The 112488-nt window shown below is 70.3% G+C and carries 110 protein-coding genes, 1 tRNA gene and 1 rRNA gene (1 of these 112 only partly in view); 29 read left to right on the top strand and 83 right to left on the bottom strand.

The window, feature by feature from the left end; all coding sequences use genetic code 11:
- The 10 genes from uvrB to rpsA form a co-directional block, all read right to left on the bottom strand.
- Positions 1-931, bottom strand: the beginning of a protein-coding gene (gene uvrB, locus KZC56_RS15095) for an excinuclease ABC subunit UvrB (protein WP_136028809.1). It extends 1142 nt beyond the left edge of the window; the window shows 931 of its 2073 coding nt (coding positions 1-931); it begins with the start codon at positions 929-931; the stop codon falls past the left edge of the window.
- 39 nt (positions 932-970) lie between these two features.
- Positions 971-1510, bottom strand: coding sequence for a hypothetical protein (locus KZC56_RS15090; protein WP_136045359.1), 540 nt, complete (start codon positions 1508-1510; stop codon positions 971-973).
- Between the two features lie 127 nt (positions 1511-1637).
- The gene (gene coaE, locus KZC56_RS15085; protein ID WP_136028805.1) at positions 1638-2237 is read right to left on the bottom strand and encodes a dephospho-CoA kinase; all 600 of its coding nucleotides are present in this window, start codon (positions 2235-2237) and stop codon (positions 1638-1640) included.
- Positions 2238-2267: 30 nt separating this feature from the next.
- Positions 2268-2849 carry a CoA-binding protein gene (locus KZC56_RS15080; RefSeq protein ID WP_247638927.1) on the bottom strand — a complete coding sequence of 194 codons (582 nt, stop codon included), beginning with the start codon at positions 2847-2849 and terminating at the stop codon, positions 2268-2270.
- On the bottom strand, positions 2846-4150 hold the full coding sequence (locus KZC56_RS15075; protein ID WP_247638926.1) for an O-acetylhomoserine aminocarboxypropyltransferase/cysteine synthase family protein: 1305 nt from the start codon (positions 4148-4150) through the stop codon (positions 2846-2848). Before KZC56_RS15075 ends, KZC56_RS15080 begins: the two co-directional genes overlap by 4 nt.
- Entirely contained in the window at positions 4147-6156 is a 2010-nt protein-coding gene (gene acs / locus KZC56_RS15070) for an acetate--CoA ligase (RefSeq protein WP_136028799.1), read from the bottom strand. Before acs ends, KZC56_RS15075 begins: the two co-directional genes overlap by 4 nt.
- A complete protein-coding gene (locus tag KZC56_RS15065; RefSeq protein WP_136028798.1) occupies positions 6147-7004 on the bottom strand; it encodes an ABC transporter permease in 858 nt (285 codons plus the stop codon). Before KZC56_RS15065 ends, acs begins: the two co-directional genes overlap by 10 nt.
- Positions 7001-8047, bottom strand: coding sequence for an aliphatic sulfonate ABC transporter substrate-binding protein (locus KZC56_RS15060; protein ID WP_247638925.1), 1047 nt, complete (start codon positions 8045-8047; stop codon positions 7001-7003). Before KZC56_RS15060 ends, KZC56_RS15065 begins: the two co-directional genes overlap by 4 nt.
- Positions 8044-8886 carry an ABC transporter ATP-binding protein gene (locus KZC56_RS15055; protein ID WP_206253325.1) on the bottom strand — a complete coding sequence of 281 codons (843 nt, stop codon included), beginning with the start codon at positions 8884-8886 and terminating at the stop codon, positions 8044-8046. The genes KZC56_RS15060 and KZC56_RS15055 overlap by 4 nt, the downstream gene beginning before the upstream one ends.
- A 144-nt stretch (positions 8887-9030) precedes the next feature.
- Positions 9031-10485 (bottom strand): 30S ribosomal protein S1, encoded by a 1455-nt coding sequence (gene rpsA, locus KZC56_RS15050; RefSeq protein WP_136028795.1) that lies wholly within the window; start codon positions 10483-10485, stop codon positions 9031-9033.
- Positions 10486-10719: 234 nt separating this feature from the next.
- On the opposite strand from rpsA, the gene KZC56_RS15045 reads away from it, so the two are divergent.
- The 3 genes from KZC56_RS15045 (at position 10720) to KZC56_RS15035 (ending at position 13038) form a co-directional block, all read left to right on the top strand.
- Positions 10720-11268, top strand: a complete 549-nt coding sequence (locus KZC56_RS15045) for a hypothetical protein (protein WP_247638924.1) — start codon at positions 10720-10722, stop codon at positions 11266-11268.
- Positions 11269-11378: 110 nt separating this feature from the next.
- Positions 11379-12056 carry a hypothetical protein gene (locus KZC56_RS15040; RefSeq protein ID WP_247638923.1) on the top strand — a complete coding sequence of 226 codons (678 nt, stop codon included), beginning with the start codon at positions 11379-11381 and terminating at the stop codon, positions 12054-12056.
- Between the two features lie 31 nt (positions 12057-12087).
- Positions 12088-13038 carry a 5'-3' exonuclease gene (locus KZC56_RS15035; RefSeq protein ID WP_247638922.1) on the top strand — a complete coding sequence of 317 codons (951 nt, stop codon included), beginning with the start codon at positions 12088-12090 and terminating at the stop codon, positions 13036-13038.
- Between the two features lie 3 nt (positions 13039-13041).
- Here the strand turns inward: KZC56_RS15035 and KZC56_RS15030 are convergent, their stop codons facing one another.
- Together KZC56_RS15030 and trpD are read right to left on the bottom strand one after the other, a co-directional pair.
- Complete coding sequence (locus KZC56_RS15030; RefSeq protein ID WP_205814370.1) at positions 13042-14028, bottom strand: PHP domain-containing protein; 987 nt, start codon at positions 14026-14028, stop codon at positions 13042-13044.
- Positions 14029-14030: 2 nt separating this feature from the next.
- A complete protein-coding gene (gene trpD, locus KZC56_RS15025; protein WP_136036543.1) occupies positions 14031-15101 on the bottom strand; it encodes an anthranilate phosphoribosyltransferase in 1071 nt (356 codons plus the stop codon).
- Positions 15102-15293: 192 nt separating this feature from the next.
- Here trpD and ctaE point away from each other — a divergent pair, with 192 nt between their 5' ends.
- The 6 genes from ctaE (at position 15294) to KZC56_RS14995 (ending at position 21333) form a co-directional block, all read left to right on the top strand.
- Positions 15294-15947 (top strand): aa3-type cytochrome oxidase subunit III, encoded by a 654-nt coding sequence (ctaE, locus tag KZC56_RS15020; RefSeq protein ID WP_136028789.1) that lies wholly within the window; start codon positions 15294-15296, stop codon positions 15945-15947.
- A 20-nt stretch (positions 15948-15967) separates the two neighbouring features.
- A complete protein-coding gene (gene qcrC, locus KZC56_RS15015) occupies positions 15968-16768 on the top strand; it encodes a cytochrome bc1 complex diheme cytochrome c subunit (protein WP_136028788.1) in 801 nt (266 codons plus the stop codon).
- A 36-nt stretch (positions 16769-16804) separates the two neighbouring features.
- Positions 16805-17881: a cytochrome bc1 complex Rieske iron-sulfur subunit gene (qcrA, locus tag KZC56_RS15010; protein WP_136028787.1), complete on the top strand. Its 1077-nt coding sequence runs from the start codon at positions 16805-16807 to the stop codon at positions 17879-17881.
- Entirely contained in the window at positions 17878-19692 is a 1815-nt protein-coding gene (qcrB, locus tag KZC56_RS15005) for a cytochrome bc1 complex cytochrome b subunit (protein ID WP_136045370.1), read from the top strand. The genes qcrA and qcrB overlap by 4 nt, the downstream gene beginning before the upstream one ends.
- Positions 19693-20293: 601 nt before the next feature.
- The gene (locus KZC56_RS15000) at positions 20294-20830 is read left to right on the top strand and encodes a GNAT family N-acetyltransferase (RefSeq protein WP_247638921.1); all 537 of its coding nucleotides are present in this window, start codon (positions 20294-20296) and stop codon (positions 20828-20830) included.
- Between the two features lie 83 nt (positions 20831-20913).
- Positions 20914-21333 (top strand): rhodanese-like domain-containing protein, encoded by a 420-nt coding sequence (locus KZC56_RS14995; RefSeq protein ID WP_247638920.1) that lies wholly within the window; start codon positions 20914-20916, stop codon positions 21331-21333.
- A 68-nt stretch (positions 21334-21401) separates the two neighbouring features.
- On the opposite strand, the gene KZC56_RS14990 is transcribed toward KZC56_RS14995, so the two are convergent.
- The 5 genes from KZC56_RS14990 to KZC56_RS14970 form a co-directional block, all read right to left on the bottom strand.
- Entirely contained in the window at positions 21402-21836 is a 435-nt protein-coding gene (locus KZC56_RS14990) for a cytochrome c oxidase subunit 4 (RefSeq protein WP_025105064.1), read from the bottom strand.
- Between the two features lie 3 nt (positions 21837-21839).
- Positions 21840-23573, bottom strand: coding sequence for an aa3-type cytochrome oxidase subunit I (ctaD, locus tag KZC56_RS14985; protein WP_205812734.1), 1734 nt, complete (start codon positions 23571-23573; stop codon positions 21840-21842).
- A gap of 3 nt (positions 23574-23576) precedes the next feature.
- Positions 23577-24473, bottom strand: a complete 897-nt coding sequence (ctaC, locus tag KZC56_RS14980; protein ID WP_136031360.1) for an aa3-type cytochrome oxidase subunit II — start codon at positions 24471-24473, stop codon at positions 23577-23579.
- 142 nt (positions 24474-24615) lie between these two features.
- Positions 24616-24978 (bottom strand): iron-sulfur cluster insertion protein ErpA, encoded by a 363-nt coding sequence (gene erpA / locus KZC56_RS14975; protein WP_136031358.1) that lies wholly within the window; start codon positions 24976-24978, stop codon positions 24616-24618.
- Between the two features lie 69 nt (positions 24979-25047).
- Complete coding sequence (locus KZC56_RS14970; protein WP_206253306.1) at positions 25048-26451, bottom strand: dipeptidase; 1404 nt, start codon at positions 26449-26451, stop codon at positions 25048-25050.
- Positions 26452-26496: 45 nt separating this feature from the next.
- Here KZC56_RS14970 and KZC56_RS14965 point away from each other — a divergent pair, with 45 nt between their 5' ends.
- A complete protein-coding gene (locus tag KZC56_RS14965) occupies positions 26497-27069 on the top strand; it encodes a DUF3043 domain-containing protein (protein ID WP_136031354.1) in 573 nt (190 codons plus the stop codon).
- On the opposite strand, the gene KZC56_RS14960 is transcribed toward KZC56_RS14965, so the two are convergent.
- From KZC56_RS14960 to KZC56_RS14830, 27 genes are all read right to left on the bottom strand, one after another.
- Positions 27044-28081 (bottom strand): quinone-dependent dihydroorotate dehydrogenase, encoded by a 1038-nt coding sequence (locus tag KZC56_RS14960; protein ID WP_247638919.1) that lies wholly within the window; start codon positions 28079-28081, stop codon positions 27044-27046. The genes KZC56_RS14965 and KZC56_RS14960 overlap by 26 nt on opposite strands.
- A gap of 10 nt (positions 28082-28091) precedes the next feature.
- Positions 28092-28562 (bottom strand): transcriptional regulator NrdR, encoded by a 471-nt coding sequence (nrdR, locus tag KZC56_RS14955; RefSeq protein WP_136037296.1) that lies wholly within the window; start codon positions 28560-28562, stop codon positions 28092-28094.
- A 10-nt stretch (positions 28563-28572) separates the two neighbouring features.
- Complete coding sequence (gene hisD / locus KZC56_RS14950) at positions 28573-29877, bottom strand: histidinol dehydrogenase (RefSeq protein WP_136037295.1); 1305 nt, start codon at positions 29875-29877, stop codon at positions 28573-28575.
- A gap of 1 nt (position 29878) precedes the next feature.
- Positions 29879-31120, bottom strand: a complete 1242-nt coding sequence (locus KZC56_RS14945) for a hypothetical protein (RefSeq protein WP_247638918.1) — start codon at positions 31118-31120, stop codon at positions 29879-29881.
- A gap of 68 nt (positions 31121-31188) precedes the next feature.
- Entirely contained in the window at positions 31189-34707 is a 3519-nt protein-coding gene (gene dnaE / locus KZC56_RS14940) for a DNA polymerase III subunit alpha (RefSeq protein ID WP_136031345.1), read from the bottom strand.
- A gap of 70 nt (positions 34708-34777) precedes the next feature.
- Complete coding sequence (locus KZC56_RS14935; protein ID WP_247638917.1) at positions 34778-35863, bottom strand: hypothetical protein; 1086 nt, start codon at positions 35861-35863, stop codon at positions 34778-34780.
- Positions 35838-36443 (bottom strand): RNA polymerase sigma factor, encoded by a 606-nt coding sequence (locus KZC56_RS14930; protein ID WP_247638916.1) that lies wholly within the window; start codon positions 36441-36443, stop codon positions 35838-35840. The genes KZC56_RS14935 and KZC56_RS14930 overlap by 26 nt, the downstream gene beginning before the upstream one ends.
- A 121-nt stretch (positions 36444-36564) precedes the next feature.
- Positions 36565-37137 (bottom strand): GNAT family N-acetyltransferase, encoded by a 573-nt coding sequence (locus KZC56_RS14925; RefSeq protein ID WP_241115776.1) that lies wholly within the window; start codon positions 37135-37137, stop codon positions 36565-36567.
- Between the two features lie 56 nt (positions 37138-37193).
- Positions 37194-38114, bottom strand: a complete 921-nt coding sequence (locus tag KZC56_RS14920) for an RluA family pseudouridine synthase (protein ID WP_247638915.1) — start codon at positions 38112-38114, stop codon at positions 37194-37196.
- Between the two features lie 2 nt (positions 38115-38116).
- The gene (lspA, locus tag KZC56_RS14915) at positions 38117-38677 is read right to left on the bottom strand and encodes a signal peptidase II (RefSeq protein WP_247638914.1); all 561 of its coding nucleotides are present in this window, start codon (positions 38675-38677) and stop codon (positions 38117-38119) included.
- A gap of 96 nt (positions 38678-38773) precedes the next feature.
- A complete protein-coding gene (locus KZC56_RS14910) occupies positions 38774-39367 on the bottom strand; it encodes a DivIVA domain-containing protein (protein WP_136031335.1) in 594 nt (197 codons plus the stop codon).
- A 181-nt stretch (positions 39368-39548) separates the two neighbouring features.
- Complete coding sequence (locus KZC56_RS14905) at positions 39549-39848, bottom strand: YggT family protein (protein ID WP_136031333.1); 300 nt, start codon at positions 39846-39848, stop codon at positions 39549-39551.
- 3 nt (positions 39849-39851) lie between these two features.
- Positions 39852-40325, bottom strand: coding sequence for a cell division protein SepF (locus KZC56_RS14900; RefSeq protein ID WP_136031331.1), 474 nt, complete (start codon positions 40323-40325; stop codon positions 39852-39854).
- 43 nt (positions 40326-40368) lie between these two features.
- On the bottom strand, positions 40369-41064 hold the full coding sequence (locus tag KZC56_RS14895) for a YggS family pyridoxal phosphate-dependent enzyme (protein ID WP_247639003.1): 696 nt from the start codon (positions 41062-41064) through the stop codon (positions 40369-40371).
- A gap of 8 nt (positions 41065-41072) precedes the next feature.
- Positions 41073-42221 carry a cell division protein FtsZ gene (gene ftsZ, locus KZC56_RS14890; protein ID WP_136031329.1) on the bottom strand — a complete coding sequence of 383 codons (1149 nt, stop codon included), beginning with the start codon at positions 42219-42221 and terminating at the stop codon, positions 41073-41075.
- 161 nt (positions 42222-42382) lie between these two features.
- Positions 42383-43300 (bottom strand): cell division protein FtsQ/DivIB, encoded by a 918-nt coding sequence (locus KZC56_RS14885; RefSeq protein ID WP_247638913.1) that lies wholly within the window; start codon positions 43298-43300, stop codon positions 42383-42385.
- A gap of 3 nt (positions 43301-43303) precedes the next feature.
- The gene (murC, locus tag KZC56_RS14880; RefSeq protein ID WP_136037291.1) at positions 43304-44704 is read right to left on the bottom strand and encodes a UDP-N-acetylmuramate--L-alanine ligase; all 1401 of its coding nucleotides are present in this window, start codon (positions 44702-44704) and stop codon (positions 43304-43306) included.
- 42 nt (positions 44705-44746) lie between these two features.
- Positions 44747-45823, bottom strand: a complete 1077-nt coding sequence (locus KZC56_RS14875; RefSeq protein ID WP_136037290.1) for a UDP-N-acetylglucosamine--N-acetylmuramyl-(pentapeptide) pyrophosphoryl-undecaprenol N-acetylglucosamine transferase — start codon at positions 45821-45823, stop codon at positions 44747-44749.
- Positions 45820-47025 carry a putative lipid II flippase FtsW gene (gene ftsW, locus KZC56_RS14870; protein WP_136031320.1) on the bottom strand — a complete coding sequence of 402 codons (1206 nt, stop codon included), beginning with the start codon at positions 47023-47025 and terminating at the stop codon, positions 45820-45822. Before ftsW ends, KZC56_RS14875 begins: the two co-directional genes overlap by 4 nt.
- Entirely contained in the window at positions 46994-48529 is a 1536-nt protein-coding gene (murD, locus tag KZC56_RS14865) for a UDP-N-acetylmuramoyl-L-alanine--D-glutamate ligase (RefSeq protein ID WP_247638912.1), read from the bottom strand. The genes ftsW and murD overlap by 32 nt, the downstream gene beginning before the upstream one ends.
- A complete protein-coding gene (gene mraY / locus KZC56_RS14860; protein WP_136031316.1) occupies positions 48519-49625 on the bottom strand; it encodes a phospho-N-acetylmuramoyl-pentapeptide-transferase in 1107 nt (368 codons plus the stop codon). Before mraY ends, murD begins: the two co-directional genes overlap by 11 nt.
- On the bottom strand, positions 49622-51034 hold the full coding sequence (locus tag KZC56_RS14855) for a UDP-N-acetylmuramoyl-tripeptide--D-alanyl-D-alanine ligase (protein WP_136037288.1): 1413 nt from the start codon (positions 51032-51034) through the stop codon (positions 49622-49624). Before KZC56_RS14855 ends, mraY begins: the two co-directional genes overlap by 4 nt.
- A gap of 27 nt (positions 51035-51061) precedes the next feature.
- A complete protein-coding gene (locus KZC56_RS14850) occupies positions 51062-52831 on the bottom strand; it encodes a peptidoglycan D,D-transpeptidase FtsI family protein (RefSeq protein WP_136031312.1) in 1770 nt (589 codons plus the stop codon).
- A 24-nt stretch (positions 52832-52855) separates the two neighbouring features.
- A complete protein-coding gene (gene ftsL / locus KZC56_RS14845; RefSeq protein ID WP_136031310.1) occupies positions 52856-53428 on the bottom strand; it encodes a cell division protein FtsL in 573 nt (190 codons plus the stop codon).
- The gene (gene rsmH, locus KZC56_RS14840; protein ID WP_247638911.1) at positions 53425-54363 is read right to left on the bottom strand and encodes a 16S rRNA (cytosine(1402)-N(4))-methyltransferase RsmH; all 939 of its coding nucleotides are present in this window, start codon (positions 54361-54363) and stop codon (positions 53425-53427) included. The genes ftsL and rsmH overlap by 4 nt, the downstream gene beginning before the upstream one ends.
- A 103-nt stretch (positions 54364-54466) precedes the next feature.
- Positions 54467-54898 carry a division/cell wall cluster transcriptional repressor MraZ gene (mraZ, locus tag KZC56_RS14835; protein ID WP_136031306.1) on the bottom strand — a complete coding sequence of 144 codons (432 nt, stop codon included), beginning with the start codon at positions 54896-54898 and terminating at the stop codon, positions 54467-54469.
- 254 nt (positions 54899-55152) lie between these two features.
- Positions 55153-55527 (bottom strand): SCO2097 family morphological protein, encoded by a 375-nt coding sequence (locus KZC56_RS14830; RefSeq protein WP_136031304.1) that lies wholly within the window; start codon positions 55525-55527, stop codon positions 55153-55155.
- Between the two features lie 96 nt (positions 55528-55623).
- On the opposite strand from KZC56_RS14830, the gene KZC56_RS14825 reads away from it, so the two are divergent.
- The gene (locus KZC56_RS14825; protein WP_240745443.1) at positions 55624-56712 is read left to right on the top strand and encodes a polyprenyl synthetase family protein; all 1089 of its coding nucleotides are present in this window, start codon (positions 55624-55626) and stop codon (positions 56710-56712) included.
- A gap of 7 nt (positions 56713-56719) precedes the next feature.
- Here KZC56_RS14825 and KZC56_RS14820 read toward each other — a convergent pair whose 3' ends face one another.
- On the bottom strand, positions 56720-57088 hold the full coding sequence (locus KZC56_RS14820; RefSeq protein ID WP_205812765.1) for an Rv2175c family DNA-binding protein: 369 nt from the start codon (positions 57086-57088) through the stop codon (positions 56720-56722).
- Between the two features lie 121 nt (positions 57089-57209).
- On the opposite strand from KZC56_RS14820, the gene KZC56_RS14815 reads away from it, so the two are divergent.
- Both KZC56_RS14815 and pknB read left to right on the top strand, forming a co-directional pair.
- Positions 57210-58418, top strand: a complete 1209-nt coding sequence (locus KZC56_RS14815) for a LysM peptidoglycan-binding domain-containing protein (RefSeq protein ID WP_247638910.1) — start codon at positions 57210-57212, stop codon at positions 58416-58418.
- A 74-nt stretch (positions 58419-58492) separates the two neighbouring features.
- Complete coding sequence (gene pknB, locus KZC56_RS14810) at positions 58493-60448, top strand: Stk1 family PASTA domain-containing Ser/Thr kinase (protein ID WP_136031296.1); 1956 nt, start codon at positions 58493-58495, stop codon at positions 60446-60448.
- Between the two features lie 64 nt (positions 60449-60512).
- Here pknB and KZC56_RS14805 read toward each other — a convergent pair whose 3' ends face one another.
- Both KZC56_RS14805 and KZC56_RS14800 read right to left on the bottom strand, forming a co-directional pair.
- Positions 60513-61853: a class II 3-deoxy-7-phosphoheptulonate synthase gene (locus KZC56_RS14805; protein ID WP_136031294.1), complete on the bottom strand. Its 1341-nt coding sequence runs from the start codon at positions 61851-61853 to the stop codon at positions 60513-60515.
- A 47-nt stretch (positions 61854-61900) separates the two neighbouring features.
- Positions 61901-62590: a lysophospholipid acyltransferase family protein gene (locus KZC56_RS14800; RefSeq protein WP_136037280.1), complete on the bottom strand. Its 690-nt coding sequence runs from the start codon at positions 62588-62590 to the stop codon at positions 61901-61903.
- 147 nt (positions 62591-62737) lie between these two features.
- Between KZC56_RS14800 and KZC56_RS14795 the strand changes: the two genes are divergently transcribed.
- Complete coding sequence (locus KZC56_RS14795; RefSeq protein ID WP_136031289.1) at positions 62738-64570, top strand: AMP-dependent synthetase/ligase; 1833 nt, start codon at positions 62738-62740, stop codon at positions 64568-64570.
- Positions 64571-64624: 54 nt separating this feature from the next.
- On the opposite strand, the gene KZC56_RS14790 is transcribed toward KZC56_RS14795, so the two are convergent.
- From KZC56_RS14790 to KZC56_RS14780, 3 genes are all read right to left on the bottom strand, one after another.
- Positions 64625-65116 (bottom strand): peptide deformylase, encoded by a 492-nt coding sequence (locus KZC56_RS14790; RefSeq protein WP_136037278.1) that lies wholly within the window; start codon positions 65114-65116, stop codon positions 64625-64627.
- Positions 65116-66765, bottom strand: coding sequence for a MinD/ParA family ATP-binding protein (locus KZC56_RS14785; RefSeq protein ID WP_247638909.1), 1650 nt, complete (start codon positions 66763-66765; stop codon positions 65116-65118). The genes KZC56_RS14790 and KZC56_RS14785 overlap by 1 nt, the downstream gene beginning before the upstream one ends.
- A 66-nt stretch (positions 66766-66831) precedes the next feature.
- Positions 66832-70239: a pyruvate carboxylase gene (locus tag KZC56_RS14780; RefSeq protein WP_247638908.1), complete on the bottom strand. Its 3408-nt coding sequence runs from the start codon at positions 70237-70239 to the stop codon at positions 66832-66834.
- 93 nt (positions 70240-70332) lie between these two features.
- Here KZC56_RS14780 and KZC56_RS14775 point away from each other — a divergent pair, with 93 nt between their 5' ends.
- Positions 70333-71145 carry a ParA family protein gene (locus tag KZC56_RS14775; protein WP_136031283.1) on the top strand — a complete coding sequence of 271 codons (813 nt, stop codon included), beginning with the start codon at positions 70333-70335 and terminating at the stop codon, positions 71143-71145.
- Positions 71146-71217: 72 nt separating this feature from the next.
- Here the strand turns inward: KZC56_RS14775 and KZC56_RS14770 are convergent, their stop codons facing one another.
- The 3 genes from KZC56_RS14770 to KZC56_RS14760 all read right to left on the bottom strand — a co-directional run bounded on the left by KZC56_RS14770 (position 71218) and on the right by KZC56_RS14760 (position 73034).
- Positions 71218-71763, bottom strand: a complete 546-nt coding sequence (locus KZC56_RS14770) for a MerR family transcriptional regulator (protein ID WP_136031281.1) — start codon at positions 71761-71763, stop codon at positions 71218-71220.
- 99 nt (positions 71764-71862) lie between these two features.
- The gene (gene ftsR, locus KZC56_RS14765) at positions 71863-72549 is read right to left on the bottom strand and encodes a transcriptional regulator FtsR (protein ID WP_247638907.1); all 687 of its coding nucleotides are present in this window, start codon (positions 72547-72549) and stop codon (positions 71863-71865) included.
- Positions 72549-73034, bottom strand: a complete 486-nt coding sequence (locus KZC56_RS14760) for an FHA domain-containing protein (RefSeq protein ID WP_136031276.1) — start codon at positions 73032-73034, stop codon at positions 72549-72551. Before KZC56_RS14760 ends, ftsR begins: the two co-directional genes overlap by 1 nt.
- A gap of 100 nt (positions 73035-73134) precedes the next feature.
- Here KZC56_RS14760 and KZC56_RS14755 point away from each other — a divergent pair, with 100 nt between their 5' ends.
- The gene (locus KZC56_RS14755; protein WP_247638906.1) at positions 73135-73785 is read left to right on the top strand and encodes a copper resistance CopC family protein; all 651 of its coding nucleotides are present in this window, start codon (positions 73135-73137) and stop codon (positions 73783-73785) included.
- Between the two features lie 9 nt (positions 73786-73794).
- On the top strand, positions 73795-75192 hold the full coding sequence (lpdA, locus tag KZC56_RS14750) for a dihydrolipoyl dehydrogenase (protein WP_136031272.1): 1398 nt from the start codon (positions 73795-73797) through the stop codon (positions 75190-75192).
- 51 nt (positions 75193-75243) lie between these two features.
- Here the strand turns inward: lpdA and KZC56_RS14745 are convergent, their stop codons facing one another.
- The 6 genes from KZC56_RS14745 to KZC56_RS14720 form a co-directional block, all read right to left on the bottom strand.
- Positions 75244-76365, bottom strand: a complete 1122-nt coding sequence (locus KZC56_RS14745) for an FAD-dependent oxidoreductase (protein WP_247638905.1) — start codon at positions 76363-76365, stop codon at positions 75244-75246.
- Positions 76352-77074, bottom strand: coding sequence for a methyltransferase domain-containing protein (locus KZC56_RS14740; RefSeq protein ID WP_247638904.1), 723 nt, complete (start codon positions 77072-77074; stop codon positions 76352-76354). The genes KZC56_RS14745 and KZC56_RS14740 overlap by 14 nt, the downstream gene beginning before the upstream one ends.
- Complete coding sequence (locus KZC56_RS14735) at positions 77071-78231, bottom strand: type III polyketide synthase (protein WP_136045486.1); 1161 nt, start codon at positions 78229-78231, stop codon at positions 77071-77073. Before KZC56_RS14735 ends, KZC56_RS14740 begins: the two co-directional genes overlap by 4 nt.
- A 62-nt stretch (positions 78232-78293) precedes the next feature.
- Positions 78294-78911, bottom strand: a complete 618-nt coding sequence (locus KZC56_RS14730; protein WP_136031264.1) for a CYTH domain-containing protein — start codon at positions 78909-78911, stop codon at positions 78294-78296.
- Positions 78904-79116: a hypothetical protein gene (locus tag KZC56_RS14725; protein ID WP_046749348.1), complete on the bottom strand. Its 213-nt coding sequence runs from the start codon at positions 79114-79116 to the stop codon at positions 78904-78906. The genes KZC56_RS14730 and KZC56_RS14725 overlap by 8 nt, the downstream gene beginning before the upstream one ends.
- A 48-nt stretch (positions 79117-79164) precedes the next feature.
- A complete protein-coding gene (locus tag KZC56_RS14720) occupies positions 79165-79635 on the bottom strand; it encodes a prepilin peptidase (protein WP_247638903.1) in 471 nt (156 codons plus the stop codon).
- A gap of 130 nt (positions 79636-79765) precedes the next feature.
- On the opposite strand from KZC56_RS14720, the gene imuA' reads away from it, so the two are divergent.
- Genes imuA' through KZC56_RS14705 form a run of 3 tightly spaced genes read left to right on the top strand, consistent with a single transcriptional unit; the run spans position 79766 to position 85538 of the window.
- A complete protein-coding gene (gene imuA' / locus KZC56_RS14715; RefSeq protein WP_136035397.1) occupies positions 79766-80551 on the top strand; it encodes a DnaE2-dependent mutagenesis accessory factor ImuA' in 786 nt (261 codons plus the stop codon).
- On the top strand, positions 80548-82086 hold the full coding sequence (locus KZC56_RS14710; RefSeq protein WP_136031258.1) for a DNA polymerase Y family protein: 1539 nt from the start codon (positions 80548-80550) through the stop codon (positions 82084-82086). Before imuA' ends, KZC56_RS14710 begins: the two co-directional genes overlap by 4 nt.
- Positions 82086-85538: an error-prone DNA polymerase gene (locus KZC56_RS14705; protein WP_136031256.1), complete on the top strand. Its 3453-nt coding sequence runs from the start codon at positions 82086-82088 to the stop codon at positions 85536-85538. The genes KZC56_RS14710 and KZC56_RS14705 overlap by 1 nt, the downstream gene beginning before the upstream one ends.
- Positions 85539-85628: 90 nt before the next feature.
- Here KZC56_RS14705 and KZC56_RS14700 read toward each other — a convergent pair whose 3' ends face one another.
- Together KZC56_RS14700 and KZC56_RS14695 are read right to left on the bottom strand one after the other, a co-directional pair.
- On the bottom strand, positions 85629-86012 hold the full coding sequence (locus KZC56_RS14700; RefSeq protein WP_247638902.1) for a hypothetical protein: 384 nt from the start codon (positions 86010-86012) through the stop codon (positions 85629-85631).
- Positions 86013-86544: 532 nt separating this feature from the next.
- A complete protein-coding gene (locus KZC56_RS14695) occupies positions 86545-86772 on the bottom strand; it encodes a hypothetical protein (protein WP_136031254.1) in 228 nt (75 codons plus the stop codon).
- Between the two features lie 99 nt (positions 86773-86871).
- On the opposite strand from KZC56_RS14695, the gene KZC56_RS14690 reads away from it, so the two are divergent.
- A complete protein-coding gene (locus tag KZC56_RS14690) occupies positions 86872-87735 on the top strand; it encodes a DUF72 domain-containing protein (RefSeq protein WP_247638901.1) in 864 nt (287 codons plus the stop codon).
- 10 nt (positions 87736-87745) lie between these two features.
- Here the strand turns inward: KZC56_RS14690 and KZC56_RS14685 are convergent, their stop codons facing one another.
- Positions 87746-88327 (bottom strand): NADPH-dependent FMN reductase, encoded by a 582-nt coding sequence (locus tag KZC56_RS14685; protein ID WP_136031252.1) that lies wholly within the window; start codon positions 88325-88327, stop codon positions 87746-87748.
- Positions 88328-88455: 128 nt separating this feature from the next.
- Between KZC56_RS14685 and helR the strand changes: the two genes are divergently transcribed.
- Positions 88456-90588: an RNA polymerase recycling motor ATPase HelR gene (helR, locus tag KZC56_RS14680; RefSeq protein ID WP_247638900.1), complete on the top strand. Its 2133-nt coding sequence runs from the start codon at positions 88456-88458 to the stop codon at positions 90586-90588.
- A gap of 53 nt (positions 90589-90641) precedes the next feature.
- Complete coding sequence (locus KZC56_RS14675) at positions 90642-90800, top strand: hypothetical protein (RefSeq protein WP_168442822.1); 159 nt, start codon at positions 90642-90644, stop codon at positions 90798-90800.
- A 4-nt stretch (positions 90801-90804) separates the two neighbouring features.
- On the opposite strand, the gene KZC56_RS14670 is transcribed toward KZC56_RS14675, so the two are convergent.
- Complete coding sequence (locus KZC56_RS14670) at positions 90805-91011, bottom strand: DUF2188 domain-containing protein (RefSeq protein WP_136045527.1); 207 nt, start codon at positions 91009-91011, stop codon at positions 90805-90807.
- Positions 91011-91328 (bottom strand): sugar ABC transporter ATPase, encoded by a 318-nt coding sequence (locus KZC56_RS14665; protein WP_136031249.1) that lies wholly within the window; start codon positions 91326-91328, stop codon positions 91011-91013. The genes KZC56_RS14670 and KZC56_RS14665 overlap by 1 nt, the downstream gene beginning before the upstream one ends.
- 163 nt (positions 91329-91491) lie before the next feature.
- Here KZC56_RS14665 and KZC56_RS14660 point away from each other — a divergent pair, with 163 nt between their 5' ends.
- Entirely contained in the window at positions 91492-91998 is a 507-nt protein-coding gene (locus tag KZC56_RS14660; RefSeq protein ID WP_136031247.1) for an NADPH-dependent FMN reductase, read from the top strand.
- 189 nt (positions 91999-92187) lie between these two features.
- A complete protein-coding gene (locus KZC56_RS14655) occupies positions 92188-92754 on the top strand; it encodes a flavin reductase family protein (protein ID WP_247638899.1) in 567 nt (188 codons plus the stop codon).
- A gap of 108 nt (positions 92755-92862) precedes the next feature.
- Here KZC56_RS14655 and KZC56_RS14650 read toward each other — a convergent pair.
- Positions 92863-92939 (bottom strand) — tRNA-Pro (locus KZC56_RS14650).
- A 108-nt stretch (positions 92940-93047) separates the two neighbouring features.
- Between KZC56_RS14650 and KZC56_RS14645 the strand changes: the two genes are divergently transcribed.
- The 3 genes from KZC56_RS14645 to KZC56_RS14635 all read left to right on the top strand — a co-directional run bounded on the left by KZC56_RS14645 (position 93048) and on the right by KZC56_RS14635 (position 94746).
- Positions 93048-93644, top strand: a complete 597-nt coding sequence (locus KZC56_RS14645; RefSeq protein WP_247638898.1) for a GNAT family N-acetyltransferase — start codon at positions 93048-93050, stop codon at positions 93642-93644.
- 62 nt (positions 93645-93706) lie between these two features.
- The gene (locus tag KZC56_RS14640; RefSeq protein WP_247638897.1) at positions 93707-94375 is read left to right on the top strand and encodes a lysoplasmalogenase family protein; all 669 of its coding nucleotides are present in this window, start codon (positions 93707-93709) and stop codon (positions 94373-94375) included.
- Complete coding sequence (locus tag KZC56_RS14635; RefSeq protein WP_136045540.1) at positions 94375-94746, top strand: RNA-binding S4 domain-containing protein; 372 nt, start codon at positions 94375-94377, stop codon at positions 94744-94746. Before KZC56_RS14640 ends, KZC56_RS14635 begins: the two co-directional genes overlap by 1 nt.
- A gap of 28 nt (positions 94747-94774) precedes the next feature.
- Here KZC56_RS14635 and KZC56_RS14630 read toward each other — a convergent pair whose 3' ends face one another.
- From KZC56_RS14630 to KZC56_RS14550, 17 genes are all read right to left on the bottom strand, one after another.
- A complete protein-coding gene (locus KZC56_RS14630) occupies positions 94775-95707 on the bottom strand; it encodes an NUDIX domain-containing protein (protein ID WP_247638896.1) in 933 nt (310 codons plus the stop codon).
- A 61-nt stretch (positions 95708-95768) separates the two neighbouring features.
- Positions 95769-97241 carry a ribosome biogenesis GTPase Der gene (gene der / locus KZC56_RS14625; protein WP_206253550.1) on the bottom strand — a complete coding sequence of 491 codons (1473 nt, stop codon included), beginning with the start codon at positions 97239-97241 and terminating at the stop codon, positions 95769-95771.
- Positions 97242-97281: 40 nt separating this feature from the next.
- A complete protein-coding gene (gene cmk / locus KZC56_RS14620) occupies positions 97282-97980 on the bottom strand; it encodes a (d)CMP kinase (protein WP_136031217.1) in 699 nt (232 codons plus the stop codon).
- The gene (locus tag KZC56_RS14615) at positions 97973-99109 is read right to left on the bottom strand and encodes a prephenate dehydrogenase (RefSeq protein ID WP_206253235.1); all 1137 of its coding nucleotides are present in this window, start codon (positions 99107-99109) and stop codon (positions 97973-97975) included. The genes cmk and KZC56_RS14615 overlap by 8 nt, the downstream gene beginning before the upstream one ends.
- Positions 99106-99903: a pseudouridine synthase gene (locus KZC56_RS14610; RefSeq protein WP_136031213.1), complete on the bottom strand. Its 798-nt coding sequence runs from the start codon at positions 99901-99903 to the stop codon at positions 99106-99108. Before KZC56_RS14610 ends, KZC56_RS14615 begins: the two co-directional genes overlap by 4 nt.
- Complete coding sequence (scpB, locus tag KZC56_RS14605) at positions 99900-100556, bottom strand: SMC-Scp complex subunit ScpB (protein ID WP_247638895.1); 657 nt, start codon at positions 100554-100556, stop codon at positions 99900-99902. The genes KZC56_RS14610 and scpB overlap by 4 nt, the downstream gene beginning before the upstream one ends.
- Positions 100546-101394, bottom strand: a complete 849-nt coding sequence (locus KZC56_RS14600) for a segregation and condensation protein A (RefSeq protein WP_136031211.1) — start codon at positions 101392-101394, stop codon at positions 100546-100548. Before KZC56_RS14600 ends, scpB begins: the two co-directional genes overlap by 11 nt.
- Positions 101378-102211, bottom strand: a complete 834-nt coding sequence (locus KZC56_RS14595; protein ID WP_136031369.1) for a ParA family protein — start codon at positions 102209-102211, stop codon at positions 101378-101380. Before KZC56_RS14595 ends, KZC56_RS14600 begins: the two co-directional genes overlap by 17 nt.
- A gap of 153 nt (positions 102212-102364) precedes the next feature.
- Positions 102365-103267, bottom strand: coding sequence for a site-specific tyrosine recombinase XerD (gene xerD / locus KZC56_RS14590; RefSeq protein ID WP_136031209.1), 903 nt, complete (start codon positions 103265-103267; stop codon positions 102365-102367).
- A gap of 1 nt (position 103268) precedes the next feature.
- On the bottom strand, positions 103269-103865 hold the full coding sequence (locus KZC56_RS14585) for an NUDIX domain-containing protein (RefSeq protein WP_247638894.1): 597 nt from the start codon (positions 103863-103865) through the stop codon (positions 103269-103271).
- Entirely contained in the window at positions 103858-105552 is a 1695-nt protein-coding gene (gene pyrG / locus KZC56_RS14580) for a CTP synthase (RefSeq protein WP_136035358.1), read from the bottom strand. Before pyrG ends, KZC56_RS14585 begins: the two co-directional genes overlap by 8 nt.
- A gap of 26 nt (positions 105553-105578) precedes the next feature.
- Positions 105579-107261 (bottom strand): DNA repair protein RecN, encoded by a 1683-nt coding sequence (gene recN / locus KZC56_RS14575; RefSeq protein WP_247638893.1) that lies wholly within the window; start codon positions 107259-107261, stop codon positions 105579-105581.
- Positions 107258-108178: an NAD kinase gene (locus KZC56_RS14570; RefSeq protein ID WP_136031201.1), complete on the bottom strand. Its 921-nt coding sequence runs from the start codon at positions 108176-108178 to the stop codon at positions 107258-107260. Before KZC56_RS14570 ends, recN begins: the two co-directional genes overlap by 4 nt.
- The gene (locus tag KZC56_RS14565) at positions 108175-108972 is read right to left on the bottom strand and encodes a TlyA family RNA methyltransferase (protein ID WP_136035360.1); all 798 of its coding nucleotides are present in this window, start codon (positions 108970-108972) and stop codon (positions 108175-108177) included. Before KZC56_RS14565 ends, KZC56_RS14570 begins: the two co-directional genes overlap by 4 nt.
- Positions 108969-109145, bottom strand: coding sequence for a hypothetical protein (locus KZC56_RS14560; RefSeq protein ID WP_168387201.1), 177 nt, complete (start codon positions 109143-109145; stop codon positions 108969-108971). The genes KZC56_RS14565 and KZC56_RS14560 overlap by 4 nt, the downstream gene beginning before the upstream one ends.
- Positions 109146-109196: 51 nt before the next feature.
- The gene (locus KZC56_RS14555; protein WP_136044929.1) at positions 109197-110237 is read right to left on the bottom strand and encodes an HAD-IIA family hydrolase; all 1041 of its coding nucleotides are present in this window, start codon (positions 110235-110237) and stop codon (positions 109197-109199) included.
- Complete coding sequence (locus KZC56_RS14550; RefSeq protein ID WP_247638892.1) at positions 110237-111244, bottom strand: hypothetical protein; 1008 nt, start codon at positions 111242-111244, stop codon at positions 110237-110239. The genes KZC56_RS14555 and KZC56_RS14550 overlap by 1 nt, the downstream gene beginning before the upstream one ends.
- A 69-nt stretch (positions 111245-111313) precedes the next feature.
- Here KZC56_RS14550 and KZC56_RS14545 point away from each other — a divergent pair, with 69 nt between their 5' ends.
- Positions 111314-112369, top strand: a complete 1056-nt coding sequence (locus KZC56_RS14545; protein WP_247639005.1) for a hypothetical protein — start codon at positions 111314-111316, stop codon at positions 112367-112369.
- A 9-nt stretch (positions 112370-112378) separates the two neighbouring features.
- Here the strand turns inward: KZC56_RS14545 and rrf are convergent.
- Positions 112379-112488, bottom strand: a 5S ribosomal RNA gene (gene rrf, locus KZC56_RS14540); the annotation flags it as partial.

The following is a 112488-nucleotide window of genomic DNA, read 5'->3' as shown; positions in this document are numbered from 1 at the left end:
CGATCCCCGAGCAGAAGCCGAGCTGCTGCAGCATCTCCAGGTCGAACGTGGTGCGCATGCGGAGACGCTGCGCCTCGAGCAGCTTGCCCTGGCGCTCGAACTCCTTCAGCCGCTCCTCCAGCTCGTGCTCGATCGTGCCGATGGAGCGCTGGATCACGTCGGTTCCGGCGACGTAGTGCGACGCGGGGAAGATCGGCACGGCGTCGAGCTTCTCGATCACCTCGCCGGTGAGCGGGTGCAGCGAGTACAGCGCCTCGATCTCGTCGCCGAACAGCTCGATGCGGATCGCGTGCTCCTCGTAGACCGGGATGATCTCGATCGTGTCGCCGCGCACCCGGAAGTTGCCCCGCGAGAAGTCGACGTCGTTGCGGTTGTACTGCATCGCGATGAACTGCCGGATGAGCGCGTCGCGGTCGTACCGCTCCCCCACCTGCAGCGCCACCATGGCTCGCAGGTACTCCTCGGGCGCGCCGAGGCCGTAGATGCACGACACCGTCGACACCACGACCACGTCGCGCCGGCTCAGCAGCGAGTTGGTGGTGGAGTGTCGGAGCCGCTCGACCTCGGCGTTGATCGACGAGTCCTTCTCGATGAAGGTGTCCGTCTGCGGCACATACGCCTCTGGCTGGTAGTAGTCGTAGTACGAGACGAAGTACTCCACCGCGTTGTTCGGCATGAGCTCGCGGAACTCGTTGGCGAGCTGGGCGGCGAGGGTCTTGTTGTGCGCGAGCACCAGCGTGGGACGCTGCACCTGCTCGATCAGCCACGCCGTCGTCGCGGACTTGCCGGTACCCGTGGCGCCGAGGAGGACGATGTCGGTCTCGCCCGCGTTGATGCGCGAGGCGAGGTCGGCGATGGCCTGCGGCTGATCACCGGCCGGGGCGTACTCGCTGATGACCTCGAAGGGACGGACACTGCGCGTGGGCTGCATGCTTCCAGCGTAGGCCGCCCCTCCGACATCGGGGCCGGGTCAGGCGACCAGGACCGCCGTCTCCGCCGAGGGCTCGGTGGTCGCGGTCGCACTCCCGCCGTTGAGGAGCGTCATGGTCGCGGTCGAGCGCAGTTCGCCGGGCGCCGAGCCGATCACGTTGAAGCTCAGCGCGTCGCCGAAGCTCGACGGCGTCCTGATGAAGGTGAAGCTCGTGGCGGTGGAGCCGCCGACGGGCTGCGGCGCCCAGGCCCCGAACGACGACGCGGGGTCGAGCGTGACGGGAGAGGAGAACGTGACGACCACGACGAGCGAGCCACCGGCGGGCGGACTCATCCAGGGGTTCGCCCGATAGCTGATCTGGGTGCTGAAGGTGGCGCGCAGGCCACCGCTCGCCGCGACCAGGCTGGTGAACGCGCCCTGCGCCTCCGCGTCCCAGTAGTAGTTCGCCGTGCTGTTCGGGACGACGGTCGCGCTGGCTGCCGCCAGCGGCGCAGCGACGGCCACCGCGATGACGGGGGCCGACCAGGCCGCTCCCTTGATCAGAGTCCGACGCGAGATGCCATGGCTCGACTGAGTCACTTCTTCCACTCCCCAGCGCGCGGAAAAAAGCTCTCCCCCAGCAGACCATCCCCTGGTGCGTCCCCACGCCCTTCCAGAATATCGGCGACGTTCTGCGCACCTGGAGAAATGCTGAACGTCCGGTCGGTCAGCCGGTGCGGAGGCGCTCCCACAGCGCGTCGGCCTGCGCGACCGTCTCGGCGAGAGCGCCGCCGGTCTCGATCACCACGTCGGCGATCGCCAGACGCTTCTCGTCGGACACCTGCGCGCCGATGCGCTCGCGGGCGGCAGCCTCGTCCATGCCCCGCAGCTCGACCAGCCGACGCAGACGCTCCTCCGCCGGGGCATGCGCGACCACGATCAGGTCCCACGGGTCGTCGACCCTCGCCTCCACCAGCAACGGCACGTCGTACACCACCACCGCGTGCGGATCGGCGGCGAGCGCGTCCGTGAAGCGGCGCTGCGACTCGTCGCGCACGGCGGGGTGCACGATCGCGTTCAGCTGCGCCAGCTGCTCCGGGTCGCCGAACACCCGCGCGCCCAGCGCCGGCCGATCCAGGGAGCCGTCCTCCGCGATGACCTCCGGGCCGAACACCTCGGCGATCCGCTCCAGCACCGGCGACCCGGGCGCCTGCACGTCGCGCACGATCGCGTCCGCATCCACGATGATGGCTCCGTGCTCCGCGAGACGACGGGCGATGGTCGACTTCCCGGAGGCGATGCCACCGGTGAGGGCGATGAGGGGCATGACGTCAGTCTAGGTTCCCCGCCACGGGCCTCAGCGCGCGAGCAGCTGCCGTCGCGAGCTGATCACGCCGGTGTCGAATCCCGCGAGATGCAGTCCGCCGTGGAAGCGTGCGTGCTCGATCTTGATGCACCGGTCCATCACCACCGCGAGCCCCGCGGCCTCGGCGATCGTGGCGGCCTCCTCGTTCCACGACCCGAGCTGGAGCCACAGGGTCGAGGCCCCCGCGTCGATCGCCTCCTGCGCCACGCCCGGCAGGTCGTCGTGGCGACGGAACACGTCCACGATGTCCGGCCGCACGGGAAGGTCCGCGAGGGAGGCGTAGACGGGCTGTCCGAGGATCTCGGTCTCCCGCGGGTTCACCAGGTACACGTCGTAGGCCGTGCTGGACAGCAGGTAGGTCGCGACGAAGAACGACGCCCGTGCCGGGTTGTTCGACGCTCCGACGATCGCGATGGTCCTCGCCCGGCGGAGCAGCGCGAACCGCTCCTGCTGCGTGGGCCCCGTCCACGTGCGACCAGGGGCGGGCGCGGCCGTGGGAAGGGCGCAGCTCTGCCCGTCCGCGGGCGCCGCCGGAAGAGCGCAGGCGTCGCCCGTCGAGGTCGTGGCGCTCATCGGGTGACTCCCGTCGCGATGCTGAGGGCCTGATCCAGGTCCCAGAGGATGTCGTCCGCGTCTTCCAGCCCGACCGAGATGCGGATCAGATCGGGACGCACCCCGGCGTCCACGAGCTGCTCCTCGGTGAGCTGGCGGTGCGTGGTCGAGGCCGGGTGGATCACCAGGGTCCTGGCGTCGCCGATGTTCGCCAGGTGCGACGCGAGCTGCAGGTTCTCGATCAGCTTCTCCCCCGCGGCACGCCCGTCGTCCGCGGCCACCCCGAACGCGAACACGGAGCCGGGACCGAGCGGGAGGTACTTCGCCGCACGCTCGTGATGCGGATGATCCTCCAGACCCGCCCACGTGACGTAGGCGACCCGCGGGTCGGATGCCAGCCAGTCCGCGACGACCCGGGCGTTGGCCAGATGCGCATCGATGCGCTGCGGCAGCGTCTCGATGCCCTGCAGCAGGGTGAACGCCGACTGCGGGCTCAGCGCCGGCCCGATGTCGCGCAGCTGCTCGGAGCGGAGCTTGGTGAGGAAGCCGTACTCGCCGAAGTTGTCCCACCACCGGATGCCGCCGTACGACGCGACCGGCTCCGTCATCTGCGGGAACTTCCCGTTGCCCCAGTCGAAGGTGCCCTTCTCGATCACGACACCGCCGAGGGTGGTCCCGTGGCCGCCGAGGAACTTGGTGACCGAGTGGATCACGATGTCCGCACCGTGCTCGAGCGGACGCGCCAGGTAGGGCGTGGCGAGCGTCGCGTCCACGACGAGCGGGACGCCCGCCGCATGGGCGACCGCGGCGAGACCCTCGATATCGGCGATCTCGCCGGAGGGGTTGCCGATCATCTCGACGTACACGACCTTCGTCTCCGGACGGATCGCCGCGGCGAAGTCGACAGGGTCGGTCGAGGCGACGAACGTGGTCTCGACGCCGAAGCGGCGCAGGGTCACGTCGAGCTGCGTCACCGTGCCGCCGTAGAGCTGTGCCGCGGCGACGACGTGGTCCCCGGCCCCGACGAGGGCCGCGAAGGTGAGGAACTCCGCGCTCATGCCCGAGGCGGTCGCGACGGCCCCGATGCCGCCCTCCAGCGAGGCCAGGCGCTCCTCGAGCGCGGCGACCGTGGGGTTGCCGATGCGCGAGTAGATGTTGCCGTACTTCTGCAGAGCGAACAGGTTTCCGGCGTCCGCCGCGTCGTCGAACACGAACGACGTTGTCTGGTAGATCGGCACCGCCCGTGCGCCCGTCGATGCGTCCGGCGTGCCGCCGGCGTGCAGGGCCCTGGTGCGGAACCCGAAGCGATGTTCTTCCGTCATGATGTCCTCAGTTCGGCGGCGGAGAGCACGTCGGCGATGTCGTCGACGGCCCACGGGTTCTGCAGCGAGGTGGTGTCCCCGAGGGGGCGGGGCACTCGACCGGCTCGACGGTCGTGCTCGGCCTCCCACAACTCTGCCAGCAGTCGGCGCATGATCTTGCCGGAGCGGGTCTTCGGCAGATCAGGCACGACGACGATGTGTCGGGGCTTCGCGACCGGGCCGATCGCCCGTGCGACCTGCTCGCGCAGCGTGGCCGGTTCGACCTCCGCCCGGCCGGACGGGGTCACGTACGCCACGACGGCCTGTCCGGTGACGGCGTCCGGCACTCCGGCCGAGCCCGCCTCGCCGACGGTGTCGTGGGCCACGAGGGCCGATTCGATCTCGATCGTGGAGAGCCGGTGACCCGACACGTTCACGACGTCGTCGAGCCGGCCGAGGATCCAGATGTACCCGTCCGCATCCCTCGTGGCTCCGTCACCCGCGACGTAGTAGCCGCCGTGCTCGCCCCGGCCGGCGTACGCCGACCAGTACGCGTCGCGATAGCGCTGCGGGTTGCCCCACACCGTCCGCGCCATGCCGGGCCACGGGCGCCGGACCACCAGTGTGCCGGACTGACCGGCGGCGACCTCGTCGCCGTGCTCGTCCACCACGGCCACGTCGATGCCGGGCAGCGGGACCGAGGCGGAACCCGGCTTGAGAGCCGTCACCCCCGGCAGCGGCGCGATCATCGCGGCCCCCGTCTCCGACTGCCACCACGTGTCGATCACGGGCAGCTCATCGCGGCCGAAGGCGCGGCGGAACCACACCCAGGCCTCCGGGTTGATGGCCTCGCCGACCGTGCCCAGCAGACGCAGCGAGGACAGGTCGTGACCCGCGGGGAGGTCCGCGCCGAACCAGGTCATGAACGTGCGGATGAGCGTCGGGGCCGTGTAGTACACCGTGACGCCGTACCGTTCGATGATCTCGAGGTGCCGCTCGCGATGCGGGGCGTCCGGCGTGCCCTCGTAGATCACCTGCGTCAGACCGTTCGACAGTGGCCCGTAGATCTCGTACGTGTGCGCGGTGACCCAGGCCAGGTCGGCCGTGCACCAGTGCACGTCGTCCGGCTTCGCGTCGAAATGCGCCCAGTGCGCCCAGCTCGCGTGCGTCAGGTAGCCGCCGGACGTGTGCACCAGCCCCTTGGGCTTCCCGGTCGTGCCGGAGGTGTAGATCACGAAGAGCGGATGCTCCGCGTCGAACGCCTCCGCGTCGTGGACCGGCGAGGCCGTGTCGACCACGTCGTGCCACCACACGTCTCTGCCCTCGGTCCACGGCACGTCCTGGCCCGTGCGGCGCAGCACGAGGACGTGCTCCAGGGTGTCCAGGCCCGCTGCCGCGCGGTCGGCGGTGGATTTGACCTCGGTCGCGGCACCGCGCCGGAACTGCCCGTCGCTGGTGACGAGGAGCTTCGCACCGGTGTCCTCGAGCCGGAAGCGCACGGCCTCCGCCGAGAACCCGCCGAACACGAGCGAGTGGACGGCGCCGATGCGCGCACACGCCAGGGTGACCACCACCGTCTCCACGAGCACCGGCAGGTAGATCACGACCCGGTCGCCCGCGCCGATGCCGAGCGCCGTGAGGGCGTTCGCGGCGCGGGACACCCGGCGCAGCAGCTCGGCGTACGTCACCGACTCCCGGTCGCCCGGCTCGCCCTCGAAGTGCAGCGCGACCCGGTCTCCGCGGCCCGCGGCGACATGGCGGTCGAGGCAGTTCACGGCCACGTTGAGCCGTCCGCCGACGAACCACCGCGCGGCGGGAACGCGCCCGTCGATCGGGGGCTCCCACTCGTGCGCGGTGTGCCACGGTGCAGACCACTCCAGCCGCCGTGCGGCTTCCTCCCAGAACGCGGTGGGGTCGGCGGCCGCCCTGGCGTAGGCCTCGGCGGTCACGTTGGCGTCCGGGAACAGCGGTGACGGCGGGTAGACGCGCGTCTCGTGCAGCCGGGCCTCGGTCGCGGTCACGTCCATCGCCGCAGCAGGTACTTCTCGACCAGCGCGAGCACCCCGTTGGTGAGGGTGCCGAGCAGGGCCAGCAGCACGATCGACAGCAGGATCCGATCCACGCGTCCGCTGTTCTGGGAGTCGGTCAGCAGGAAGCCGAGCCCCATCGACGACGCGATGAGCTCCGCGGCGACGAGGAACAGCCACGCCTGAGCCAGGGCGAGCCGCAGTCCGGACACGACGGAGGGGATCACGGCGGGTAGCTGCACCACCCGGAACAGCGACCATCCGCGCAGGCTGAACGAGCGGCCGGCCTCGACCAGCTGGGGGTCGACGTGTCGCAGGGCCGAGGCGACGGTGGTGTACACGGGGAAGAAGGCACCGATCGCGATCAGGGTGACCTTCGACTCCTCGCCGATCTGCATCCACAGGATGAGCAGCGGCACCCAGGCGAGCGAGGGCACGGCCCGCAGCGCGGCGAGCGTGGGACTCAGCAGCACGTCGCCGAGGCGCGAGAGACCGACGATCCCGGCGACCGCGAGACCGATCACCGAACCGATCGCGAAGCCGAGCAGCACGCGCTGCACGGAGATCGCGATGTGCGTCCACAGTTCTCCGCGCTGTGCGAGTTCGACACCGGCCGTCACGACCGAGGCGGGTGCGGGCAGCCGGTAGGGCGGCACGATCCCGGTCGCGGTCACGTACTGCCAGGCGCCGAGGATCAGCAGCGGGAGCACGAGCCCGGCGATGACCCGCACGGCCGGGCGGTTCCACCCGTGCCCCGCGCCGGTCGGACGCCGGTGCTCGCCCTTCGCGACGTCGAGCGCGTCCCGCGAGTCCGCCGGGACGATCACCCGCTGGTCGAGATCGGTCACTCGTCCCCGACCGCCTTCTTCGCGAACGTGTCGTTCACGATCGACGAGAGCGCCTTGTCGACCGACGCCTGGCCTCCCTGCACGTCGCCGGACTCGGCGAGCACGGGCGCGATCTTCTCGAGCACCGCGAGCTGGTCGTCTCCGGGGATGCCGCTCACGTCGAGGTTCGAGCGCTCCTGGATCACGGTGGTGGCGACCTCGACGTCGATGCCTGCGACCTCCGCGAGCAGCGCCGCCGTCTCCTCGGGGTTCTGCAGAGCCCACTCGCGCGCCTGCTCGTAGGCGTCGACGACGGCCTGGGCGAGGTCGGGGTGCTCGGTGAGGAAGTCCTCCGTGGCGTTGAGGAAGCCGTAGGTGTTGAAGTCGACGTTGCGGTAGACGAGCGTGTCCCCCGACTCGACCTCGGCGGCTGCCATGATCGGGTCGAGCCCGGCCCACGCGTCCACCGAGCCGCCGTCGAGCGCGGCGCGACCGTCGGCGTGCTGCAGGTTCTGCACCTCGACGTCGGACAGGGAGAGGCCCGCCTCGTCCAGCGCCTGCAGCAGGAAGAAGTAGGGGTCGGTGCCCTTGGTGGCCGCGACCGAGGCGCCCTTCAGGTCTTCGACCGAGGTGATGTCGCTGTCGGGTCCGACGACGATCGCCGACCACTCCGGCTGCGAGAAGATGCCGATCACCTGGATGGGCGAGCCGTTGGCGCGGGCGAGCAGCGCCGCGGATCCCGCGGTCGAGCCGACATCGACCGAGCCGGAGCGGAGCAGCTCGTTCGCCTTGTTGGAGCCGGCGGACTGCACCCACTCGACCGTCACGTCGTCGCCCAGGATGTCCTCCAGGATCCCCTGGTCGCGCACGACGAGGCTGAGCGGGTTGTAGGTGGCGAAGTCGATGGTGAGGGTGTCGGACGACCACTCGGCGTCGGCCGCCGGTGCGGTGTCGGTGTCGGTGTCGGCGGTCGCATTCTCGCCCGCGACGCAGCCGGTCGCGACGAGCATCATCGTCCCGGCGATCGCGATCGCGGGGATGATTCGGCGGGTGATGGTGCTCATCGGGTCTCCTCGGTGCTGCGGTGGTGGGTGTCGACGCCGAGTCCCTCGAGGAGGTCGGCGCGCAGGTCGGCGAGGCCGCGGTCGGCGCGGTCGCGGGGTCGGGCTCCCGGCACCTCGATCGTGCGGGCGACGGAGGCGTGGTCGTGGTCGCCGAGGGTGCGCAGCAGCAGCACGCGGTCGGCGAGGTAGAGGGCCTCTTCCACGTCGTGCGTCACGAGGAGCACGGTGGTGGGCTCGGCTGCGTGGATCTTCAGCAGCAGGTCGTGCATGCGCAGGCGCGTGAGGGCGTCGAGCGCGCCGAAGGGCTCGTCGAGCAGCAGCACGGAGGGGTTGCGGGCGAGGGCTCGCGCGAGGGATGCCCGCTGCGCCATGCCCCCGGAAACCTCACGCGGGCGCTGATCGGCGGCATGGTCGAGTCCCACCAGGTGCAGCAGCTCCTGCACGCGCGCGCGTCCCGCTCGACGGCCGGTGCCTCGCGGCAGGCCGAGCTCGACGTTCTGTGCGATCGTCCGCCAGGGCAGCAGCCGCGGCTCCTGGAAGGCGACCGCGGTGCGCTCGTCCACGTCGGCGACCGCGGTGCCCCCGATGCGGATGCTGCCGCGGCTCGGCGCATCGAGTCCGCCCACGAGACGCAGGAGAGTCGACTTGCCGCACCCGGAGGGTCCGACGACGGCGACGATCTCCCCCGCGCGGATGTCCAGGTCGATGCCGCGCAGCACCCGGCGGGTGCCTCGTGCGATCGGGAAGGACCGTTCGACGGCGTCGAGTCGCACGTCCTGCGCCGTCGCTGCGGTCGTCGTGACGTCGGCGGTGCGCGACGCGGGCAGCAGGGCGGTCATAGGCCCATGCTGGCGGAGCGGCTCTTGTGTTACGAATGCGGTCGTAATGTTCCGTCACGCAGCGGATCGCCACCGAATCCGGTACGCGAAAAGGGCCGCCACACCCGCCCGGAGGCGGGGTGACGGCCCTTCTCGGAATGTTACTTAGGAGTTGCCGCCCGAGAGCTTCTCGCGCAGAGCGGCGAGAGCCTCGTCATCGGCGAGCGTGCCGGCACCGGCCGACTCGCTCGAGAAGGACTGGCCACCGAAGTCGTCGCCGGCCGCAGCCTCGGCCTCGGCCGCCTTGGCGACCTGAGCCTTGTGCGCCTCCCAGCGAGCCTGGGCCGCAGCGTACTCCTGCTCCCATGCCTCGCGCTGGGCGTCGAAGCCTTCCTTCCACGCACCGGTCTCGGCGTCGAAGCCCTCCGGGTACTTGTACTCGCCGTTCTCGTCGTACTCGGCGAGCATGCCGTACAGGGCCGGGTCGAACTCGGTGCCGTTGGGGTCGACCGACTCGTTGGCCTGCTTCAGCGACAGCGAGATGCGGCGACGCTCGAGGTCGATGTCGATGACCTTGACGAAGACCTCTTCGCCGACCGACACGACCTGCTCGGCCAGCTCGACGTGCTTGCTGGAGAGCTCGGAGATGTGGACGAGGCCCTCGATGCCGTCTGCGACGCGCACGAACGCACCGAACGGGACGAGCTTGGTGACCTTACCCGGCGTGACCTGACCGATCGCGTGGGTGCGGGCGAAGACCTGCCACGGGTCCTCCTGCGTCGCCTTCAGCGACAGGGAGACGCGCTCGCGGTCGAGGTCGACCTCGAGGATCTCGACGGTGACCTCCTGGCCCACCTCGACGACCTCGGAGGCGTGCTCGATGTGCTTCCAGGACAGCTCGGAGACGTGCACGAGACCGTCCACGCCGCCCAGGTCGACGAACGCACCGAAGTTGACGATCGACGAGACGACACCCTTGCGGACCTGACCCTTGTGCAGGTTGTTCAGGAACGTGGTGCGCGACTCCGACTGCGTCTGCTCGAGCAGCGCGCGGCGGCTGAGGACGACGTTGTTGCGGTTCTTGTCGAGCTCGAGGATCTTCGCCTCGATCTCCTGGCCGAGGTACGGCGTGAGGTCGCGCACGCGGCGCAGCTCGATGAGCGACGCCGGGAGGAAGCCACGGAGGCCGATGTCGACGATGAGTCCACCCTTGACGACCTCGATGACCGTACCGGTGACGACGCCGTCGTTCTCCTTGATCTTCTCGACGTCTCCCCAGGCGCGCTCGTACTGGGCGCGCTTCTTGGAGAGGATCAGGCGGCCTTCCTTGTCCTCCTTCTGGAGAACGAGGGCCTCGACCTGGTCGCCGACGGCGACGACCTCGTTGGGGTCGACGTCGTGCTTGATCGAGAGCTCGCGCGAGGGGATGACGCCCTCGGTCTTGTAGCCGACATCGAGGAGGACCTCATCGCGGTCGATCTTGACGATCGTGCCCTCGATGATGTCGCCGTCGTTGAAGAACTTCAGGGTCTTCTCGACCGCGGCCAGGAAGTCCTCAGCAGATCCGATGTCGTTGATGGCGACCTGCTTGGTGGCCGGGGCGGTCGTTGCGGTAGTCATGTAGTGGGTTGTCCTTGTTGAATGGATACTCGGGCTGGAAGCGCGGCCGCGCACGGCCGACAGCATGCTTCACAGCGGTTGGATTGTGATTGTTCGGCACCTGGGCATGCGCATGCACGCCACGAGTGACGATTCAGGCTATCAGAAGAAGCGATCCGCCCGCGAGCGGAGAGTTCGCCGCTCCCCTGTGGACAACCGCGACGCCCGACCCCGCATTCCCCGTACCGTGACCGGGTGATCCCGTCATCCACCATCCGGCTCCGTGCGGCGCTGACCGCCGCGCTCGTCGCCACGCTCCTCAGCCTCGCCGCCTGCGCACAAACCCCGCACACGACCCCGAGCCCCACCGCCACCCCGCTGTTCGCGAACAAGGAAGATGCCTTCGCCGCCGCCGAAGCAACGCTCAGCGAGTATGTCGAAGCCCTCAACGCGGTCGATACGACCAACCCGGATACGTTTGAACCGCTTTTCAAGCTCTCGAGTGGCACGGTCGAGAAGTCGGACCGCAAGAACTTCTCGACGATGCACGCCGATCGACAGGTGCTGAGCGGAAGCACGAAGGTGCTGACGTTTCAGGGCCTGGAATCTCGTCTGCCGTTCACCACAGTGGAGGCGGCGATATGCCTCGATGTCTCGGCGGTGCGGATCACCAATGCGGATGGGTCATCTGGAGTCTCCCCCGATCGACCCAGTGTTTATGCGCTTACGGTCGAGTTCGTAGCCGCCGGCGAGGGCCGCTACACGGTTGATCGCGCAACCCCTACGGAGGACGTGTCGTGTTGACCGGCTGGAAGGCGCTGACTGTCGGAGCACTGTTCCTCCTCGCTTCCGGCGACGCGGCCGCACCAGGGTTTTCTGACTTTCTTGCAGGAACTGACGAGTCAGAGGTCACCGTGTCGGCGTCACAGACTCGTCCCGGCTCATCCCCCGTCGACGCCACCCCCGACGCACGCCACACGGGCACGCCCCGCCGCTACCCCCGCCCGGACCAGAACCGTCAGTCCGACGTGTGCGCGGGAATAGCCGACGAACGATGCCGCGCCACGGCGCCTCAGACTCCTCCCGCACCCCGGCCTGCTGCCCCGGGTCCCGCGCTCACGATCACCGATGTCGCCCAGTTCGCGCCGGGCCCGGCCGCCACCAGCGCCGAGCCGTCCAACATCGGCGTCGCCGGACTCCCCACGAACTTCCTCACCCCCACCGCCCCTCCGGCCCGCACCGGCACTCTCCTGGGCACGCCCATCACCGTGCGCTTCACCCCGGTCCGCTACGACTTCGTTTACGGCGACGGCACGACCGCATCCACCACGACGCCGGGACTCCCGTGGGCCGCGCTCCGTCAATCCCAGCTCACCCCCACCCCCACCAGCCACGTGTACCGCGCCCGCGGCACCTACACCGCCACCACCGCCGTCCACTACACCGCCGAGCTCGACACCGGCAGCGGCTGGGTGCCCCTCCCCGGCGAGCTCACCATCCCCGGGCCCGGCCAGGCCATCCGCATCTATGAGGCCACCACAGCGCTCGTCCGTCACACGTGCACCGAGCAACCCACCGCCCCCGGCTGCTGACCCGTGCGCACGCACGCTCTACCCTGAAGCCATGCCCCGCGCCGAACGCCTCATGCTGCTCGACACCGCCAGTCTGTACTTCCGCGCCTTCTACGGCGTGCCCGACAAGGTGAGCGCCCCGGACGGCTCCCCCATCAACGCCGCGCGCGGACTGCTCGACATTGTCGCGAAGCTCATCACCCAGTATCAGCCGACGCACGTGGTCGCCTGCTGGGACGACGACTGGCGGCCGCAGTGGCGCGTCGACCTGATCCCGAGCTACAAGACGCACCGCGTGGTGGAGGTCGTGGCCGGTGCGCCGGACGTCGAGGAGGTGCCCGATCCCCTGGAGGCGCAGATCCCGCTCATCCGCGAGACCCTCGCCGCCATCGGGATCCCGATCGTCGGTGTGGCCGAGCACGAGGCCGACGACGTGATCGGCACCCTGGCGACGCACGCATCCATGCCGGTCGACATCGTGACGGGCGATCGCGACCTCTTCCAGCTCGTCGACGACGCCGCCGACGTCCGGGTCATCTATACGGCGCGCGGCATGAGCAACCTCGAGGTGGTCACCGACGCCACCGTCGTCGCCAAGTACGGGGTGCTCCCGTCGCAGTATGCCGACTTCGCCACGATGCGAGGGGATGCGTCCGACGGCCTCCCCGGCGTCGCCGGGGTGGGCGAGAAGACGGCGGCCACGCTGCTGGGGGTGCACGGCGACCTGGTGGGGATCCGGGAGGCGGCGGAGGCGGGTGAGGGCATGAGCGCAGGGGTGCGCGCCAAGATCCTCGCAGCGACGGCCTACCTCGATGTCGCACCGACCGTCGTGGCCGTGGCGACGGATCTCCCGATCGGCACACCGGACGTCCCCCTCCGTGCCCTGTCCGAGAGCGAGGTCACGACGGCGACGGCACTGGCGGAGAGGTGGAACCTCGGCGGCTCGATGACGCGGGCGGTCACCGCGGTGACGGAGGCCGGACGCGCAGCGACCGAGGAGTGAGCGTCACTCCGCCCAGGCGAGCAGGCGGGACAGACCCCAGGTGGTGACAATGCGCGACGCGGGCACTCCCGCACGCTCGGCGCGTTCGGCGCCGTAGTCCAGCAGTGAGAGCTGTCCCGGCGCGTGGGCGTCGGAGTCGATCGAGAAGAGACACCCGGCTTCCAAAGCGATCGCGATCAACTCGTCGGGTGGATCCTGTCGCTCAGGTCGCGAGTTGATCTCCACGGCCACGCCGTTCTCGGCACAGGCGGCGAAAACCGCCGCAGCGTCAAAGGCCGACGGCGGGCGCGTCCCCCGGTCGCCCTGCACGAGCCGGCCGGTGCAGTGACCGAGCACATTGACGCGTGGATGCGAGACGGCGGCGATCATGCGCGCGGTCATGGGCCTGGCGTCCATGCGCAGCTTCGAGTGTACGGAGGCGACCACGATGTCGAGTTCCCGGAGGAGATCGTCGTCCTGGTCGAGAGACCCGTCTTCGAGGATGTCCACCTCGATGCCCGCGAGCAGCGTGAAACCGTCGCCGGACTGCGCCCGCACGAGCGGCATCTGCTCACGCAGCCGTTCGGCGGAGAGGCCACGCGCCACCCGCAGACGCGGCGAGTGATCGGTGATCGCCTGGTACTCGTGCCCCTGGGCTCGAGCGGCGGCGGCCATCACCTCGATGGATGTGGTGCCGTCCGACCAGTCGGTGTGGGCATGCAGGTCGCCGCGCAGTCGGCCCCGCAGCTCCGAGACCCGCTCGGGTTCGACCTCGCCACGCAGCTCTACGAGGTACTCGGGGATGCGGCCCTCCTGGGCCTGGCGGATCACAGCGAACGTCGACTCCCCGATCCCCCGTGCGGCGCGAAGCCGGGTGGGGTCGTTCCGCACGTCCTCGGGGAGATCCTCGAACGTGGCGGCTGCCTGCCGGAACGCCTTCGCCCGATACCGCGATGCCCGCTCGCGCTCGAGCAGCGAGGCGATCTCGAGGAGGGCGTCGACGGGCTCCATGGTCACTCCTCGACGGCGGCCAGTTCGCGGCTCGCACCGATCCACGCGTCGAGCTTCGCGAGGGCCCGCCCGTCGTCGACCGCCGCGGACGCGCGAGCGTATCCCTCACGCAGACGCTCCAGGATCGGCCGCTGCACCTGCGTGGCGTCCTGCGAGAGCTCGAACGCGACGATGCCGGCCGCGGCGTTGAGCAGCACGATGTCACGCACGGGCCCGGTCTCACCCGCGAGCGTGCGTCGCAGCACGTCCGCGTTGTGCTCGGGCGAGCCGCCGATCAGGTCGGCGAGGTCGGCGAGCGGGATGCCGAGGTCGCGCGGATCCAGGTCGTGCTCGTGGATGTCGCCTCTGGTCACCTCCCAGATGCGACTGTGACCGGTCGTGGTGAGCTCGTCCAGCCCGTCGTCTCCGCGGAACACGAGGGCGGTGGCGCCGCGGGTGCGGAAGACGCCGGTGATGAGCGGGACCCGCTCCATCTGCGCCACCCCCACCGCGTTCGCTTCGGCTCGTGCGGGGTTGCAGAGCGGGCCGAGCATGTTGAACACGGTCGGAACGCCGAGCTGCGCGCGCACAGCTCCCGCGTGCTTGAAACCGGGATGGAACGCCCCGGCCCACGCGAAGGTGATCCCGGTCCGGTCGAGGATCGAGGCCACGGCAGCGGGGTCCAGCGAGAGCTCCAGGCCGAGCGCGCCGAGCACGTCGGAGGAGCCGGATGCCGAGCTCGCAGCGCGATTGCCGTGCTTGACGACAGGGACTCCGGTGGCGCCGATGATGATGGCCGCGGTCGTGGACACGTTGACGGTCCCGACGCGGTCGCCGCCCGTTCCGACGATGTCGAGAACGTCCGGCGAGACCGGGAGAGGAACGGCCGCCTCGAGGATCGCGTCCCGGAAGCCGACGATCTCGTCGATGGTCTCCCCCTTGGCCCTGAGTGCGATGAGGAACCCCGCGAGCTGCGCCTCGGTGACCGAGCCCGACATGATCTGGCGCATCGCCCAGGTGGATTCCCAGACGCTGAGGTCCCGACGCTCGAGGAGGGTGGTGAGCACATCGGACCAGGTCAGGGATTCAGCCATGTGTGCGATCCTATCGGCGCGGAGAAAACGTGCAGATCGATCCGCGCTTCCGCGCAGACGGGTGTCGACCGCCGTTTCCCGCGGATTCACCGATGATTCGCAGTGATCTCTTAGGGTCCCCTAAGTCGCTGACGAGGGATTCGACGGCCGTGGGTGCAAGAATCACGTCCGCGGATCGGCCATAATGGAGGGGTGACGACCTCAGCGACGTATGCCCCGGCGGCGAGAACGATCAAGCGGCCCAACCCGGTAGCTGTCGGCACCATTGTGTGGCTCGGCAGCGAGGTGATGTTCTTCGCGGGACTCTTCGCGATCTACTTCACGCTCCGCAGCACTTCACCCGAGCTCTGGGCCGACCGTACCGAGCTTCTGAACGTGCCGTTCGCGGCCGTCAACACGGCGATCCTCGTGCTCTCGTCGTTCACGTGCCAGATGGGCGTGTTCGCAGCCGAGGACCTCCAGCCCTACCGCATCGCGAAGGGCCAGAAGAACGGCGCCGGTCGCCGTCGTCTTTTCGGCTGGGGCATGGTCGAGTGGTTCTTCCTCACCTTCGCCCTCGGCGCGATCTTCGTCTCCGGCCAGGTCTGGGAGTACGCGCAGCTGGTCGCGGAGGGCATGCCCATCCAGGCCGACTCGTACGCCTCGGCCTTCTACCTGACGACCGGGTTCCACGCCCTGCACGTCACCGGCGGTCTCGTCGCGTTCCTCCTCGTCATCGGCCGCGCGTACGCCGTCAAGAACTTCCGGCACAAGGAGGCGACGTCCTCGATCGTGGTGTCTTACTACTGGCACTTCGTCGACGTCGTCTGGATCGTGCTGTTCTTCGTTATCTACTTCCTGAAATAAGAGCGGAGCTGATCCCCGAGATGGCACGAGAGAAGAAGCGCCGTTCGAGCGGTCGTCGCAGCCCACTGGCGGCGGCCGCGCTCATCGGAGCTGGACTGATGATCACGGGCGCCGTGTACGCAGGAGCGTCCGCCGCCTTCGCGGCCAACGACGCCCCCAGCGCGGCGACGCAATTGACGGTGGAGGACGGCGAGAAGCTGTTCCAGGCGAACTGCGCCACCTGTCACGGCCTCGACCTGCAGGGCACCCCCAACGGACCGAGCCTCTACGGCGTCGGCGAGCTGGCTGTGGAGTTCCAGGTGTCGACCGGCCGCATGCCGCTGCAGATGCAGGGCCCGCAGGCACCGCAGAAGGAGCCGCAGTTCACCGAGGAGCAGATCCTCGCGATGTCGGCCTACGTGCAGTCCGAGGCCCCCGGTCCGACGTTCCCGTCCGACCGCATCCTGGACGGCGAGGGAGACGTCGCGCACGGTGCCGAGCTCTTCCGCGTCAACTGCGCGATGTGCCACAACGTCGCGGCCGCCGGTGGTGCTCTGACCGAGGGCAAGTACGCCCCCGCGATCACCGAGACCAGCGCGCTGCACATCTATGCCGCCATGGTCACCGGCCCGCAGAACATGCCGGTCTTCGGCGACATGAACCTGTCCGACGAGGACAAGCGCGACATCATCTCGGCCCTGCTCTTCCAGCAGCAGTCGGTGCAGATCGGTGGCTTCTCGCTGGGGTCGCTCGGCCCGGTTTCCGAGGGCCTGTTCGTGTGGATCTTCGGTATCGGCGCTCTGGTCGCCATCACCGTGTGGATCACGGCGAAGTCCAACTGACGCATATTCATCGAAGAGGAACGTACGAGGAGCACCATGGCACACGACGACGACTCGCAGGCTCTTGACAGGGCCTACCAGCCCTCTCCGGGGCTGGGTGTCGCAGTCAGCGATCCCGTGCAGAACCCCGGGCTGCCGCCGCACCGCGAGCGGATGACCGATAAGGACCCGCGCGCTGAGAAGGCTGCGGTCCGTACCGTCTACACGCTGTTCTACCTGTCGCTCGCCGGCAGCATCTGGGCGGTCGCCGCCTACATGCTGTTCCCGATCGAGAGCGGCGCGCTCATCGACATCCGGCAGAACAACCTCTTCATCGGTCTGGGCATCGCTCTCGCGCTGCTCGCCCTCGGCATCGGCGCGATCCACTGGTCGAAGGCGCTCATGTCCGACAAGGAGCACGTCGAGCTGCGCCACCCCACGCGGGGCAAGGACTCGACGCGCGAGGCCGCCATCAAGGCGTTCGCCGACGCCAACGAGGAGTCCGGATTCGGCCGCCGCACCATGATCCGCAACTCGCTGTTCGCGGCGATCGTGGCGTCGATCATCCCCGGAGTCACGCTGTTCCGCGGTCTCGCACCGCATTCCACGCCGGACGACCCGACCAAGGGCGACCCGGTGGCGCTGCTGAAGCACACGATGTGGGACAAGGGGATGCGCCTGGTGCGCGACCCCGACGGTACGCCGATCCGCGCCGCCGACGTCACGCTCGGCTCTGCCTTCCACGTCATCCCCGAGGACCTCGCCGAACTCGGCCACGACGAGGGCTACCTCGAGGAGAAGGCCAAGGCCATCGTGTTGATGATGCGCCTGCGGCCCGAGCAGCTGATCGAGGCCGAGGATCGCAAGGACTGGTCGTACGACGGCATCGTGGCCTACTCCAAGGTCTGCACCCACGTCGGCTGCCCGGTGGCTCTGTACGAGCAGCAGACGCACCACCTGCTGTGCCCGTGCCACCAGTCGCAGTTCGACGTCACCGACCACGCGAAGGTCATCTTCGGACCGGCCGCCCGTCCGCTTCCGCAGCTGCCCATCACCGTGGATGACGAGGGCTACCTCATCGCACGCAGCGACTTCACCGAACCCGTCGGCCCGAGCTTCTGGGAGCGCCATTGAGCACCGCAACGCTGTCCAAGGACGAGAAGGACACCAAGGCGCCTCTCGGCGGCCGCTTCGTCGGCGCCGCATCGAACTACATCGATGAGCGCACCAGCCTCTCCGGCTTCGTCAAGGAGCTCGGTCGCAAGATCTTCCCCGACCACTGGTCGTTCATGCTCGGTGAGATCGCCCTGTGGAGCTTCGTCGTCGTGTTCCTCTCCGGAACCTTCCTGACGTTCTTCTTCCAGGCCTCGATGGTCGAGACGCACTACACGGGCGCATACGCTCCCATGCGCGGAATCGCGATGTCCTCGGCTCTCGAGTCGACGCTGCACATCTCGTTCGACCTGCGCGGTGGGCTCCTGGTCCGCCAGATCCACCACTGGGCTGCGCTGGTCTTCATCGCGGGTATCGGCGTGCACATGCTGCGGGTGTTCTTCACCGGCGCGTTCCGCAAGCCGCGCGAGCTGAACTGGGTGATCGGCTTCCTGCTGTTCATCCTGGCGATGGCCGAGGGCTTCACCGGCTACTCCCTCCCCGACGACCTGCTCTCGGGCAACGGCCTGCGCATCATCGACGGCATGATCAAGGGCCTGCCCCTGATCGGCACCTGGACCTCGTTCCTCCTCTTCGGCGGCGAGTTCCCCGGCACCGACATCGTCGGCCGTCTCTACACCCTGCACATCCTGCTGCTCCCGATGCTGGTGATCGCCTTCATCGTCCTGCACCTGATGCTCATGGTCATCAACAAGCACACGCAGTTCGCCGGCCCCGGCCGCTCGAACGACAACGTCGTGGGCTACCCGATGATGCCGGTGTACATGTCCAAGATGGGCGGCTACCTGTTCATCGTCTTCGGCACCATCGTGCTGATCGCGACGTTCTTCCAGATCAACCCGATCTGGAACTACGGCCCGTACGACCCGTCCCCCGTCTCGGCGGGTACGCAGCCCGACTGGTACATCGGGTTCGCGGACGGTGCGCTGCGCCTCGCCCCGTCGAACTGGGACATCGTGTTCCTGAACCACACGTGGTCGTTCGGCATCCTGGCTCCGGTCGCAGTGCTCGGCCTGTTCATCGTGATCGTGGCGATCTACCCGTTCATCGAGGCGTGGGTCACGGGCGACAAGCGCGAGCACCACATCGCCCAGCGTCCCCGCAACGCGGCCACGCGCACGGCGATCGGTGTCGCGGGCGTCATCTTCTACGCCGTGCTGTGGGCGGCGGCATCGTCCGACCTCATCGCCACGCACTTCATGCTCACGATGGAGGGCGTGATCCACACGCTCCAGGTGCTGCTGTTCCTCGGCCCGATCATCGGCTACTTCGTCACCAAGCGCATCTGCATCGCGCTGCAGAAGAAGGACCGCGAGATCGTGCTGCACGGCTTCGAGTCGGGCCGCATCGTCCGCCTCCCCGGTGGCGAGTACATCGAGGTGCACCAGCCGGTCGACAAGTACGACCGCTGGAAGCTCATCGACATCGACGGCTACGAGCCCCTCGTGGTGCGCCCGAACGCCAAGGGCCGCATCCCGTGGACAGAGAACCTTCGTTCGGCGATGTCGCGCTGGTTCTTCGAGGACCGTCTGGCTCCGCTCACGCAGGCCGAGGTGGACGCCGCCGATGCACACCAGCACCACGTCACGGCGGACAACGAGGCGGCCGAGGCCGCAGAGATCCAGGGCGCTCACGAGCGCGCCGGCTTCCCCGACGCCCCGCTCACCGTCGACGAGACTCACGTCGACGAGACGCCGAACACGCCCAGCACGGTGATCTCGACCGAGCCCGTGAAGCGTCCGCGCAAGAAGAAGTCGGAGGACGACGAGTAGTCGCCACTCCCCCGCTGAAGGCCCCGTCCCGTCGGACGGGGCCTTCGTCGTCTCACCGATGAGAGGATCACTTCATGTCATCCAGTGCTCGGTCAGCTCGCTCGCGCGCGCTTTCGCCCCGACGCGCGCTCCATCTCGCCGCTGAGTCTGCCGCCGGTCCCCACGCCGCTGCTGGCCCCCTCGCCGGTCCCCACGGCGCTGCTGGATCCCTATCCCTCGACGATCTCAACGACGCCGGCGGACCCGTCACCGCCGCCTCTACAGCCGCAGCTCCCACCGGCAGCACTCACGTCGTCGCTGCTGGACCCCTCGCCGGTCCCCCCGCCGCCGCCGGGCCCCTTGCCCCCGCCGCTCCCCCTGACGGCACTCACGCCGGCGCTGCTGAGCCCATCGCCGAAGCCCGTACCGACATCCACATCGTTGGACATGGAGCCCGTGACGTGCACCCCTGGTTCGCGTCTGTCACGCGGTCCATGCCGAACCCATCGACCCCTGCATCGGCCACGACCGACACGTTCCCGATCACGCTGGACATGGGGCACGCGGCCCAGGACGAAACGACACGGAGCACCCCCGCGGTCATCGGCTCGGCGGCGTCGCTATGACACGCGTGCGTATCCGGCCGGCGGAGCCGCAGGACATCGCTGCTCTGGAGGAGATCGAGCTCGCGGCCGATCGTCTCCTGGTCGAACGCTTCCGCGCGCAGGACTGGCCGCCCCCGGCGACGGCGGCCGAGCGCGCCGCCCATGATGGCTACGTCCTGGTCGCCGAGGTGGTCGATTCGCGCCGTGCCGCGCATCCCGCCCGCTCTGCGCTCACCGTCGTCGGCTTCGCCCACGTCCTGCAGATCGACGGAGATGGGCATCTCGAGCAACTGTCGGTCCACCCCGATCACGGTCGCCGGGGTATCGGTCGGCAGCTGGTGCATGCCGCGCTGGACGAGAGCGTTCGACGGGGGAATCAGCGCATCACCCTGCGCACCTACGTCGAGGTTCCCTGGAACGCCCCGTTCTACGCCACGTGCGGGTTCGCCGTGAGCACTCCCGATACGCCGTTCCTCGAGTCCCTCGTGAGCATCGAGCACGCCCTCGGGCTGGACGCATACGGAACGCGCGTGCAGATGACGCGGCGCCACTGACAGCGGGGGCCAACGGCAGAATCCGCACGACCGACGTCCGTCTCACTGCGCCACGCGGCCAGAGCGGGAACTAGCGTGGAGACATGATCTCGCGCTCCGACTACTTCGCCGCCAAGCTCGCCTATGAAACGGATCCCGCCGACGTGCACGCCGCGCGCACCACGGGCGAACAGCTCGTCGTGGTCGATGTCCGGTCCTCGGAGGCGTGGACCCAGGGGCGCGTGACGGGCGCGGTTCACATGCACCACAGTGAGATCGCCGCCCGGGCGCCGCAGGAGATCTCCCCCGACGCCGAGGTCGTCGTGTACTGCTGGAGCCCCGGCTGCAACGGCGGTACGCGGGGCGCGGCCGAGTTCGCCCGCCTCGGGTATCGGGTCCGCGAGATGATCGGCGGATTCGAGTACTGGGTGCGAGAGGGCTACCCGGTCGAAGATGCCGATGGCGTGCACCACCGCCCCGTCGATCCTCTCACCGGGATTCCACGGATCCGCACGCGCGCCTGAACGCCGCGCTCACACACACGGGAAAGGCCCCCCGGAACGATCCGGGGGGCCTTTCGCAGGTACAGCGCTCAGCGGGCGAAGTTCCCGCGGTAGTACTCGTAGACCCAGCCGACGATCGCGACCACGAAGATCGCGAGACCGATCGGCAGGAGGAAGTGCCCCACCGCGAGCCCGACAACGAACACGCCTGCCGAAGCGGCGAGCACGAGCGGCCACCACGACCACGGGCTGAACTCTCCGAGCTCGGGGTCACCGTCGTCGATGTCGGAGGTCAGGATGTCTTCCGGCAGCTCACCGTTCTGCGCCTTGTGGGTGCGGTCGAGGTAGAACGCGACCATCGCTCCCATGAAGGCGGAGAAGAACAGCGCCACGGTGCCGACCCACTCGATCTGATTCACGAGCGGCAGGCCGGGGTGGGCGAGGATGTTCCAGCCCGTGTAGACGACGCCCACAAGGGCGAAGAACGCGGTCAGGACCCACCAGATGATGACGTTATCGCGCATGACTCAGTGGCCCTCTCGCTCGCCGGGTGCGGTGGTCGCGAACTCGGCCGCCTCCGGGTGGTTCAGGTCGAACGCGGGACGCTCGCTGCGGATACGCGGGATCGACGTGAAGTTGTGCCGCGGCGGCGGGCACGAGGTCGCCCACTCGAGCGAGGCGCCGTAACCCCACGGGTCGTTCACCGTCACCTTGGGCGCCTTGCGCGCGGTGATCCAGACGTTCAGGAAGAACGGCAGCATCGAGGCGCCGAGGATGATCGCGCCGATCGTGGAGACCTGGTTCTGCCAGGTCCAGCCATCGGCCGCCGAGTAGTCCGCGTAGCGACGCACCATGCCGTCCACACCCAGCCAGTGCTGGATCAGGAAGGTCATGTGGAAGCCGACGAACAGCATCCAGAAGTGCACGTAGCCCAGACGCTCGTTGAGCATGCGTCCCGTCCACTTGGGCCACCAGAAGTAGAAGCCCGCGAACATCGCGAACACGACCGTGCCGAACACCACGTAGTGGAAGTGCGCCACCACGAAGTACGAGTCGCTGAGGTGGAAGTCCAGCGGCGGGGCCGCGAGGATGACACCGGTCAGACCACCGAAGACGAACGACACCAGGAAGCCGAGCGCGAAGACCATCGGCGTCTCGAACGTGACCGACCCTCGCCAGAGCGTGCCGATCCAGTTGAAGATCTTCACACCGGTCGGGACGGCGATGAGCATCGTCATCAGCGCGAAGAACGGCAGCAGCACCGAACCGGTGACGTACATGTGGTGCGCCCACACGGCGACCGACAGCGCGGCGATCGCGATCGTCGCGTACACCAGCGTCTTGTAGCCGAAGATCGGCTTCCGGCTGAAGACCGGGAAGATCTCCGAGACGATGCCGAAGAACGGCAGCGCGATGATGTACACCTCGGGGTGGCCGAAGAACCAGAACAGGTGCTGCCACAGGAGCACACCGCCGTTGGCCGGGTCGTAGACGTGAGCGCCGAGGACGCGGTCGGCGGCGGCGGCGAAGATCGCGGCCGCGAGCACCGGGAACGCCATCAGGATGAGCAGGCTGGTGATCAGCGTGTTCCACGAGAAGATCGGCATGCGCCACATGGTCATACCCGGGGCACGCATCGTGATGATCGTGGTGATGAAGTTCACCGCACCGAGAATCGTTCCGAAGCCGGAGATGCCCAGACCGAGCATCCAGAGGTTTCCACCGGCACCCGGCGAGAACGAGGCGTTGGCCAGCGGCTGATAGGCGAACCAGCCGAAGGACGCGGCACCCTGCGGGGTGAGGAAGCCGGCGACGGCGATCGTCGACCCGAAGAGGAACAGCCAGAACGCGAAGGCGTTGAGACGCGGGAAGGCGACGTCGGGCGCACCGATCTGCAGCGGCAGGATCGCGTTGGCGAAACCGGCGAACAGCGGCGTCGCGAACATCAGCAGCATGATCGTGCCGTGCATCGTGAACAGCTGGTTGTACTGCTCCTTCGTCGGGATGATCTGCATGCCCGGCGCGAAGAGCTCGGCGCGGATGACCAGGGCCATCACGCCGCCGAGGAGGAAGAACAGCACAGACGCGATCAGGTACATGTACCCGATGGTCTTGTGGTCGGTGGAGGTGATCCACTTGACGACGATGTTGCCCTTCTGCTCCACACGCGAGGAGCTCATGAGAGCCGCCTGACGTGCGGGCAGAGTGGTGGGACGGGAGCGGGGTGCCTCGTCGGTGCGAGGAGCTTCAGTGGTCGACATGACTTACTCCTCTCCTTCCTCGGTGTCGGTCTTCCCGGAGGTGCCGGGGAGGTTCGAGAGACGGTCGTACGCGTCGGTGATGTCGCCCGTGTTGCCCTTCTCCTCGAGCGACTCGAGGTAGGCGTCGTACTCCTCCTGGGAGACGACCTTCACGTTGAACAGCATCATCGAGTGGTACTCACCGCAGAGCTCGGCGCACTTGCCGGCGTACTCGCCCTCGCGCGTCGGGATGAAGGACCAGGAGTTGTCCTTGCCGATGAACATGTCCTTCTTGTACAGGAAGTCGATGATCCAGAAGGAGTGGATCACATCGCGAGACTGAAGGTTGATCGTGACCTTCTTGTCGACGGGGAGCACCAGCGTCGGGAGCTCGGCCTTGTCGATGTTGCCCTCGGCATCGGGCTGGGCCTGGATGCCCATCGTCCAGACCGTGTCGTCTTCGGTGTCGCCGTTGTACTGGAAGTCCCACGCCCACTGCTTGGCGATCGCGGTGATCTCGACGTCGGGGTTGTCCCACTTGGTCTCGATCTCGGTCTGGTCGCGCGCCGTGAAGAAGAACATGCCCAGCACGAGGATGAGCGGCACGATCGTGTAGAAGATCTCGATCGGCATGTTGTAGCGCATCTGCACCGGGAGACCGGTCTGCCCCTTGCGCCGGCGGTACGCGATCGCGGCCCACGCCATGAGGCTCCAGGTGATGACGCCGACGGCGAGAAGAACGATCCAGGAGTTCACCCAGAGCGACGACACGCGCTCCGTCTGGTTGGTCGCTGCCGGGCCACCCTCCACGAAGCCCGGAAGAAAGCCGTTCAGCTCGGTGGGAGTACATCCCGCCAGAGCCACAGCTGCCACGACTCCCACAGGGAGTGCGGCCCAACGAAGGCGGCGTTTCGAGGGCACGATGCACCTTTCAGATTGCGGACAGGGCACGTTCAAGTCTAGAGCAACCTCACACCCGATTCATGCCATCCACGCAGGTTCCGCACGCGAAACGGCCGCCGTCACGCGAGGTGACGACGGCCGTGGTCCGGAAATCCGCAGATCAGTGGAAGCTGTCTCCACAGGCGCAGCTTCCCGCGGCGTTCGGGTTGTCGATCGTGAAGCCCTGCTCGGAGATCGTGTCTTTGAAGTCGATCGACGCGCCGTCGAGGTACGGGACGCTCATGTTGTCGACGATGACCTCGACGCCGTCGAAGTCGACCGTCTCGTCGCCCTCGAGGAAGCGCTCGTCGAAGTAGAGCTGGTAGATCAGGCCGGAGCAGCCTCCGGGCTGGACGGCCACGCGCAGACGCAGATCGTCGCGGCCCTCCTGCTCGAGAAGGTTCTTGACCTTGGTGGCCGCGGCGTCCGTCAGGCTGACGCCGTGTGCGCGGGTGGTCTCTGCGGACAGGGTGGTGTCGGTCATGTCACTCCTTGGGACGGGCCGCGATACACGGCTTCTGTGACGATTCTACCGCCGCTTCCCGCGACGGGCTCAGAGCTCGACGGCGTTCATCCGTGCCAGCAGCAGCGCCTCGGTCGCGACCGCATGACGGAAGGTGTCCAGGTGCAGCGACTCGTTCGGGCTGTGCGCGCGGGAATGCGGGTCTTCCACTCCCGTCACGAGGATCTGCGCGTCGGGGAACTCGCGGACGAGGTCGGCGATGAACGGGATGGACCCGCCGACTCCCAGGTCGACCGGCGCCACGCCGTAGCCGTCGCGCATCGCGTCGCGGGTGAGCGAGACCGCCCAGCCGCTGGTGTCGACGAGGAACGGGTTGCCCAGGTCGACGTCGGAGAACGACAGTTCGGCGCCGAACGGGGCGTGGGCACGCAGATGCCGCTCCAGCGCGTCATATGCCTCCTGCCCCGTCTGCCCGGGTGCCACCCGCGCGCTGATCACGACGGTGACCTCCGGCAGCAGCGTGTTCGACGCGGCCGAAACGCTCGTCGCGTCGATGCCGATGACGGTCACCGACGGCTTGTTCCAGATGCGGCTCAGAATCGTCCCGTCGCCGATCGGCATCGTGCCGGGAAGGAGACCCGCTTCGTCGCGCAGGGTCGCCTCCGCGTACTCCGGCGTCTCCGCCTCGCGGCTCGTCATACCCTCGACGGCGACCGATCCGTCGGCGTTCCAGAGCGTCGAGAGCAGCCGGACGGTGGCCATCATCGCGTCGGGCACCGCGCCACCGAACATCCCGGAGTGGGACGCGTGGTCGAGCGTGCGGACCTTCATCGTGAACCGGGCGTTCCCCCGGAGCGACACGGTGAGCCCGGGCGTCACCGAATCCCAGTTGCCGGAGTCCGCCACGACGATGGCGTCGGCGCGGAGGGCGTCTTTGTTGTCGGCGAGGAACTGGGCGAACGAGCGGGAGCCGTACTCCTCCTCCCCCTCGATGAACATCGCGATCCCGAGGTCGAGGTCGGCACCGAGAACCGACGACACCGCGCGGATCGCACCGATGTGGGCCATGATCCCCGCCTTGTCATCGGCGGCCCCGCGTCCGTAGAGGCGGCCGTCGCGCACCGTCGGCTCGAACGGCGGGGTCTCCCAGAGGGCGTCGTCGCCGGGGGGCTGCACATCGTGGTGGGCGTAGAGGAGGATCGTCGGCTTGCCGTTGCGAGCAGCGCGGGTCGCGAGCACCGCGGGCTGTCCGTGCTCATCGGCGCCCGGGATCGCGGCACGCAGCACACGCACCTCGTCGAACACCCCCGTGTCCCTGGCCAGCGTCGCGACGGCGTCCGCACTGCGCTCCAGCTGCGTCTGATCGAACGCGGGCCAGGCCATGCCGGGGATGCGAACCAGGTGCCCCAGATCGGACAGCGCGGACGGGATGCCGGTGGCCACGGCCTCGAGGACGGCGGCGTCGGACTCGCTGGGAAGTGCAGGTGAGGTCATGCGAGTAATCTTAAGGTGACCATCTTCAGCGAACCGAGGAAACCCGTGGCCACTACCCCCGTCTCCCCTTCGACGAACGACGACGCCCCGCAGACGCCCGCCGTCGGCAAGGGGCGCGCCACGCCGACCCGCGCCGAGCAGGAGGCCGCGCGACGTCGGCCGCTGGTGGCCAACACCAAGGAGGCGAAGGCGGCCGCCCGGGCCGAGCTGAACGAGCGGCGCGCACGCGCCCAGGCGGGGATGGCCGCCGGTGAGGAGAAGTACCTCCCGGTGCGCGACAAGGGCCCGCAGCGGCGCTGGGTGCGCGACTACGTCGACGCGGGCTGGCACCCGGCGGAGTTCGTCATGGGCGTCATGGTGCTGGTGATCCTGGCGTCACTCCTACCGACGAACCTCATGATCTCGTTCTACGCGTACCTGTTCATGATGGCGTACCTCGTCATCGCGATCGGCGGCATGATCCTGCTCGGCCTTCGGGTCAAGCGCAAGGCGGCCGCGAAGTTCGGCGCCGACCGCGTCGAGAAGGGCCTCGGATGGTACGCCGGCATGCGCGCACTGCAGATGCGGTTCATGCGCCTGCCGAAGCCGCAGGTCAAGCGCGGGCAGTACCCCGACTGACCAACCCGCGGTTGATCTCGCGACCCCAGAACGGGCCGCGGTAGAGGAACGCCGTATACCCCTGCACCAGGGTCGCTCCAGCGTCCAGACGCTCCTGCACGTCGGCGGCCGTCTCCACTCCGCCGACCGCGATCACGCAGAAGTCCTCGGGCACCGCGGAACGGACGACCCTCAACACCTCGAGAGAGCGCCGCTTGAGCGGAGCACCGGAGAGCCCGCCGGCACCCGCAGCCTCGACCGTCGCGGCATCGATGACGAGCCCGTCCCTGCTGATCGTGGTGTTGTGGGCGATGATCCCCGCGAGTCCCTCCGACACGGCGAGCTGCGCGATCGCGGTGATCTCATCATCGGCGAGGTCGGGCGCGATCTTGACCAGCAGCGGGGTCGAGCCCGAAGCGTCGCGGACGGCGCGCAGCAGTGGCGCCAGCGTCTCCACCGCCTGAAGCCCGCGAAGGCCCGGAGTGTTCGGAGAGGAGACGTTCACCGCGAGGTAGTCGGCGAGAGGCGCGAGCCGGGTGGCTGACGCGACGTAGTCGGCGGTCGCGTCCTCGACATCGACCACGCGGCTCTTGCCGATGTTGACCCCGATGACCGTGTCCGGCGCGCCCCGCCGGAGCCGGGCCAGACGACGGGCCGCGGCATCCGCTCCCCTGTTGTTGAAGCCCATCCGGTTGATCACGGCACGGTCGGCGATCAAGCGGAAGAGCCGGGGCTTCGGATTCCCGTCCTGCGGGATCGCCGTGATCGTGCCCACCTCGACGTGTCCGAAGCCGAGCGCGGCGAGACCTCGTACGCCGACCGCGTTCTTGTCGAAGCCCGCGGCGATACCGAACGGCGACGGGAACGTGAGGCCCAGCGCCTCCACACGCAGTGACGGATCCGGCCTGGTCATCGCGCGGGTCGCCCAGGACAGCGGCGGGACACCGACGGCACGGATGACGGCCATGCCGGCGTGGTGGGCGAACTCGGGATCGAAGCGCGACAGGACGGCGCGGAAGAGGAGGGGATACATCCCTGCCAGATTACCGGTCGCCCGCCTCCGCCTTCGCGTGGTCGGCGCGGAGATCGCCGATGGCCGCCTCGAAGTCCTCCAGAGAGTCGAACGCCTGATAGACGCTCGCGAATCGAAGGAACGCGACCTCATCGAGCTCACGCAGCGGACCCAGGATCGCCAGGCCGATCTCGTTGGTATCGAGCTGGGACACCCCGGTCTGACGCACCGCCTCTTCCACGCGCTGCGCGAGGATCGCCAGGTCGGCCTCCGTCACCGGACGCCCCTGACAGGCCTTTCGCACGCCGGAGATCACTTTCTCCCGGCTGAACGGCTCCATCACGCCCGAGCGCTTGATCACGTTGAGGCTGGCCGTCTCCGTCGTCGAGAACCGTCCTCCGCACTCCGGACACTGTCGGCGACGGCGGATCGAGAGTCCGTCGTCGCTGGTGCGGGAATCGATGACCCTGGAGTCGGGGTGACGGCAGAAGGGGCAGTGCATCTGACCGATCCTACGCGGTGAACCGCGCCTCGATCGCCTCGCCGTGCGCGGGCAGCGCTTCGCTGTTCGCCAGGGCGACGACCCCCTCGCGAACCGCGGCCAGGGCGGCGCGATCGTAGGAGACGACCTGCTGCGGACGGAGGAAGGTATAGGCGCCGAGGCCCGGTGCATAGCGCGCCTGGCCGCCGGTCGGCAGCACGTGGTTGCTCCCCGCCATGTAGTCGCCGAGGCTCACCGGGGTGTGGTCGCCCACGAACACCGCGCCGGCGCTGGTGAACGCCGCCGCTGCCTGCTCGGCGTCGGACAGGTGCAGTTCCAGGTGCTCCGGCGCGTACGCGTTGCTGAACGCCACCGCCATCGCGCGGTCGTCGACCAGGACGACCGCGGACTGCGGACCAGCCAACGCGGCAGCGACACGTGCGCTGTGGCGCGTCGCCGCGGTGAGCCGCTCGACCTCGGCGACGACCCGGTCCGCGAGTCCCTCCGCATCGGTGACGAGCACGGCCGACGCCTGCTCGTCGTGCTCGGCCTGGCTGACCAGGTCGGCGGCGACGAGACGCGGATCGGCGGTGGAATCCGCGACCACGAGGATCTCGGTCGCTCCAGCCTCGGAGTCCGTTCCGACGACGCCCGCCACGGCCCGCTTGGCCGAGGCGACGTAGTTGTTGCCGGGGCCCGACACCACATCGACGGGATCGAGGCCGAGACCGGGGACACCGTGCGCGAAGGCACCGATCGCTCCCGCACCTCCCATGGCGTACACCTCGGTCACTCCGAGCAGAGCCGCGGCCGCCAGGATCGTCGGGTGGACACGACCGTCCTGATCCGCCTGCGGCGGCGAGGCCAGGGCGATCTGCTGCACCCCGGCGACCTGCGCGGGGACGACATTCATGACGACGCTCGACGGGTAGACGGCCTTTCCGCCGGGGATGTAGACACCGACCCTGTGCACGGGCTGCCACCGCTGAGTGATCGTGGCACCCGCGCCGATGGTCGTGACCTGCGAGGCCGGGACCTGAGCGGCTGAGGCCAGGCGCACGCGCTGGATCGCCTCGTCGAGCGCCGCCCGCACTGCCGGATCGAGCGAGTCGAGGGCCTGCGTCATGTGCGTCTCAGGCACGCGAACCTCGTGTCCGACGACCCGGTCGAACCGCTCCGCCTGCTCTCGCAGCGCACCCTCACCGCGCTCCCGCACCTCCTCGACGAGGCGTGCCGCGGTGTCGAGCGCCTCCGCGCGCGCCTGCGTGGCGCGGGGGACGGCCGCGAGCATGTCCGCGGGCGAGAGCTCGCGCCCCCGCAGATCGATCGTGCGCATGTCAGCCCTTCGTGATGTCGGTGATGTCGTGGAGGTATCCGATGCGGCCGTCGTCATGGCGAACGACGTAGGCCCCTCCGCGATCCTCGATCACCAGCGCCCACGCGGTCGGCCCCACCCGGAAGATCGGCTCGCCGCGCTCGTCGTGCACATCGCGCTCGGTGGGCGCCAGGATCCAGAACGGTTGCGCCGCCTCCGTGTACTGGCGGGGGATCGTGGCCTCGACGTCGTCGTCCTGCTCGTCCGCGACGATCGGATGGACGGCCGTGGCATCGTCGGGGACATCGACCGCTCCTGTCTCCTCCCGAGCGGTCGTGCCGAGGAGGGACTCGATGCTCCCGGTGTCGGAGACGATCTCGGGCTGCTCGGCGCGGGAACGCCGGGAGTAGCTCGGCGTGTACTCCTCCTCGTCGGCCACGGGTATCGTCCCCGTGCCTCCGCCCGACGCGTGCGCAGTGAGCGGGATCCGGTCCGAGTAGTCGGCCGGGTACGAGTCGGTGTCGGCGTGACGCCGATCGCCATCGACCGCATCGGGTACCACGTCGGTGACGGCGTCGGTTGCGGTGTCCGGGCTGGTGGGGGGTCCGGTGTCGGTGACCGCGTCCGTGTCGGACTCCTCCGGCGACCCCACCGCCGCCTCGTCCTGAGTCTCCCCGGACGTCGACTCCGGGCGCGGACGGGCGATCACCGGCCGGACGGGATTCGCGTTCCGGTGCGCGAGAGTCACCAGCCGACCCTGGAAGTCTTCACGCAGCCCCGGGATCAGCGGTGCGAAAACGGTCAGGACGACCAGCGCCACCGACGTGATGACCTGCACGAGCGCGTTCCACGGCAGACCCCACTGACCCGTGGCGATCGCGGCGGACACCGCCAGCCAGAGGTTGCCCGCCCACACGCACGCGGATACGGCGAAGGCGACGGAGGCGAACTGATCAATGCCCAACGAGCCCACGCGGCGGATGCCGTCGGGAGAGAACCGGCGCAGCACCAGCAGGAACACGGCCACCATCGGGACGCCGATCGGCAGGATCCACTGGATGCCGATGCCCCACAGCGAGACGCCGCCGCTGAGGGGGAAGAAGGAGACGAGGAACGACACCAGCCAGACGCCGACGATCAACAGCTCACGCAGCGTGAAGCCGAGGATGCCGTACTCCGGGGTCACTTCGTCGTCATAGAGGACGCCGTCCTCGTCGCTGAACACCGCGTCGGCGGCATCCGGCTCGGGAAGTTCCGTGCTCATAGTGGTCCTTTCATCACCGGCGCACTCTGGCCGTGGCGGTGCTGTCGACGGCTCCCGATCCTACCCGTTCACCCCAGACAGGTCGGGCCGAGCAGTGACTTGAGGTCGCCGAAGAGGTCGGCCGACACCTTCACCGGCATCGGGACCTCGAACACCTTCGCCGTCCCGCCGCGGTGCACCCGAAGCAGCACCTCGGTCTCGCCGTTGTGCCGTCGCAGCACCTCGGCGAGCTCGTGCATCACGCGCTCGGTGGCGCGCTGCTCCGCGAGCACGAGCGACAGCGGGCCTGCGGCGTCGAACGAGCCCACATCGGGTGCGAAGGCCGACTGGGCATGCAGGTTGAGGCCGTCGTCGCGGCGCGACACCCTCCCCCGCACGGCCAGGATCGCGTCCTGCTGGAGGGTGTGCTGGAACTCCGTGTACGTCTTACCCATGAACATCACGGTGACCTCGCCGTTGAAGTCCTCGACCGTGATCATGCCGTACGGGTTTCCGCTGGCCTTCGCCACCCGGTGCTGCACGCTCGTGACCAGGCCCGCGACCGTCACCTGGTCGCCGTCCTGCAGGTCCTCCGAGTTGTTGAGGTCATGGATCGAGATCGACGCGTGCTTCGCCAAAGGCACCTCGAGGCCCGCGAGCGGATGGTCGGACACGTACAGCCCGAGCATCTCCCGCTCGAACGCCAGCTTGTCCTTCTTGATCCACTCGGGTCGAGCGGGGACCTTGGCCGGCGCGACCTCCTCCAGCCCGTCGTACAGGCTGTCGAAGTCGAACCCGATCGCGCCCTGAGCCTCGTTGCGCTTCCGGTCGACCGCGGCCTCCACGGCGTCCTCGTGCACCTCCAGCAGCGCACGCCTCGTGTCGCCCATCGAGTCGAACGCGCCCGCCTTGATGAGTGACTCCACGGTGCGCTTGTTGGCGACATGCAGCGGGACCTTGTCGAGGAAGTGGTGGAACGACGTGAAGCGCTCATCCTTCCTGGCCTGCACGATCCCGTCGACGACGTTGGTGCCCACGTTGCGCACCGCTCCCAGACCGAAGCGGATGTCGTCGCCGACGGCGGCGAAGAAGTTGATCGACTCCGAGACGTCGGGCGGCAGCACCCGGATACCCATGCGGCGGCACTCGTTCAGGTACAGCGCCATCTTGTCCTTCGAGTCGCCGACGCTCGTCAGCAGCGCCGCCATGTACTCGGCCGGGTAGTGCGCCTTCAGGTACGCGGTCCAGTAGGACACGAGACCATACGCGGCGGAGTGCGCTTTGTTGAACGCGTAGTCGGAGAAGGGCAGGAGGATGTCCCACAGCGCCTTGATCGCGCCCTCGCCGAAGCCGCGCTCCTTCATACCGCCGGCGAAGCCCTCGTACTGCTTATCCAGCTCGGACTTCTTCTTCTTGCCCATCGCGCGACGGAGGATGTCGGCCTGACCGAGGCTGAACCCGGCGACCTTCTGCGCGATGGCCATCACCTGCTCCTGGTAGATGATGAGGCCGTACGACTCCTCCAGGATCTCGGCCAGGGGTTCTTCGAGCTCCGGGTGGATCGGCGTGATCTGCTGCTGGCCGTTCTTGCGCAGCGCGTAGTTCGTGTGCGAGTTCGCGCCCATCGGGCCCGGGCGGTACAGCGCGATGAGGGCCGAGATGTCACCGAAGTTGTCCGGCTTCATCAGGCGCATGAGCGACCGCAGCGGAGGGCTGTCGAGCTGGAACACGCCCAGCGTGTCGCCGCGCGCGAGGAGCTCGTACACCGCGGGGTCGTCGAGTCCGAGGTGCTCGAGGTCGAGCTCCTCGCCTCGGTTCATGCGGATGTTGTCGAGCGCGTCCGAGATGATCGTGAGGTTGCGCAACCCCAGGAAGTCCATCTTGATCAGGCCGAGCGTCTCGCACGACGGGTAGTCGAACTGCGTGACGATCTGCCCGTCCTGCTCGCGGCGCATGATGGGGATGATGTCGAGCAGCGGCTCCGACGACATGATCACACCGGCAGCGTGCACGCCCCACTGGCGCTTGAGGCCCTCGAGCCCGAGCGCGCGATCGAACACCGTCTTCGCCTCGGGGTCGGTCTCGATCAGCGCCCGGAACTCGCTCGCCTCCTTGTAGCGCGGGTGCGCGGAGTCGAACATGCCGTCGAGGGGCATGTCCTTGCCCATCACGGCGGGGGGCATGGCCTTGGTCAGACGCTCCCCCATGCTGAACGGGAACCCGAGCACGCGGCCGGCATCCTTGAGCGCCTGCTTGGACTTGATCGTGCCGTAGGTCACGATCTGTGCCACGCGCTCGGAGCCGTACTTCTCCGTCACGTACTCGATGACCTCGCCACGGCGGCGGTCGTCGAAGTCGACATCGAAGTCGGGCATCGAGACGCGGTCCGGGTTGAGGAAGCGCTCGAAGATGAGACCGTGCTCCAGGGGGTCGAGGTCGGTGATCCGCATCGCGTACGCCACCATCGATCCGGCACCGGAGCCTCGGCCGGGACCGACGCGGATGCCGTTGTCCTTGGCCCAGTTGATGAAGTCGGCGACGACGAGGAAGTAGCCAGGGAACCCCATCTGCAGGATGATGCCGGTCTCGTACTCCGCCTGCTTGCGCACCCGGTCGGGGATACCGCTCGGGTAGCGGTAGTGGAGGCCCTTCTCGACCTCCTTGATGAGCCAGCTGTCTTCGGTCTCGCCGTCCGGCACGGGGAAGCGGGGCATGTAGTTGGCGGAGGTGTTGAACTCCACCTCGCAGCGTTCGGCGATCAGCAGCGTGTTGTCGCACGCCTCCGGGTGATCGCGGAACAGCTGCCGCATCTCGGCCGCGGTCTTGATGTAGTACCCGTCGCCGTCGAACTTGAAGCGGTTCGGGTCGTCGAGCGTTGACCCCGACTGCACGCACAACAGCGCCTCGTGCGCGTCGGCCTCGTGCTGGTGCGTGTAGTGCGAGTCGTTCGTGGCCACCAGCGGGATGCCCAGGTCTTTGGCCAGCCGCAGCAGGTCGGTCATCACCCGGCGCTCGATCGACAGGCCGTGGTCCATGATCTCGGCGAAGTAGTTCTCCTTGCCGAAGATGTCCTGGAACTCCGCCGCCGCCGCCCGCGCCGCGTCGTACTGCCCGAGACGAAGACGCGTCTGCACCTCGCCCGAGGGGCACCCGGTCGTCGCGATGAGGCCCTTGCCGTAGGTCTGCAGCAGCTCGCGGTCCATGCGGGGCTTGAAGTAGTAGCCCTCCATGCTCGACAGCGAGCTGAGCCGGAAGAGGTTGTGCATCCCCTCGGTGCTCTGACTCCACATGGTCATGTGGGTGTACGCGCCGGACCCCGAGACGTCGTCGCTCTTCTGATCGGGCGAGCCCCACTGCACGCGGGTCTTGTCGCTGCGGTGCGTGCCGGGGGTGACGTACGCCTCCAGCCCGACGATCGGCTTGATGCCCGCGGCCTGCGCCGCCCGGTAGAACTCGAACGCCGCGAACGTGTTGCCGTGGTCGGTCACGGCGATCGCCGGCATGCCGTAATCGGCCGCCGCCTGCGTCATGGCATTGATCTTCGCCGCGCCGTCCAGCATCGAGTATTCGCTGTGCACATGCAGGTGGACGAAGGAATCGGATGCCATGTTCCGAGTCTACGGCGGGGCCCCGACACCGAGATCGGTGCCGGGGCCCGTGTCCGGGTCGCCGTGGCTGTCAGGGGATCGCGTCGACGATCGACACGTCGTAGGTGGTTCGTTCGTCCGGCACACCCGACGGCACGAGATCCTGCCCGGACTGCTTCACGTACCAGATCGCGGACTCGACGACCCATCCCGTGGTGGTGTCGATCGTGATCGTCTCGGTCCGCGCGTCGATATCGGTGAACTCGACGCGATACGTCACCTCCGAACCCGCCGTCGAGTCGACCGTGGCACGTCCCGTGAGCTGCAGAGCGGACAGATACGCCGACCGCACGTCCGGGGGCGCGATGTTCTGCTTCAGCTGGCTGAGGATCTCCATGAGCACCGAGTCATCGCGCGCACCGCCGGCCTCGGCGAAGAAACTCGACCAGTAGTCGAGCAGCCCCTGCGGATCCCGGGGCGCGGCGTCGTAGTAGCCGGGGCCACCGACCGGAGGCAGGTCACCGTACTGCCGCCCGCCGACCGACTGCAGCTCAGAAACTTCTGGCCGGTACGGCGCGAGGCTGTCCCACGTCCATCGCATCACCTCGGTATCGGTGCCGAACAGCTCGACGCGCTCCATCGAGGGCCCATAGCGGCTGACCCACGTGCCGGCGCGGTCGGCCGGCACGTAGTCCACTGCGTGCGAGCGCATCACGGCGGCCGAGATGGTCTGCGGGTCGCCGCTCCGCGGCCAGCGGAACACGCCCCCCACACCATCCCGGAAGTAGAGCGCGTCGCTGGTGTAGCGGATCTGCAGATACTGCCCCGCCTGCGGGGTCGTACCGGGGAACGGCTCGGTCGCACCCGTCCCCGACGTCGCCGACGGACGCGGCAGCGGGTCGCCGTGCGGGCGCGGATCGAGCGTCTGCACCGGCACGGCTTCCACGCGCGGCTCCGGTGCCGTCAGCTGGCTCAGCACCACGACCCCGGCCGTGGCGGCCGCGACCCCCGCGACCGCCCCGGCGACGAGGAACAGCGGCCGGTGCACCCTCCGTGACCGCTCGGCCGCCACCCCCGCGTCGATCCCCGTGAGAAGCCGCGCCCTGGCCGACGTCAGGTGCTCCTCGCTGAGGCCGGCCCCCCGGTTGACCTCACGCACGCGCTCGAAAACGTCCATCGACTTCTCCCTTCTTCTCCGTGACCATCGTGTTCCGACCGCGGGCGCGCGCCGGATCCAACCGTGTCCGCACCCGGTTCATGCGGGACCTCACCGTTCCCACGGGAACGCCGAGGGCGAGCGCGATCTCCTCGTAGCTCAGGTCGCCCCAGGCGTAGAGCAGAAGAGTCTCGCGGTCTTTCGCCGACAGCGCGGCGATCAGCGGGGCGAGCTGACGGGCCGAGAGCTCGGCGTCGAGCCGGGCGATCGTCCCGTCGAGATCGCCGTGAGCGATGTGCTCCTCACGCGCCGCCGACTGCGCCGCCGACCGCAGGTGCTTCGCCTCGCGCGCCCTGTGCTTCTTGATCAGCCGCGACGCGATGCCGTACAACCACGGGAGTGCGGAGTCCCAGGACGTGTCGAACGACGACCGCCGCGCGAAGGCGACGAGGAACGTCTCGCTGAGGACGTCCTCTCCGGCATCCATCCCGAGGCGGCGGGCGGCATAGCCACCCACCGCGCCGGCGTGTCTGTCGAACAGTTCGGCGAACGCCCGGGGGTGCCCGAGCGACCGCTGAATGATCTCGCTGTCTGTGCTCACACTATGTATTGCCTCAGAAGCACGATCCGGTTCGAAACTCGTCGCGGCGCCCCGTCGACGACCGATCCGCCGCGCGTTCCCCGGTCCTCACTCACCCGGTCGGTCACTCCACGACGGCCCGTCACCGCAGGTCGAGACGCATGAGCACCCGGGGGAACCCGTCGAGCACGGACCCGGTGTCGGCGGCCTTCGTGAAGCCGGCACCCTCGAACAGGGACCGGGTCCCCACGTACGCCATCGTGAGGTTCACCTTCTCCCCCGCGTTGTCGACCGGATATCCCTCGATCGCTGGAGCCCCGCGTTCCCTGGTGTACGCGACCGCGCCGTCGATCAGCGCGTGCGAGACACCCTGCTTGCGGAATCCCGGGCGCACGCGGAAACACCACAGCGACCAGACGTCCAGATCGTCGACGTGCGGGATGAGGCGATTGCGCGCGAAGCTGGTGTCACGCCGGGGATGCAGAGCCGCCCACCCCACGGGCTCATCGTCGAGATACGCGATGACGCCCGGCGGCGGGTCCTGGTGGCACAGCTCGCGCACGCGATCCGCACGAGCCTGCCCGCGCAGGGACACGTTCTCCTTGTTGCCGATCCGATAGCTGAGGCAGAAGCAGACGTTCGACGTCGGCTTCTTCGGACCCACCAGTGTCGCGACGTCGTCGAAGACGGTCGCGGGGCGCACCACGATGCTCATGCGGTCAGTGTGGCGCATACCACCGACACCGCGCGCGCGGCACCCCGGGACAGCCGCTACTCCCCGCGCAGCACGTCCAGCGCGTGCCGGAAGTCGGCCGGATACGGCGACTCGAACTGCACCCACTCGCCGGTGGTCGGGTGCGCGAACGCGAGCTGGTGGGCGTGCAGCCACTGTCGCGTCAACCCGAGCCGTGCGGACAGCGTGGGGTCGGCGCCGTACAGCGGGTCCCCGACGCAGGGGTGACGATGCGCGGCCATGTGCACGCGGATCTGATGCGTGCGCCCGGTCTCCAGGTGGATCTCCAGCAGCGAGGCTCCGGGAAACGCCTCGAGCGTCTCGTAGTGCGTGACCGATGGCTTGCCGTCCGGCACGACCGCGAACTTCCACGAGTGATTCGGGTGGCGCCCGATGGGCGCGTCGATCGTGCCGACGAGCGGGTCGGGGTGTCCCTGGACGACCGCGTGATAGATCTTCTCGACCGTCCGCTCCTTGAACGCGCGCTTGAGCGCGGTGTACGCGCTCTCGCTCTTGGCGACGACCATGAGCCCGCTCGTGCCCACATCGAGCCGATGCACCACTCCCTGCCGTTCCGGAGCCCCGCTCGTGGCGATCCGGAAACCCGCGGCGGCCAGAGCCCCGACGACCGTGGGCCCTTCCCAGCCCAGCGAGGGATGGGCGGCGACCCCGGTGGGCTTGTCGACCACCACGATGTCGTCGTCGTCATACACGATGCCCAGCTCGGGCACCGCGATCGGCTCGATCCTCGGCGCCTCCTTGGGCTGCCACTCCACCTCGAGCCAGGCCCCGCCGTGCAGACGGTCCGACTTGTCGAGCGTCGCGCCGTCCTGCCGCACACCGCCGCTCGCCGCGACCTCCGCCGCGAACGTCCGCGAGAAGCCGAGCAGCTTCGCGAGGGCCGCGTCGACGCGCGTGCCGTCGAGCCCGTCCGGGACGGGGAGAGAGCGCGACTCCACGCTCAGCGCTCCTCGGGAGACGACGACCCTGCCTCGGCCGACGCGCGTCCGTCGACGACGCGGTCGCTCTCGCTCAGCGCAGCCTCGTGCTCGGCCGCGACGGCCTCCGCGTCCTCATCGGTCTCCACCGGCGCGTGGTCGCGCTCGCGGGTGCCGTCGAAGCGCAGGCCGAACACCACCAGCAGTGCCACCGAGATCATGCCGGTGACGATGAAGATGTCGGCGACGTTGAAGATCGCGGGCATCATCCACGGCATGGAGATCATGTCGACCACGTGGCCGACCGGGAACCCGGGCTCGCGGAACAGCCGGTCGCTGAGGTTGCCGAGCACACCGCCGAGCAGGCAGCCGAGGACGACGGCCCACAACCGGGACCTCAGGCCGAAGGCCTTCCAGACGATCACTCCCGCGACGACCGCGAGGGCGATCGTGAAGATCCACGTGACCTCGGACCCGAGCGAGAACGCCGCTCCGGGGTTGCGGATGTAATACAGCTGCAGGAACTCCCCGAGCACGGGGACGACCTCGTGCAGCGGAAGGTGCTCGATGGTGAGGTACTTCACAAACTGATCGGCGGCCAGCACGACCGCTGCGAGAATCGCAACGAGCGCGCCGGCCGCCGACCGACGAAGGGGACGACGTCCTGTCAACGCGACGCCTTACAGGCCGATCGCGGAGACGGGCGTGGAGTCCGTGGAAGCCGACTTCTCGTCGAGGTCGCGGAGCTGACCCTCGATGTAGCCGCGCAGCTGAGCACGGTAGTCGCGCTCGAAGTTGCGGAGCTCGGTAATGCGGGCCTCGAGCGTGTTGCGCTCGCGCTCCAGACGCGCCGACTCCTCCCGCTGCTTGGCCTCGGCCTCGGTGCGGATGCGAGCGACCTCGGTCTCCGCCTCCGCGATGAGCGCGTTGCGCTTGGCCTCACCCTCGGCGACGTGCTCGTCGTGCAGACGCTGGGCGAGCTCGATGATCCCGGCGGTCGCCGTGGCAGAACCGGTCGGAGCGGGCTCGGCGGGCGTGGCCTCGGCGGCGGGCGCGGCCACCGGCTTCGGGGCGGGGGTCTCGGCGGCGGCGGGCGCGGCACCGGACTCGTACGCGGCCAGCTTGGCCTTCAGCTCGGCATTCTCCTCGAGGGCCTTGCGCCACTCGATGACGATCTCGTCGAGGAAGTCGTCGACCTCGTCCGGGTCGAAGCCGTCCTTGAAGCGGACGTGCTGGAACTGCTTGGTGACGACGTCATCCGGGGTAAGTGCCATGGGTGGCTCCTCTTTCGATGAGTTCGATTGCCAGTACCGATGTATGGCGTGTTCGTGATGTGGCGCGAACCCGGGGCGCGCACCTGGGTGCCAGCATAGCCCCCGAGCCTTGGCCTCGCGACGCCGCGACACCCAGGCTCGGCGAACTCACCGGCGCCCTGAGGCGCGACACGCCACGGCGTCAGCGGATGAAGAGCCGGACGATGTTCATCAGGATCAGCACCACCAGCAGGGTGAGCGCGAACCCGAAATCGAGCGACAGCTGCCCGATGCGCAGCGGCGGGATGATCCGCCGGAAGAACCGGATCGGCGGATCGGTGACCGTGTAGACGGCCTCCGCGGCGACGAGGCCGAATCCCTTCGGACGCCACTCCCGGTTGAACAGGGGGATGTAGTCCAGGATAAGCCGCGCGAAGAGCACGAAGATGTACAGCAGCAGCACCAGGTGGACGATGCTGGCGAGGACCGAGACCAGCTGCACGGGTTAGGAGTGGTCGAAGCCCGCGGACTCGGCGTCCGCGTGCGCGATTCCCCCGTGCCCGGACACCGCGATGTTCTCCGGCGAGAGCAGGAACACCTTGGAGGTGACGCGCTCGATGCGGCCGTACAGGCCGAGGGAGAGACCGCTCGCGAAGTCGATGAGGCGCCGCGCGTCGGCGTCGCTCATCTGGGAGAGGTTGATGATGACCGGGACGCCCTCGCGGAAGTTCTCCGCGATGAGCTGCGCGTCGCGGTACTGCTTCGGGTGGACGGTGAGGATCTCGTTCACGGCTCCTGCTGCGGGCTGACGGACGGCGACGGGACGACGGAGGGGCGTGACGGGGGCCGGGGTCGGCTCCTCACGCTCGCGCTCGCGCTCACGGTGGGCGCGGGCGGGTGCCTGCGTCTCCTCCTCGTAGACCTCTTCCTCGTCGGCGAGGCCGAGATACACCATGGTCTTCTTCAGCGGGTTACCCATCGTGTCCTCCGGTTCGAACGTCTCGGGCTGGTCTTGTCACAGGTTAACCCCGGTCGGGGCGCGGTCCCGTGATTGCGGAACCGATGCGCAGGTGTGTCGCGCCGGCGGCGATGGCTTCGACGAAGTCGCCGGTCATACCGGCCGAGATCCACGTGGCCGTCGGCTCGATCGTGCGGATGCCGTCGGCGATGCCCCGGAGCCGCGCGAACGCGGAGGCGGGCTCCTCGTCCAGCGGCGCGACGGCCATGACGCCGCGCAGCCGCAGCGACGGCAGCGACAGCACGTGCTCGGCCAGAGCGGTCGCCGCGTCGGGTGCGACACCGCCGCGACCCGGGTCGTCGGTCAGATTGATCTGCACGAGCACGTCGAGCACATCGTCGCCGTCGGTCGCTCGATGCAGCGCGTCGGCGAAGCGGTCGCGGTCGACGGAGTGCACCACGTCGGCGCTGCGCCGGATGGCCCCCGCCTTGTTGGTCTGCCCCTGGCCGATGAAGTGCCACTGCAGGTCGAGGTCGGCGAGCTCCGTGGCCTTCGCGGTCAGCTCCTGCTGGCGGTTCTCCCCCACCGCCGAGACGCCGAGGGCGTGCAGCTCGCGCACGAGAGCCGCCGGGTGGAACTTCGTCACGACGATCCGGGTGATCTCCTCCGGTGCGCGACCGGCCGCGCGCGCGGCGTCGGCGATCCGTTCGTCGATCGCCGACAGCCGCGCCGCGAGCTCCGATGGCGCCGGAGCACCCATCGGAGCCGTCACTTCAGGAATTCGGGGATGTCGATGTCGTCGTCGGCGAATGCCGGCTCGATGCTGGTGGCCGGCGTGCGCTGCGGTGCCGGGGCCGACTCGGTGGCGGGCGTCTCCGCGGGCTTCTCGGCCTCGTCCGAGAGGGCGACCTCCGGCAGCGATGCGGTGGACGGCCGGGAGACGACCATCGGGTCCAGGCGCAGCGACGGCTCCCCGCCGTCGAAGCCCGCGGCGATGACCGTGACGCGCACCTCGTCGCCGAGCGTGTCGTCGATGACGGTACCGAAGATGATGTTCGCCTCCGGGTGCGCGGCCTCCTTCACCAGGTCCGCGGCGTCGTGGATCTCGAAGATGCCCAGGTTCGAGCCACCCTGGATCGAGAGGAGCACGCCGTGCGCGCCCTCGATCGAGGCTTCCAGCAGCGGAGACTCGACCGCGAGTTCGGCGGCCTTGATGGCCCGGTCGGCGCCGCGCGCCGACCCGATACCCATGAGCGCGGATCCCGCACCCTGCATGACCGACTTGACGTCGGCGAAGTCGAGGTTGATCAGACCGGGGGTGGTGATGAGGTCCGTGATGCCCTGGACACCGGCGAGGAGCACCTGGTCGGCGGTCGCGAAGGCCTCGATCATCGAGATGCCGCGGTCGCTGATCTCCAGGAGGCGGTCGTTGGGCACCACGATGAGGGTGTCGACCTCTTCCTTGAGCTTGGCGACGCCGGCCTCCGCCTGGCTCTGGCGGCGGCGACCCTCGAACGAGAACGGCTTGGTCACGACACCGATCGTCAGGGCGCCGATCGACTTGGCGATGCGGGCGACGACGGGCGCGCCACCGGTTCCGGTGCCACCGCCCTCACCGGCGGTGACGAACACCATGTCGGCGCCGGTCAGCGCCTGCTCGATCTCCTCCGCGTGGTCTTCCGCAGCACGGCGACCGACCTCCGGGTCGGCACCCGCCCCGAGACCGCGCGTGAGCTCGCGGCCGACGTCGAGCTTGACGTCGGCGTCGCTCATGAGCAGCGCCTGCGCATCGGTGTTCACGGCGATGAACTCGACTCCGCGGAGCCCGAGCTCGATCATGCGGTTGACGGCGTTGACGCCGCCACCGCCGACGCCGACGACCTTGATCACGGCGAGGTAGTTCTGGTTCTGGCTCATGGCCGGCCTCCGATTAGTCGAGCCTTGGATGGGAACCTTAAACCTCAACTAGAGGTGTAAAGTATTTCCCGGTATTGCGTTCTCTCAGATCGAAGGTAAGCGCCGCCCGGCCGCGCGCGCGCAGCGACACGGGCGTGTCGCCCCATTCCCGCCGAAAGCCGTCAGCCGACGACCGCGACGTCCGGCGAGGTCACATCGATCGACGACGCCTCGGGGTTCGCGGTGAGCGCCGCCGACAGCGCGAGCGCCTTCAGACCCGACTCCTCCGAACTCCCCCACACGACCGTGAGGCCGGTGCTGAGGGTGAGCGTCACATCGTCCGCGGTCGACGCCCTCACCTCCGTCAGCGCCGAGCGGATCCCCTCCGGCAGTGCACGCACCACCAGGCCGGCGCTGCGGAACGCGGCCGAATCCACCCCGCCCTCGGTCTCCACGAGCGGCTGACCCGCGGGCTGCTCCGCCGTCGTCGACAGCGCCACACCCGCCGCATCCACCAGCGTGTAGCCCGCCGACGACGAGATCACCCCGATGGGCGTCCGCTCGACGATGCGCACGGTCAGGTCGTGCGGAGGGCGCGCCTCCAGGGAGTACGTCTCGATCAGCGGGAACGCCAGGAGAGCGGCCTTCACCTCACTCGTGTCCACGAGCGCGAGGGGGGTGCCGACCTGGTCGCTCAGCGCCGCCTCGATCACGGCAGGATCGATCGTCGTCGCCCCCGCGACCGTGATCCGCTCGACCGCGAACAGCGGGCTGTATGCCGCCGCGACGCTCCCGCCCACCAGCAGCACGAGGGCACCCAGGCTGCTGAGCCAGACGATCCGGCGCCGACGTGACCGCTGCGTGAAGCGGCGGATCTCCGCGCGCAGCGCCTTGCGACGAGCGCGAGCCGCCCGCCACACCTCCCGCGTCGACGTGGGACGCTCCGCGTCGTCATCCTGCACGGCCTCGCCCGCAGGCTCATCGACGAGCGGGATCGGCGGCTCCGGATCACGGCGACGCGCACGCGCAGTCCGTTCCGGCGCGGCGGGCGCCTGCTCCGGGGCATCCGGAGCGCTCGGAAGCGGTGCGGGCCGGCGCATGCGCTACGCCCCGTCGGTCCGACGCAGCGACTCCAGCACCTGCGGGATGATCTGGTACACGTTGCCGCAGCCGAGCGTGACGACCACGTCGCCCGCGCGCGCGACCGAGGCCGTGTAGTCGGCGGCCTGCTGCCAGTCCGCCACGAAGTGCACGCGCGAGGGGTCGTGGAACGCACCGCTCACGAGTTCACCGGTGACACCGGGAACCGGATCCTCCCTGGCGCCGTAGACGTCGAGCATCACGGTGTGGTCGGCCAGCTGCTCGAGCACATCGGCGAACTCCTGATACATGTGCTGCGTGCGGGAGTACGTGTGCGGCTGCTGGATCGCGATCAGTCGGCCGTCGCCGGCGAGAGTGCGCATCGCCTCCAGCGCCGCCCTGACCTCGGTCGGGTGATGCGAGTAGTCGTCGTACACCGTGACGCCGCGCTCTTCCCCGTGGCGTTCGAGCCGACGCACGGTCCCCGCGAAGCCCTCCATCGCGTGCACCGCGTCGGCGAACGGAAAGCCGAGCGCGACGAGCACCGCGACGGCACCGGTCGCATTGATCGCGTTGTGGGCCCCAGGGACGGCGAGCTGCATGCGCACCTGCTCCCCCGCGTACACCAGAGTCGCCGCGACCGGTCCGTCCGTGACGATGTCGGTCAGGCGCACATCCGCGTCCTCCGCCTCACCGAACGTGAGCACGTGGGGGTGCGACAGCCCCGCCCCGACCCGCAGCGCACCGGGGTCGTCGCTGGAGATCACGACGGCTTCCGAGGCCGCGTCGGCGAACCGCACGAACGCGTCGTGGAACGCCTCGTCCGACCCGTAGTGGTCCAGGTGATCGGGGTCGACGTTCGTGATGAGCGCGACCGCGGTGTCGTACAGCAGGAACGTGCCGTCCGACTCGTCGGCCTCGATCACGAACAGGTCACCGCTCCCGGTGGCGCTGGACACTCCGAGCTGCTCGATCACGCCGCCGTTGACGAAGTGCGGTTCCGCCCCGAGCTCGCGCAGCGCGGTCACGATCATCCCGGTCGAGGTGGTCTTGCCGTGGGCCCCCGCGACCGACACCAGACGTCGCGATCCGATCAGCCAGTGCAGCGCCTGCGAGCGGTGGATGACGTGGAGACCGCGCTCCTTCGCCGTCACGAACTCCGGGTTCTCCGGCCAGATGGCACCGGTGTGCACCACGGTGTCGGCGTCGCCCAGGTGCGCGGCGTCGTGACCGACGTGCACGGTCGCGCCCGCGGCGGCGAGGGCACGCAGGTTGTCGCTGTCGGCGCGGTCGCTTCCGGACACCCGGATGCCGGCGTCGAGGAACATCTTGGCGAGCCCGCTCATGCCGGAGCCGCCGATGCCGATGAAGTGCGCGGAGGTGATCGTCTCGGGAAGGGGGAGGGAGAGGTCGGGTCTGATCATGTCCGCTTCAGTCTACTTTTCGTTCCGGTCGGGACGCCGGAGTCACGCCGCACCGAGGGCACGGTCGATCAGCTGGATCACGTTCTCCGTACCGTTCCTGGTACCGACGTTCTCCGCGGCCGCCGCCATGCGCGCGATGCGCTCGGGATCGCCGAGCAGGGGCACGACGAGCCGCCGCACCGCGTCGCCGTCGAAGGTGGCGTCGTCGAGCAGCTCGGCTGCTCCCGCTGCCACCGCCGAGCCGGCGTTGAGCCGCTGCTCGCCGTTGCCCACCGAGTACGGGACGTAGAGCGCGGGAATGCCCAGAGCACTGACCTCGCTCACGGTGGCCGAACCCGACCGCGACACGATCAGATCGGCCAGCGCGAACGCGAGGTCCATGCGGTCCACGTAGCGGCGCATCGTATAGCCAGGCACGCGGGGATCCTCGAGGTCGCTGCGCTCCCCCGTCACGTGCAGCAGCTGCCACCCGGCGTCGAGGATGTCGCGCCAGGAATCGGCGATCGCGTCGTTCAGCCGCTGGGCTCCGAGGGAACCGCCGAACACGAGCAGGACGGGTCGTGCGGGGTCGAGGCCGAAGTGCTCCGCCGCCTCGGCACGCGTCGCGGCACGGTCGAGCGCGATCACCTCACGTCGCAGCGGCATGCCGACGACCTCGCCACGGCGAAGCGGTGTGCCCTCGAACGCGACGCCCACCCCTGCGGCAGCCCGGGCGCCGAGCACATTCGCGAGACCCGGCTTGGCGTTCGCCTCGTGCACCACGAACGGCACCCGTTCGCGGCGCGCCGCCACGTACGCGGGAGCCGAGGCGTACCCGCCGAAGCCGACCACCACGTCGATGCGGTGACGGCGGATGTGCTGACGCACCTGAGCGATCGCACGACGGAAGCGACCGGGAAACGCCGCTGCCTGCGCGTTCGGACGCCGCGGGAACGGCACCTTGTCGACGATCAGCAGCTCGTACCCGCGCTCCGGCACCAGCCGCGACTCCAGGCCTTCGGCCGTCCCGAGCACCAGGACCGTGGCCTCGGGGTCACGCTCGCGCAACGCATCGGCGACCGCGAGCAGCGGGTTGACATGGCCGGCGGTGCCACCGCCGGCGAGAAGATACGAGGTCACCGAGCGACCCTACCCCGCGCACCTGACTGCTTCTCCGAGACGGGGATCGTCCGGGCGAAGGCGAGCAGCACACCGCAGGCCACGAGCACCGCGAACAGCGCCGTCCCGCCCTGCGACATGAACGGCAGCGGCACGCCCATCACGGGGAAGACACCGATCACCACACCGATGTTCAGCACCGCCTGGCCCACGATCCACACCGTGATGCCGCCCGCGGCGACCCGAATGAAGGGGTCCGGCGTCTTGCGGATGATGTGGAACGCGCCGACCGTGAAGAACGTGAACAGCGCCAGCACCACGATGCAGCCGATCAGGCCGAGCTCCTCGCCGACGATCGCGAAGATGAAGTCGTTGCCCGCAGCGGGCAGCCAGCCGTACTTCTCCTGCGAGTTGCCCAGGCCGAGCCCGAAGATGCCGCCAGAGGCCATGCCCCAGATGCCATGGATCGACTGGTAGCAGTCGGTGTAGTAGAGCGCCATGTCGTCGCACGTCGCGGTAATGCGCCGCATCCGATCCTCGCTGGACAGTGCGTACGCGAGCACCGCGACCACGCCGAGGATCATCGGGATGATGAAGAGCCGGAGCTTGACGCCCGAGAAGAACAGACAGCCGAGCAGGATCAGGACCATCACCATCGCGGTGCCCAGGTCCTTGCCCGCCAGCACGGTCCCGATCGCGAGAGCGCCCACCGGCACGACCGGAATGAACACGTGGTGCCAGGTGCCCAGCATGGTCTGCTTGCGCAGCAGCACCGCGGCGATCCACAGGGCCAGCGCGAGCTTGAGGAACTCGGACGGCTGCATCTGGAACCCGGCGATCTGGATCCAGTTCCGGTTGCCGCCGTCCGCGATGCCCAGAGGCGTGAACACCAGCAGCTGCAGGGCAACCGCCCCGAACAGCGCGGGCCAGGCCATGCGCTTCAGGAAGGCGATCGGCAGACGGCTGATGAGGAACATCAGCGGGATGCCCAGCAGGGCGAAGACGCCCTGGCGCAGCACGCCGTCCATCGGGTTCTGGTCGTTCGCGACGGCGGTCGCGCTGGTGGCCGACAGCACCATCACCAGGCCGAAGATCGTGAGGAGCAGCGCGGTCGACGCGATCAGGAGGAACTCGGTCGACACCGGCGTGAACCGGCGCCCCAGAGACACCCGGGCCGCGAGGCCGCCCGACTCAGAGCGCGGAGGGCGAGCCACCTGCGTCATCGGCGCTCCCCCGCTCGATCCACTCACGTACCGCCTCGGCGAAGCGGCGGCCACGTTCCGCATAGCCGGAGAACTGGTCGAAGGACGCCGCGGCCGGGGCCAACAGCACGGTGCCCCCGTCTTCGACGATCCCCGCGGCGATCTCCACCACGCGGTTCATGACCTGTCCAGTGTCGCCAGCGTCGACCTCGAACACCGGCACCGCCGGCGCGTGTCGCCCGAATGCCGCCACGACATCGCCGCGCTCCACACCGATCACGACCGCCGCGCGTGCGGACGCCCCGGCATCGGCCACGAGCTCGGAGATGTCCACACCCTTCAGATCACCGCCAACGACCCACACCGCTCCGGGGTACGCCCGCAGCGAGGAGGCTGCCGCGTGCGGGTTCGTCGCCTTGGAATCGTCGACCCAGGTGATGCCGGCGTGGCGCGCGACCACCTGGATGCGGTGAGCGTCGAGGTGGAAGCCCTGCAGGGCCGAGTGGATCGCCTCCGGCTCGACGCCGAGCGACCGGGCGAGTGCGCTGGCGGCGAGGATGTTCTGCACGATGTGCGGCGCCGAGAGTCCAGCGGACTCGAGCTCGGCGACGGTGGTGAGCTCGAGGGCGCTGCGGGCGCGGTCGTCGAGGAACGCCCGGTCGACGAGCAGCCCCTCCACCACGCCGAGGTCGCTCGGGCCGGGGATGCCCAGGTCGAAGCCGATCGCGCGGGCGCCATCGACGACCTCGGCCTCCTCGACCATGCGGCGCGTGGCCACGTCGGCCTTGTTGTAGACGCAGGCCACGCGCGTGTTGCGATACACCAGGGCCTTCGCGTCGCGGTAGGCCTCCGCGCTGCCGTGCCACACGAGGTGATCGTCGGCGAGGTTCAGACACACGGCGGAGTACGGGAACAGCTCCCCCTCCGGCTGCGACAACCCGAGATACCAGAGCTGATGACTCGACAGCTCCACCACGAGCACGTCGAAGCCGGCCGGGTCGCGCACCGCGTCGAGCACGGGCACCCCGATGTTGCCGCACGGGGCCGCACGCAGGCCGCCCTCGACCAGCAGGGTCGCGGTGAGCTGCGTGGTCGTGGTCTTGCCGTTGGTGCCGGTGATGAGCACCCAGTCGGCCGGGGTCCCGTCGGCGCGGAGTACCTTGTCCCGCACTCGCCACGCGAGCTCGACGTCCCCCCAGAGCGCGATGCCGGCGTCCTGCGCCCAGCGGATCACGGGGTGCGACGGCGAGAAGCCCGGCGACGCGATCACCACCTCCGGCTCGAACGCGCGCAGGGCCTCCGGCACCTCGGCGAGCGACCCCAGCTCGAGGGCCGCGCCGATCACGGGCAGCAGGCGCGCGTACTCCTCGTCCGCCGACTCGCTGAGCACGAGCACTTCGGCGCCCAGCTCCGCCAGGGTGTCCGCGACCGAGAAGCCGGTCATCGACAGTCCGAGCACGGCGACGCGCAGCCCCGACCAGTCCGCGTTCCAGCTGGTCAGTCCGGCCAGACGCTCAGCCGACACGGGTCAGCCACTCCACGTAGAACAGTCCGATCGCCGAGACCGCGAGCAGGCCGGCGATGATCCACATGCGCACGACGATCGTGACCTCCGACCAGCCGCGCATCTCGAGGTGGTGGTGGAACGGGCTCATGAGGAACAGCCGCTTGCCGCGCGTGACCTTGAAGTACGCCCGCTGCAGGATGACCGAGCCGGACGAGAGGACGAAGACGCCCGCGATCACGAGGAGCAGCAGCTCGGTGCGCGTCAGGATCGCCATCGCGGTCACGACGCCGCCGATCGCCATCGAGCCCACGTCGCCCATGAACACCTTCGCCTTCGGGGCGTTCCACCACAGGAAGCCGATGAGGCTCGCGGCGAACGAGGCCGAGATGATCGCCAGGTTGAAGGGGTCGCGCACCTCGTAGCATCCGCCGAGCGCGCCGGGGTCGCCGCCGATGCAGGGCTGCTTGAACTGCCAGAAGGCGATCACGCTGTAGGCGCCGACGACGAGCACGCCGGCACCGGCCGCGAGCCCGTCGAGGCCGTCGGTGAGGTTGACGCTGTTGGACGTGGCCACGCCGATGATCGCGATCCACGCCAGGTACAGGATCCAGCCGAGGACCACACCGAAGGCGAAGAGGTTGAGCCAGGTGATGTCGCGGAACAGCGAGATCGAGGCGCTCGCGGGCGTCTGACCCCAGCGGTTCGGGAAGTTCAACGCCACGATGCCGAACGGGATGACGACCAGGAGCTGGCCGATCACCTTCCGCCACCCGGAGAGGCCGAGGCTGCGCTGGCTGCGCACCTTCATGTAGTCGTCGATGAAGCCCACCGCGCCGAAGCCCACCATGAGCCAGATCACCAGGATCGCCGACAGCGCGGGCGTCTCCCCGCTCACCAGGACGCCCGTGAAGTAGCCGACGATGGAGCCGAGGATGAAGATCACGCCGCCCATGGTCGGGGTCCCGCGCTTGGCCTCGTGGCTGGGGTTGTGCACGGACTCGGGGGTGCGGATGACCTGCCCCCAGCCCCACTTCCGGAAGAGCCGGAGGAAGACGGGGGTCAGGAACAGGGTGAAGGCGAGCGAGATCGCCGCCGCCATGATGAGTGACCTCACGAGAACAATTCTCCCAGACGATCGCCGAGATGCCGCAGGCCCACGGAGTTGGATGACTTCACCAGCACGCGGTCGCCATCGCGCAGCTCCGTGCGCAGGTACTCGAACGCCGCATCCTGGTCGGGCAGATGCACGGCCTCGCTGTCCCAGGAGCCTTCGCCGACCGCGGCCAGGTAGAGGCGGCGCGCCTCAGGGCCCACCACCACGATGCGGCGGATGTTGAGACGCACCGCGAGCAGACCGATGCGGTCGTGTTCCTCGCCCGCGCTGTCGCCCAGCTCGCTCATGGCCCCCAGGACGGCGACCGTGCGCTCGTCCGGGCCGGTGATCTGCGCGAGCGTGCGCAGAGCGGCGGCCATCGAGTCGGGGCTCGCGTTGTAGGCGTCGTTGATGATGCGCACGCGATCGTTGCCCATCGGCTGCATGCGCCATCGCTCGGCGATCTCGACGGTCTCCAGGCGGGCGATCGCATCGGCCGGAGCCACGCCGAGCTGCACGGCCGCGGTGAGGGCGGCCAGCGCGTTGGTCACGTGGTGAGCGCCGAGCACGCGGAGCCGCAGCGGGCGGCGCTCCCCCGCGACCTCGATCGTGCAGGTCGTCCCGGAGGCGGACACGACGATGTCGTGGGCGCGAACCTCGGCCGCGTCGGACTGACCGAAGCCGACGACGCGAAGGCCGCGGTGCTCGGCGAGCTCGCGCATCGCCCACACCCGGGGGTCGTCCGCGTTGAGCACGGCGGTGCCCGGAACCCGCGCCGCCGACACGAGCTCGGACTTCGCCTTGGCCGTGGCCTCGATGCCGCCGAAGCCGCCCGCGTGCGCGAGCCCCACCATGAGCACGACGACGAGGTCGGGTTCGACGAGTCCGGCGAGGCGGGCGATGCTCCCCGGGCCGGCCGCCCCGAACTCGCTCACGAGGTACCGGGTGTCGTGGGTCACGCGGAGCATCGTGACGGGGGCACCGACCTCGTTGTTGAAGGAGTTGATCGGGGCGACGGTCTCCCCCTCGTCGGCGAGGATGCGTGCGAGGAAGTTCTTGGTCGTGGTCTTGCCGTTGGACCCGGTGATGCCGACGATACGCAGCCCACCGCCCGCGCGCACGCGGCCCACGACCTCGCGCGCCAGCTCGCCGAGGGCGACCACGGCGTCGGAGACGACGATCTGGCTGACGGGCACGTCGACCGGATGCTCCACGATCGCGAGCACGGCACCGGCCTCGACCGCCGCACCGACGAAACGGTGTCCATCGGTCTCCGCGCCGGGCTTCGCCACGAAGATCGATCCCGGCCGCATGGTGCGCGAGTCGGTGTCGACCAGGCCGTCGACGACGGTCTCGGGGGTGTGCTCTCCGGCCACACGCAGATCACCGCCGACAGCGGCGGTGATCTCAGCGAGCGTCAGGGCGATCATGTCATCTCCATGCGCGGCTCTCGCCGACTATCCGAACTTGGGGAGGAGCGCGTCCATCGGGACAGAGGACGGCATCACGCGATAGGTCTTCATCACCTGCGTCATCGCCTTCTGGAAGGCGGATGCGGTGGCCGCGGACGATACAACCTTAGTCGGCTCGTCGAGAGTGACCACGACGACGTACTGCGGATCGTCGACCGGAGCGAAGCCCACCATGCTCGTGTAGTACACGCCGGCCTTGTATCCGCCGTTGCCGTCGGAGACCTGTGCGGTACCCGTCTTGCTCGTCACGCGGTAGCCGGGAACCTGGATGCGATCGGCGTTGCCGCCCTGGACCGCGACGTTCTCGAGCATGCGGGTGAGGTCGGCCGCGGTCTGCGGTGCGACGATCTGCTCGTGCTCGGGCTTCTTCACCTCGGAGACCGTGCCGTCCGCACCGGTGCAGGACTCGACCAGCGACAGGTCGATCTTCTCGCCGCCGTTCGCGATCGCCTGGTATGCGCCGGCGAGCTGCGGCGCGGTGACGGTGAAGTACTGGCCGAACGTGGTCGTGTACAGCGACTGGCTGTCCCAGTCGGAGACGGGGTGCAGCAGGCCGGACACCTCGGACGGGAAGTCGAGCGTCTTCTGGCCGACGCCGAACCGCTGCAGGTAGTCGTAGCGCACTTCGGGCGACACCATGGTGCCGAACTTGGACAGTGCGACGTTCGACGAGTCGATCAGGCCGCCCGCGAGCGTGTAGTTGTAGGCCGGGTGCGAGAAGGCGTCGTTGATGACGGCACCGTTCGGGAACGTCTCGCGCGACGAGGCGGTCACCGTGCTCAGGGGCGTGAGACCCGCGCCCTCGATCGCGGCCGCGGCGGTGATCGCCTTGAACGTGGATCCCGGCTCGAAGTCTCGGTGGAAGATCTGGCTGTAGCGCGTCTCGGGCGTGGAGGAGTCGAGGTCGTTGGGGTCCATCGCCGGCCACTCGGCCGCAGCGCGGATCTTGCCCGTCGCCACCTCGACGACCGTCACGGTGCCGCCCTTGGCGCCCTGCTTCTGCGCCTCCTCGCCGATCATCTGCTGGAGGTACCACTGCAGGTCGCTGTTGATCGTGAGCTGCACGGTGCCGCCGTCCACGGCGTCGACGACCTTCTCGCTGCCCGGGATGACGACGCCGTCCTTGCCCTTGCGGTACGTCTCCTCACCGTCGACCGGCGCGAGGCACGTCTCCTCGAGCTGCTCGACGCCGGCCTTCGCCTCCCCCGTGTTGTCGAGGAAGCCGAGGATGTTCCCGGCGACCGCACCGTTCGGGTAGACCCGCGTCTCCCGCGGCTTGAGCGACAGGTAGGAGCCGATGCCGAGGTCGCGCAGGGCTATGTACTGCTCAGTGTTCAGGCCCTTCTTGAGCGGCGCGTACTGGCTGTTCGGGTTCTCGGCGAGGGCGTTGGAGACCAGCGCCCGCACCTCCTCGCCGGTCTGACCGGTGATCGCGGCGATCTTGTCCGAGGCCTCGGCCCACGGCAGCTTCGGGTTCTTCTCCTCGACGAGCATGATCACCTGCGGGCTCAGCTGGGCGTCGTAGACCATGACGCTCGATGCGAGCACGGTGCCCCCGGAGTCGACGATCGAGCCGCGCTGGCCGGGGATGGCGGAACCCGCCCCGATGTGCTCGAGCGACTGCGAGACGTGCTCGTCGGCGCTCACGACCTGGATGTCGACGAGGCGGACGACGAACGCCACCAGGACCGAGAGGATGACCGCCAGAGCGACGACAGTGCGTCGCCGCGGTCCGCGCGTGGCTCGTGTCGTCATGGGATCTCTCCGTGGTCGTTGCGATCAGTGGGTGGTGGGGCTGGGGAGGCCGTCGGTGATGGCCGGCGGAAGATCCTGCGCGGGCGGCGCGACGCCGTCCTCGCCCTGCGCGGTCTGCTCCGCGGGCGGCGCGTTCTCGGTGATCAGCACGTTCCCGACGGCCGCCGCGCCGTTCGGGTCGACGGTCGAGGTCCAGTCGGCTCCCGACCCCGTGCCGAAGACCGCGCCGTCGCTGAGCCGGAGGTACGAGGGGGAACCGGCGACGACCATCCCGAGGGCGGCCGCGCTGCTGGCGAGCACCTGCGGCGAGCTCAGACCGGTGAGCTCCTCCTGCAGGGCATGCGTGTGCAGATCCAGCTCGCGCTGCTGGGACGACAGTCCCGCGAGGGTGAACGAGTCCTGCGTGATCGCGAGGGACAGTCCGACCTGGGCCGCGCCGATGGCGAGGGCGCCGGCGAGGGCCACGAGCGCATAGGCCAGCTTCGGCTTGCGGCGGACCGCGGGGGTGGTGACCGGCTGCAGTCGCCGCTTCGGTGCGCGCTGCGGCGCCTCGGAGGGCAGCGGACGGGCCGCCGTGCGTACTGCGTTCATGCTCATGCGCTCTCCCGCACCTTCTCAGCGGCGCGCAGGCGCACCGGGATCGCCCGCGGGTTGCGGGCGCGCTCTTCGTCGTCGGCGAGCTCCGCGCCCTTGGTCAGGACGCGGAAGCGGGGGGCGTGCTCCGGGAGCTCGACCGGCAGCCCCGCCGGGGCCGTGGACGCGGACGCGGCCGCGAACGCCTGCTTGACCAGGCGGTCTTCCAGCGACTGGTACGACATCACGACGATGCGGCCGCCGACCGCGAGGGCGTCCATCGCGGCCGGGATCGCGTCGGCGAGCACGTTCAGCTCCGCATTGACCTCGATCCGGAGCGCCTGGAAGACCCGCTTGGCGGGGTGTCCAGCGCGCTGGGCGGCCGCGGGCGTGGCAGCGACGAGGATGTCGACGAGTTCGCCCGACCGCAGGATCGGCTGCTTCTGCCGTGCCTCGATGATGAATCGGGCGTAGCGGCCAGCGAGCTTCTCCTCGCCGTAGCGCTCGAAGATGCGCCGCAGGTTGCCCTCGCTGTAGGTGGCGATGACGTCGGCGGCGGTGATGCCCTTCGTCTGGTCCATCCGCATGTCCAGCGGAGCGTCCTTGGCGTACGCGAAACCGCGCTCGGCCTCGTCGAGTTGCAGCGAGGAGACCCCGAGGTCGAACAGGATGCCCGCGGCGCCCTGAGCGTGCAGGCCGATCTCGTCGTAGACGGCGTGCACCAGGGTGAGGCGATCGCGGAACCGGGCGAGCCGCTCACCCGCGATCCGCAGCGCGTCGGTGTCGCGGTCGAGCCCGATCAGGCGGATGCCGGGGAACCGCTCCAGCAGCGCCTCCGAGTGTCCCCCCATTCCGAGGGTCGCGTCGACCAGCACGGCGCCGTCCTCCTGCAGGGCGGGCGCGAGCAGCTCGACGCAGCGGTCGAGCAGGACGGGGGTGTGGATGTCGCGGAGGCTCATGATCTCTCTCGGGTCCGACCTTCGGCTCTGATCCCCCTCCGCTTCGCGACCCGGCACCGGGGAAGTGTGTCGGGGCGGGAGCGGCGGGGCATCACAGCCGTGGTCAGAACAGTCCCGGAATCACCTCCTGCTCCAGTTCGGCGTATGACTCCTCACCAGCGGCGAGGTAGGCGTTCCAGCTCTCGGCGTCCCAGATCTCGGCGTGAGCACCGACTCCGGTCACGATGAGCTCCTTCTGAAGACCGGCGTACTGACGCAGGTGGGCGGGGATGGTGATGCGGTTCTGGCTGTCGGGCATCTCCGCGCTTGCTCCGGAGAGGAACAGGCGCATGAAGTCACGTGCCTGCTTGTTCGCGAGCGGCGCCTGACGGATCCGCTCGTGCATCGCCTCGAACTCGGCCGTGCTGAAGACGTAGAGGCAGCGCTCCTGACCGCGGGTGACGACGATGCCGCCACCCAGGTCCTCGCGGAACTTCGCGGGAAGGATGACCCGTCCCTTGTCGTCCAGCTTCGGTGAGTGCGTGCCCAGCAGCATCGGCCTTCACCCCCTCTCCGTCCGGCCAACTCGAGGTGCGCCCCACTTTACTCCACTTTGCTCCACTTTCCTATGAGGAATGCCCGTAGATTCTGCTCGAAGGGCTCCGGGCGCGCCAGAGAACCGCGTGATTATGCGGTGGAGCGGGGTGGAGCGTCAGTGGAGGGCCGTGGAGGCCTAGTGGAGGAAAGAGTCCACACACGGAAAAAGCCCGGATGCAGAGCATCCGGGCTTCTCAGAGAAGGTGAGGCGGGTCACCGTCCGTCTTGGCGGCGATCCCAGCGATCGTTCATGCGATCCATGAAGGAGGAGGAGTCCTGTCGCTTCGCGGTCGAGCGCTGACGCGGCTCGGCCGGCGCCGAGCGACGCACGGGGGTGACCGCGAGCATGACGCCGGCAAGCATGGCCGCGAACCCGATGACCCCGACCACCACACCCCAGACATCGCCGAGGATGACACCGACGACGAGACCGCCGACGCCCGCGAGCAGCAGGAGCGCCCCGTAGACGAGGTTGCGATAGCTGAGTGCGCGGTCACCGGACGGCGCACTCACCACATCGGCGTCATTGTGAAGGAGATGGCGTTCCATCTCGTCGAGCAGACGTTGCTCCTGTTCGGAGAGTGGCATCTCGTCCCCCTCGGGTATGGTGCACTCCAGTCTACGCTCGACGGGCGTCCGGGGCCAGCGTCAGGCCCCTCCCTTCCTTTACGTATGCTGGGAGTCGTGCCGTCAGCCTCTCCCGTCCCCGACGCCGTCGCCGCCCGACTGGACGGCTTCCTCGCACGCATGCGGGAGGAGTCATCGGCCTACGGGCCGGATGCGGGCGCGTTCCTCGACATGGCGGCGAGCACGCTAGCCGGTGGCAAGCGACTGCGCGCCCGCTTCTGTCATGCCGGGTGGCGTGCCGTCGCCCGTTTCCACGAGCGCACGGCCACCGAGGACGACCGCCTGTGGGATCTGTGCGCGGCCCTCGAGATCTTCCAATCCGCCGCCCTCGTGCACGACGACCTGATCGACAATTCCGACACCAGGCGCGGTCGCCCCGCGGCCCATCGCGCCCTCGAGGCGTCCCACCGCGGCGCCCGCTGGAGCGGAGACGCGGAGGCTTTCGGTCGCGCGGCGGCCGTTCTGCTCGGCGACCTCCTGGTGGCGTGGAGCGACGACCTCCTCGAAGCCGCCCTCGACGGCCACCCGCACGCGAGCGCCGTGCGCGGGGAGTACGCCCGCATGCGACGCGATGTGACCACGGGCCAGTTCCTGGACATCGCAGAGGAGTCCGCCTGGAGCGTCAATCCGGCGGAGGAGCACGCGGAACGCGCGTTGCGCATCGCCTCGCTCAAGTCGGCCAGGTACAGCATCGAGCAGCCGCTCGTCCTCGGTGCCGCCTTCGCCGGCGCAGACCACGAGCAGCTCGCCGCGCTGCGGCGCTTCGGTCACCCGGTCGGGATGGCGTTCCAACTCCGAGACGACGTGCTGGGCGTCTTCGGCGACAGCACCGTGACGGGCAAGCCGGCCGGCGACGATCTGCGAGAGGGCAAGCGGACGGTTCTGGTCGCGCTGACCCGCGAGGCGCTCGACGCGCCCGCACGCACCATCCTCGATGAGCTGCTCGGCGACCCGGCGCTGAGTGCGCAGCAGGTGGCCGCTCTGCAGTCGACCATCGCGGACTCCGGCGCGCTCGCACGGGTGGAGGACATGATCTCCGCGTACGCCCACGAGGCGGACAGGGCGCTGACCGGAGCTCCGCTCGACAACGCCGCCGTGGGCGAGCTCCGCGACCTCGGGCGAGCCGCGACGGTGCGCTCTGCCTGAAGCCCGCTCAGGCCAGGGTGCGCGCGAGTCGGCGGACCTCGCTCTTGTGGCCGGCCAGCAGCGACGCGATGGGCGAACGGCCGAGGCTCTCCTCCTCCGCCAGAAGCCAGTCGATGAGCTCGTCATCGCTGAAGCCCGCATCCTGCAGCACGATGACCGTGCCGCGCAGCGAACTCAGCGGGTGCCCGTCGACGATGAACACGGACGGCACGGCGAAGACACCGGTACGACGCGATCCGACCAGGTGATGGTCGTCGATCAGTCGACGCACCCGTCCCAGCGGCTCACCGAGGACCTCGACGAGGTCGGGCAGCGTCAACCACTCGACGGGGGCGGCTTCGGGTGAGGCGGCAACGTTCTCAGACACGATGCCCACTATCTCACCTCGGCGTCCCTGACGCATTTCAGCACTCGCGTCACACTGTTCACATGTGTCACTTCTGTTGACATCTCTATACATCCGTGTCAGCGTGAAGTGCTCGAAAAGGGGGCCCGTCGTGAACCTTCAGACCGCTGCTCGCCGCGCTCGAACCCTGCAGCTGGGGCTGCCCGCCGCGATCGCCGGCGCTCTCGCCGCAACGCTGACAGCCGCGCCGGCCGTCGCCGTGACCGACGCCTCGGTCGCGCCGCTCGAACGGCAGCGCACCGCTCCCCCGCGCGGCGTGCCCGCCCAGGTGGCGCCGGCGACCTATGTCGTCCAGCCGGGCGACACCGTGGCGGCGATCGCCGGTCGCTTCGGGCTGCGCACGGTCGATGTCCTGACCTGGAACGGCCTGTCTTGGCGCTCCGTGATCTACCCGGGGCAGACGCTCGTGCTCCATCCTGCCGCCGCTCCGGCGCCTGCTCCGGCACCCGCGCCCGCACCGGCCGCCACCACCGTGCACGCCGTCGTCGCGGGAGACACGGTCTACGCCATCGCGCAGCGCTACGGCACGAGCGTCGATGCGGTCCTGTCCGCGAACGGGCTCACCCGCGCCTCGATCATCTACCCGGGGCAGAGCCTCGCCATCGGCGCGCCCGCGGCTGCGCCCGCCGCGGCACCCGCTCCCGCTCCGGCTCCGGCTCCGGCTCCGGCGCCCGCTCCCGCGGCGACGACGCACACGGTCGCTGCCGGTGACACGCTGTACGGGATCGCCCAGTCCTACGGCACCACGACGCAGGCTCTCTTCGCACTGAACGGTCTCGGGCCGTCGTCGATCATCTACCCCGGGCAGAAGATCGCCGTGCAGGCGGCCGCCGCTCCTGCGCCGGCCACAGCCCCGGCGGCCGCTCCCGCACCGGGAGGTCAGCTCAGCGCCGCTCTCACCGCGGAGCAGGCCGGCACCGCCGCCCTCATCATCCGCATCGGTCGCGAGTTCGGCGTGTCCGATCGCGCCATCGCGACGGCGCTCGCGACCGGCATGGTCGAGTCCGGGCTGCGCAACCTGGACTGGGGCGATCGGGATTCGCTCGGCATCTTCCAGCAGCGCCCGAGCACCGGGTGGGGCACGCCGGAGCAGATCATGGACGCCGACCGCAGCACCCGCGTGTTCTATGGCGGCCCGAGCGATCCGAACGGCACGGTCACCCGAGGCCTGCTCGACATCCCCGGGTGGGAGAGCCTGTCGTTCACCGCGGCAGCGCAGGCCGTGCAGATCTCCGCCTACCCCGACAAGTACGGGCAGTGGGAGACTCAGGCCTACGCCTGGCTCGCGCTGTACGGCTGAGATGTCCGGGGAATACGGGGTCCAGGGGTGAGGCGCTCCCGGGGCTTTCAGGCAATCCTCCCTAGAATTCTGACGTGACGACCAATCAGCAGGCCGACCCCCTCATCGGGCGGCTCGTCGACGGTCGGTACCGAGTCCGAGCTCGAATCGCGCGCGGCGGGATGGCCACGGTATACGTCGCCACGGACCTCCGCCTCGAACGCCGCATCGCCCTCAAGGTCATGCACGCGCACCTCAGCGACGACTCCGCGTTCCAGAGCCGCTTCATCCAGGAGGCGCGCGCCGCGGCACGACTGGCCGATCCGCACGTCGTGAACGTCTTCGACCAGGGCCAGGACGGCGAGCTCGCCTACCTGGTGATGGAGTACCTGCCCGGCATCACCCTGCGCGAACTCCTCCGGGAGCAGAAACGCCTCACGGTCGCGCAGACCATCACGATCATGGATGCCGTGCTCGCCGGGCTCTCCGCGGCGCACCGTGCCGGGATCGTGCACCGCGACGTGAAGCCCGAGAACGTGCTGCTCGCCGAGGACGGCCGCATCAAGATCGGCGACTTCGGACTGGCCCGCGCGACGACCGCGAACACCGCGACCGGACAGCAGCTCCTCGGCACCATCGCCTACCTCGCGCCGGAGCTCGTCACCCGCGGAACGGCCGACGCACGCAGCGACATCTATGCGCTCGGCATCATGCTGTACGAGATGCTCGTGGGCGAGCAGCCCTACAAGGGCGAGCAGCCGATGCAGATCGCGTTCCAGCACGCCACGGAGTCGGTGCCGCGCCCCAGCGTGCGCAATCCCGCCGTTCCCGAGCAGCTGGACGAGCTCGTGCTGTGGGCGACCGAGAAGTCGCCGGACGAGCGGCCGGACGATGCACAGCAGATGCTCGAGCGCCTTCGCGACATCGAGCGCGAGCTCGGCATCTCCCCCGCGGTGACCAGGGCGACCGTTCCCCCGCAGAGCGCCGCCGACTCGGGCGACCTGACCAAGGTGATGCCGGGCACGATGGTGATCCCCGACGCTGTCGCGCCCACCGCCGGCACGGTCGACAACGCCACGATCCTGCGGCGCCGTGCGTCCAAGCGCCGCGCCCGCGGAGCCTTCCTCCTGTCTCTCGTGCTGCTGCTGGCCGTGCTCGCCGGCGGCGTCGGCTGGTGGTTCGGCTCCGGCCCCGGCTCGCTCATCGCCGTACCCGCCGTCGCGGGTCAGACGTACGACCAGGCCGCCGCCGAGCTCACCGATGCCGGATTCGTGCCGACGCAGCGCGATGAGTTCTCGGTCGATGTCGACAAGGGCACCGTGATCGAGACCGATCCGGGCGAGGGCTCACGCCTCGACAAGGGGGCGACGGTCGCGGTCGTCGTCTCCGCCGGACCCGCGTCGCACGACATCGCCGCCGTGGCCGGGGTGCCTGCCGACGAGGTGCGCGCGGCCCTGGAGGGGGCGAACCTGGAGATCACCGACGACGAGGAGTACTTCACCGACGTCGCCGACGGCTCGGTCATCAACGTGCGCATCACCCCCCGCGCGGGTGGCGACGCCTACGGCTGCGACGAGGGCTGCACGGTCTTCGAGAAGGACACCGCCACCATCCAGATCTCGCGCGGCCCCGTGCCGGATGTGAGCGACATGACCGTGAGCCAGGCGACCGACGCCCTCACCAGCAAGGGCCTCAAGGTCAACGCCGAGAGCCAGTACCAGCCCAGCGACACGATCGGGAAGGACCGCGTCATCGGTATCGCCGAGCGCGGCGAGGAGGGGTCCTGGCGTCCGGGCGAGACCGTGCAGCTCATCGTCTCCCAGGGTCCGCCGCTCTTCGACGTCCCCGACGTGTCCGGGCTCTCCCGCGACGAGGCGACGAAGGCACTGCGTGACGCCGGCTTCAAGTGGGTGTACACGAGCGGCACCGGTCTCCCGGACTCGGTGTGGGATCTGCTGGCCAATCAGAACACGCGCGTCGAGTCGTACAGTCCGACGGACCCGCAGCGGAAGGGCGCGACGATCACGCTCACGATGGGCTTCGCCGGCTGAGTCGGCGCATGACGAAGGGGCCGGAACGATGTTCCGGCCCCTTCGTCATGCAGTGTCCGCGGCGTCAGCGCTTCTCGAGCTCCTCGGCCACGAGGAACGCCAGCTCCAGGGACTGCATGTGGTTCAGGCGCGGGTCGCACAGGCTCTCGTAACGCGTCGCGAGGGCGGCCTCGTCGATCTGCTCCGAGCCGCCGAGGCACTCGGTCACGTCGTCGCCCGTGAGCTCGACGTGGATGCCGCCCGGGAACGTGCCCACGGAGCGGTGCGCCTCGAAGAACCCACGCACCTCGTCGACCACGTCATCGAAGCGCCGCGTCTTGTATCCCGTGGGCGTCGTGATGCCGTTGCCGTGCATGGGGTCGGTGACCCACAGCGGCTGCGCGCCGGACTCGCGGACCGCCTCGAGCAGCGGAGGCAGCGCATCGCGGATCTTGCCGGCACCCATGCGCGTGATGAAGGTCAGTCGTCCGGGCTCGCGCTCGGGGTCGAGCTTGTCGATCAGCGCGAGAGCCGTCTCCGGCGTCGTCGTCGGGCCGAGCTTGACGCCGATCGGGTTGCGGATCTTCGAGAAGTAGTCGACGTGCGCGCCGTCGAGCTCGCGCGTGCGCTCCCCGATCCACAGGAAGTGGGCGGACGTGTTGTACGGGGTGTCCGTGCGCGAGTCGATGCGCGTCATCGGCCGCTCGTAATCCATCAGGAGGCCCTCGTGGCCGGTGAAGAACTCGACGCGCTTCAGCTCGTCGAAGTCGGCGCCCGCAGCCTCCATGAACTTGATGGCCCGGTCGATCTCGGCGGCCATGCGCTCGTAGCGCTGGTTGGCCGGGTTCTGCGCGAACCCCTTGTTCCACGAGTGCACCTCGCGCAGATCGGCGAAACCACCCTGCGTGAACGCGCGGATCAGGTTCAGCGTCGACGCGGCCGTGTGGTAGCCCTGCAGCAGACGACCGGGGTCGGCCTGGCGCGAGCCCTCCGTGAAGTCGTAGCCGTTGACGATGTCGCCACGGTACGCCGGCAGAGTGACCTCGCCACGGGTCTCGGTGTCGCTCGAGCGCGGCTTGGCGAACTGCCCGGCCATGCGCCCCATCTTCACGATCGGCATCGACGCCCCGTAGGTGAGCACCACCGCCATCTGCAGCACCGTCTTGATGCGGTTGCGGATCTGCTCCGCGGTCGCGCCCGCGAAGGTCTCGGCGCAGTCGCCGCCCTGGAGCAGGAAAGCCTGGCCGGAGGCGGCACGCGCGAGGCGGTCGCGAAGATTGTCGACCTCGCCCGCGAAGACCAGCGGCGGGAGAGCGGCAATCTGCCGGGAGACGTCGGCGACGCGGTCGGCGTCCGGCCACTGCGGCTGCTGCTTGATGGGAAGCGAGCGCCAGGCATCAAGGGCATCGATGTGGTGCGGGAGCATGCGTCAAGCCTACTGGTCGGCGACGGTGCCGAGATGCGCTGCGGAGGCTATGTGACGCGGGTGGGCAGGCGGTCCTTTACGGTCGAAGCGTAGACGTCTTCGTACTCCTGCTGACCCAGTCGCTGCAGCGCCACCATGATCTCGTCGGTGACGGAGCGCAGGATGTAGCGGTCGTTCTCCATGCCCGCGTAGCGAGAGAAGTCGAGGGGCTCGCCGATCACGATCCCGACCCGCATGATGCGGGGAATGCGTCGACCGATCGGCATCGCGGTGTCGGTGTCGACCATGATCACGGGGACCACGGGGACCTTCGCCTCGAGCGCCATCCGCGCGATGCCGGTGCGTCCGCGGTAGAGCTTGCCGTCGGGGCTGCGCGTCCCCTCCGGATAGATGCCGAGCAGCTCGCCGCCGCCGAGCACCTGCAGTCCCGTGTTGAGCGAAGCCTCCGAGGCCTTGCCGCCCGAGCGGTCGATGGGCAGCTGTCCTGTCGCCTTCATGAAGAACTTCGTCGACCAGCCCTTGAGGCCGCGACCGGTGAAGTAGTCGCTCTTGGCGAGGAACGACATCGGCCGATCGATCACGAGGGGAAGGAAGATGGAGTCGGCGAACGAGAGGTGATTGCTGGCGAGGATCGCCGCACCGCTCGCGGGCACGTTCTTCCGGCCCACGATCCAGGGGCGGAACACCGCCTTGACCACGGGGCCGATCACGACGTACTTCATCAGCCAGTAGAACATCGAGGTGAAGTCTAGCGCCGCTCCGGTGTCCGCCCCAGCCCCGCTCGCACAGGCCGTGCGCGACTCAGTTTCACCCTGAGCGCGACCGGGTGCCATGCCCTAGACTCGGACCAACGCCCGTGCCCGACCGGTACCGAAGGAGCTGCCGTGGTCCAGTTTGAAGTCCCCGCGATCGTCCCCGCCGATCCCGACGCGAACGTCGCCGACCTTCTCGCGGAGCGCGTGCGCGCCACGCCCGACCGCCCCCTCTTCTCCGTCCCCCAGGGCGACGGGTGGCGCGACATCTCGGCCGCCGACTTCCAGACCGCGGTCATCGCCCTGGCGAAGGGCTTCGCGGCCGCCGGCATCCAGCCCGGCGAGAAGGTCGGCTTCCTCGCCAGGACGACCTACGAGTGGACGCTGGTCGACTTCGCCCTGTTCTACGCGGGCGCGGTGATGGTCCCCATCTACGAGACCAGCTCCCCCTCCCAGATCCAGTGGATCCTGGAGGACTCCGGTGCGATCGCGCTCATCGTCGAGTCTCCCGAGCACTTCGCACGCGTCGACGAGGTGCGCAGCGACCTCCCCCTGCTGCGCGAGGTCTGGCAGCTGCACCTCGGCGCGATCGACACCCTCACCGCGCAGGGAGCGTCCGTCTCCGACGAGGAGATCGACCGCCGCCGCAACCTCGCCGTCGCCTCGGACATCGCCACCCTCATCTACACCTCCGGCTCGACCGGGCGCCCCAAGGGGTGTGTGCTCACGCACAGCAACTTCGTCGAGCTGTCCCGCAACGCCGCGAAGGCTCTCGACGAGGTCGTGCAGACGCCCGGCTCCTCCACGCTGCTGTTCATCACCACCGCGCACGTGTTCGCACGCTTCATCTCGATCCTCAACATCCACGCCGGCGTGCGCACGGGTCATCAGCCGGACACGCGCCAGCTGCTGCCGGCACTCGGCTCGTTCAAGCCCACGTTCCTCCTCGCCGTCCCGCGCGTGTTCGAGAAGGTCTACAACTCGGCGGAGCAGAAGGCCGAAGCGGGCGGCAAGGGCAAGATCTTCCGCGCAGCCGCCGACGTCGCGATCGAGCACTCGCGCCTCCTCGAAGAGGGCAAGAAGATCCCGTTCGGCATGAAGCTCAAGTTCGCGCTCTTCAACAAGCTGGTCTACAGCAAGCTGCGCGAGGCCATGGGCGGCAACGTGGTCTACGCGGTGTCGGGCTCGGCTCCCCTCGGCGCCCGCCTCGGCCACTTCTTCCACAGCCTCGGCGTCGTCATCCTCGAGGGCTACGGCCTCACCGAGACCACGGCACCGGCCACCGTGAACCTCGCGGACAAGTCCAAGATCGGCACCGTCGGCCCCGCCCTTCCCGGCGTTGGCATCCGGCTCGCGGACGACGGCGAGATCGAGGTCCGCGGCATCAACGTCTTCAAGGAGTACTGGAACAACCCCGAGGCCACCGCCGAAGCCTTCAGCGAGGGCGGCTGGTTCCACACCGGCGACATCGGCAGCTTCGACTCCGAGGGCTTCCTCACCATCACCGGCCGGAAGAAGGAGATCATCGTCACCGCCGGCGGCAAGAACGTCGCACCCGCCGCACTCGAGGATCCCATCCGCGCGAACCCGATCGTCGGCCAGGTGGTCGTCGTCGGCGATCAGCGCCCGTTCATCTCCGCGCTCGTGACCCTCGACCCCGAGATGCTGCCCACCTGGCTCGCCAACAACGGACTGGACGAGAAGATGTCGCTCGCCGACGCCTCCACCAACCCGGCGGTGCGCGCCGAGGTGCAGCGCGCGGTGGACGCGGCCAACCAGCGGGTCTCGCGGGCCGAGTCGATCCGCAAGTTCACGATCCTCGACTCGGAGTGGACGGAGGCTTCCGGCCACCTCACCCCGAAGCTCTCCATCAAGCGCAACGTCATCATGAACGACTTCGCCGACGAGATCTCCGCGATCTACGACGAGCCGGTCGCCACCACCAACGTCGCCATCGGCGGCTGAGCGGCACCTCAGACGAAGAAGGGCCCCGCCGCGGCGGGGCCCTTCTTCATGCGGTTAGAACCAGGAGCTCTCACGCACCTGCCGCATCGCGACCTTGCGCGTCTCCGGGTCGAGCCGGGTGAGGAAGAGCTTGCCGTCGAGGTGGTCCGTCTCGTGCTGGAGCGCTTGGGCCAACAGCCCTTCGCCCTCGAGCACCACAGGCTGCCCGTCGAGATCGATGCCCTCGACCCTGGCCCACGGATGGCGCTGCGCGTCGTGCCACAAGCCCGGCACGGACAGGCACCCCTCCCCCGTGGGCTGGGGTTCCCCGCGGACCTCGGTCAGCACGGGATTGAGGACGTAGCCGATGTCGCCGTCGATGTTGTAGCTGAACGCCCGGACGGCGACGCCGATCTGGTTCGCGGCCACACCGGCCCGTCCGGGGAGCGCGACCGTGTCGACGAGGTCGGCCACCAGGGCGCGGACGCCGTCGTCGATCTCATCGATCGGAGCGCACGCCGTTCGCAGGACCGGGTCGCCGAAGATGCGGATCTCGCGGACGGCCATCAGGCGGCCTTCGCCCGCAGGCCCTCGACGAGCAGGGCGGCGAGCTCCCGCGCAGCCGTGCGGGTCTCCGGCTGCAGGTTCGCGAACACGATGCTCCCTCCGCCTGCGATCTGCGGGTCGTACGGGACCCGCACCACGCTGCGCACCCGGGTGGCGAAGTGGGCCTGCAGCTCGTTGAGGCGCACGAGCGGGCTGCCCGGCGTGGACTGGTTGAGCACCACGATCGCGTTGCGCGCCTGCTCGGTGTAGCCGTTGGTCTCCAGCCACGTGAGCGTCTCGGACGCGAGGCGTGCCTCGTCGACGCTGAGACCCGACACGATCACGAGCTGATCGGCGAGATCGAGCGTGGCCGACATCACCGAGTGCACGATGCCGGTGCCGGTGTCGGTGAGGACGAGCGAGTAGTAGTGCGCGGCGACCGCGGCGACATCGCGGTAGTCGGTGTCGCTGAAGGCCTCGGCCACGTGGGGGTCGGCGTCGGACGCGAGCACGTCGAGCCTGGTCGCGTCACGAGCCACGATCGCGGAGATGTCGTGGTAGCCGCGCACCTCGTCACGGATACGGACGAGATCGCGCACGGACTTGCCGTGCTGCGGACGGACGACCCGGTCGGCGAGGGTGCCGCGATCCGGGTTCGCGTCCACGGCGATCACGCGGTCCTCGCGGGCATCGGCGAGAGCCATACCGAGAAGCGCGGTGATGGTGGTCTTGCCCACGCCGCCCTTGCGGGACAGTACGGGGATGAAGCGCGCACCGCCCGTCAGCGGCGCGCCGATGCGCGCCGTGAGCGCCTTGCGTTCGCGGGCCCGTCGGCTGTCACCGATGTTGATCCGTCGACCGGACACCGTATAGAGGAAGTGGCTCCAGCCGCCCTCCGGCTCGGGCTTGGTGACGTGGTGCGGGTCGAGCAGACGGTCGGCCGTCAGCAGATCGGCGGACTCACGCGCGGACTCGCTGAGCTCCCCGAGGCGCTTCGAGGCGAGGGTGACCTCGGCGGCGGGTGCGGGCTGCACCGGCGACGGGGTGACGGATCGGCTGTCGGACGTGGACATCCGTGGCTCCTTCCGGGGCGATGGACCTGGCGAGACGGAGGACGGGGAGGCAGCAGCCCCCGCATCCGCACCAGCCTTCGCGAGGAAGCGGGCGGCGGCCGCCTCCTCCTCGGCGTGCGGGGAGGAGACGTCGTCCGAGCCGGGCTCGTCGCCCGCGGACGAGTCGTCGAGCACGATCGCCTCCCGCACCGCATCGGTCTCGGACCCGGCGGGTCGCTGAGCCCCCTCGTCGATCGCGGCTTTCACGATCGGCTTCTCCGGCGCCGGGGCGGGCGGCGGCGTATCGGACGACGCCGGCGACGCCGTCGTCGCCTCTTCCACCGGCGGGGTCACGGGCGTCGAGCTGATCGTGATCGCCGCAGCGGCGATCGGGACAGGGGCGCCCTCGACCGCGACGTCGTCGATGATGAGGTCCCCCACCACCTCGCCGTCCACGACACCGTCATCGACGAGGTCGTCGTCCTCCTCGATCGGCAGCGTCACCCGCACCTGGGCGGTCCCGCCGAGGATGCCGATGCCCGCCGTGTCGATCGACCCGGTGTCGTCCAGCACCCCCAGCGGATTCTCGTCGGGGTCGCCTGTCTTCTTCGTGGTCACGTGTCACTCCAAGCCTGTGCGGGGCCTCGGGTGCGCAACGCAGTGCGCGGCCTCGCCCGCACAAGATTAGTGCGACGGACGGATGACGACCAAAAGATCACCCGCGTCGACCTGCTGGGTCTCGGCGATGGCAAGCCGCTCGATCACGCCGTCGACGGGGGCGGTGATGGCCGCCTCCATCTTCATCGCCTCGATCGATGCCACCGGTTCCCCGGCCCTGACGGCCGCACCGACCTCGACCTTGAGCGTGACCACTCCGGAGAACGGTGCCGCGACCTGACCGGGGACGGACGTGTCGGCCTTCTCCACCTCGTGCGCGTCGACCGCCACGGAGCGGTCGCGGACGAACACCGGACGGAGCTGACCGTTCAGCGTCGTCATCACGGTGCGCATGCCTCTGTCGTCGGCGTCGCCGATCGCCTCGAGCCCGACGTACAGCTGCACACCGCGGTCGATCTCGATCAGGTGCTCCTGCCCGGGAACGAGCCCGTACAGGTAGTCGCTCGTGTCGAGCACGGACAGATCGCCGAACAGCTCGCGGCGCTCACGGAATTCGGCGGTCGGCGCCGGGAACAGCAGCGTGTTCAGTCGCGAACGGCGCTGCTCGCTCGATCCGGCGAGATCCGCCTCGTCCTCGGCGGTGAGGGCCGTCAGCCCCGCACGCACCGATCGCCCGGCGAGCACCTTGGAACGGAACGGCTCGGGCCACCCGCCCGGCAGGTCACCGAGCTCGCCTGCCATGAAGCCGACGACGGATTCCGGCACGTCGTACTTCTCCGGGTTCGCTTCGAAGTCGGCGGGATCGGCCTTCACCGCGGCGAGATGCAGAGCGAGATCTCCGACGACCTTCGAGGAGGGTGTCACCTTCGGCACGCGTCCGAGGATCCGGTCGGCGGCGGCGTACATGTCCTCGATGAGCTCGAAGTCGTCCGCCAGCCCCAGAGCCTTCGCCTGCTGTCGCAGGTTCGACAGCTGACCGCCCGGGATCTCGTGGTGGTAGACCCGCCCCGTGGGTCCCGGCAGCCCGGACTCGAACGGCGCATACTGCCGCCGCACGGCCTCCCAGTACGGCTCGAGGTCGGACACCGCCGCGAGCGACAGCCCGCTGTCGCGCTCGGTGTGCGCGAGCGCGGCCACCAGCGACGACAGCGACGGCTGGCTCGTGGTTCCCGACAGCGGTGCGGAAGCCGCATCGACCGCATCGACGCCCGCCGCGCTGGCCGCGAGGAGCGTCGCCAGCTGCCCGCCCGGGGTGTCGTGGGTGTGCAGGTGCACGGGGAGGTCGAACCGATCGCGCAGCGCCGTCACGAGCTTCGCCGCGGCCGCCGGTCGCAGCAGGCCCGCCATGTCCTTGATCGCGAGGATGTGGGCACCCGCGGCGACGATCTGATCCGCCAGGCCGAGGTAGTAGTCGAGGGTGTAGAGCTCCTCCGCCGGGTCGAGCAGGTCGCCGGTGTAGCACAGCGCGACCTCCGCGACGGCCGTGCCCGTGCTGCGTACCGCCTCGATCGCCGGACGCATCTGCTCGACGTCGTTCAGGGCGTCGAAGATGCGGAAGATGTCGACGCCGCTCGCCGCCGCCTCCGCCACGAACGCCTGTGTCACCGCGGTCGGGTACGGGGTGTAGCCGACCGTGTTGCGTCCTCGCAACAGCATCTGGATCGCCACGTTGGGCAGGGCGGCACGCAGCTTGTCGAGGCGCTCCCACGGGTCTTCGCCGAGGAACCGCAGCGCGACGTCGTAGGTCGCACCGCCCCAGGCCTCGACCGACAGCAGCTCGGGCGTGAGCCGGGCGAGGTAGGGCGCCGCGGCGACCAGGTCCTTCGTGCGCACCCGGGTGGCCAGCAGCGACTGGTGCGCGTCACGGAAGGTGGTGTCGGTGATCGCGAGCGCCGTCTGTGCACGGAGGCTGCGGGCGAACCCCTCGGGGCCGAGGTCGAGCAGACGCTGTCTCGACCCGGACGGCGGCGTCGCGGCGAGGTCGATCACGGGGAGCTTCGTCACCGGGTCGACGACCCCGGGATGCGCGCCGTGCGGCTTGTTGACCGTGACGTCGACGAGCCAGTTGAGGATCTTGGTGCCACGGTCCTTCGACACGCGTCCGCGCAGGAGCTCGGGGCGCTCGTCGATGAAGGAGGTACTGACGTCACCACGCACGAACGCGGCGTCGTCGAGCAGCGCCTGCAGGAACGGGATGTTGGTCGACACCCCGCGGATGCGGAACTCCGCGAGCGCGCGACGGGCACGGGCCACCGCCGCGGGGAAGTCGCGGCCGCGGCAGGTGAGCTTCGCCAGCATCGAGTCGAAGTGCGGGCTGATCTGCGCGCCCTGGTGCACGGTTCCCCCGTCGAGCCGGATCCCCGCGCCACCGGGCGAACGGTAGGTGGTGATCTTCCCGGTGTCGGGACGGAAGCCCTGCGTCGGGTCCTCCGTCGTGATGCGGCACTGGAGCGCCGCACCGCGCAGGTGCAGGTTCTCCTGCTGCAGACCGAGCTCGGCCAGGGTCTGGCCGGCGGCGATGCGCAGCTGGCTCTGCACGAGGTCGACGTCGGTGACCTCCTCCGTCACGGTGTGCTCGACCTGGATGCGCGGGTTCATCTCGATGAACACGACCTCCCCGGCCCGCTCCCCCGCGGTCTCCAGAAGGAACTCGACGGTGCCGGCGTTCTCATAACCGATCGAGCGCGCGAAGGCCACGGCGTACCCGTGCAGAGCGTGGCGGACGTCGTCGTCGAGGTTCGGCGCGGGGGCGATCTCGACGACCTTCTGATGGCGTCGCTGCACCGAGCAGTCGCGCTCGAACAGATGCACGGTCTCGCCCGTCTTGTCGGCCAGGATCTGCACCTCGATGTGGCGCGGGCGCACGACGGCCTGCTCCAGGAACATTCGTGGGTCACCGAAGGCACTGCCGGCCTCGCGCATCGCCTCCGCCAGTGCCGGAGCGAGGTCGCCGAGGGTCTCGACGCGCCGCATGCCACGACCGCCGCCGCCAGCCACCGCCTTGGCGAACAGCGGGAACCCGATGTCCTCCGCCTGCGCGACCAGGGCGTCGACGTCGTCGGAGGCCTCCGTCGATCGGAGCACCGGCACCCCGGCCTCGATCGCATGGCGCTTGGCCTCGACCTTGTTGCCGGCCATCTCCAGGACCTTCGCGGGCGGTCCGATGAAGACGATGCCGTTCGCGGCGGCCTTCTCCGCGAGTTCCGGGTTCTCGGACAGGAAGCCATAACCCGGGTAGATCGCGTCGGCGCCCGACTCACGGGCGACGCGGATGATCTCGTCGACGCCCAGGTAGGCGCGGACGGGGTGGCCGCGTTCACCGATCTCGTACGCCTCGTCGGCCTTCAGCCGGTGCACCGAACCGCGGTCTTCATGGGGGAAGACCGCGACAGTGCGGGCCCCGACCTCCACTGCCGCTCGGAATGCCCGGATCGCGATCTCGCCGCGATTCGCCACAAGGATCTTCTGGAACATGCACACCTCTGAGAGCTCGATGCGCGGCGTCGACGCACGCGCATGGGCGGGGCTGAGTGTTCCCCCAGCCTAGGGGAAGGTAACGTGGTGTCCGTGCACGTACTCAGCGTCAGCTCTCTCAAGGGGGGCGTCGGCAAGACGACCGTGACACTCGGGCTGGCCTCCGCGGCTTTCGCTCGGGGCGTCCGGACGCTCGTCGTCGACCTCGATCCGCAGTCCGACGTCTCCACCGGGATGGACATCCAGGTCGCCGGGCGACTCAACGTCGCCGACGTCCTGGCCAACCCGAAGGAGAAGACCGTCCGTCAGGCGATCACCTCCAGCGGCTGGGCCAAGGTCCACCCCGGGACCATCGACGTGCTGATCGGCAGCCCGTCCGCCATCAACTTCGACGGACCGCACCCGAGCGTCCGCGACGTCTGGAAGCTCGAGGAGGCGCTGGCGGCCGTGGAGGCCGACTACGACCTCGTGCTCATCGACTGCGCCCCGTCGCTGAACGCGCTGACCCGCACCGCGTGGGCGGCGAGCGACCGCGTGATGGTGGTGACCGAGCCCGGGCTCTTCTCCGTGGCGGCGGCCGACCGCGCGCTGCGCGCCATCGAAGAGATCCGTCGCGGCCTGTCGCCTCGCCTCCAGCCGCTCGGCATCGTGGTGAACCGCGTGCGCCCGCAGTCCATCGAGCACCAGTTCCGCATCAAGGAGCTGCGCGACATGTTCGGTCCCCTCGTGCTCTCCCCCCAGCTGCCCGAGCGCACGTCGCTGCAGCAGGCGCAGGGCGCGGCGAAGCCGCTGCATATCTGGCCGGGCGACTCCGCACAGGAGCTTGCGGCCGACTTCGATCAGCTGCTCGACCGCATCATCCGCACCGGACGGATCCCCGTCCCGGAGAGCGGTCCGCAGAGCTGACGCACGCACGAACGACGAAACGGCCATCCTCTTCGAGGGTGGCCGTTCTTCGTTGGCGTGCGGGGGCGCCGCTCAGGCGGTGCGCTTCGCCCGGCGTGCCGACAGTTCGTCGACGGGGTCCGGTGCGGTCGGGTCGAATGCGACCAGTGTCGACTCCACCTCGCGGAGCACCTTGCCGACGGCGATGCCGAACACGCCCTGCCCGCGACTGACCAGGTCGATGACCTCGTCGTTGGACGTGCAGAGGTAGACCGAGGCGCCGTCGCTCATGAGCGTGGTTCCCGCGAGGTCGCGGATACCGGCCCGGCGCAACTCCTCCACCGCGGTGCGGATCTGCTGCAGGGAGATGCCGGTGTCGAGCAGGCTCTTGACGAGCTTGAGGACGAGGATGTCACGGAAGCCGTACAGACGCTGCGATCCGGAGCCACTGGCGCCACGGACGGTGGGCACGACGAGCTCGGTGCGGGCCCAGTAGTCGAGCTGGCGATACGTGATGCCGGCGGCGCGAGCGGCCACGGCGCCGCGGTAGCCGACCTCGTCGTCCATGGCCGGGAGACCGTCGGTGAAGAGGAGTTCGGTCACGAACCGCGGGTCGCCTGCGAGCTCATCCGCATTCATCTGAAATCCTCCCTGGAACGGTTATCTCCACGGTAGAGCAGTGCCCCGGCACCGGCAACGACATCCGCGCGGGGCCGAAGGTGTGTCGCAATCAGTTCGTTACGAAAGGATGCGCGACAGCGCGTCCTTCACGAACAGCGCCCGCACGTCGTCGATCCGTGACGCGAGCTCCGGAGCCAGTTCGCTCGCTCGCGCGCGCGACGGCGCGTCCGTGCGTCGGAGCAGTGTCGACAGTGCCGACTCGATCAGCGACACCTCCCGCTCCGCCCCTTGGCGCAGCGAACGCAGGTGACGCGGCTCGATGCCGTGCCGGTCGAGCGCCACGAGTCCCCGCAGGAGCGCCACCGTGTTCTCCGGATAGGTCTCCTGCGCGGTGATGACGCCGGTGCTGATGGCGTCGTTGAGCAGCTGCGGCCCGGCGCCGGCGGCAGCGAGGAGCTCATCGCGGCGGTAGCGACGCGGCGCGGGTGAGATCGACGGCGGCGGCACGAGGGCAGCGGCATCGCCGTTCGCCTCGGCCTGGTCGAGCTGCTCGCGGATCACGCTCAGTGGAAGGTAGTGGTCGCGCTGGAGCGTGAGCCCGAGGCGCAGCCGCTCGATGTCGGCGGTCGAGAACTTGCGGTACCCCGACTCGGTGCGCGACGGGCGCACGATGCCCTGCACCTCGAGGAACCGCAGCTTGCTGGAGGTCAGGTCGGGGAACTCCGGCGTGAGGCGAGCGAGCACCTGACCGATACTCAGCAGGCCCGCGGACGACGAGCGTTCGCGGGCGGAAGTCGCCGCCATCAGGCGTTCGCCGCCGGACGATCGAGGGGCGAGGCGAAGAAGTTCAGCCGGAACTTGCCGACACGAAGCTCGGCACCGTCGGTGAGCGTGCTGCGGTCGACGCGCTCCCCGTTCACGTAGGTGCCGTTGAGCGACCGCTGGTCGATGATCTCGAACGCGGCGCCGTTGCGCGTGATCTCCGCATGCCGACGAGACACGGTCACGTCATCGAAGAAGATGTCGGCCTCGGGGTGGCGGCCGACGGTGGTCACGTCGGTGTCGAGCAGGTAGCGTGCCCCGGCCAGGGCGCCCGAACGGACCAGCAGCAAAGCCGAGCCGGAGGGCAGCGCCGAGATGGCCGACTGCTCGACATCTGTCAACTCCACGCCGAACGGCACGAACGACAGGTCGGAGTCGTGTCCGAACGTCTGCGTCACATCGTGCTTCTGGTCGCCGGAGCGATGGATGGCGGCTTCACCGGCCGGTCGGCTGTCGCTGTCTGTCACTGTGCCCTCCTGACTGTCCAGACTAACGGATGCCGCAGGCCCCCGGGGAGGTCGCTTTCGCACTCAGCCGTCGCATACCGGTGATTCATAGGGTGGAGGGGTGAAGACCAAAGCCCTGCGCCACCCGGCCACCCCGATCGCCCTCGCCGCGGCCCTCCTCGCCGCCTTCCTCGTGCTCTTCTCCCCCCTCTCCGCCTCGGCACACGACGCCCTGGTGTCGTCGTCGCCCGCAGCGGACTCCTCGGTCGAGACGGTTCCCTCCGAGCTCACCCTCACCTTCAGCGCGAAGCTGATCGACGGCGAGGGCGCGACCGAGGTGGTCGTGACCGACCCCTCCGGCGCGACGGTCACCGAAGGGCCGGCGACCGTGGACGGCGCGATCGTCACGCAGCCGCTCAGCGGCAGCGGCCCCGCCGGCGCCTATCACGTGGTGTGGAAGGTCGTGTCCAGCGACGGTCATCCCACCTCCGGCGAGTTCTCCTTCACGGTCACCGGCGGCGACGAGGCAGCGACCGACGCGCCGACCACCGCCCCCGCGACCACCGCTCCCGCCACCGCGGCCCCGACCGACCAGACCCCGACGCCCGCATCCCCCGCCCCGACGGCACCCGACGACGCGGGCGCATCGGCGTGGATCTGGGTGCTCGTGGTCCTCGCCGTCCTGATCGTGATCGGCGTCGCCGTGTGGCTGACGATGCGCCGTCGCGGCGGCACCGCTCCGTCCGATTCCGACGCCCCCACCGAGCGATAGGCTTAAGGCATGCCACACTACGACGTCGTCATCCTTGGTGCAGGTCCTGGCGGATACGTCGCTGCGGTTCGCAGCGCACAGCTCGGCCTGTCCACCGCGATCATCGAGGAGAAGTACTGGGGTGGTGTGTGCCTCAACGTCGGCTGCATCCCCTCCAAGGCGCTCCTGAAGAACGCGGAGCTCGCGCACACCCTGAAGCACAAGGCCGACTTCTTCGGCATCTCCGGCGACTTCACCATCGACTACGGCAAGGCGTTCGACCGCAGCCGCGTCGTGGCCGACGGGCGCGTCAAGGGCATCCACTTCCTCATGAAGAAGAACAAGGTGACCGAGTACGACGGGCGCGGCACGTTCACCGGCCCGAAGGCCATCTCGGTGGCCAAAGCCGACGGCACGACCGAAGAGGTCACGTTCGACAACGCGATCATCGCGACGGGCTCCAAGGTGCGTCTGCTTCCGGGCGTGCAGCTGAGCGACAACGTGGTGACGTACGAGGAGCAGATCCTCTCCCGTGAGCTGCCGAAGTCCATCGTGATCGTCGGCGCCGGCGCGATCGGCATGGAGTTCGCCTACGTGATGACGAACTACGGCGTGAAGGTCACGATCATCGAGTTCCTCGACCGTGCGCTCCCCAACGAGGACGCCGATGTGTCGAAGGAGATCACGAAGCAGTACAAGAACTACGGCGTCGACATCCTCACCTCCACCAAGGTCGAGTCGGTCGTCGACAACGGCTCGTCCGTCACCGTGTCGTACACGGGCAAGGACGGCCAGCAGAGCTCGATCGAGGCCGACAAGGTGCTCATGTCGGTCGGGTTCGCCCCGAACGTCGAGGGCTTCGGGCTCGAGAACACGGGCGTGAAACTCACCGAGCGCGGCGCGATCGACATCGACGACCACATGCGCACCAACGTCGAGGGCATCTACGCCATCGGCGACGTGACGGCCAAGCTGCAGCTCGCCCACGTGGCCGAGGCACAGGGCGTGGTCGCGGCCGAGACCATCGGCGGCGCGGAGACGATGACCCTGGGCGACTACCGGATGATGCCGCGCGCGACGTTCTGCTCGCCGCAGGTCGCGTCGTTCGGGCTCACCGAGCAGCAGGCGAAGGACGAGGGGCGCGAGATCAAGGTCGCGACGTTCCCGTTCATGGCCAACGGCAAGGCGCACGGCCTCGGCGAGCCGGTCGGCTTCGTCAAGCTCATCGCCGACGCCGAGCACCTCGAGCTCATCGGTGCGCACATGATCGGCCCCGACGTGTCGGAGCTGCTGCCCGAGCTCACGCTCGCCCAGAAGTGGGACCTCACGGCGCTCGAGCTGGCACGCAACGTGCACACGCACCCGACGCTGTCGGAGGCCCTGCAGGAGGGCTTCCACGGCCTCGCCGGCCACATGATCAACTTCTGATCGCACGCACACGAAGGCCCGGGCCGCTCTCACGGACCGGGCCTTCGTGCGTCAGAGACCGTGCATCGTGAGGAGGCCGGTCGTCCATGCGCGCAGCGCCGGTGAGCCGAGCGTGCGGACCAGGGACTCCCGGCCCGCGACGACCGGCACCGGCGCGGGGGCGCCCATCGCCATGAAGAACGCCGAGCGCCGCTGGGCCCGCGCGGCGGCCGTCCGCGTGCGACGGGCGAAGGCGTCGAGGTCGGGCCTGTCGCCCGGCTCGGTGTCGCGCAGGACGGCGGCGAGCCGGAGCGCAGCCGTCCAGCCGAGGTTCATGCCCTGACCACCGATCGGGCTCACCTCGTGCGCCGCATCGCCCAGGAGCACCACGCGCCCCCGGTGCACCCGCTCCGCCACATGCTGCGCGGCGACGAAGGACGACACCGTGGCGCGGTCGTCCACGACCAGCCGCTGCCCGGTGCGCGCCGCGACGACCGCCGCGAGCTCGGCCGCGGACGCCACCGGACCACCCTGACCCTCGCGCACCACCCACCGCCGACGGTCGCCGGGGAGGGGGAACGACTCCACGAGGCCGTCCGGCTCGAAGAACAGCACCGCGCGGTGGTCGGTCGTCGGCGCCTCCACGTCGAGCATCGCGTAGCGCGCCCGCCCCGGTCGGCGCGCCCAGTCCACCCCGAACGCGCGACGCAGACGACTGCGCACACCGTCGGCGACCACGACCATCGACGCCGTCTCCTCGCGCCGCCCGTCGGTGCCGTCGACGCCCACCCGCACGACCGTGCCGTCGTCGCGCACCGAGCGGACGGTCGAGCCCAGGCGCAGCGCATCCCCCTGCAGACGCTGCAACCGCTCCCGCAGCAGCCCCTCCGTCCGCGGCTGCGGCAGTGTGTAGACGGGTCGGTCCGCGGTGAAGTCCAGTGACGCGAGGCGCCGCCCCCTGCTGCGCACCTCGCCGCCCGTCAGTCGCAGCGCCTCCGCTCGCGCTGCTGTGCCCACCCCTGCCGCGTCGAGGGCATCGAGCCCCGGACGGTGAATGCCGATCGCGCGCGTCCGCCGCCCGGGCTCCGCGCGCTGCTCGTGCACGCGCACCCGCCGACCGTCCTGTGCCAGCAGGCACGCCACGAGCAGCCCGACGGGGCCGCCGCCGACCACGAGCACGTCATGTTCCGGCACGCGGCGCCTCCCACCGCAGCTCCAGTCGCGCGGGAAGACGACTGCGCACGCTCCATCCCGACGGCGCCAGTGCGGCGAGCTCCCGCGCGGTGTACGAGCGCCGGATACTGCGCAGACCGTCCACGCGGATGAAGGAACCGGCGAGCAGTGTGCGGGAGAGCGGCCACGTGGCACCCGCGAAAGCCGTGTAGGCCAGGCGGCCGCGCGCGATGTCGTGATGCGAGACCAGCCCGCCCGGAGCGGTGAGGGCCTGCGAGTCGCGCAGCACCGCGTCGAACTCCCCGGCATCCAGGTGATGCAGCACGTGATTCGACAGCACCACGTCGTACCGATCGCCCTTCTCGACCAGCTCGGACGACAGCGCACACCGGTAGCGGATGCCCAGCCCCGCGTCGTGCGCTGACGCCCACCGGATCGCGCGCTCATCCGCATCCAGCGCCGTGACGTCGGCCTCGAGCCCGTCCCGCCGCAGCCGCCGCACGAGAAGGCGGCACAGATCCCCGCCGCCCGCACCGATGTCCAGGATGCGGATCCGGCGGGCGGCCGCGCGCGGGCGGATGTCCTGACGGTAGAGGCGTCCGGGCCGGGAGACCACCGCGTTCACGGCACCGAACCGCTGGTACGTGCGACCGAGCATCTCCTCATCGGCCTGCGGGTCGTCCATCAGCTCCCGCACGTGGGTCGCGCGGACCCGGAGATCCACGCTCATGAAGCCGCCGGGGCGACCACGGTCAGCAGCGCGCTCTCCGCCGTGAGACCGGGGCCGAACGCCATCGCAGCCACGCGGTCGCCCGGCTCGGCCCCCTCGCGCTCCAGGATCCGCTTCAGCACGAACAGCACGGTCGCACTCGACATGTTGCCGTACTCGCGCAGCGTCTCGCGCGCCGGTCGCAGCTGTGCGTCGCTCAGCGCCATCCGCTCCTGCACCCTGTCGAGGATGCTCCGCCCGCCGGGATGGATCGCCCAGTGCCGCACCTGTTCACCCACCCGTCCGGCGGCGAACGCCTCCGCGAGGCCGTCCTCCCGGGAGTAGAGCGGGCCCAGCGCCCCGATGATGGACGCGCCGATGATCTGCGGCACCGCGGTCGACAGGATCATCTCGAACCCCGAGTCGCCGATCGTCCAGGCCATGTCGTCCACGCCCTCCGGGACGATCGCGGTGTGGAAGCCGTCGAGGCGGAGCGCGGGAACGGACGAGGGGAGGTCACGCGCGGTGACGACGCCCGCTGCAGCGCCGTCGGCGAAGAGCGAGGAGGCCACGATCGTGTCCGGATCCTCCGAGGAGCGCAGGTGCAGGGTGCAGAGCTCCACGCTCACGACCAGCACGACCGCGTTCTCATCGGCCGCGCAGAACTGAGCAGCGGCCCGCAGCGCCGGCATGGAGGCGTAACAGCCCATGAAGCCCAGGTGATAGCGCTGGACCGCATCGGACAGACCGAGCCCCCGCACGATCTCGTACTCCGGTCCCGGTGCGTGGAAGCCCGTGCAGGACACCGTGATCACGTGCGTGACATCGGCGGCGGTCACGTCGGGATCCGCGTCGAGCGCGCGACGGGCGGCCTCGACGAAGAGCCGCGAGGCCTCCCGCGTGTAGTAGTCGTTGCGTGCTTTCGTGCCCGGGGCGAGCAGTCGACCGGAGCGACGGTCGTAGAACAGCGGCTCGTCCGGCTCCGCCCCCTCGGCGAGTTCATCGATCACGGTGTGCCGTGTGTCGATCCCCGACACGCGGAAGGAGGTCGACACGATGCGCTGAGCCAGCCGACCGAGACCGGGCTGGGCGGCGAAGACCTCACGCACCTGCTCCTGCACGAGAACGGTCTCGGGGACGATCGTCTGCAGCGATCGAAGCACAGGCGGTCGGCTCATGGGCCCACTCAACCACCCGGCGAGCTCCGGGGAAAAGGGGTTGCGTCGTGGCCGTCGCGCGCCTAGAACCCGAGCGCTCTGGCGAGCTTCGACTCGGAGGACGCCTCACGGGCGCCGGCCGCACGCACCACGCCCTCGACCGCGGCGAACAGGGCTGCGCGTCCTGCCTCATCGGCGGGAGCGGCGGGACCGAGCTCCACCTCCCACTCACGCCACGCGCGGCGCGTGCCACGGCGGACGTCGGTCGCACGGACGCGATCGTCCACGAACTCCGCCACGACGCCGCGCGGCCCCGTGAGCAGGTAGGCCGTGCGGTCGTTCTCGATGCGCGCGAGGGGGGTCAGCGGCGCCGTCGTCCAGCCGGAGATCGCCTCGACGACCACGGCGGGAACGGTCTCGCCGGTGTCACCGAGCGGCCATCCCAGCTCCAGGCGTCCGTCGCCCTGCCGCGGCCCCTTCACGTGCCAGCCCTCGTCCGGGCCGCCCGTGCGGCGACGCAGCGCGACGCCCGAGCGCGCGAGGGCGCCGTCGTCGGTGTCGAGATAGTGCGCGTCCAGGGCACGGTGCTCACCGGACGACACGGCATCGACCCCCGGGATCGCCTCCCACCGCGGGAGCGGAGTGTCGTCGTCGACGTCGTACGTGCGCTCGACCTCGACCGTGCGGGAGGGCTCAGTCATCCTCGAGCGTGAGGTCTTCGAGCGACTCCTCGAACCAGTAGTCGACCTCGGTCGGGCCGTCGCCCTCGCCCGTGTTCTGCGGCTCGCCGCGGCGGTTGTACACCACCTGCGTCTCGCTGTAGGGGACGATCAGCTTGTCGTCCGCATCGCCGAGGGGGATGATCTGCCCGTCCAGCGGGCCGCCGTGGAGTCGTGCGAGTGCCATGTGCCCAGAGTAGACCCGACCTCCCCCATCCGCGCGGCGCCCGGCCGCTCAGCCGAGCAGGACACCGAGGACGGCTCCCGCGATCATCCACGGTCCGAACGCGATCCTGGTCGCCCGGTCGGCGCGCCGCAGCGCCATCAGCACGAGCGCGTACAGGGCTCCGAGGACGAATGCGGACGCCGCGCCGAGCGCGAGCGCCGTCCAGCCGTGCCACGCAAGCAGCAGCCCGATGACCGCCGCGAGCTTGACGTCTCCCCCGCCCATGCCGGCGCGACTGATCACGCGCAGCACCAGGTAGAAGCCACCGAGCAGGACGCCGCCGAGCAGGGCACGGATCATCGACTCGGGCCGACCCGTCGCGACGGCATCCCCGGTGACGAGCAGGAGCAGGGCGGCGAGCGTGGGCAGCACGATGCGGTTGGGGAGACGGTGCGTGCGTGCGTCGATCACGACCAGCCATCCGCCGATGCCGAGGAGGGCGCCGTGCACCAGGCCGATGAGGGCGAGTCGGAGATCCATCCGGGCAGGCTAGGCGAGCAGCATGCGCGCCGATGACCCCCTGTGGACAGGGTTTCGCGGATGTCCGATGTACGAATTAGCGTCGTTCACGTCACTTGCTTTATTCGTACATATCTTCGAGGATGGATGCATGGGGATCGGGCTCGATGCGATGACCGCGCTCTCTCCGACCAGCGACAACCGCGCCGGAGAGGTGCTGCGGCTGCGCCGCGAGATCAGCCGGATGCAGCGGCGGCGCAGCGAGCACACCCTGCTCCCCCTCGACCCCGCCTTCGCTGCGCTGCTGCCCGAGGAGGGACTCCAGACCGGCACCTCCTACACGGTCTCCCCCTCCCCGGCCCTCGTGCTGGCGCTGCTCAGTGCCGCCTCGGGCAAAGGGCACTGGTGCGCGGTGATCGGCATGCCGACCCTCGGGGTGGAGGCCGCCGCCGCCTACGGCATCGACCTGACCAGGCTCATCCTCGTCCCGTCTCCCGGAGACCGCTGGCTCGCAGTGACCTCCGCCCTCGCCGAAGTGGTGCCGCTGATCGTCGTCCAGCCGGAGTCGAGGGCCCGGGATGCGGATGTCGCACGGCTGAGTGCTCGACTGCGCGACCGCGGCTCCACCCTGCTGGTCGCCGAGGAACCGGGCGCGGGGCGGTGGGCGCAGAGCGAGGGCACCATCCGCCTGCACGACCCCGACTGGCACGGGCTCGGAGAGGGGTGGGGCCTGCTCTCCGATTGCACGGTGACGGTCACCGCCCGGACCAGGCACAGCCCGCGCGCCTCGAGTGTGCGGGTGCGGCTCCCCGGCGGACACGGTGCCGTCGAGACGGCGGTGGCCGAGCTGACCGCACTGCCCCCGCTCTCCGTCGAACCGGAGGCGTCGGGCACCTCCGCCCCGTCGGAGCTCCTCTTCTGGGCGGAGGCAGGATGAACGCTCCCCTCCGCGTCCTCGTGCTGTGGTTCCCGGACTGGCCCCTGCGGGCGGCCCTGGGTGGCGGGCAGCCGCATCCGCCCACGGCCCTGGTGCAGGCGAACACGGTCGTCGCGTGCACCGCCTCGGCCCGAGCGCACGGCGTCCGCATCGGCCAACGTCGCCGCGTCGCCCAGGGACTCCTCTCCTCGCTCCGGGTCCTCCCGCACGACCCGGGGAAGGACGAACGGGCCTTCGCCCCGGTGCTGCAGGTCATCGAGAGACACGCCCCCGGGGTCACGCTCCTGCGCCCGGGCCTCGCGATCCTGCGAGCCAGGGGCATCTCGCGCTACCACGGGGGCGAGGCGGAGGCGGCGGCGGCGCTCTCCGCGATCCTGGCCGACGCCGGCTACCCCGAGGTGCGCGTCGGGGTCGCCGACGGTCCCTTCACGGCCGAGATCGCCGCACGGGGAACGGCCCCCTGCACGGTCGTCCCGCCCGGCGCCTCCCGGGATTTCCTGGCACCGTACCCCGTCCAGGTGCTCCGCGACGAGCAGCTCAGCGGGCTCCTCCTGCGACTCGGGGTGCGCACCCTCGGCGCGTTCACCGCCCTCGACCCGCTCGATGTGCGCGACCGTTTCGGCGAACAGGGAGCCCGGATGCACGCCCTCGCCTCCGGCGCCGACTCCCGCCCGCTGACCCCGCGCCCGCCCGACCCCGAGCTGGCGCGGAGCATCGAGTTCGACACCCCCCTGGGCGGCGCCGACCAGGTGGCCTTCGCCGTGCGGCAGACGGCCGACGCCGTACTGCTCGCCCTCGCCGATGCCTCCGTCGTCTGCACCGAGGTGCGGATCGATCTGACGGACGATGGCGGCGAGGTCTTCTCCCGCACCTGGCTGCACCCGACGTGCTTCGACGCCTCCGACCTCGTCGACCGGGTGCGCTGGCAGCTGGAGTCCCTGGCGGCGCTGACCGCGAAGGAACCCGTGGACGAGGCGAGGGCGTTCGGCGGCATCGCGGCGGTCCGCATCCTCCCCGTCGCCGTGGACGACGCGGCACACCATCAGCCCGGCCTCTTCGGATCGGGCACCGACGAGCGCCTGCACCACGCGGTCTCCCGGGTGCAGACCATGCTCGGACATCAGGGCGTGGTCACGGCGGCCGTGTCGGGTGGGCGCTGGCTGGCCGACCGTCAGGTGCTCACCCCGTGGGGCGAACGAGTGGTGCCCCCGCGGGACCCCGGGTCGCCCTGGCCGGGCAGCCTCCCCGATCCGCTGCCGTCCGAGGTCTTCCGCCCTCCCCGCCCGGTCGGCGTCGTCGGGGTCGACGGGAGCGTCCTCACGGTGGACGACCGCGGGGCGCTGTCGAACGACCCCGCCCGCATCGACGGTGCCGGGGTGCAGGCCTGGGCGGGGCCGTGGCCGGTGCAGGAACGCCGGTGGGCTCCGGGGGGCGGCAAGCGGGGGCATCGGCTCCAGATCGTCGACGACCGCGACCGCGCCTGGCTCGTCTTCCACGCCGGCGAGCGCTGGTGGGCTGAAGGGAGGTATCGCTGATGGGATGGCACAACCCGCCGCTGAGCTGGGATCAACTGGAGCGCACCCTCAGCGGCGATCCGGCCCCGCCGTCCGCGACCCCCGGGCGACGAGCGGACCCCGGACCCGTGAGCCGACGCCGCAAGCGCCTCCCTCCCGCCCTGCCGAAGCGGCCGGAGGACGCCGTGCCCTATGCCGAGCTGCACGCGCACTCCTCCTACTCCTTCCTCGACGGCGCCTCCTCCCCCGAAGACCTTCTGGCCGAAGCCGAACGCCTGGGCCTGAGCGCACTCGCCCTCACGGACCACGACGGGTTCTACGGCGCCGCGCGCTTCGCCGAGCTCGCGGAGCACATGGAGGTGCAGCTGCAGACCGTGTTCGGAGCCGAACTGTCGCTCGACCTGCCGCTCGCCCCGCAGGGCGCCGCCGACCCGCCCGGCGAGCATCTGCTCGTGCTCGCCCGCGGCATGGAGGGCTACCACCGGCTGTCCGGGGCGATCACCGCCGCCCAGCTGCGGGGCGGGGAGAAGGGACGCCCCGTGTACGACCTCGACGACCTGGCCGCCCGCGCGGACGGACACTGGACGATCCTGACCGGCTGCCGCAAGGGCGCGGTCCGGCGAGGGCTCGACGCCGGCGACGCCGCCACCCCGCTCCGACGACTCGTCGACCTGTTCGGCAGCGACAGCGTGGCCGTCGAGCTCTTCGACCACGGAGAGCCCCTGGACACACGGCGCAACGACGCTCTCGCCGACCTCGCGCGGCGGATGCGCCTGCCGGTCGTGGCGACCAACAACGTGCACTACGCCAGGCCGATGCAGGCTCCCCTCGCGGAGGCCGTGGCCGCGGTCAGGGCGGTGCGCAGCATGGACGAGCTCGACGGCTGGCTGCCCGCGCACGGCGGAGCACACCTGCGCAGCGGGGCCGAGATGACGGCACGTTTCGCGCGCTACCCCGGAGCGATCTCACACGGGCTGGAGATCGCCGCCGCCTCCGCCTTCCCGCTGCGCATGGCACGCCCGGCCCTCCCTCGGCAGGACGTGCCGCCGGGCCACACGCCCATGAGCTGGCTGCGACACCTGGTGTGGGCGGCGGTGCCGACGAAGTACCCCCGGCTGGACGCCGACGGCCACCGCCGCATCGAGCGCGAGCTCGACGTGATCGAGGAGAAGGACTTCCCCGGCTACTTCCTGATCGTGCACGGCATCGTCGCCGAGGCCCGTCGCCGCGGGATCCTCTGCCAGGGGCGAGGCTCCGCTGCGGCGAGCGCGGTGTGCTACCTGCTGGGCATCACCGCGGTCGACCCGATCCTCTACCGGCTGCCGTTCGAGCGGTTCCTCGCCACCACGCGCACGGAGGAGCCCGACATCGACGTGGACTTCGACTCGCGGCGCCGGGAGGAGATCATCCAGTGGGTGTATCGCGAGTACGGAAGAGAGCGGGCGGCCCAGGTGGCGAACGTCATCCAGTACCGGCCGAAGAACGCGGTCCGCGACATGGCCAGGGCCCTGGGGTACTCACCGGGCCAGCAGGACTCGTGGTCTCGGCAGGTCGACGGGTGGGGGTCGGGGCTCGAGCCCGTCGAGGGCCACGACATCCCGGACACCGTGCTCGACTACGCCGCCGAGCTGCTCAAGGCCCCCCGTCACCTGGGGATCCATTCCGGCGGCATGGTGCTCACCGCGCGCCCGGTCGGCGAGGTGGTCCCGGTGGAGCACGCCCGCATGGAGGACAGGACGGTCATCCAGTGGGACAAGGACGACGCCGCCTTCATGGGGCTGGTGAAGTTCGACCTGCTCGGCCTCGGCATGCTCGCGGCCCTGCAGCACTGCTTCGACCTCGTGCGCGAGGCCACCGGCGAGGAATGGACGCTGGAGACCCTGCCGAAGGAGGAGGCCGGGGTGTACGACATGCTGTGCCGCGCCGACTCGATCGGCGTCTTCCAGGTCGAGTCCCGAGCGCAGATCGGCCTGCTGCCCCGCCTGCAGCCCCGCCGCTTCTACGACCTCGCGATCCAGATCGCCCTGATCCGCCCCGGACCCATCCAGGGTGGCGCGGTGCATCCGTTCGTGCGGCGCAAGATGGCGAAGGACCGGACGGACGAGGAGAACAGGGAGCGGGAGGCCAGGGGCGAGGCGCCGGTGGACTTCCCGATCCCCTACCCGCACAGCGACCTGGAGGACATCCTGAAGCGCACCCTGGGGATCCCCATCTTCCAGGAGCAGCTGATCCAGATGGCCACGGCGGTGGGCGACTGCACGGCCGACGAGGCGGACCTGCTGCGGCGGGCGATGGGGTCCAAACGAGGGCTGGAGAAGATCGAGAAGGTGCGGGGCAAGCTCTACGCAGGGATGGCCAGGCGAGGACTCGTGGACGACGACGCCGACCGCATCTACGCGCAGATCCAGGCGTTCTCGAACTTCGGTTTCGCCGAGTCGCACTCGCTGTCGTTCGCGCTCCTCGTCTACGCGAGCTCCTGGCTGAAGCTGCACTACCCGGCGGCCTTCCTCGCCGGGCTGCTGCGGTCGCAGCCGATGGGGTTCTACTCCCCCGCGACACTCACGGCGGATGCCCGCCGGCACGGGGTGGAGGTGCGCCGCCCCGATCTGCACCTGTCCGGGGCCACCGAGCTGCTCGAACCCGTCGCCGCGGACGGCGGCACCGGGCCCACGGGCAGGGAGAGCTGCCTGGCGGATCCGCAACCGGAAGTCCTGCGCTTCGACCGGAGCGCGCCGGACGAGTCGGCGGCACACCGCAGGGACGGGCGGTTCGCGGTGCGACTCGGGCTCAGCGGCATCCGCGGCATCGGCGTGCCGCTGGCGGAACGGATCGTCGCCGAGCGTGAGGCCCACGGCCCCTATCGCGATCTCCACGACCTGGTGCGGCGGACCGATGCGACGGCGGCACAGCTGGAAGCCCTCGCCACCGCCGGCGCCTTCGCGTGCCTCGGCCTCGAACGTCGGGAGGCGATCTGGCTCGCCGGGGCCGCGGCCGACGACCGCTCCCGCTTCCTGCCGGGGACGACCGTGGCTGTGCAGCCTCCCCTGTTCGCCGACCAGACGAGTTACGAACGGCTCTCGGCCGACCTCTGGGCCACGGGCATCTCGACGGACGACCACCCCATGGCACACTTCCGCGCAGCCCTCCAGACCCGCGGGGTGCTGACCGCGGCCGATCTGCAGAAGCACGAGACGGGACGACGCATCGAGGTCGCCGGGCTGGTCACCCACCGACAGCGACCGGCGACAGCGGCCGGGGTCACCTTCGTGAACCTCGAAGACGAGAGCGGTCTGGTGAACGTGATCTGCTCCACCGGCGTCTGGGGCCGCTTCGGCCGGATCGCCCGCGAGTCGCCGGCACTCATCATCCGCGGCATCCTCGAACGCTCACCCGAGGGTGTGGTCAACGTGCTCGCCGACGCCTTCGAGGATCTGCAGACCGGCGTGGCCCACCGATCGCGGGACTTCCGATGACCCGGGCACCGACAGCGCAGGCCCTCAGAAGCGAAGGACGTCCGCCGACCGCACCGGGCACCCGCCCCGGCCCCGCGCGGCCCGCGTGCGTCACCAGAAGCGCTCGGGCTCCTCGGCCGGCGGGCGGTCGGTGCCACCCCAGCGGTCGGCCTCCGCCTTCGCCGCCTCCACCGCCGCATCCGCTCCCCGCAGCGCGACCCCGGCCTCGCTCGCCGCAGGCCCGACGGGGTCCACGCGCAGCGCCGTGCGCGTCACGCCGCCGCTGACCGTGACCGTGCACTCCAGAACCCGTCCGATCCAGCGCGAGAGCGCGCCGCGCGCCTCCTCGCCGCGCCGGTACCGGATCCCCGTGTCGAGGTCGACCACCGACAACACGATCGGCTCTCGGCCCTCTCCCTCATCGTGCTCGGTCACCTCGATCCGATGCCCGAGCGGGAGCGCGACCTGACCGGCGAACACGAGCATCCTGTCCATTCCCCCACCCTACGAAACCGCCACCGGACCCGACAGACACCCCGGGCGAAAACCTCTTCGCAACTTTCTTTGTCCCCCAAATGGCGGACACGGCGATTAAGCGATATTCTGCTCTTCGTAGCGGGGGCTACAGGCTGAGGAACTGGGGAATCAGCCGTCGAGAGCAGCGGAAGTTTCGCCGCCTCCCCAACCGTCCGGGAAGGACGGTGAGCCCTCTCGACAGCACCGTGCTGGGGCGGTCCGGTCGAGAGGGCATACCCCGCGCCACGGCACCCCACATCCTCGCCCGTCAGCCGTCCCCGACTAGCCGTCGGCAAGGCCGCGGTCAACCCCGGCCCGCACACGCCGCCGCGGGGCTAGCGTCGCCCCCCATGACGACCGTGTTCCGAACGACTCGCGCCCCGCGTCGGACGGGAGGCACCCGCGGGGCCTTCACCGCTCCCGCAGCGCCTCTCGTCCCACCGGCGCGTTCCACAGACTCGGCGCCCGCTCACCGCGCGCACCCGGGGGACGCCGCGCGTGCCGCATCGCCCTACAGCACGTCGTCGTCGGCGTCGGCGTCGTCGAGATCGTCGTCGTCCAGTGGCACCTCGTGCCGCTGCTCGGCCGCATCGGCCGGGTCGGCCTCGACCGAGTGCACGTCCGGTTCGCCGGTCGTCGTCACCTCCGGGTCGTCCGGCACCTCCAGATCGGGCCGCTCCTGCTCCTGCAGGTCGGCTTCCGGCTTGACCTCGTCGATCGGCTGGTCGCTCAGGGACATCGCGTCTCCTCTCGTTCGGCGGATGCTCCCACCCTGTAACGCCCGTCGGCCAGCGGCAAGGGGCTTGACGGCTACGCACCCCCTCGCGGAGGCGGCACCGTGACCGGGGGACCCCTCACCGGGCGCGTCCGCATCGGCGTCTCGGGCTGGCGCTACGCCCGCTGGCGCGGCGACTTCTACCCCCGCGGCCTCCCGCAGCGCCGCGAGCTCGAGTACATCGGGGAGCAGTTCCCCTCGGTCGAGCTCAACGGCTCGTTCTACTCGCTGCAACGACCGGAGAGCTACCGCACGTGGGCGTCGAGCGTGCCGGACGACTTCGTGTTCGCCGTGAAGGGGTCGCGCTACGTCACGCACATGCTGCGCCTGCGCGCGGTCGACCAGGCCCTCGCGAACTTCTTCGCCTCGGGCGTGCTGGCGCTCGGCGAACGGCTCGGGCCGATCCTGTGGCAGCTGCCGGAGCGCCAGAAGTTCGTGCCGGCGCTCCTGGAGTCGTTCCTCGACAGCCTCCCCCGCACCACCGGGGAGGCGCTCGAACTCGCCCGCGGCCACGACGAACGCCTCCGTGACCGCGCGTGGCTCGACATCGACGCCGACCGGCCGCTGCGCTACGCGCTCGAACCGCGCTCCGCCACCTTCGCCGACCCCGCGAGCCTGACGCTGCTGCAGGCGCACGGCACCGCGCTGGTGGTCGCGGACACCGCGGGGCGATGGTCGAGGTTCGACGCGCTGACCGCGGACCACGTGTACATCCGGCTCCACGGCGCGCGCATGCTGTACCACAGCGGGTACACCGGCGCCGAGTTGCGCGAGTGGGCGACGCTCATCCGGGCCTGGGCCGACGGGTCGGGCGCCGCGGACGGCCGCCCGCGCGACGTGTTCGTGTACTTCGACAACGACGCCCGCGGGCACGCCCCGCACGACGCCCTGGCGTTGCGCGCCCTCGTGGACGCCCCACCGGCGTGATGGCGAGGCGTCAGCGGTCGCCGACGTGTCCTGGCGCGGTGAGCGACAGCACCCGCTCGACGAACGCCCCGTACTCCTCCATGTAGTGCGCGAGGAAGTCTCTCGTGCCCTCGTCGTGCACCTCGCCGTCCGCACCGAACACCTCGGGCCGGAACGTGATGTACGCCTCCGGCGCGTTCAGCTGCGGGGCGTTGAGGAAGCTCAGCACGCTGCGCATGGACGACTGCATGACGGCCGTGCCGATCGCGCCGGTCGACGCACCGATGATGCCGCTCGGCTTGCGGGCGAACGAGTTGTGACCCCACGGGCGCGAGCCCCAGTCGATCGCGTTCTTCAGCGCGCCGGGGATCGACCGGTTGTACTCGGGCGACACGAACAGCAGGCCCTCGGCACTCTCCACCGCGCGCTTGAACTCCGTGACCGCCTCGACCGGCTCGAGCTCGTCGTCGCGGTTGTAGAGGGGAAGGCCGCGGATGGGGATCTCCTCCAGCTCCAGGCTGGGCGGCGCGAGGCGCACCAGCGCCCTCGCGAGGGTGCGATTGATCGAGTCCGACGCCAGGCTGCCGATGAGGTAGCCGATCCGATGGGCCATGGTGAGTCCCCCGTCTCTCCCTGCATTTCCAGGATATCTCCGCGGTGGGGGCTTGCCGCAAGGCCCCACCCCGGGGGCAGAATCGACGGTCTGCGCGCGCTCCGGCGCGTGGAACGCGAAGGAGATTCATGCCCATCGACCCCTTCCACCTCTCCCCCGAGAAACAGGCCAAGACCGCCCCCGCCCTCATCGACGCCGATCGCCGACACCTCCAGCGCATCGCGGCCGAACTCGACGGTCAGCGCGCCGACGTCGCCCGACGGCTCGACGACGTCCGTCGCGTGCGCGCCGGCTCCGGGGGCGCCGCCGTGGACCGCGACCTCGAGATCCGGCGGCTGTCGTCGCGCCTGCGCGTGCTCGAACGCTTCGACATCGACGTGTGCCTCGGCCGCATGACCCCCGCCGACGGCGAGCCCGTCTACATCGGCCGCACCGGGCTCGCCGCGTCCGACGGCACCCGGCTGCTGATCGACTGGCGTGCGCCCGCCGCCGAGCCCTACTTCGCCGCGACGCTGGAGGACCCCCGCGGTCTGATCTCCCGCCGCCGATACCGGTGGACGGACGGCCGGATCAGCGACTACTGGGACGAGGCCCTGACCGCCGACGGCTTCGACGGCGCGGCCTCCCTCGACGACCAGTCCGCGTTCATCGCGAGCCTCGGCACGCACCGCACCGCCCGCATGCGCGACGTGCTGGCGACCATCCAGGCCGACCAGGACGCGATCATCCGCACCCCGTCCCGCGGCGCCCTCGTGGTGGACGGTGGTCCGGGCACCGGCAAGACCGTGGTGGCGCTGCACCGCGCGGCCCACCTGCTCTACGCCGAACCGCACCTCACCGCGAGCGCGGGCGGGATGCTGCTCGTGGGCCCGAACCCGCACTACCTCGCCTACGTGGAAGACGTGTTGCCGAGCCTCGGCGAGGACACCGTACGGCTGTGCACCCTCCGCGACCTCACCCCGGAAGGCGCGACGGCCCCGCCCGAAGCCGACCAGAGGATCGCCGCGCTCAAGGCCGCGCTCGACCCCGAGGCCGTGCTCGCCGCCGCGGCCGCCGCGTTCGAGCGGCCGCCCGGCCACGCGACGCGCCTCGACTCCCCGTGGGCCGACCTGTGGCTCAGCCGCGAGGAGTGGGCGGAGGTGTTCGCGGGTGCCGACCCCGCCGCGACCCACAACGAGGCGCGCGACGAGGTGTGGGAAGAGCTGCTGGAACTGCTGGTGGAACAGGTCAACGATGACGAGGTGCCGCCCCACGCGGTGCGACGGTGGCTGCGGCAGGACGACGAGCTGACCGGCACGTTCGTGCGCGCGTGGCCCCTGCTGACACCGGGCGAGGTGGTGGCTCGGCTGTGGAGCTCCCCCGAGTTCCTGCGGGCGTGTGCCCCTACGCTGACCCCCGACGAGGTGACGCTGCTGCAGCGCGACCGTCCGGATGCCTGGACCGACGCCGACCTCCCGCTGCTCGACGCGGCACACCGGCGCATCGGCGACCCGGAGGCCGTGCGAGCCGCCCACCGCCGCAACGCCGTGATCGCCTCGGCGCAGGAGCAGATGTCGCACGTGGTCGACCACCTGATCGAGGACGACGACAGCGAGATGAAGGTGATGTCGATCCTGCGTGGCCAGGACGCCCGCAACGTGCTCGTGGGCGTGGACGCACCGCCCGTGCTGCCGCCGGACGAGCTCGCCGGGCCGTTCGGGCACATCGTGGTCGACGAGGCGCAGGAGCTCACGGATGCGCAGTGGCGGATGCTGCTCGCCCGGTGCCCCTCGCGCAGCATCACGATCGTCGGGGATCGCGCCCAGGCGAGACACGGCTTCACCGAGACGTGGCAGCAGCGGCTCGCCCGGGTCGGCGTACGGGAGGTGAGCGTGGCCCACCTCGGGGTGAACTACCGCACCCCCGCGGAGGTGATCGCGGTCGCGGCCCCCGGAATCCTCGCGGCGCTGCCCGACGCGAACGTCCCGACCTCGGTGCGCGAGAGCGGCAACCCGGTGCGGACCGGTGCCGTGGCAGAGCTGCCCGCCGTGCTCGCCGACTGGCTCGCGGCGAACCCCGACGGTGTGGCCTGCGTGATCGGGGACTCCTCGTTCCCCCCGACCGACCGCGTGCGCTCGCTCACGCCGACCTCGGCCAAGGGACTCGAGTTCGACCTCGTGGTGCTGGTGCACCCCGAGCGGTTCGGCGACGACCTGACCGGCGCGGTGGACCGCTACGTCGCGATGACCCGGAGCACGCGGGAGCTCATCCTGCTCGGGTGATCCCGGACGAAGGTCGCTATCCGCCCGCGGTCCGGCGGTTCTACCCTGAGACGATGACGAACGCCGCGCGCACGGCACCGCACTGTCCCGAGGACGACGTGGTGATGCTCGCGGTGCCCGGCGGCTGGAGGTGCCCGGAGTGCGGGCACCTCCAGCAGCCGCAGGACGGCGAGGAGCCGCGGGACCGCGAGGACCTCGGCCGCCTGCGCTGAGGGCTCAGACGCTGTCGTCCTGGTCGACGATGGTGCCGGTCGGTTCGCTGATCTCGACCGTGTGGCGCACGCCGTGCTCCGACGCCAGCGCCTCGCCCTCCTCGATCGCCTCATCCCGGCTGGCGTAGCTGCGCGAGAGCTCCGGAGCACCTTCGGCCTCGTTCACCCACTGGCCGTTCTTCGACCGCGTGACCACGGCGGTGACGGTCATCACACGTCACCGGGGCCCAGGTCGCCCTGTCCCTCGTCGCCGAGGTCGGCGAGCACCGGGTCCTCGCCCTGGCTCTCGGGCTGCGGGCCGGAGCCGGGCAGGTCGTCCGCGGGGACCTCGTCGTCGGGATCGGGGATCTCGTCCGGGTCGCGCCCGGTCGCGGTCGCCGTGTCGAGCTCGTCGGCGGAGGCGCCGTCGTCGAGGGCCTCCGTGCGCTCCCATTCCGCCTGCGCCGGATCGTCCCGCGGGTCTGCTTCGGTGGTCGCGTCGCCGTCGCGCAGCGGCTGACCGCCGACGTCGTCGGGTGTCGATGCCATGTCTCCTCCTTCGATCGGTCCGCCCAGTGTGCCGCCCGGAGTTCCCGGTGCCGAGGGGGTTGAGCGGGCCGACCACAGCGGGTAGGTTCCGGCGGCGTCGGGTTTCGTGACGCTACGCGTCGCTGCGCTTGCCCGGCCGCGCCCGCCGGGCTGGAATCGACTCATGACGTCGATCGCGGTCCTCGTGGGGAACCCCCACCCGTCCTCCCGCACCACGAGCGTCGCGGAGGAGGTCGCGGCACAGCTCGCCGACCTCACGGGCGCCGAGGTGCTGCCCACCATCGAGCTCGCGGCGTATGCGGACCGGGTCTTCGTCGTGCCCGACCCCGAGATCGACGCCCTGGTCGAGGAGGTGTCGACGGCGGATGTCGTGGTCGTGGCGAGCCCCACGTACAAGGCCGCCTACACCGGGCTGCTGAAGGCGTTCCTCGACCGCGTCGACACGGGCGGGCTGGACGGAGTGGTCGCCGTGCCCGTCCTCACGATCGGCTCCCCCGCGCACACCCTCGCCGTCGAGCACACGCTGCGCCCCCTGCTGGTCGAGCTCGGCGCGACGGTGCCCGTGCGCGGCCTCGCGTTCCCGGCCGCCGAGGTCGACGACCGCACGCGCCTCGTGTCCGCGTGGCTCGCCCCGCACCGCCGGGCGCTGGAATCGCTGCTCGCGCACTGACCAGGGGCGGGTGACGCGAGCGGAACGCGAGTGCCGCGGTCGAGGGCCGGTCCGAGAGGACGATCGACGCAGACGCCCGTGTGAGGAGCGGTCTTCCACGCGCTACCCGGAGCGACGGTATGTGGCGGCGCATGTCGCCGTGTTGCAGTGCACGTGCGCGGTCGCGGGGGCCGTGCGTACCGTCGTGGCATGACCGCCCCCGCCGCTTCGTCCTCGTCCCCCGCCCGCGAGCGTGCCGCCTCCGACGTGCTGGACCGGCTGTCGGTCGGCGCCGACACGTTCAAGGCCGTGTTCCGCGGGCACCCGGGAGGCGTGGCCGTGATCACCGCGCAGGGGGCGGACGGCCCCGTGGCGCTCACGGCGTCGTCGGTGTCGTCGGTGAGCGTGGATCCTCCGCTGCTGGTGTTCTCGGTGTCGGCGCTGTCGTCGGCGGCGGAGACCCTGACCTCGGCCGCGACGGTCGTGGTGCACCTCCTGGATGCGGACGACATCGAGCTCGCGCGCCTAGGGGCGACCAGCGGCATCGACCGCTTCGCCGATACGAACGCCTGGGCCCCGCTCGCCACCGGGGAGCCCGTGTTCGCGGGAGCCCGCGCCTGGGTGCGCTGCGCCGTCGTGAGCCGGATGGAGGCGGGCGGCTCGACCGTCATCGCCGCGCACGGCCTGCAGGCGCACATCGCCCGGCACGCCGAGCGCGCCCTCGTCTACCACGACCGCACGTGGCACGCCCTGGGCGCGCACTCGCTCCTCCCCTGACGGCGGGTACACACCGGCGTTGTCCGCCTCTCCGCCGCAGCGGTGCGAGATCCGCAAAGCCGGAAACGACGAAGCCCCGGTGAGAAGGATGCTCTCACCGGGGCTTTCTGGTCGGGCTGACAGGATTTGAACCTGCGACCCCTTGACCCCCAGTCAAGTGCGCTACCAAGCTGCGCCACAGCCCGTTGTTCTGCACTCTCGCGCAGGCAACTCCCCTATCTTAGCCGTACCCGCGGCCCTCTCGCGAACCGGGGCGTTGCGGGGTGTCGGAGCCACCGCGTACCGTCGCGGTCATGCCGACGATCACCACCGAACTCGCCACGTCCGACCGCTGGGACGACGTGCAGCACGCTCTCACGGGCGGGGGCGACGGTGCGAGCTGCCAGTGCATCTGGCCGATACTGAGCAACAAGGACTGGAACACGACCACCACGCCGCAGCGCACCGACATGTTCCGGGCCGAGATCGACGAGGGTCCACCGCCCGGGCTCGTGGCCTACGTCGACGGCGAGGCCGCGGGCTGGATCCGTATCGGACCGCGCACCGCCCAGGCCCGCATCCCCCGCACGCGCATCATCGCCGCGTCGTCCGCCGAGCCGTTCGACGACCCGTCCGTGTGGGCGGTGACGTGCTTCGTGGTGCGCCGCGAGCACCGGGGCACCGGACTCAACGCGGCACTGCTGCGGGCGGCGGTCGACTACGCCGCGGCCTCCGGAGCGCGTCTGGTCGAGGGGTACCCGGTCGACACCCGCGGCGAGAAGCAGCGCGCGAACGACCTGTTCCACGGCACGCTGAACACCTTCCTCGGCGCAGGCTTCACGGAGCAGACGGTCATGAAGCCCGGACGGGTTCTCGTGACGCTCGACCTGTCCTCCCGCACCGACGCATGACCACCACCCCGCGGCACACCCCCGCGCCCCCGGATATACCGCCGCGGCCATACGATGAGGGGATGCGCCGCCGCACCCTCCCCCGCCCGATCGTGTGGGCGTTCGCGCCGTACGTCGCGGTGTCGCTGCTGCACGTCGTGCTGCTCGCGCTCGACCACGACCTGGCCGCTCCGACCAAGCTGCTGCTCATGCCGCTGCTCGCGGTACCGGTGCTCGTGGCCGCCCCACGCCTCCGGCCGCGCTCCGCCCTCGTGCTCGCGCTCGCGGCGCTGCTGTTCTCCTGGCTGGGCGACGGCGCGGGGGCGCTGTTCCCCGCCGCCCCCGAGCTTCCGCTCATGCTCGGGTTCTTCGGCCTCGCGCACGTGGCGTACATCGTGCTGTTCGCGAGGCACCTCGCCCGGCGTCGGCTGCCCTGGTGGACGCTGGTGTACGCGGCGTGGTGGGTCGCGATGATCCTCACGCTCGGGCCGCACACCGGCCCCCTGCTGATCGCCGTCGCCGCCTACGGGCTGCTGCTGGGCGGCACGGCGGCGATGGCCGCCCGCTGCCACCCCCTCGTCGCGGTGGGCGGCGCGTTCTTCCTCGCCAGCGACACGATCCTCGCGTTCCGGCTCTTCCTCCCCGATGCTCTCCCGGCCTGGAGCAGCCCCGCCGTGATGGCGACCTACACGCTCGGACAGGGGCTCCTCATCGCGGGCACCCTGGTCGTCCTCGCACGGAAGGCCTCGTGATGGCTGACAGCGTCCGCGTCGACAGCTGGCTGTGGGCCGTCCGCGTCTACAAGACCCGGTCGGCCGCGACCACCGCATGCCGTGCGGGGCATGTGCGCGTGAACGGCGACAAGGCCAAGGCCGCGCAGACGGTCCGCATCGGCGACGAGCTGCGCATCCGCATCTCGGGGTTCGACCGCATCCTCATCGTCCGGCAGCTGCTCGTCAAGCGCGTCGGCGCCCCACTCGCCGCCCTCGCCTACGAAGACCGCACACCCGAACGCGAACCGCAGGCCGCGCTCGGCCTGCGCGACCGCGGTGCCGGTCGCCCGACCAAACGCGAGCGCCGCGAGATCGACCGCCTCCGCGGCCGGGACACCCCGCCCGACTGACCCCGCGGCATCCGCTCGTCCGCACGCGTCAGGCGTCCAGCAGCCTCCGCAGCCACCCGCTCGACCGCACCTGCGCGCCCGCGGCCTCGACCCGCGCCTGCAGCTCCCGGTCGCTCGTGACCGCCAGCACCCGCTGCGCCCCCGCGACCCGACGCTCGACCTCGGCCACGATCGCATCATCGCCCGCGGCCTCGGCCCGCACGACCGCCAGCGCCGGCTCCGCGACTCCGGCCTCGGCGGCACCGGTCTCCGCGGCCTCGGTCCCGATGTCGCGGGCACGACCCTCGACCACGAGCGCCACCTCCGGGTACCAGTCGTCTCCGTCGAGCCCCAGGTCGTCCGCGGGCACCGCCAGCCCGGCCAGCCGGTCACGCAAGCGCGCGGCCGCACCTGCTCGGTCCTTCCACCAGCCGTCGGGCACCGACCCGACCACGTTCGCCCCGTCGACCACCACGGCCGGGAACACATCGAGCTGAGCGCGCAGCATCGGCCACGCCGCCCCGAACCCCGGGTGCAGCGGCAGCTCGTCCACGCGGTCGACCGGGACCCACTCCAGCGCCACGCTCTCCGGATCGCTGATCACCGGGTCGAACGGGCTGCGCACATCGGCGACTACCGTCGTGTACGACCAGATGCCGAGGTCGAGCACGCTCGTGAAGCGCGGACGCACGGCGCCGTCCGGCACGCCCGCCTCCTCCTGCGCCTCCCGGATCGCTCCGACGATCGCCGACTCGCCCTCGTGCAGCGCACCGCCGGGCAACCCCCACGTGCCGCCGAAGTGGCTCCACGACACGCGGTGCTGCAGCAGGATCCCGCGCGTCGCGTCGACCGCGAGCAGACCGGCCGCACCGAACCGCCCCCAGTAGCGCTCCCCCGTGTCTGCGACCACCCAGGCGTCGCCGGGGTTGCGCGGTCCTTCGGGGCGACGCGGTTCGCCGGGAGCGGGGGGTACGACTGTCACCCCCTCAGCTTTTCACAGCATCGGGGTGGCGGCGCCACCCGGCGACACACGCCGGAACGCGTCAGCGCTGGCGGCGCTCCCGCACGCGCATGTTGATGACGATCGGCGTCCCCTCGAACGGGTAGAGCTCGCGCAGGCGCCGCTGGATGAACCGGCGGTAGCCCGGGTCGAGGAACCCAGTCGTGAACAGCACGAACGTCGGCGGACGCGTCGAGGCCTGCGTGCCGAACAGGATGCGCGGCTGCTTGCCCCCGCGCAGCGGGTGCGGGTGCTCGGCCACGAGCTCGGCGAGGAAGGCGTTGAACTTGCCGGTCGGGATGCGGCGGTCCCAGTTCTCGAGCGCCGTCTCCAGCGCGGGCACCAGCTTGTCGAGGTGTCGCCCGGTCTTCGCGGAGATGTTCACCCGCGGAGCCCACGCCACGTGCGCGAGGTCCTGCTCGATCTCGCGCTCGAGGTACCGGCGGCGGTCGGCGTTCTCCAGGTCGTCGTCGTTCAGGCGGTCCCACTTGTTGAACGCGAGGACGAGCGCGCGGCCCGACTCCAGCACGAGGTCGATGATCCGCACGTCCTGCTCGCTGATCGTCTCCGACACGTCGAGGACCACGACGGCGACCTCGGCCTTCTCCAGCGCGGCCGACGTGCGCAGCGAGGCGTAGAAGTCCGCGCCCTGCGCCATGTGCACGCGGCGACGGATACCGGCCGTGTCGACCAGACGCCACATCTTGCCGCCGAGCTCCACGACCTCGTCGACCGGGTCGCGCGTCGTGCCGGCCAGGTCGTTCACGACCACGCGCTCCTCCCCCGCCGCCTTGTTCAGCAGCGAGGACTTGCCCACGTTGGGGCGACCGAGGATCGCGACACGTCGCGGCCCGCCGATCTCCTGCTTCGCGACCGCCGAGATCTCGGGAAGCTTCTTCAGCACGGCATCCAGGAGATCCGCCACGCCGCGGCCGTGGATGGCCGAGACCGGGTGGGGCTCACCGAGACCGAGGTTCCACAGCGCGGCGGCCTCCGGCTCCTGCCGGGCGTCGTCGATCTTGTTCGCGACCAGGAACACGGGCTTGCCGCTCTTGCGCAGCAGCTTGACCACGTGCTCGTCGGTCGAGGTGGCGCCGACCATCGCGTCGACCACGAACAGCACCACGTCGGACAGGTCGATCGCGACCTCCGCCTGCGCGGCGACCGAGCGGTCGATGCCGCGGGCGTCGGGCTCCCAGCCGCCGGTGTCGACGAGCGTGAAGCGCCGGTCGTTCCATTCGGCCTTGTAGGTGACGCGGTCGCGCGTGACCCCGGGGGTGTCCTCCACCACGGCCTCACGACGACCGAGGATGCGGTTCACGAGCGCCGACTTGCCGACGTTCGGCCGTCCGACGATCGCGACGACCGGCAGCGCGGGCAGGAACTCGATGCCGTCCTCGCCCAGCGAGACGCCCGCGAGGAGCGCGGCATCCTCGTCGTCCAGCTCGTAGTCGGCGAGACCGGCGCGCAGGGTCTCGGCGCGCTGCTCGGCGAGGTGCTCGTCGAGGTTCTCCATCTTCTCGGCGAGCTGGTCGGGGCCGCCTTCGTATTCGTCGTCAGCCACGGTGTGCTCCTCGGAGTCGTTCGATCACCGTGAGGACGGCGTCGATGGTCTGGGGGTAGTCGAGTTCGGTCGAGTCGACGACCTCGACGCCCTCGGCGGCGTTGAGGAAGTCGACGACGGCGCTGTCGGAGGCGTCGCGTCGGTGCAGGGCCGCGGCGACGGCGGCGGCGTTCTCCCCCGCGAGCTCGCCGGCACGGCGTGCGGCGCGCACCTCAGGGGCGGCGGTCAGGAGGATGCGCACGGGGGCATCCGGCGCGACCACCGTCGTGATGTCGCGGCCCTCGACCACGACGGCCGGGTAGGGCGCGTCGGCGACCAGCGCGCGGAACAGCTCGTTCACCTGCGCGCGCACCTCGGGCACGCGGGCGACGCCGCTCACCGCGCCGGAGACCCGCGGTTCGCGGATGGCGTCGGTCACGTCGGTGTCGCCCACCCGGACCGTGCGGTCGTCGGGGTCGAGGCCGAGACGGACCGGGAAGTCGGCCGCGGCGGCGCGCACGGCGGCCGCGTCATCGGTGTCGGCGCCCTGCTCCAGCACATGCCAGGCGAGCGCCCGGTACGCCGAGCCGGTGTCGAGGTAGCCGTAGCCGAGCTGGCGCGCGACCGCCTTGGAGACGCTGGACTTGCCGGAACCGGCCGGCCCGTCGATGGCGATGAACTTCGTGGCGGAGACGGTGGAGGTGTCAGTCATTCGTGTTCCCTGCAATGCGCCAGCCGCGTTCCTGGAGCCCGGTGATCGCGCCGTGCAGCGCCGCGGGGTCGACACTGATCTCGGCCAGACCGAACTGTGCGCCGGGCGAGTGCTCCAGACGCAGGTCCTCGACGTTGACGCCGAGTTCGCCGAGCTCGCCGAACAGGCGGCCAAGCTGTCCGGCGGTGTCGTCGACCATCACCACGAGCGTCTCGAAGCGCCGGTTCTGGCCGTGCTTGCCCGGCAGGCGCTCCACGCCGTCGTTGCCCTGCCGGATGGTCTCCGCGATCACACGGCGCGCGCCGGGGGCCGCCGGCGCCCGCAGCGCCTCCGCGACATCGCCCAGGTCGGCCGCCAGCGCGTCGAGGATCTCCACGACGGGCCCCGCGTTCGCGCCGAGGATCTGCACCCACAGCTCGGGCGCGGAGGCGGCGATGCGCGTCGTGTCGCGCACGCCCTGACCCGCCAGGCGCAGCGCGCCCTCCTCGGCTCCCGCGAGCCGCGCGGCCAGCAGGCTCGCGACGACCTGGGGCACGTGCGAGGTGAGGGCGACCGATCGGTCGTGCTCCTCCGGCGTCATCTCCAGCGGCATCGCGCCCACGTCGAGCGCGAGGGCCTCGACCAGCGCGAGATCCGTGGCCTTCGTGTCCTCGTCGCGGCACACCACCCAGGGCCGCCCGATGAAGAGGTCGGCGCGGGCCGAGATGGCGCCGCCGCGCTCACGCCCCGCGAGCGGGTGCGAGCCGATGTAGCGCGCGAGGTCGACGCCGCGGTCGCGCAGCGTCCGGAACGGTTCGAGCTTGACGCTCGCGACGTCGGTCACGACCGCGTCCGGGTACCGCTCCAGCTCGGCCTGCACCACGTCGGCTGTGACGTCGGGCGGCACGGCCACCACGATCAGCGCGGGGGCGTCGTCGTCGGCGGCGAGTCGACCGGCGCCGTAGTCCACCGCCAGTCGCAGCTGCGCCGGGGAGGCATCCGTGAGCGCCACGTCGACACCCTTGGCCCGCAGCGCATGACCGACGCTCGCGCCGAGCAGGCCGGCACCGACGATGCGGACGGTGCCGGACAGACGCGGCGCGACGGCACCGGTCTTCCGCGCCGTGGGCGCACTCGTCGTGTCGGTCATTCGGTCTCCTGCTCGCCTGGCGCCGCGGCGACACCGGATTCACGGCGCGCGAGGGTCAACAGCGCACCGAGTTCGATTTTACTCAGGTCGCGCGTCTTCCCCGCCGGGAGGGTTCCCAGGTGCAGCGGGCCGAACTGCCGGCGCACGAGCTCGGTCACGGGGTGGCCGACCGCGGCCATCATCCGACGCACGATGCGGTTGCGCCCCGAATGCAGCGTGAGCTCCACCAGGCTCGAGCCGCGCGACGTGTCCAGCAGCCGCGCCTTGTCCGCCGCGATGGGGCCGTCCTCCAGCTCGATGCCCTTCGTGAGCGTGGAGATCGTCTGCGGGGTCACCGTGCCGTCCACCTTGGCGATGTACACCTTGGTCACACCGAACGACGGATGCGCCAGCACGTGCGCGAGCTCGCCGTCGTTCGTGAGCAGCAGCAGCCCGCTGGTCTCGGCGTCGAGGCGCCCCACGTTGTAGAGCCGTTCCTCGTAGTCCTTCGTGAAGCGACGCAGGTCGGGCCGCCCGCTCTCGTCACGCATGCTGCTGACCACCCCGGTGGGCTTGTTCAGCATCACGTAGCGCTTGGTGACGTCGAGCTGCACCGCGGTGCCGTCCACGTCGACCAGGTCGCGCTCGGGGTCGATCCGACGGCCGAGCTCGGTCACGGTCTGCCCGTTCACCCGGATGCGCCCCTCGACGATGTACTGCTCGACGACACGGCGCGAGGCGACGCCCGCCGCCGCGAGGACCTTCTGCAGCCGCACGCCCTCGGGCGCGGTGGCGTCGTCGTGGGCAGCGTTCATCGGAGGGTCCCTTCGTCGAATCCGTCGGCGCCGTCGTCCAGCAACGGCGAGATCGGCGGCAGCTCGTCCAGCGAGTTGATGCCGAGGTGCTGCAGCAGCGCGTCGGTGGTGCCGTAGTTGATCGCCCCGGTCTCGGAGTCCGCAAAGAGCTCGGTGATGAGACCGCGGGCGAGCAGCGTGCGCACGACCGAGTCCACGTTCACGGCGCGGATCGACGCGACCTGGCTGCGGGTGACGGGCTGCTTATAGGCGATCACCGCGAGCGTCTCCAGGGCGGCCTGCGACAGCCGCGCGGGCGCCTGCCCGCCCACGAACTCCGCCACCACGGGGTCGAGGTCTTCGCGCACGTACAGCCGCCACCCGCCACCGACCTCGCGCAGCTCGAAGCCGCGCCGCGGTCCTCGGCCCCGTCCGTCGTAGTCGTCCCCGAGCGCCTCGAGCGTCTGCCGCACGGCCGGCACCGGCGCGCCGACCGCGGCCGCGAGGGCGACCAGGCCGATCGGCTCGTCCACGATGAAGAGGATCGCCTCGACGCGCTCGCTCAACGGCAGCTCGGAGCCCACGACCGTCGCGGCGTCGTCACCCCCGGGCTCGACCTCCGGCGCGGGTGCGACCTCCGGCACGGTCTCGGTCTCGGTCACGTCATCGGTCATAGTCGGCCCCCAGGGTCGCGAGTGTCTCGTCCGACCAGGTGTCGGCGGCCCAGCGGAGCGTCAGCTCGCCGAGCGGTTCCAGTTGTTCGAAGGAGAGCGCCGCGTGGCGGTACAGCTCCAGGACGGAGATGAAGCGCGCCACCACGATTCCCGGCTCGGTGACCCCGGCGACCAGCTCGCGGAAGCTGATCGACTCGGTGCCGCGCAGCAGCGTCACGACGATCGCCGCCTGCTCGCGGATGCTCACCAGCGGTGCGTGCAGGTGATCGAGCCCGACGTGCGGCATCTCCTTGGGCGCGAAAGCCAGCAGTGCCAGCGCCGCGAAGTCGTCCGCGCTCAGCGACCACACCAGCTCCGGTGTCTTGCGGCGGTGCTTCTCCTCCAGCGGCACCGCCCGCACGTGACGGCGGTCCTCCCGCTGCAGGCACCGCGCGAACCACGCCGACACCTCCTTGAACGCCCGGTACTGCAGCAGGCGCGCGAACAGCAGGTCGCGCGCCTCCAGCAGCGCCACGGCCTCGGCGTCGACGAGCTCGCCCTGCGGCAGGAGGCCGGCGACCTTCATGTCGAGCAGCGTCGCGGCCACCACGAGGAACTCCGACGCCTGGTCGAGCTCCTCCTCGTCCTCCAGCTCGGCGAGGTAGGCGATGAACTCGTTCGTGACCGCGCTCAGCGACACCTCGGTGATGTCCATCTCGTGCTTCGAGATGAGATTCAGCAGCAGGTCGAACGGTCCGTCGAAGTTCGACAGCGAGACGCGGAAGCCCGTGTCGCCCTCCGCGGGGGCGACGGCCTCGGCGGTCGGATCGGTCTCGGCGTGCTCAGGCGACGGCGCCACGGGCGACCAGCTCCCGCGCCAGCCGCAGATACGCCTGCGCGGCGGCGTGCTCCGGCGCGAACTCGGTGATGGGCACGCCGGAGACCGAAGCGTCGGGGAACTTCACGGTGCGGCCGATCACGGTCTCCAGCACGTCGTCGCCGAAGGCCTCCACCACGCGCTCCAGCACCTCGCGCGAGTGCAGCGTGCGCGGGTCGTACATGGTCGCCAGCAGCCCGTCCATCGTGATCGACGGGTTCAGGCGGTCGCGCACCTTGTCGATGGTCTCGATCAGCAGCGCCACCCCGCGCAGGGCGAAGAACTCGCACTCGAGCGGGATGATCACGCCGTGCGCGGCGGTGAGGGCGTTGACCGTGAGCAGGCCGAGCGAGGGCTGGCAGTCGATCAGGATGACGTCGTACTCGCCCGCGACCTGGCGGAGCACCCGCGCAAGGATGGTCTCGCGGGCCACCTCGTTGACCAGGTGCACCTCGGCGGCCGACAGGTCGATGTTCGCGGGCAGCACGTCGAGGCCCTCGACGTTGGAGTGGACGATCGCCTCGTGCGCGTCACGCTTCGTGTCCAGCAGCAGGTCGTACACGGTGGGGACGTCGTGGGTCTGGATGCCCAGGCCCGCGGACAGCGCACCCTGCGGGTCGAAGTCGACGGCGAGCACCTTGCGGCCGTACTCCGCGAGGGACGCGGCGAGGTTGATCGAGGTGGTCGTCTTGCCGACGCCGCCCTTCTGGTTGCAGAGGGCGATGATGCGCGCGGGACCGTGCGACTTCAGCGGCGCCGGGATCGGGAAGCCGCGGTAGGGGCGGCCGGTGGGTCCCATGGGGGTGTCGTCGGCCTTCTTCGCCTTCGCCCTGGACTTCGCCGCGTTCTCAGCCACCGGTTCTCCTGCTCCTTCGTGCTTGCTCGATTGTAGCGGCCGGGCCGGTCTCGGGCCGTCCCGGCGCGCGGCGGCGGACCCAGGCGACCGCGCGAGTCAGCGGGCCCGCGGGTGCGACGTGGCGTACACGTCGCGCAGCGCGTCGACCGACACGTGCGTGTAGATCTGGGTCGTGGCGACCGACGAGTGCCCGAGCAGCTCCTGCACGACGCGCACGTCCGCGCCGCCCTGCAGCAGATGCGTCGCGAACGAGTGCCGCAGGGTGTGCGGCGACACCTCGGCCGTGATCTGCGCCCGCTCCGCCGCCGCCCGGATCACCAGCCACGCGCTCTGCCGGGACAGCGGCGCACCGCGGGCGCCGAGGAACAGGCGCGCCGAGGCTCTGCCCTTCGCGGCGAGCCCGGGACGCACCCGCGTCAGGTACGCGTCGACCGCGTTACGCGCGTACGAGCCCACCGGCACGATGCGCTCCTTCGACCCCTTGCCGCGCAGCCGCAGCACCTCCCCGTGCGCGAGGTCGTCGACGTCGAGCCCGACCGCCTCCGACACGCGGGCGCCCGTGGCGTACAGCAGCTCCAGCAGCGCGCGGTCGCGGATGCCGAGCGGCTCCTCCGGCGACGGCGCCGCGAGCAGGCGCTCGACCTGCTCGATCGTCAGCGCCTTCGGCAGCCTCCGCGGAGCCTTGGGCGGACGCAGCCGGCCGCTGGGGTCGTCGGCCTCGATCCCCTCGCGCGCCAGGAAGCGGTGCCACCCGCGCACGGACGACTGCAACCGGGCAAGGCTCGTGGCCGCGGGGGCGGGCTCGGCAGACGCACGCTCGGCGATGAAGCGGTCGATCACCGCGGGGGTCACCTCGGTCGTGTCGGTGATACCCTCGGCGGCGAGCCACCCCCGGTAGCCGTCGAGGTCGCGCCGGTACGCCGCGATCGTGTGCGCGCTCAGTCCGCGCTCGATCGTGACGTGACGCAGATACGCGTCGAGGGCGCGATCGAGCAGCATGTCAGCCCCGGTCGCGGAGCCTCTGCGCGGCCGCGAGCACACCGATCGCGAGGATGCCGTTGCGCGTGCGACCGTCGAGCACCGCGGCCACCGCGTCGTCGAGGGGCACCCAGGCGAGCCGGATGTCGGCCTCCTCGTCCTCCCGGGAGTGTGCGGCGTCGGCGGCCGTGATGCCCGTGGCGAGGAACAGCTGGATCAGCTCGTCGTTCCCGCCCGGCGTGGTCCACGACGACACCAGGGGCTCCCAGTGCGCCGCGACCAGGTCGGCCTCCTCCGCGAGCTCGCGCTGCGCGGCCGCGGCAGGGTCCTCCCCTGGCACGTCGAGCAGACCGGCGGGCAGCTCCCAATCGCGGTGCCGGATCGGGTGCCGGTACTGCTGGATCAGCAGCACCCGGCCCCCGTCGTCCAGCGCGACGATCGCCACCGCGCCGGGATGGGCGACGTACTGGCGCACGATCTCACCGTCGCCGTAACGCACACGGTCGGAGCGCACGTCCCACACCCGCCCCTCATACACGAGCTCGGAGGACAAGACCACGGGGTCGAGCGGCTCGTCGCGCAGCGGACCGCCGTCGGGCAGGGCGCCGATGTCACTCATCGGCGCTGACGTCGAACAGCTCGCTCGCGCGGTGCCGCTCGATCGCCGCACCCACCAGTCCGCGGAACAGCGGGTGCGGGTCGGTCGGGCGCGACCGCAGCTCGGGGTGGGCCTGCGTGGCGATGTAGTACGGGTGCACGTCGCGCGGCAGCTCCACGTACTCGACCAGGTCCAGCTCGGGGTTCAGGCCGGAGAACACCAGCCCGGCCTCGGACAGCCGGTCGCGGTACGCGTTGTTGACCTCGTAGCGGTGGCGGTGCCGCTCCGACGCCTCCGGGGTGCCGTACAGCTCCCGCGCCAGCGAGCCCTCCGCGAGGGCGGCCTGGTAGAGCCCCAGGCGCATGGTGCCGCCCAGGTCGCCGCCGTCGAGGATCTCGACCTGCTCGGCCATGGTCGCGATCACGGGCTCCTTCGTCTCCGGGTCGAACTCGCTCGACGATGCGCCCTCGATGCCGGCCACATCGCGGGCGAACTCGATCACCATGCACTGCAGGCCGAGGCACAGTCCGAGCGTGGGGATGCCCTGCTCGCGCGCGAACTTCAGCGCGCCGAGCTTGCCCTCGATGCCGCGGATGCCGAAGCCGCCCGGCACGCAGATGCCGTCGAGCTCGGCGAGCTGCTCCTGGGCGCCCTCCGGGGTCTCGCACAGGTCGGAGGGGATCCAGCGGATGTGCACTTTGGTCTCCTGCGCGAAACCGCCGGCCTTGAGGGCCTCCGTCACCGAGAGGTACGCGTCGGGGAGGTCGATGTACTTGCCGACGAGGCCGATCGTGACCTCGTGCTTCGGGTTGTGCACCGCGTGCAGCACCTTGTTCCACCGCGTCCAGTCGACGTCGTCCGCCTTCTGGTCCAGACCGAGGCGCCGCACGATGTACGAGTCGAGCTCCTGCTCGTTCAGCGTGGAGGGGATGTCGTAGATGCTCGGGAGGTCGACCGTGTTGATGACGCCCTCGACGTCCACGTCGCACATCAGGGCGATCTTGTTGCGGTTGCTCGCGCTCACGGGACGGTCGCTGCGCAGCACCAGCGCGTCGGGCTGGATGCCCACCTGACGGAGAGCTGCGACGGAGTGCTGCGTCGGCTTGGTCTTCTGCTCACCGGAGGCGCCCATGAACGGCACGAGCGACACGTGCACGAAGAACACGTTGTCGCGGCCGAGCTCATGACGCAGCTGACGCGCGGCCTCCAGGAACGGCTGCGACTCGATGTCGCCCACCGTGCCGCCGACCTCGGTGATGATGACGTCGGGGCGCGGGTCCTCGGTCGCCTGCAGGCGCATGCGGCGCTTGATCTCGTCGGTGATGTGCGGGATGACCTGCACGGTGTCCCCGAGGTACTCGCCGCGGCGCTCCCGGGCGATGACCTGCGAGTAGATCTGGCCGGTGGTCACGTTGGCCGCCTGCGACAGGTTGATGTCGAGGAAGCGCTCGTAGTGACCGATGTCGAGATCGGTCTCCGCGCCGTCGTCGGTGACGAACACCTCGCCGTGCTGGAACGGGTTCATGGTGCCCGGATCCACGTTCAGATACGGGTCGAGCTTCTGCATGACCACGCGGAGTCCGCGGGCGGTGAGCAGGTTGCCCAGGCTGGCCGCGGTGAGGCCCTTGCCCAAAGACGAAACGACACCACCAGTCACGAAGATGTGCTTGGTCGTGTCGTTCTTGGGCCCCGCAGAAGAAGAGTTCATCACGGGCTTCTATCCTAACAGTTCCCTCAGACGCCGAGGCTGAGAAGTTCGCGGGCATGGGTGAGCGCGGCGTCGGAATCGGCGAGGCCGGACAGCAGCCGCGCCATCTCGGCCTCCCGCTCCTCCCCCTCCAGACGCCGCACGCTCGAGGCGGTGACGGCCCCGTCGTTGGACTTGACGACCGTGAGGTGGTTGTTCGCGAACGCGGCGACCTGCGCCAGATGCGTCACCGCGATCACCTGCGACTTCTCCGCCAGCCGGGCGAGTCGCCGGCCGACCTCGATGGCCGCGGCCCCGCCGATGCCGGCGTCGACCTCGTCGAACACGAACGTGGGCACCGGGTCGGTCGCCGCGATGACGACCTCGATCGCGAGCATCACACGCGACAGCTCGCCGCCCGAGGCGCCCTTGGCCACCGACCGCGGTTCGGCTCCGGGGTGCGGGGCCAGCAGGATCGCCACGTCGTCGCGCCCGTGCGTGCTCTCGGCGCCGGGGGTGACCGAGACCTCCAGGCGGGCATCGGGCATCGCGAGCGCGTGGAGCTCCGCGGTGACGGCGTCGCCCAGGCGGACGGCGGCCTCCGTGCGGACGGCGGTCAGGGCGTCCGCCGCGGCGTCGAGCGCGGTACGCGCCTCCTCCCGCTCGGCGGTGAGACGCTGCAATCGCTCGCCGTCGTCGTCGAGCTCCGCGAGGCGCGTCGAGCCCGTCTGCCACAGTCGGATGGCGTCGTCGAGGGACCCGTGCGCACGGATCAGCACGCCCAGCGCCGCCCGCCGCTCCTCGACCGCGGCGAGTTCGTGCGGGCCCGACTCGTCGAGGTCGGCGAGGAAGCCGGACAGCTGCCCGGCGGCGTCGGCGATACGGTAGCCGATGTCGGCGAGCGTCTCGGCGACCTCCGCGAGCGTCGCATCCGAGACCCGTTCGAGCGCCCGCCGCGCCTCCGCGACCAGTGCCGACGCATCCGGCTCGCCCTCCTCGTTCGAGAGCGCCCCGTGCGCGAGCGAGGCGGCCAGTCGCAGCTCCTCGGCGTTCGCGAGCCGTTCGGCGCGGGCCGCGAGTTCGGCGTCTTCACCCGCCTCTGGTGCGGTCGCCTCGATCAGCGCGAGATCTTCCCGCAGTCGCGCGGCCTCCTCCGCCCGGCGGTCGCGGTTGCCCGTGATCTCGGCGATCTCCGCGTCGAGGCCGCGCCAGCGCTCGAAGGCCGTGCCGTAGTGCTCCAGCGCCCGGGCGATCGCGTCACCGCCGAAGCGGTCGAGGGCGTCGCGCTGCGCAGCGGCGGACCGCAGCCGCAACTGCTCGGACTGGCCGTGCACGACCACCAGCTCGTCGGCGAGGGCGGACAGCACGCCGGCCGGAGCGGCGCGACCCCCCACGCTCGCCCTGCTTCGGCCCTCGGCGTTGAGGGTGCGCGACACGTACAGTTCGGCGCTGCCGCCACCGACCGGTTCGAGTTCGCCCCCGGCGTCGGCGACGATGTCTGCCACGTCCCCGGTCTCGGGCACGACCCAGACTCCCGCCACCGAGGCCTGGCCGGCTCCGGCGCGCACGGCGCCCGAGTCGGCGCGCTGTCCGAGCAGCAGCCCGAGCCCCGTGACGACCATCGTCTTGCCCGCACCGGTCTCGCCGGTGATGGCGGTGAACCCCGGTCCGAGCGGGAGCACGGCGTCGGCGATCACACCGAGGCCCCGCAGGCGCATCTCCTCGATCACGGCTGGTTCCTCCGGTCCTGTCCGCGCCACCCTTCGACCGGCAGCTGGAACTTGCGCACCAGCCGGTTCGTGAACGCGGTCGGGTGCAGGCGCGCGAGGCGCACCGGCCGCGAGGACCGTCGCACCACCACACGCGCTCCGGGCGGGAGCTCGTGCGAGCGTCGGCCGTCGCACCAGAGGATGCCGGAGCCGTCCGTGCGCTCGAGCATCTCGATCGCGACCGCCGCGTCGGGGCTCACCACGAGCGGCTTCGCGAACAGCGCGTGGGCGGAGAGCGGCACCACGGCGATGGCCTCCACGGTCGGCCAGATCACGGGCCCGCCGGCGGAGAAGTTGTAGGCGGTGGATCCCGTCGGGGTGGACACGACCATGCCGTCGCAGCCGAAGCTCGACAGCGGGCGGCCGTCGATCTCCAGCACGACCTCGATCATCCGCTCCCTGCTGGCCTTCTCGACTGTCGCCTCGTTCAGGGCCCAGGTCTCGTAGACGACGTCGCCGGCGGCGTCCTTCACCCGCACCGAGAGCGCCAGGCGCTCCTCCACGTCGTAGTCGCGGGCGATGACACGGCGCACCGCGTCGTCCATGTCGTCGGGGTCGATCTCGGCGAGGAAGCCGACGTGGCCCATGTTGATGCCGAGCACGGGGGCACCGCTGTCGCGCACGAGCTCCGCGGCGCGCAGGATCGTGCCGTCACCGCCGAGGACGATGGCCAGCTCGAGCGCGGTCGGGTCGGCGGAGACGCCCAGGACGTCGACGTCGGCGAAGAACGGGTCGACGGCGGAGAGCGCATCGTGGTCGTCGGGCGCGAGGACCGGGCGGGCACCCGCTCCCCGCAGGGCATCGGTCACGCGACGGGCCGCTTCCACCGTCTCGACGCGGCCGGCGTGCGCGACCACCAGGATCCAGCGCTCGTTCATCGTCCCCCTGCCAGCCGGTTGATGGTGTCCATCCATTCTGTCGGATTGCTGCCGCGTCCCGGCGCGAGGTGCACGAGATACTCCGCGTTTCCGTGCGTGCCGAGGATCGGGGAGGGAAGGATGCCGAGCATCCCGAACCCCGCGTCCCACGCGCTCCAGACGACGCGGGCCACGGCGTCGGCGCGGGTGGCCGGATCGGTGACCAGTCCCCCGCGCACCGCGGTGCGCCCGACCTCGAACTGCGGCTTCACGAGCAGCAGCACGTCGGCGCCCGGCGCGGCGACGGCGGCGATCGCCGGGAGGACGAGTTCGAGTGAGATGAACGACAGGTCGCCGACGATCAGGTCGGGCGGCGCGGGCTCGCCCGTCGCGTCCGCGAGGCTCTGCGGTGTCATGTGCCGCACGTTGAAGCCCTCGACCGACACGACCCCGTCGTCCGCGGCGATGACGGGAGCCAGCTGTCCGTGTCCGACGTCGACCGCGAGCACCCGCCGCGCACCGCGCTCGCGCAGCACCTGGGTGAATCCGCCGGTCGAGGCGCCCATGTCGAGCGCGAGCCGGTCGGCGACCGCGACGCCGAAGCCGTCGAGGGCGGCGACGAGCTTGTGCGCGGCGCGCCCGACGTAGTGGTCGGCGCCGGCCACGGTGAGCTCACTGTCGTCCTGGACCGGCGTGGACGCCTTGACGACGGGGCGACCGTCGACGCTCACGAGGCCCTCCGCGATGAGGGTGGCGGCATGGCTGCGCGACCGGGCGAGTCCCCGCGAGGCGAGGGCGGCGTCGAGTCGCGTCATCGTGTTCCCGGGGTCTCCCGCTGGTCGAGCCGTGATCCGCTCTCCAGCCGCCGCGAGAGCTCGTCGTGCAGCGCGGAGTAAGCGTCGGCGCGAGCCGGAAGCGGCTGCCCTTCGATCAGGCGCAGGCGGCTCCACAGGCCGTCCGTCGGCGCACCGGTCGTCTCATCGCTCACGGGTTCCACTGTACGCGGCTCCTCGGACAGCCGACGGAGCCACGCGTGTGGTCAGGGGCGGTGGAACGGGTCGTCGTACAGCCGCTCGGGCACGCGCAGCACGAACACCGGAGTGCCCGAGGCCCAGATCGCGGCAGCTCCGGCCCGCAGCAGGTCGAGCTGGTTCCCGGACTCCGCGACGATCTCCACGTCCGCGCCGTGCACCCGCACCGCCGCGCCGCCGACGTCGTACACGCCGTCCGTCACCGTCGGGACCGGGTACGGCTCGTGCAGCCCGCGGAGGTCGCCGAGGATGTAGGTCGGGCGCGACCCCTCGGGCGCCGCGAGCACGTGCTTGGGGCGGTCGATCCCGGTCAGCACGAGGGCGGAGTCGATGCCGGCTCGGCTCGCTCCCATGATGTCGGTGTCGAGGCGGTCGCCGATGAACAGCGCCGTGGACGCGCCGAAGCGGTCCAGGGCCTCCTGGAAGATGGGGGTCTCCGGCTTTCCTGCCACCGTGGCCAGCCGCCCGACGGCGGTGTGCACCGCGGACACGAGGGTGCCGTTGCCGGGGGCGACGCCGCGTTCGCGCGGGATCGTCCAGTCGGTGTTGGTGGCGATCCAGGGGATGCCGCCCTCCTCCTCGGGGACCTTGAGCGCGAAGGCCGCTTCGGCGAGGTCGGTCCACGCGACCTCGGGGGCGAAGCCCTGCACGACCGCCTGTGGGTCGGCGTCAGCGCTGCGGGTCACCGTGTACCCGGCCTTCTGCACCTCATCGACGAGACCGTCGCCTCCGACGACGAGGATCGTCGCGGGAGGGGGAACGATCCCCGAGAGCAGTCGCATGGCCGCCTGCGGGCTCGTGACCACGTCGTCCGGCGCGACCGTGAGGCCCAGGCTCGTGAGGTGCGCCGCGACGGATGCGTCGGTCCGCGCCGCGTTGTTGGTGATGTACCCCAGACGCGCCGTGGCGGCTGCGGCGTTGAGGCTCTCCACGGCGTGCGGCAGGGCCCCGGGCCCGGCATACACGACTCCGTCGAGGTCGGCGAGGATCGTGTCGACGCCGTCCAGCGGAGTGCGGGGCGTCTGACGCCTGCGCGTGAAGAGCGCCATCACGCCTCCGGCTTCGAGGAACCGGACTCGTCGTCTTCGCCGACCTCGTCGACGTCTTCGCCGAGGAGCTCGCGAACCTCGTCCTCGATCGTGGGCTCGGCCTCGCCGTCCTCACCGAAGAGCTCGGTCCCGGCACCATCCCTGTCGCCGTCGCGTCCAGAGGCAGCATCGTCGTCGCTGTCCAGGTCTCGGCCCGCGTCGACGTCGAGGTCCGCGTCGCGATCCACGACACCATCACGATCCACGGCACCGTCCACGGCACCGTCCACGGCGTCACCATCAGCATCCGCGCCACCGTCAGCATCCGCGCCACCGTCCACGGCGTCACCGTCGAGGCGGGCGGCATCGTCGCGGGTGCCGTCACCGTCGCGGGTGCCGTCACCGCCGCCAACGGCGTCACCGTCAGGCGTAGCAGTGCCGTCACCGTGATCGTCGAGGAACTCGTCGTCGATGAGGCCGTCTTCGACGTAGATCTCCTCGTCGCCGGCTTCGTCGACGCCGAGCGCCTCCGCCGCGACGTCGGCGCGGTGGGCCCAGAATTCGGCCTCGTCGGTGCGTCCGAGGTCTTCCAGGACGGCTGCCCGCGCGGAGAACAGGGCCGGGCTCCACTCGAACGCACGATCGGGATCGAGCTCGGGAATCTCGAGCTCACCGAGAGCCAGCTCCAGGTCGCCCTGGTCGAGCCTCGCGCCCGACATCGCGATCGCAAGAGCCACCCGCACCGCGGTGTCGAGGGTGGAGCGGTCCACGGCACGACCGGTCTCGAGTGCTCGGTCAGGACGGCCGATTCCGCGCTCGCTGTCGACCATGAGCGCGATCTGGTCGTCCTTCCCGGAGATCCTGCGATAGGTGCGCAGCTCGCGAAGAGCCAGGGCGAAGTCACCTGTCGCATAGGCCGTGATGCCGAGCGTCTCGCGGACGATCGCAATGCGACCGGCCCGGCGCGACGCCGCCAGTGCATGCTCGTGTGCCAACGCGGGGTCTTCGTCGATCAGACGCGAGGCCATCGCCAGGTGTCGGGCGACGTGCTCCGCGTTCTCCTTGCTGAGCGTCTTCAGCTCGTTGCGCGCGGAGGAGTGCAGATCCCGGGCCGTGACCTCGTCCGGAACGGTCGGCTCGTCGAACCGGGCACGCTCGTTCGACGCGTTGGCCGGACGCTCACGCCCGGCACCGCCGCGCTGCGGGAACGACCGCGACCGGTCACTCCCCCGCTCACGCTCCGTCCGCCCTTCGCGACGCTGACCGCCATCACGGCTGAAGCCACCCTCACGACGCTGCCCACCATCACGGCTGTACCCACCCTCGCGACGCTGACCACCGTCACGGCTGTAGCCACCCTCGCGACGAGGAGCCGCGTCACGGCTGTACCCACCCTCGCGACGCTGACCGCCATCACGGCTGTAGCCCCCTTCGCGACGCTGGCCACCGTCACGGCTGAAGCCACCCTCACGACGCTGACCGCCATCACGGCTGAAGCCACCCTCGCGACGCTGACCACCGTCACGGCTGAAGCCACCCTCCCGACGAGGAGCCGCGTCACGGCTGTACCCACCCTCACGACGCTGACCACCATCACGGCTGTAGCCACCCTCACGACGCTGACCGCCGCCATCACGGTTGAAGCCGCCCTCACGACGCTGCCCACCGTCACGGTTGAAGCCGCCCTCACGACGCTGACCACCATCACGGCTGTACCCGCCCTCACGACGCGGACCACCATCACGGCTGTACCCGCCCTCACGACGCTGACCACCATCACGTCTGTACCCGCCCTCACGACGCTGACCGCCGCCATCACGGCTGTAGCCACCCTCACGACGCTGACCGCCGCCATCACGGCTGTAGCCACCCTCACGACGCTGACCGCCGCCATCACGGCTGTACCCGCCCTCACGACGCTGATCACCATCACGGTCAGGGCGAGCCTCACCTCGCGAACCGCGGGCATCAGAGCCAGATCGTGGGCGCGAGGCACCATCGCGATACACAGGGCGCCCACCGGAACGGTTGCCGCGCGGTCCTCCATCGTCACTGCGACGCGGACGGCGCTCTTCCTCTTCCGGCATGGTGCTCCCTATTCTCGTTGTTCGTCAAACGCAAAATGGCCACCCAACGATGGGTGGCCATTTTGACTAAAAGGAGTCCGGCGGTGTCCTACTCTCCCACAGGGTCCCCCCTGCAGTACCATCGGCGCTGTGAGGCTTAGCTTCCGGGTTCGGAATGTGACCGGGCGTTTCCCTCACGCTATGGC

This window comes from Microbacterium sufflavum (assembly GCF_023091155.1).
GTDB classification, from domain to species: Bacteria; Actinomycetota; Actinomycetes; order Actinomycetales; family Microbacteriaceae; genus Microbacterium; species Microbacterium sufflavum.
Note: the sequence above shows the minus strand (reverse complement) of the source record. Positions and strands in the feature narration are given on the sequence as shown.

Excerpts from the sequence above, each read along its gene's own strand:
- coaE (WP_136028805.1), bottom strand. The coding sequence starts at position 2,237 with ATGCCCCTCATCGCCCTCACCGGTGGCATCGCCTCCGGGAAGTCGACC.
- KZC56_RS15080 (WP_247638927.1), bottom strand. The coding sequence starts at position 2,849 with ATGAGCGCCACGACCTCGACGGGCGACGCCTGCGCTCTTCCGGCGGCG.
- KZC56_RS15075 (WP_247638926.1), bottom strand. The coding sequence starts at position 4,150 with ATGACGGAAGAACATCGCTTCGGGTTCCGCACCAGGGCCCTGCACGCC.
- acs (WP_136028799.1), bottom strand. The coding sequence starts at position 6,156 with ATGGACGTGACCGCGACCGAGGCCCGGCTGCACGAGACGCGCGTCTAC.
- KZC56_RS15060 (WP_247638925.1), bottom strand. The coding sequence starts at position 8,047 with ATGAGCACCATCACCCGCCGAATCATCCCCGCGATCGCGATCGCCGGG.
- KZC56_RS15055 (WP_206253325.1), bottom strand. The coding sequence starts at position 8,886 with ATGACCGCCCTGCTGCCCGCGTCGCGCACCGCCGACGTCACGACGACC.
- rpsA (WP_136028795.1), bottom strand. The coding sequence starts at position 10,485 with ATGACTACCGCAACGACCGCCCCGGCCACCAAGCAGGTCGCCATCAAC.
- KZC56_RS15035 (WP_247638922.1), top strand. The coding sequence starts at position 12,088 with ATGCCCCGCGCCGAACGCCTCATGCTGCTCGACACCGCCAGTCTGTAC.
- KZC56_RS15030 (WP_205814370.1), bottom strand. The coding sequence starts at position 14,028 with ATGGAGCCCGTCGACGCCCTCCTCGAGATCGCCTCGCTGCTCGAGCGC.
- trpD (WP_136036543.1), bottom strand. The coding sequence starts at position 15,101 with ATGGCTGAATCCCTGACCTGGTCCGATGTGCTCACCACCCTCCTCGAG.
- qcrC (WP_136028788.1), top strand. The coding sequence starts at position 15,968 with ATGGCACGAGAGAAGAAGCGCCGTTCGAGCGGTCGTCGCAGCCCACTG.
- qcrA (WP_136028787.1), top strand. The coding sequence starts at position 16,805 with ATGGCACACGACGACGACTCGCAGGCTCTTGACAGGGCCTACCAGCCC.
- KZC56_RS15000 (WP_247638921.1), top strand. The coding sequence starts at position 20,294 with ATGACACGCGTGCGTATCCGGCCGGCGGAGCCGCAGGACATCGCTGCT.
- KZC56_RS14995 (WP_247638920.1), top strand. The coding sequence starts at position 20,914 with ATGATCTCGCGCTCCGACTACTTCGCCGCCAAGCTCGCCTATGAAACG.
- KZC56_RS14990 (WP_025105064.1), bottom strand. The coding sequence starts at position 21,836 with ATGCGCGATAACGTCATCATCTGGTGGGTCCTGACCGCGTTCTTCGCC.
- ctaD (WP_205812734.1), bottom strand. The coding sequence starts at position 23,573 with ATGTCGACCACTGAAGCTCCTCGCACCGACGAGGCACCCCGCTCCCGT.
- erpA (WP_136031358.1), bottom strand. The coding sequence starts at position 24,978 with ATGACCGACACCACCCTGTCCGCAGAGACCACCCGCGCACACGGCGTC.
- KZC56_RS14970 (WP_206253306.1), bottom strand. The coding sequence starts at position 26,451 with ATGACCTCACCTGCACTTCCCAGCGAGTCCGACGCCGCCGTCCTCGAG.
- KZC56_RS14960 (WP_247638919.1), bottom strand. The coding sequence starts at position 28,081 with ATGTATCCCCTCCTCTTCCGCGCCGTCCTGTCGCGCTTCGATCCCGAG.
- nrdR (WP_136037296.1), bottom strand. The coding sequence starts at position 28,562 with ATGCACTGCCCCTTCTGCCGTCACCCCGACTCCAGGGTCATCGATTCC.
- hisD (WP_136037295.1), bottom strand. The coding sequence starts at position 29,877 with ATGCGCACGATCGATCTGCGGGGGCGCGAGCTCTCGCCCGCGGACATG.
- KZC56_RS14945 (WP_247638918.1), bottom strand. The coding sequence starts at position 31,120 with ATGAGCACGGAACTTCCCGAGCCGGATGCCGCCGACGCGGTGTTCAGC.
- dnaE (WP_136031345.1), bottom strand. The coding sequence starts at position 34,707 with ATGGCATCCGATTCCTTCGTCCACCTGCATGTGCACAGCGAATACTCG.
- KZC56_RS14935 (WP_247638917.1), bottom strand. The coding sequence starts at position 35,863 with ATGGACGTTTTCGAGCGCGTGCGTGAGGTCAACCGGGGGGCCGGCCTC.
- KZC56_RS14925 (WP_241115776.1), bottom strand. The coding sequence starts at position 37,137 with ATGAGCATCGTGGTGCGCCCCGCGACCGTCTTCGACGACGTCGCGACA.
- KZC56_RS14910 (WP_136031335.1), bottom strand. The coding sequence starts at position 39,367 with ATGGCACTTACCCCGGATGACGTCGTCACCAAGCAGTTCCAGCACGTC.
- KZC56_RS14900 (WP_136031331.1), bottom strand. The coding sequence starts at position 40,325 with ATGGGTAACCCGCTGAAGAAGACCATGGTGTATCTCGGCCTCGCCGAC.
- KZC56_RS14895 (WP_247639003.1), bottom strand. The coding sequence starts at position 41,064 with ATGGGTGCTCCGGCGCCATCGGAGCTCGCGGCGCGGCTGTCGGCGATC.
- ftsZ (WP_136031329.1), bottom strand. The coding sequence starts at position 42,221 with ATGAGCCAGAACCAGAACTACCTCGCCGTGATCAAGGTCGTCGGCGTC.
- KZC56_RS14885 (WP_247638913.1), bottom strand. The coding sequence starts at position 43,300 with ATGCGCCGGCCCGCACCGCTTCCGAGCGCTCCGGATGCCCCGGAGCAG.
- murC (WP_136037291.1), bottom strand. The coding sequence starts at position 44,704 with ATGATCAGACCCGACCTCTCCCTCCCCCTTCCCGAGACGATCACCTCC.
- ftsW (WP_136031320.1), bottom strand. The coding sequence starts at position 47,025 with ATGACGCAGGTGGCTCGCCCTCCGCGCTCTGAGTCGGGCGGCCTCGCG.
- KZC56_RS14855 (WP_136037288.1), bottom strand. The coding sequence starts at position 51,034 with ATGATCGCCCTGACGCTCGCTGAGATCACCGCCGCTGTCGGCGGTGAT.
- KZC56_RS14850 (WP_136031312.1), bottom strand. The coding sequence starts at position 52,831 with ATGACGACACGAGCCACGCGCGGACCGCGGCGACGCACTGTCGTCGCT.
- ftsL (WP_136031310.1), bottom strand. The coding sequence starts at position 53,428 with ATGAGCATGAACGCAGTACGCACGGCGGCCCGTCCGCTGCCCTCCGAG.
- rsmH (WP_247638911.1), bottom strand. The coding sequence starts at position 54,363 with ATGAGCCTCCGCGACATCCACACCCCCGTCCTGCTCGACCGCTGCGTC.
- mraZ (WP_136031306.1), bottom strand. The coding sequence starts at position 54,898 with ATGCTGCTGGGCACGCACTCACCGAAGCTGGACGACAAGGGACGGGTC.
- KZC56_RS14830 (WP_136031304.1), bottom strand. The coding sequence starts at position 55,527 with ATGCCACTCTCCGAACAGGAGCAACGTCTGCTCGACGAGATGGAACGC.
- KZC56_RS14805 (WP_136031294.1), bottom strand. The coding sequence starts at position 61,853 with ATGCTCCCGCACCACATCGATGCCCTTGATGCCTGGCGCTCGCTTCCC.
- KZC56_RS14800 (WP_136037280.1), bottom strand. The coding sequence starts at position 62,590 with ATGTTCTACTGGCTGATGAAGTACGTCGTGATCGGCCCCGTGGTCAAG.
- KZC56_RS14790 (WP_136037278.1), bottom strand. The coding sequence starts at position 65,116 with ATGGCCGTCCGCGAGATCCGCATCTTCGGCGACCCGGTCCTGCGAACG.
- KZC56_RS14780 (WP_247638908.1), bottom strand. The coding sequence starts at position 70,239 with ATGTTCCAGAAGATCCTTGTGGCGAATCGCGGCGAGATCGCGATCCGG.
- KZC56_RS14770 (WP_136031281.1), bottom strand. The coding sequence starts at position 71,763 with ATGAATGCGGATGAGCTCGCAGGCGACCCGCGGTTCGTGACCGAACTC.
- ftsR (WP_247638907.1), bottom strand. The coding sequence starts at position 72,549 with ATGGCGGCGACTTCCGCCCGCGAACGCTCGTCGTCCGCGGGCCTGCTG.
- lpdA (WP_136031272.1), top strand. The coding sequence starts at position 73,795 with ATGCCACACTACGACGTCGTCATCCTTGGTGCAGGTCCTGGCGGATAC.
- KZC56_RS14740 (WP_247638904.1), bottom strand. The coding sequence starts at position 77,074 with ATGAGCGTGGATCTCCGGGTCCGCGCGACCCACGTGCGGGAGCTGATG.
- KZC56_RS14735 (WP_136045486.1), bottom strand. The coding sequence starts at position 78,231 with ATGAGCCGACCGCCTGTGCTTCGATCGCTGCAGACGATCGTCCCCGAG.
- KZC56_RS14730 (WP_136031264.1), bottom strand. The coding sequence starts at position 78,911 with ATGACTGAGCCCTCCCGCACGGTCGAGGTCGAGCGCACGTACGACGTC.
- KZC56_RS14725 (WP_046749348.1), bottom strand. The coding sequence starts at position 79,116 with ATGGCACTCGCACGACTCCACGGCGGCCCGCTGGACGGGCAGATCATC.
- KZC56_RS14720 (WP_247638903.1), bottom strand. The coding sequence starts at position 79,635 with ATGGATCTCCGACTCGCCCTCATCGGCCTGGTGCACGGCGCCCTCCTC.
- imuA' (WP_136035397.1), top strand. The coding sequence starts at position 79,766 with ATGGGGATCGGGCTCGATGCGATGACCGCGCTCTCTCCGACCAGCGAC.
- KZC56_RS14710 (WP_136031258.1), top strand. The coding sequence starts at position 80,548 with ATGAACGCTCCCCTCCGCGTCCTCGTGCTGTGGTTCCCGGACTGGCCC.
- KZC56_RS14705 (WP_136031256.1), top strand. The coding sequence starts at position 82,086 with ATGGGATGGCACAACCCGCCGCTGAGCTGGGATCAACTGGAGCGCACC.
- KZC56_RS14700 (WP_247638902.1), bottom strand. The coding sequence starts at position 86,012 with ATGGACAGGATGCTCGTGTTCGCCGGTCAGGTCGCGCTCCCGCTCGGG.
- KZC56_RS14695 (WP_136031254.1), bottom strand. The coding sequence starts at position 86,772 with ATGTCCCTGAGCGACCAGCCGATCGACGAGGTCAAGCCGGAAGCCGAC.
- KZC56_RS14685 (WP_136031252.1), bottom strand. The coding sequence starts at position 88,327 with ATGGCCCATCGGATCGGCTACCTCATCGGCAGCCTGGCGTCGGACTCG.
- helR (WP_247638900.1), top strand. The coding sequence starts at position 88,456 with ATGCCCATCGACCCCTTCCACCTCTCCCCCGAGAAACAGGCCAAGACC.
- KZC56_RS14675 (WP_168442822.1), top strand. The coding sequence starts at position 90,642 with ATGACGAACGCCGCGCGCACGGCACCGCACTGTCCCGAGGACGACGTG.
- KZC56_RS14670 (WP_136045527.1), bottom strand. The coding sequence starts at position 91,011 with ATGACCGTCACCGCCGTGGTCACGCGGTCGAAGAACGGCCAGTGGGTG.
- KZC56_RS14665 (WP_136031249.1), bottom strand. The coding sequence starts at position 91,328 with ATGGCATCGACACCCGACGACGTCGGCGGTCAGCCGCTGCGCGACGGC.
- KZC56_RS14660 (WP_136031247.1), top strand. The coding sequence starts at position 91,492 with ATGACGTCGATCGCGGTCCTCGTGGGGAACCCCCACCCGTCCTCCCGC.
- KZC56_RS14655 (WP_247638899.1), top strand. The coding sequence starts at position 92,188 with ATGACCGCCCCCGCCGCTTCGTCCTCGTCCCCCGCCCGCGAGCGTGCC.
- KZC56_RS14645 (WP_247638898.1), top strand. The coding sequence starts at position 93,048 with ATGCCGACGATCACCACCGAACTCGCCACGTCCGACCGCTGGGACGAC.
- KZC56_RS14640 (WP_247638897.1), top strand. The coding sequence starts at position 93,707 with ATGCGCCGCCGCACCCTCCCCCGCCCGATCGTGTGGGCGTTCGCGCCG.
- KZC56_RS14635 (WP_136045540.1), top strand. The coding sequence starts at position 94,375 with ATGGCTGACAGCGTCCGCGTCGACAGCTGGCTGTGGGCCGTCCGCGTC.
- der (WP_206253550.1), bottom strand. The coding sequence starts at position 97,241 with ATGGAGAACCTCGACGAGCACCTCGCCGAGCAGCGCGCCGAGACCCTG.
- cmk (WP_136031217.1), bottom strand. The coding sequence starts at position 97,980 with ATGACTGACACCTCCACCGTCTCCGCCACGAAGTTCATCGCCATCGAC.
- KZC56_RS14615 (WP_206253235.1), bottom strand. The coding sequence starts at position 99,109 with ATGACCGACACGACGAGTGCGCCCACGGCGCGGAAGACCGGTGCCGTC.
- KZC56_RS14610 (WP_136031213.1), bottom strand. The coding sequence starts at position 99,903 with ATGAACGCTGCCCACGACGACGCCACCGCGCCCGAGGGCGTGCGGCTG.
- scpB (WP_247638895.1), bottom strand. The coding sequence starts at position 100,556 with ATGACCGATGACGTGACCGAGACCGAGACCGTGCCGGAGGTCGCACCC.
- KZC56_RS14595 (WP_136031369.1), bottom strand. The coding sequence starts at position 102,211 with ATGGGACCCACCGGCCGCCCCTACCGCGGCTTCCCGATCCCGGCGCCG.
- xerD (WP_136031209.1), bottom strand. The coding sequence starts at position 103,267 with ATGCTGCTCGATCGCGCCCTCGACGCGTATCTGCGTCACGTCACGATC.
- KZC56_RS14585 (WP_247638894.1), bottom strand. The coding sequence starts at position 103,865 with ATGAGTGACATCGGCGCCCTGCCCGACGGCGGTCCGCTGCGCGACGAG.
- pyrG (WP_136035358.1), bottom strand. The coding sequence starts at position 105,552 with ATGAACTCTTCTTCTGCGGGGCCCAAGAACGACACGACCAAGCACATC.
- KZC56_RS14570 (WP_136031201.1), bottom strand. The coding sequence starts at position 108,178 with ATGAACGAGCGCTGGATCCTGGTGGTCGCGCACGCCGGCCGCGTCGAG.
- KZC56_RS14565 (WP_136035360.1), bottom strand. The coding sequence starts at position 108,972 with ATGACGCGACTCGACGCCGCCCTCGCCTCGCGGGGACTCGCCCGGTCG.
- KZC56_RS14555 (WP_136044929.1), bottom strand. The coding sequence starts at position 110,237 with ATGGCGCTCTTCACGCGCAGGCGTCAGACGCCCCGCACTCCGCTGGAC.
- KZC56_RS14550 (WP_247638892.1), bottom strand. The coding sequence starts at position 111,244 with ATGGCCTCGCGTCTGATCGACGAAGACCCCGCGTTGGCACACGAGCAT.